Genomic DNA, 115,343 nt, shown 5'->3' on the forward strand with positions numbered 1-115,343 from the left:
GAATTGGTTGGGGCTGCTCCTAGTACGAGAGGACCGGAGTGGACGCACCACTGGTGTTCCGGTTGTGTCGCCAGACGCATTGCCGGGTAGCTAAGTGCGGAAGAGATAAGTGCTGAAAGCATCTAAGCACGAAACTTGCCAAGAGATGAGTTCTCCCTGGTTATAAATCAGTAAGGGTTGTTTAAGACGAAGACGTAGATAGGTGCGGTGTGTAAGTGTAGTGATACATTGAGCTAACGCATACTAATTGCCCGAGAGGCTTAACTATACAACGCTCAAGTGTTTTTGGAAAAGAGCGAAAGAGAAGACTAGACAAACAAATCAAATAAGAAGACTCAATAGAAAGAAAATCGAGTTCAGCTTGTGGCCAATGAAGAACATAGATAGAATTTAAAATAAACGTTATCAAAGAATTATCCTGGCGGCGATAGTGCGGTGGAACCACCTGAACCATACCGAACTCAGAAGTGAAACGCTGTAATGCCGATGGTAGTGTGGGGCATCCCCATGTGAGAGTAGGGCACCGCCAGGTTACCAAATACATATCTAAATTAAGTAAAAACAGAAGAACCCAGTTGAAGGACTGGGGTTTTTACTTTTTCCTATTATTTGTAAACTTGTTGCACCGTTGTAAAAAATCTCTCCAGACCAACCGCACTTTAAGAGCAAATGTAATAGCCCCTACATCTACAAATAAATTCTAACCTTTTAAAGGAAGTATAACTGCTATGCAGTTCGTATCCTTTGCTATTTAGATAGTTGCTATAAACTTAGAACAATAGACACCACAATGATGCTGATATGGGCGTTGAAACTTGTTGAAAATGGTAATTTAAGTAAACCACAATGTTATAAAAATACGTTGGTGTTATATGAAAAATGACAGCAAATTATTGATAACTTATTACATAATGCTGGTGCTTTAACTCTTTTCTTTATGGCTTATTCTGATGATATTCCTATAGTAGAAAAGCCAGTTAGAACAACGGAGTATCATTTGGGACAGTGATATTTATGAAAGCTAATGATATTAATTGGAAAGAAAGGAAAACTAGAAGAAATATACATTGACTTTGTTGTTAAGCTAGATACTGGGCATAAAATTATATTTAAACAATTAGGTGAGTTTAGCTCTTATTATGCAAGTAAGAGGGTAAAGATAAAACATAATTTTAATACTCATCTATAATTTCAGATATTGTATGTATCTTTGGATTTATTACTTAAATTTGCTCTGTAAAGAACAATGAAATTAGTATAGGGAATTATACCTATAATCTCTACATTCTTATAGTGATGTAATTGTCTTAATATATCTCCTATATTAACTCTCAATTTGCCGTAAATTGCTTTTCTCTAAAGAATATAGGTACTTATAGTTCTATCTTGTGTGGTAGACTTTATAGCTAGACTTTGTCTAGATATAGTTATGATAAAGCCCGATTACATTCAATCGGGCTATATTCTAAAATTTCTGAGATATGCTAAATTTGATATTCCTACCTGTTCCAGAAGCCAATTCGCCTAGATAAGGGTTGTATGCTCGATTGAATAAATTATCCACTGTAATCTTAACATTCATACCTTTAATTTTTGCAGGGCTCCAAGAAAGGAATAGGTTATGTAGGCTGTATCCTCTTGAAGCTGGTAATGACCAATATGATGCTTTGGGGTCACCAGATAATGGCGATCGATCTTGTCTTCTTACAAACTCAGCACGCCAACCTACTGTGAGATAATATTTTGGAACATTGAAACCTAAAGTAGCAGTTGCCTTTCTAGGGGGTATTTCTGCAATCCATGTTGAGGTTTTACCCCATGGGTTTCTTGGTGAGGTGTCACGTTTTCCTTTTACATAAGAATATGTTAGCTCACCAAATAAATAAGTGGATTGATAATAAGCTTCTAACTCTGCGCCTTGAATAACATAACCTGGCAAATTACGATAATTTCCAATGATTTTAGGACAAACATTATTATTGGTATCTGCAGCATTGCCTACACAATTAACCCCTCTGGTTTTAAATATTTCATTTTTACCACGGTGGTAAAAATAAGTAGCTCTAAATTGAAAGGCATCATCCTCTTGAAATAAATTATTAAGCGTAACAATCCCTCCTCCTCTGGTCTGATTAATCATTTCTTTTTCTAAATTTAAAGAGGTTGCAGGTACAGAAGATTGTTTAAATTGCGTCTCATACTGTTCATCAATAACAGGTGCACGCCAAGTTCTACTAAAATTTGTAAATAAACTTAAATAATGATTTACATCATAATTTAAACCTAAATAATAGGACCAACCATTATAATTTTTCTGACTATAATTATGCCCCGCAGATATATCACTATATCGTGGTGCCAAATTTTTCTGCCCTATATTATTGATATGGTCATAACGCACTCCTGTGCTAAAAATTATATTCTTCCATTTTATTTGATCTTGTAAATAAAACGCCTGAGTATATTGACGTCCAGATGGCATATAATAGGGTTGGAAATAGCCATAATTATAATCCGCTTGTCTCACTTTACTTTTATCATACATTAAAGTATGTCTTGTATTTTTTAACCATTGCAAACCATACAATAGTTCATGAACAGTAGTTTTGATATTAAAAGTACTCGTGTTATTTATATCAAAAGTAAGATCTGAATAAGTTATCCAGCTTTGATTACCTAAGCTACCCACAAATCCTGAAGATGCTTCTTTGGGACGCATATCATTTTGTATGGTTTTACTATAGCTGAACTGAGTAGATAAGTTAATCCATGGGTTATTCTCAGGTAGGTAATGGTACTTTAAAGTGTAATTTTCATCTTTTTGATCTCGATAAACCAGTTTACGTTTCCACGCTATATCAGTACCATAACGCATTATATCACTAGAACTTGGTTTAGGTAGGATATCTCTTTTCGCTGCGAAAGGCTCCCAGCCTTTATGAATACCATAAATACTCGATAATGTGAGTAAATGCTCGGGTGAAATTTGCCAATTTACTTTTATTAATCCGGTTTTTTGATTATTTTTTGAAAAAAGAATTTTGCTATTATCGGGTCTTTTATAATCGTCAGCATTTCTTACAGAACCAAATAATAATAAATCAATATTTTTTTGTTCATTTTGTAAAACTAGTGCAGTACTATAAGTTTTTTGGTTATTATTGCTATTATTTCCATACTTTAAAAAACCACCTATTTTCTGGTTTTCTTGCAAGAAATCCCTAGCATCCTTAGTTTCAAATTTTACTGTTCCAGCAAAACCACCATTACCATATTGAGGAGAATAATTTCCTTTGTCTACTGTTACTCTTCTTAATAATTCAGGCTCAATAAAAATAGAACCCTGTTGGTATTTTTCAAAACTTTTTGTAGCCCCATCTAACTGCACTCTAACATCTTCAGCATCGCCCATTCCATTAATATTTAATGTTTGCCCACCAGGGCGAAACCCGCCAGCCATATTCACACCTGGCAAGATATTAATTAAGTTTGCTGCATTATCAGCTTGTTGTTGTTCGATATTTTTCTGTTTTAATACTGAATGACCAGGTAGTTTATTATTATCCTCGTCAGTGTTCACAATAATAGGTAATAACTCATCTATATTTGAAGAATTTAGATTTGCTGCTACACTCGGTTGAATACTAGCTCCGATTATTAATAAGAAGACACATTCGTTGATTGAAAAATTTTTGCACATAAATCATAGCCTTAACGATAATTATTTGTATTAACTTTTCTTATTCTAATAAATGACAATAAAAAAACAAGTCTTTTTGTGGTATAGGAATCACTCTAATGAAAAAACTTGAACAAGTTTTGCCAAAAATTACAGTTGGGTGTTATGGATGAAAGAGAAAAGTGCTTCTTACTAAATTGTTTTATGCAATTCTCACACGGAATTTTAAAAAGGCGGTATTTTTAAAAAATCCCACTGAAGTGGGGAGCTATTGACTATTTTGTCCTTTTTATTACAAAATCTGCATCTCATCAGCCGAAAAATAGTGATAGGTTTCCGCAACATTAATGTCATTGGTTTGGCGATATACCACTAAAAAGTCAGTTAATTACATAATTTCTTCTGCCTTTTCATAATCCAACACTTACTGATTCATCGTAAGATATAAAAAGTAAGAGAATAAAATAAGCTATCAGTTGATTGATTGAGGTTTTTACTTTTTTGATTTTTTATATTTTTTCAAATAGACTTTATACATTCATTTCTAATGACCTCCATTATGCTTAAAACTTTAGACGAAATAACTTCAAGTATTATCGCCGATCCTCAAAATAAAGATTTTACATGTCGTGGAATTTTCCCTTTATTTTCGGTGCCTAAAACAGCTCGAATTAATATTGTAGGTCAAGCTCCAGGGTTAAAAGCTGAGCAAACTCGTTTATATTGGAATGATAAAAGCGGTGATCGTCTGCGTGATTGGTTAGGTGTAGATTACGATTATTTTTATAATTCTGGGATGTTTGCGGTTCTTCCTATGGATTTTTATTATCCTGGAAAAGGTAAATCGGGTGACTTACCACCTCGTCAAGGTTTCGCAGAAAAATGGCATCCAATGATTTTAGAGCATCTACCTAATATTCAGCTCACTATTCTTATTGGGCAATATGCACAGAAATATTATTTATCTGAAAATAAAGATAATGTAACTGACACTGTTAAAAATTATCGTCAATTCTTACCGCACTTTATACCTCTCGTACATCCTTCTCCACGTAATCAGCTTTGGATAACAAAGAATCCTTGGTTTGAAGAACAAGTTATTCCTGAATTACAAATTTTAGTTAAACAGATAATTAATAAAGACTAAGTTTTTCATTTCTTACGCACACATAGTAATAACAATCTCTTTTACTTTATGGATATAATAAAGCCTGTATGCACAGGCTTTTTTTATAACGATAATAATGTTTTAGGAGATTTGATGAAAAATTTCAAATATTTTGCCCAGAGTTATGTGGATTGGGTTATTCGACTTGGGCGTCTTCGTTTTTCTCTTTTAGGCGTGATGATTCTCGCAGTTTTAGCGCTTTGCACTCAAATTTTATTTAGTCTATTTATTGTTCATCAGATCTCTTGGGTAGATATTTTTCGTTCGGTAACTTTTGGCTTACTCACTGCACCTTTTGTTATTTATTTTTTTACTTTATTGGTCGAAAAACTTGAACATTCTCGCCTTGATCTTTCTAGTTCGGTTAATCGTTTGGAAAATGAGGTCGCCGAGCGAATTGCCGCTCAGAAAAAATTATCCCAAGCATTGGAAAAGTTAGAAAAAAATAGCCGTGATAAAAGTACCTTACTTGCCACAATAAGCCATGAATTGCGTACTCCATTGAATGGGATTGTCGGGCTTAGCCAGATTTTACTTGATGATGAATTAGACGATCGTCAGCGTAATTATTTAAAAACTATCAACATAAGTGCGGTCAGTTTAGGCTATATTTTTAGCGATATTATTGATTTGGAAAAAATTGATGCCAGCCGAATCGAATTAAATCGCCAGCCAACAGATTTTCCCGCCTTATTAAACGATATTTATAATTTTGCTAGTTTCCTTGCCAAACAAAAAAATCTTATTTTTTCTTTAGAGCTTGAACCTAATTTGCCTAATTGGTTGAATCTTGATCGTGTTCGCTTGAGTCAAATTTTGTGGAACTTAATTAGTAATGCGGTGAAGTTTACAGATCAGGGAAATATTATTCTTAAAATCATGAGAAATCAGGATTGTTACCATTTCATTGTGAAAGATACAGGAATGGGGATTTCGCCTGAAGAACAAAAACATATTTTTGAAATGTATTATCAAGTGAAAGAAAGTCGCCAGCAAAGTGCAGGTAGCGGTATTGGGTTGGCTATTTCTAAAAATCTCGCTCAGTTAATGGAAGGGGATTTAACGGTTGAAAGCGAACGAGGAAAGGGCGCTACTTTCCATCTTACTCTCCATGCTCAGGAAATTTCTGAAAAAGAATCTGTTAGGAAAAATATTCCATCCTTGAACATTCTTTTAGTGGAGGATGTTGACCTCAATATTATGGTTGCGAAAACTATTTTAGAAAAACTTGGGCATCATGTTGATGTTGCGACAAATGGCAAGCAGGCGATCACTTTATTTGAGAAAAATGTTTACGACATTTTATTGCTAGATATTAAATTGCCAGATATGAGTGGTTTTGAAATCGCCCAATATTTGCGAGAGAACTATGAGAACGGTATTTATGATTTTTTACCACCAATGATTGCTTTTACTGCCAATGTTATGCAAAGCGAGCAAGAATATTTGGAAATGGGCATGGATGGTGTATTACGTAAACCTATTTCAATTAAGGATTTACACCATTGTTTACAGCAATTTTTTGCGGATGAAAGGGAACCTATAATCGAAGTAAATGATACTAGTGTATTTTCAGAAAAGTTTGATTTGGCATTAATTGAAACCCTTGGAAAATCCCAAATTTTAGAAAATTTATCTTTATTCAAACAAACTATGCCAAATTATCTTGCTCAATTATCAAAAGATAATATGAAAGAAACAGAAGATACCGCCCATAAAATTAAAGGCGCAGCGGCATCGGTAGGATTAAATCATTTACGTCAATTAGCGGATACTTTAGAAAGTGCAGCTAAAAATTCTGATGTTTTTAATTGCGATGAATTGATTGATGAAATTAGAAATCGTTGGTTGGAATATGTAGAAGATTTAGCTCAATTTTGTAAAAACTAATCAATTTTTATTTGGACAGATAACAATAATCCAGCAGTTTTAGGATCAAACTGCTGGATTTAATGATTGATGTATTAAATTTAAATCTTCCCCCCAACCCCTTTAAATTTCTCCACAAATGCAGCAATTTTTTGGAAAATCGTCTGCTTTTTAGTGAGATATTGTGGATTAAGTGGACTCATTTTTGGCAATACTTCATTAAGTGCCGTGCCGTTTTCACTGGCATATTCGCGTTTTAATGAAGTGCTGATATAGCGTTTTGCTGCATCGACATTCAAATTTTCTTCTTGAATTAAGGTTTCTGCTTCTTTTCGCTGTTCTGCTTGAGCAAATAGGAAGAATGAGTCAATTAAAGTCGCTTTATCGGGAATATCATCTAAATTTGTTTGGTTGATAAAATCGACAATCAAGCTCTCTTTCGCACGGTTACCCAAACTTGAACGAACTGTGCGGCGGATTTCATCAATTAACACCTCTTTGTCTTGGTTTTTCTTATGATGTTCGAAAATTAACGCAAGAATATAATCCAAATTGATTTCTTGAGATTTTAATAAATCCACTTCAAATACGACATCATCCCAATTTATCGGCGAATTATCTTTATCATTCCCCTCTTTTCTTTGGCGTAACCAATCGCGAATATCATTATAAGTTGAACGATAATCTTGCTCCGCTCTTACTGGTAAAGTGGGAACTTTCAGCATTTCTGCAATTTGTTCATCATTCACATAATATACTTGCTTGAATTTTTCCATTGCAATCGGATCATTTAAATCGACCGCTTGTAAGGCTTGCAATGCTGCAAATTCATCGTAATTCTGCAAAATATTTTCGACACGTAGATATTCGCCAAATAATTTTACAAACTCTTTTTTATCTTGCTCTGTTTCGATTTCTGTTGGATTAGGAAAGCGATTTTGCAGCTCTTGAATAACCTCCAAATAACCACGTTGATTGTCATCACCGTTAAAATAGCTGTCGTAGCTTTTTTCTAGTACGACATTCTTCGTGTTTTTATCGCCAAATAGCGTGATTGCATCAATGGTATTTTGTTCCAAATCGCGGAAAGTGACGATATTCCCAAAGGTTTTAGTTGTGTCATAAATGCGGTTGGTGCGAGAAAAAGCCTGCATTAATCCGTGATAACGCAAGTTTTTGTCTACGAAAAGAGTATTCAACGTAGGGGCATCAAAGCCTGTTAAGAACATTCCGACCACAATCAGTAAATCCACTTCCTGATTTTTCACACGTTTGGCAAGATCGCGATAGTAATTTTGGAATGATTGACTATCTACGCCATAATTCGTGCCAAAGTAGTGATTGTAATCATCAATGGCTTTTGTTAAAAATTCTTTTGCCGTACTGTTTAGAGCCGTGGGTTCAAAGGTCTCATCTGGAATATCACCAATCGCATCTTGCTCTTCATTGGCGGCAAACGAAAAGATTGTTGCAATTTTTAACGGATGCTCCTGCTCTGCCTGTAAATTTTGTAAGGTTTCGTAATAACGTTTTGCTGCTTCCACACTGCTTACTGCAAACATTGCATTAAAGCCTTTACCTGTGGCATTCAAGCGGTGGGTTTTTTGTTTAAAATTGTTAAGCAAATATTGCGAGATTTCTTTAATACGCTCAGGGTGTAAAAAGGCTTGTTTCTGCTCAAGTGCGGTCAATTTTTCAGGATCTTTTTCTGTTTCTAAGGCTTTAAATTGTGGGCGGACATCGTTGTAATCGACCTTGAATTTCAGTACTTTGTCATCACGAATAGCATCGGTAATCACATAAGAATGCAATTCCGTACCGAACACACTTGCTGTCGTTTCCGCACCTAATGCATTTTCAGGGAAAATTGGTGTGCCTGTAAAACCAAATTGATAGAATTTTTTGAATTTATGTTTTAGATTTTTTTGAGCTTCGCCAAATTGGGAGCGATGGGCTTCATCGAAAATAAAGACCACCTGTTTTTGATAAATAGACAGGTTTTCTTCGCTTTTCATTAAATTATTCAATTTTTGAATGGTGGTTACGATAATTTTGTTATCATCTTTTTCAATATTGCGTTTAAGCCCTGCGGTACTTTCCGAGCCATTCACGCTATCAGGCGAAAAACGCTGATATTCTTTCATCGTTTGGTAGTCTAAGTCTTTACGATCGACCACAAAAAAGACTTTATCAATAAAATCAAGTTCAGTCGCAAGGCGAGAGGCTTTAAAACTGGTGAGGGTTTTGCCTGAGGCTGTGGTATGCCAAATATAGCCACCACTTTCTTTATTGCTCCAATTTTTGGCGTGATATGAACTTTTGATTTTCCATAAAATACGTTCTGTTGCGGCAATTTGATACGGACGCATAATTAACAACGTATCAGTCACATCAAACACGCAGTAATTGACCAACACATTGAGCAAAGTATTCTTTTGCAAGAAAGTCGCGGTAAAATCCTTTAAATCTTTAATCAGGGTATTTTTTGCCATTGCCCAATTCATTGTGAAATCAAAGCTATTCTTATCGCGTTTAGTCGTATTAGCAAAATAGCGAGTATCCGTGCCATTAGAAATGACAAAAATCTGAATATATTTAAAGAGAGAATTTTCTTTATTGAAACTTTCTTTGCTGTAACGGTGAATTTGGTTAAAGGCTTCACGAATCGCCACGCCACGTTTTTTTAATTCAATATGTACAAGCGGTAAACCATTCACCAAAATTGTCACATCATAACGATTATCATAGCTGCCAGTTTGCTCAAATTGATTGATGATTTGCAGAGAATTATTGGCAAGATTTTTCTTATCTAGCAAATAGATATTCTGAATGCGTCCGTTATCGAACACAAAATCATAAATATAATCATCGTGAATTTTGCGAGTTTTCTCAATCAGACTATCGCTCGGTTTATCCAAATATTCCTCTAAAAAACGTTGCCATTCTGCATCGGAGAAAATAACATTATTCAACCGTTGTAATTGAACACGTAAGTTTTTAATCAGTTCATCGTGATTATTAAGCCCTTGTAAATACTCATAGCCTTGCGCCTGTAAATCACGAATAAACTCACGCTCAAGGCTCCCTTCTGTTTGATAACCAGCATTAGGTTCTTCCACAAATTTATTATATTGATCTAAAACGATAAAATTATTGGATTCAGCGATGGTTTTGTATTGGATCATGAGTGGTTCCTTAATGCGTTTGCTTTTTTAGTTTTTGTAGGGTGGGCTTTAGCCCACCGTTTTATTAATGTTTTACTTGATATTGCTTGCCATCTTGAGCAGTTATTAAGTAATCCTTGATAACTGAATTTTCATCTAATTCATTGTCTTCTAATATATTTTTTATATGTAAGGCGATATTTTGTACAGAGGTGTCAAAAAATTCCGCAAGCTGATTTTGGGTCAGTCAAGCCTCATTTTCGACAACCAATAAAGCAACGTGAGATTTACCATCGTCAGTGTTGTAGATGATTAAGTCGTTCATTATTTCTTCTCAAATTTGTAGGGTGGGCTTTAGCCCACCGTTTTATTTATGATTGTTAATTGGTGGGCTAAAGCCCACCCTACGGTATTGTTATATATCACCTTTAATTTTCAAATCTGGGTTGCCTCCCCAATCTTCAGGATAAATCTCTGCTTTCACATCACGATGGAAGGAAGAATACGGCCAATCTTTTACTACCTCAACATAGCCGTGTTTCACAGGATTGTAATAAATATAATCTAAATGATTCGCTAAATCTTTATCATCACGAATTAAATGCTCCCAAAATCGGCGTTGCCAAATACCTGATTCTCGATATTTTTGTCTATTTTTATTAAATTGTCGGCATTCTTTTGGAAGTTGTCGTGTAAATTGTGTTTTTAAATATGCGATGCGTATTGCGTAATTATCATCATTTTCAGGTAATTGCATCAGTAAATGAATATGATCGGGTAAAATACAAATTGCTACTGTTTCGAATGGATAATGTTCACAAGTTTGTTTATATGCAAATCTAAATTCATTGATATAGTCAGTTAGATAAGATTTTGTTCTATCTTGTAAAACAATTGTGAAAAAATATAATCCACCTTTAGTAAAATCGCGACGATAATTAGACATATATTATTCCAAATTGTAGTTCGTAGTAATTTGTAGGGTGGGCTTTAGCCCACCATAAAAATATTCTCATTACATTGTAGGGTGAGCTTTAACCCACCGTTTGTTGTGATTAATTGGTGGGCTGAAGCCCACCCTACAGGTTACGAGAAATTTAATAACAATTCTCGGTAATACTCATACCGCTTTTGGCTTTGTTCAATTGCTAAAGGCAAGCCTTCAGTTTTTGTAGGGTGGGCTTTAGCCCACCGTTTGTTATGGTTAATTGGTGGGCTGAAGCCCACCCTACGGGTTACGAGAAATTCAATAATAATTCTCTGTAATATTCATACCGCTTTTGGCTTTGTTCAATCGCTAAAGGTAAGCCTTTGGTGATGGAATTAGTTAAGGTTTCAAATTTATCGAGGATTGAAACGATGCGGTGTTGTTCTTCGATTGACGGAACAAAAATAGGAATTTCATTCAAAATAGCTTGTGTTAAGCTCGGTCTGCCTGAACCTGTATCCAATTTTGTTAAATCTACCGTTTTCATAAAATGATAAAAGTATTTTGGTAAAATTTGAGTTGTGTCAATTTCTGTATAGTAAATCGTATCAACGTTCCAAAATGGTTCTTCAAGGTAAAATATGTTTGTAATAGTTCCTTTTCGTGGAATTAATACTGTAGGTCTATCGTATGAATATGTATCAACATATCCCATAATCCCACCTGAACCATATATTGGAATATTACCTTTCCCAAGATGTTTCCAATCTTTTCCATTTTTGATTTTAGCCACATCAATAAGTTTCTTCTTCCCCCCCCTGAATTTAATTGTTCTAAACTATCAAAAGATAATAATTTTTCTCGATAGTATTCATATTGTTTCTGGCGTAGTATAAGCTCGCTGGTAAGCTCGCTGGTAAGCTCGCTGGTAAGCTCGCTGGTAAGAGCTGTCAATGCGTCCAAAATTCGGACGATTTCGGTTTGGACAGAGAGTGGGGGAATGGGGACTAAATATTTATCTGTATCAGGTGTTGCAATCTGAGGCATTTGCATCTTTGAACCTAAATTTTGGAAATAAGGTTCCTGATTTTTCAAAACATAATAAATGTATTTAATATTAATATTTTTATCATTCGAATAATAAGACCACATTTCATTTTTATGAGAAAAAGGCTTATCGTAATATTCAAATTCAATAATTCCTCGAGACTTTACAATAATTGAAGGATTTTTATTGATGTCTTTTTCAGGGATATCTTCAAAATTTACTAATGCAAATGTTTTCCCGCCAGCAAAAATTTTTAGTGGTGCATTGTCTTTATGCAATACTTTCATTTCAGCAGCTGTAATTTTTGTGCCTTTAGTTCTGATTAGAATGTCTTTTAGAGTCCTCCACTCAACCTCGGCCCCATCCAATAATTTCTCTAAAAAAGTGCGGTTATTTTTCATTGTATTTTTTATTGTTCCTCGTAGGGTGGGCTTTAGCCCACCACCTGTTATCGTAAATTGGTGGGCTGAAGCCCACCCTACATTTTACCCCTCAATTTCTGCCACAATCTTGTCAATTTCCGCACGCAAGCGGTCGATATTGGCAACTGTTTTACGAATTTGAGCATTGAGTTCATCAATATTAATTACTTCGCGGGTGTCTTTTTGTTCCACATACGAACTTACTGCAAGGTTGTAGTCATTTTGGGCGATTTCTTCAAAGGATATGGATTTTGCCAAATGCGGCACATCTTCTTTATCGGCAAAGAGTTTTAGGATTTGCTCGATATGTTCCTCTTCTAAAATGTTGTTATTGGTGGCAGACTTAAATAAACCGCTGGCATCGATAAATTGGGTTTGGGTATTGGGTTTGTGTTTGGAAAGCACCAAAATATTCACCGCAATACTGGTGCCGTAGAATAGATTAGGTGCAAGGGCAATCACGGTTTCCACAAAATTATTATCCACCAAATATTGACGAATTTTTTGCTCCGCACTGCCGCGGTAAAAAATGCCAGGGAAGGAGACAATCGCCGCCCTGCCTTTGCCTGAAAGATAGCTTAATGCGTGTAAAATAAAGGCAAAATCTGCTTTTGATTTTGGGGCAAGCACACCTGCGGGGGCAAATCGTTCATCGTTAATCAATGTTGGATCGTCGGAGCCAGCCCATTTCACGGAGTAAGGCGGGTTAGAAACGATGGCATCGAAAGGTTTATCATCGCCAAATTGTGGTTCCATTAAGGTGTTGCCTAAAGCAATATCAAACTTGTCGTAGTTGATGTTATGCAAAAACATATTCATACGGGCAAGGTTGTATGTGGTATGGTTTATTTCCTGCCCGAAAAAGCCTTCTTCAATAATATGTTCATCAAATTGTTTTTTGGCTTGAAGCAAAAGTGAGCCAGAACCTGCTGCGGGGTCATAAATTTTATTGACTGAGGTTTGCCCGTGCATTGTAATTTGAGCAATGAGTTTGGAAACACTTTGTGGGGTGAAAAATTCGCCACCAGATTTGCCTGCATTGGCGGCATAGTTAGAAATAAGATATTCGTATGCATCGCCAAATAAATCAATGTGGTTATCTTCAAATTTGCCAAAATCAAGTTCAGCCACGCCTTTCAAAACAGCCGTTAAGCGGTCGTTTTTATCTTTTACGGTATTGCCTAAGCGATTGCTGGTGGTATCAAAATCGGCAAATAAGCCTTTGATATCTTGTTCAGACGGAAAGCCCGTCGCTGAGTTTTCAATATCAGTAAAAATCTGTTTTAAATCAGTATTCAAATTAGGATTGCTGCCAGCATTAGCCGCGACATTCTTAAATAATTGGCTTGGGTAAATAAAGTAGCCTTTCGTTTTAATGGCATCTGTTTTAATGTCAGGTGTGATGATTTCATCAGGTAATTGGGCATAATTTACGCTTTCATCGCCCGCTTCAATGTAATTGGCAAAATTTTCGCTAATAAAACGGTAAAAAAGCGTGCCAAGCACATATTGTTTGAAATCCCAGCCATCGACCGAGCCTCGCACATCATTAGCAATTTGCCAAATACGGCGTTGAAGTTCGGCACGTTGTTGAATTGCAGCTGCCATAAAATCCTCAGAATATTTTGTGTAATGAGTTGGATAGATATGTGAAAAATTATACAGGAAATTAGTCTATTCTGCGTGAATTTCTATGAGTTTGTCTTGCGGCTATTTGTAAAAATAATGTCTCGTTTGCAGGTTTTGTCTAGATAAAGTGCGGTTTAAATGTACTATGTTTTTATGGTGGGATTTATTTTAGAGGGAGATATTTGAGAAAGGGCATGTTGTGCATGCCCTATAGTTTGACGTATTAGTTCATAATTCCTTTATGTCTTAACAACGCATCTAATTGCGGTTCACGACCACGGAAGCGTTTGAATAGCTCCATTGGTTCTTCTGATCCACCACGCGTGAGAATTTCATCTAAGAATGATTTGCCAGTGATTGAGTTGAAAATACCTTCTTCTTCAAAGCGTGAATAAGCGTCTGCTGATAGCACTTCAGCCCATAAATAGCTGTAATAACCCGCGGCGTAGCCCCCTGCAAAAATATGGCTGAAACTGTGCGGAGTTCTTGCCCAATCTACGCCTTTTATAACGGCAACTTGTGATTTCACCGCTTTAAGTGTCTCTAGAATTTGATTGGTTTTTTCCGCATCAAAGGTGTGATGCAAGCGGAAATCAAAAATCCCGAATTCAAGCTGGCGCAAGATAAACATCGCGGCTTGGAAATTTTTTGCTTTTAACAGTTGCGTAAGTTTTTCTTTTGGCAATGGCTCGCCTGTTTTGTAATGCCCTGAAATAAACGCCAATGCCTCTTCTTCCCAGCACCAGTTTTCCATAAATTGACTTGGTAATTCTACCGCATCCCAAGGCACTCCGTTAATACCCGCCACATCGGAGACATCAATTTGCGTGAGCATATGATGGATTCCGTGACCAAATTCGTGGAATAGCGTGGTGACTTCATCATGCGTAAATAAGGCTGGTTTATTCCCTATAGGTGCATTGAAGTTGCAAGTTAAATAAGCCACAGGAGTTTGAATGCTGCCATCCAGTTTACGCTTGCGCCCAATACAATCGTCCATCCACGCACCGCCACGTTTGTGTTCGCGCGCATATAAATCAAGATAGAAACTGCCTCGGAGTTGATCGTTTTCATCAATTAAATCAAAGAAGCGCACATCTTTATGCCAAGTATCCACGCCTTTGCGTTCCACTGCACGGATATTGAAAATGCGTTTAATTAATTCAAACAATCCCGAAATCACGCGATTTTCAGGAAAGTAAGGGCGAAGTTCTTCATCATTAATGGCGTATAAATGTTGTTTTTGTTTTTCGCTGTAAAAACTAATATCCCAAGGCGCAAGTTCAGTGACACCAAATTCTTTTTCGCAGTAATCTTTCAATTCTTGCAGTTCTTTTTCGCCTTGTGGTTTGGCACGTTCGGCAAGATGATCTAAGAAATCAAGCACTTGTTCTGGGTTTTCTGCCATTTTAGTGGCAAGTGAAAGTTCGGTATAAGTATTAAAACCGAGTAATTTCGCCAATTCCACGCGTAATGTAAGAATTTCTTCCATAACTTTACTGTTATCCCATTTACCAGCATTCGGGCCTTGTTCAGAGGCTCGTGTCGCATAAGCGCGGTACATTTCTTCACGCAATGCACTATTTTCACAGTAAGTCATCACCGGCAAATAACTTGGGATTTCTAACGTAAAACGATAACCTTTCAATCCTTTATTTTCGGCAGATTGTTGTGTAGCTTGCAGTGCGGATTCTGGTAAGCCTGCAAGTTCTGCTTCGTTTTCAATGAGTTTTTCCCAACCCATGGTGGCATCTAATACGTTATTGCTAAATTGTGAATTTAATTCCGATAAGCGCGCCACAATTTCGCCATAACGTTGTTGTTTCTCTTCGGAAAGCCCAATGCCTGAAAGTTCAAAATCACGCAGTGAATTTTCAATGGCTTTCTTTTGCGCAATAGAATAATCAGCAAATTCAGCACTGTTTTTTAACGCTAAATAGGCATTATAAAGCCCTTTATGCTGACCAACCCAAGTGCTGTATTCAGAAAGTAACGGCAAGCACGCTTGATAGGCTTCACGTAATTCAGCACTGTTTTTTACTGAATTGAGATGAGAAACGGGTGACCAAGCACGATTTAAGCGATCATTAGTTTCCGTTAAAGGCAAAATGAAATTTTCCCAAGTAAAGTGCGGTTGTTTTAACACTTGTTCTATCGTATCGCGACAATCTTGAATTAATTTTTCAACAGCCGGTTGAATATGTTCTGGTTTGATTTGTGAAAATGGCGGTAAGCCTTGAATGTTAAGTAATGGATTTGACATAGATATAAATGTTCCTTTTTTGAAAACTGCTTTTTATGTGACGGCAAATTCTATAATATCAAGGTTGAAAAATCTAAAAAATCAGTAATAATGGTTCGCATTTTCTTTTTTATTAGGAACATTATGAAAATTATTTACATTATTTTAGGTTTTCTTTCTCTTGCTCTTGGCATCATTGGCATTTTTCTTCCTCTTTTACCGACTACGCCTTTTTTATTACTTACTTTATTTTTCTTTGCCAAAGGTTCAAAACGCTTAGAACAATGGTTTGTAGGTACAAGTATTTATCAAAAACATCTCAAGTCCTTTAATGAAAATCGATCATTAAAGAAAAATACTAAAATTTGTATTTTGACTTTTGTTACCACAATGCTACTAATTGGTTTTTATTTTACGCCAAGCGTAATAGGGCGTAGTGTCATTGTTGCGTTGATTTGCATTAAGTTTTGGTTCTTCTTATTTTGGGTTAAAACCGAAAATGAATAATTTGTTCGCGTTGTGCCAACGAAGTGCGGTTATTTTTTCTATTATTTTTACGGTGGTGGCTTGTGATAAATTGGATAGTCCTAAGCCTATTTCGCCACAAGTTGAGACACCAAAAAATACTCAATTAGAATCTAACCGAATTGAATTAAAACGTGGCGTTTATAGCGATTTGACTTTGCAACCTTGGCAAGCACAAAGCGAAGAACAAACTCAATTATTACGAGATCTTTTTGAAGGATTAACAGCTTATGATGTGCAGGGTAATCTTGTTCCAGCTGTAGCAGAAAATTGGCAAACCGAAGACAATAAAACTTGGATTTTCACTTTGCGTGAAAATGCTAAATGGTCAAATGGCGAGCCTATCACTGCATCAGATTTTGTACAATCTTGGCAAACACTTTCTCAATCTGAAAGCCCACTTAAAAATTATTTGGCTTTTATGAATCTGAAAAATGCGAAGGCAGTATTGGAAAAAGCGTTACCTGTTGAATCCCTAGGATTGTTTGCTGAAAATGACCACACTTTACGCATTGAATTAGATAAAGCATCACCATATTTACCTTCTATGCTGGCACATATCAGTCTTTTGCCTCACTATGCTAAATCGACTGAAATATTTATCAGTAATGGCGCATATCAGTTACAAAGTCAGGCTGAAAATCAGCATATTTTAACTACCAATCCTTATTATTGGGCGAAAGAAAAAGTGATATTTCAGCAAGTGAAATATCAAAAAATTTCCGTTGATGCAGATTTGTCTGATTTTGATGTTGTAATGAATCCGAAAAAAGTCGATCAGAATATCCAAGATTATCCGCAATTTTGTACTTACTTCTATGAGTTTAATCTTTCCGATCCTGTGTTACAAAAAAGTGCGGTAAGAAAAGCGATTGTTTCGATGATTTCTACCAAAAATTTGGTTTCAGATATTGCTCATCTTCATCCAAGTAATACTTTTTTGCCAAAATCTATGCTAGGTGAGCAAGAATCTGTTTGGGAGCCAGTTGTTGCAGAACAGCTTCTTTCCCAAAATCAAATTAGTGAAACTCATCCATTGAAATTGCGTATTCGTTATGATGATTCGTCTCTGAATCAAACCATTGCAACGAGATTAAATCGCCAATTATCTCAATCAGATTTATTACGAGTTGAAAATCAAGGGATGAGCTGGCAAGAATTGCAAACCGCCCGCACAAAAGGCGATTTTCAATTAATTCGTTCTGGCTGGTGCGCAGATTTTAATGATCCCGTTGCTTTCTTAAATTTGTTCTATTCAAAAAGCCCTGATAACAAAAATGGCTATAAAAATGCAGAATTTGATCGTTTATTTGAAAGTGCAATGACGACAACATCCGAAAAAGTGCAGTTAGAAAATTACTCGAAATTAAAAGGGATAGTTCAACAAGAATATTTAGTGTTACCCATTTTTCAATATAGTACGCCTGTTTATCTTGCGCCAAGTATAATGGGTGCGCAAGTAAATTCTGTTGGAACCATTTATAGTAAAGATTTGTGGCGAAAGGTTAAAAATTAGTAATCACGCTTGCAATCAAGGAAAGAATTCTTTAAGATTGGAGGCATTGGGGACAACTCCTACATCGTCCCCTTGCGATTATCTTAGATAACTGTTCCGGAACAGCTAACTAAACAACAGATAATCAAGAAAATGAAAAAGGCAATTTTTTTCATTTTACTTACTCCTGATAAGCCCCGATCTTTGGAATACGAGACGGGGTTTCTCGTTTTTAGCAATATGCTAAAAAATCTTTTGATTATTCCATGGCATAAAGTTTAAATAAAAAAGCCATACTGTTCAATACAACAGTATGGCTTTTTTAACATGTATTATTTTATTAAATAATCTCTTCTTGGCAATGTGGGCAGGTCATTAAATGTTGTTCATCATTGTTATGCACAATGTAATGTCCCATTTTTTTCGCTTTCGTATCAAGATATTTTGTATTGTAGCGGTTTTCGCCGACATTAAGCGGTACTCGTTCAACCACGTTGATACCTGCTTTTTTCATGGTTTCTACTTTTTCTGGGTTGTTGGTCATCAAGCGAACTTTTTTTACACCGAGTAGCTCGAACATATCGGCACAGACTTCAAAGTTGCGTTCATCCGCTTTGAAACCTAAAGCAAGATTGGCTTCAATGGTATCCATTCCCTTATCTTGTAAAGAATAAGCTCGGATTTTATTAATCAAACCAATCCCACGGCCTTCTTCACGATGATAAATTAAGACACCGCGACCTTCTTCTTTAATTTGTTTCAACGCTGTTGCCAGTTGGAACCCACAATCGCATTTTAAGCTGTGAAGCGCATCGCCAGTTAAACATTCAGAATGGATGCGTGCTAACACTGGTTCATCAGCATTAGAAATATCGCCCATCACTAAGGCTACATGTTCTTTTTTTGTATCTGGAAATTCAAATCCCACCATTTTGAAAATACCATATTCAGTAGGTAAATTGGCTTGCGCAACTAGCTGAATTTTTGCCATAAAGTGATCCTTATTCGTAGTCATTTCTGTTAGAATGCGCGCGTTATTTTTTATTATCAAGGGGCGAGCATGTTAAAAAGGCTGTCATTATATACGTTATTACTTTGTCTTGTACCATTTTTTATTTGGGGTATTTCCTATCAGTGGCATGGTAATAGCCAATTAACTCAAGCTGATTATTGGCTTTATTTGCTCACTGAAACGGGTAGCGTACCTTATGCGTTGCTCACCTGTGTGTTATTTACGCTTTTGTTTGCGTTTTTATTTAAAAATCCAAAACAATGGCTATTAGGCGTAATCGTGATGGGGATTTCAGTTATTGCCACTCAAGCCGCAAAAACAGGGGCAAAAGCATTATTTGAAGAACCTCGTCCGTTCACCGTTTATCTAGCTGAGCAAACTCATTCAACGCCTGAAAACTTTTATAAAAATGACCGCACTTTGCGTGTAGAAATGGCTAAGGATTTTTATTCTATGGATTTCATCACGCCAGCTTGGTTAGTTCATCATTATGAAAATGAAACGGGGTATTCGTTCCCTTCTGGGCATACGATTTTTGCAGCAACTTGGCTGATGCTTGCTGTTGGCTTTACCCAATTATTGGGTAACCGTTCTTTTAAAGCAAAATTGCTGGTGGTGGGCATTGCGGTATGGGGCTTGTTAATGTTGATTAGCCGTGTGCGATTAGGCATGCATTACCCAATTGATTTATTGGTGGCGACATTGCTGGCATGGTTGATTAATAGCATTATTTTTGCCTTTTTGAAGAAAAAGGCGATCTTCGTCATAAAATAATGATTAAAGTTCGGTTAAGATTTTGCCTAATTTTAACCGCACTTCTTTATAAAGGAGCAGATTATGTATTATGGTTTAGATATTGGTGGCACGAAAATAGAGCTTGCCGTATTCAATGAAAAATTAGAAAAATTATATTCTGAACGGGTGCCAACACCTAAAACCGATTATGAAGAATGGCTTAACACGATTGTGGATTTAGTGAATCGAGCTGATGAAAAGTTTGGTGAAGTAGGTACCGTAGGTTTGGGCGTACCTGGTTTTGTTAATCAACAAACTGGATTAGCCGAAATTACCAATATTCGTGTGGCAGATAATAAACCAATTTTACGCGATTTGTCTGCACATTTAGGCCGTGAAGTGCGGGCAGAAAATGACGCAAATTGTTTTGCGTTATCTGAAGCATGGGATACGGAAAATCAGCAATATTCGACTGTACTTGGTTTAATTCTTGGGACTGGTTTTGGTGGTGGCTTTGTCTTAAATGGTAAAGTTCATTCAGGTCAAGTTGGAATGGCGGGAGAGCTTGGTCATTTACAACTAAATTATCATGCCTTGAAATTATTGGGATGGGATAAAGCTCCAATTTATCAATGCGGTTGTGGCAACAAAGCTTGTTTGGATAATTATCTGTCAGGTCGCGGTTTTGAAATGCTTTATCGAGATTTGAAAGGCGAAACATTATCTGCTCGTGAAGTTATTGATTTGTTCTATCAAGGCAATGAAGGTGCGGTAGATTTTGTGAATCTTTTTGTTGAGTTGGCGGCGATTTCTATTGGCAATATCATTACGGCATTTGATCCTCATATGATTGTGTTAGGTGGTGGATTATCTAATTTTGATTACCTTTATGAGGCTTTACCAAAAGCATTGCCGCCTTACTTGATGCGGACGGCAAAAGTTCCGCCAATTAAAAAAGCGAAACACGGCGATTCTGGTGGTGTGCGTGGTGCGGCAGCGTTGTTTTTAACCAAATAATTCAACAAACTAGTGGGCGTGTTCAAATAATACGCCCTTTGTTTTGGAAAATATTTAGAATATTGTGAATTTATTAGATTTTTTCTTGTTTGTGTTTCTTTTCTTTAGAGAAATTATTAAAAAATCTCGCCTTTTCATTGAAAAAACATACAATCAAATTATTTATCGCTTGAGGGATGATTATGGAATTTGAATTTTCAAAAATGTTAGAAGAAGTGCTAACTTGGATAGTCGCACACCTTGATGAACCTTTATGGGATGCCACCATTATTATTTTGCTTGGGACGGGTCTATTTTTTACCATTACAACAGGATTTGTGCAGTTCCGTTTATTCCCTGCAAGCCTTCGTGAAATGTGGTTTGGTCGTTCGGTGGAGGGGAGTTCATTAACACCTTTCCAAGCGTTTACAACAGGTCTTGCGAGCCGCGTTGGTGTGGGTAACATTGGTGGGGTTGCAACGGCAATCGCCTTAGGGGGCGAAGGCGCAGTGTTTTGGATGTGGGTAACGGCATTTATTGGTATGTCGAGTGCTTTCGCTGAATCTACCCTTGCTCAATTATTTAAAATTCAAAATAAAGATGGATCATTCCGTGGCGGCCCAGCTTATTATATTGTACAAGGTTTAAAATCACGTTGTATGGCAGTGGCTTTTGCGCTTGCGTTAATTTTTACATTTGGTTTCGCCTTTAATTCTGTACAGGCAAACTCTATTGTTGAAGCGACGAGTAATGCGTGGAATTGGAAAGGGGAATATGTTGGTATTTCATTAGTAATTTTGACCGCACTTATTATTTTCGGTGGTGTTAAGCGGATTGCGATTATTTCGAGTAGTCTTGTGCCAATGATGGCGCTTTTCTATTTGATTATGGCGGTAATTATTCTTGGTATGCATATTGGTATGATTCCTTCCGTGATTCATCGTATCGTTCAAAGTGCATTTAGTTTTGATGCTGCCGCTGGCGGAATGTTTGGTGCATTGGTATCAAAAGCAATGATGATGGGGATTAAACGTGGTTTATTCTCAAACGAAGCGGGGATGGGGTCTGCGCCTAATTCGGCTGCAGCAGCTCACGTGAAGCATCCAGTTAGCCAAGGTTTAGTGCAAATGCTCGGTGTTTTTGTTGATACTATGATCGTTTGTACTTGTACTGCCGTTATTATTTTGCTTTCCAATAATTATGGTAGCGAAACGCTCAAAAGTATCTCACTTACGCAAAATGCCTTGCAATATCATGTAGGTGAATTTGGAGTGCATTTCCTGGCGTTTATCTTATTGTTATTCGCTTATTCTTCTATTATTGGTAACTATGCTTATGCGGAAAGTAATATCCGTTTTATTAAAAACAAATCTTGGTTTGTATTGTTGTTCCGTTTAATGGTGCTATTCTTCGTGTATTTTGGTTCGGTTCGTTCAGGTAATGTGGTATGGAATTTCGCAGATACTGTAATGGCAGTCATGGCAATCATTAACTTGATCGCAATTTTGATGTTGTCGCCAATTGTATGGAAATTGATGAAGGATTATCAACGCCAACTTAAAGAAGGAAAAACACCAGAGTTTAAAATTGACGAACACCCTGAATTACGTAAGAAAATATTAGATTCCCGCATTTGGAAATAAGCATGAAATGGCTAGAAAGAAATTTTTAGCCATTTTTAGTTTATTCATATATTGAGTTTTATCATTAATATCGTGATAAATTGAAAATAATCCCCGATAGCTATTGTTCTACGTGGGTAAAAAGGGTATATTCCGACCCAAATTTTTTCTTTTTTACAGAACGGAGTTTATTATGTTTGGTTTATCCCCTGCTCAAATGATTATCTTATTAGTGGTCATTTTATTGGTTTTCGGTACGAAAAAATTAAGAAATGCGGGTTCAGATCTTGGCGCTGCTGTGAAAGGCTTTAAGAAAGCAATGCAAGATGATGAAAAAGCAAAAGATGCAGAATTTAAGTCTATTGACAATAATGCAACATCTGCAAAAACTGAAACTACAAAAGAGAAAGAACAGGCTTAATCCGTGTTTGATATTGGTTTTTCAGAACTTGTTTTGTTAATGGTAGTTGGCCTAGTTGTGCTAGGGCCGAAGCGTTTACCTGTCGCTATTCGCACAGTGATGAGTTGGGTGAAAACGATTCGTGGTTTAGCTGCCAATGTGCAAAATGAGTTGAAACAAGAACTAAAATTGCAAGAATTACAGGATAGTATCAAAAAAGCTGAATCTTTGAACTTGCAAACCCTTTCACCAGAATTGAGTAAAACGGTGGAGGAATTAAAAGCTCAAGCAGATAAAATGAAAGCAGAGCTAGAAGATAAAGCGGCTCAAGCTGGTACAACAGTGGAAGAGCAAATTAAAGAAATTAAAAGTACGGCTGAAAATGCAGAAAAGTCTCAAAATGTAGCATTAACTGAGGATTCTACAGAAACTTTACCTGAAGTAGAAAAAACACCTGCAGATTTAACCGCACTTGAAGCCCACGAGCAAGCAGAATTGACTGAGCGTTTATCTGATTATTATCCGCCGGATGATATTGAAATCGCCCCTGCACCAAAATCTCAATCTTCAAAAACTGAATCATAGCGAGTTTTTATGAGTAATGTGGATGAATCTCAACCTCTAATTACACACCTTGTTGAGCTAAGAAACCGTTTATTACGCTGTGTGATTTGTGTGGTATTGGTTTTTGTCGCATTGGTATATTTTTCCAATGATATTTATCATTTCGTTGCAGCACCTTTAACGGCTGTTATGCCAAAAGGTGCGACGATGATCGCAACCAATATTCAAACGCCTTTCTTTACGCCAATTAAATTGACAGCGATTGTTGCTGTTTTTATTTCTGTCCCTTATTTGCTTTATCAAATTTGGGCTTTTGTTGCGCCTGCATTGTACCAACATGAAAAACGGATGATTTATCCGTTGCTATTTTCAAGTACAATTTTATTTTATTGTGGCGTGTCTTTTGCTTATTACGTTGTTTTCCCCTTTGTATTTAGTTTCTTTACACAAACTGCACCGGAAGGTGTTGCTATTGCAACAGATATCAGCAGTTATTTAGATTTTGCTTTAGCGTTGTTTTTAGCCTTTGGTGTTTGTTTTGAAGTACCGATAGCTATCATTCTACTTTGCTGGACTGGTGTTACCACAGTGAAGGCTCTTTCAGGAAAACGTCCTTATATTATCGTGGGGGCATTTTTTATCGGCATGCTTTTAACGCCTCCTGATATTTTTTCACAAACTTTGCTCGCGGTGCCGATGTGCTTACTCTTTGAGCTTGGCCTATTAGTTGCTCGTTTTTATCAACCCAAAGACGATGAAAGTGCGGTTGAAAACAACGATGAATCAGAAAAAACAGAATAATGAATCGATTAATATATAAAATGGGGGCTTAGCCCCTTTTTTATTGCATTGATGTCATCCTCGCGTTATTTTTTCATAAAACAATATCTTTTGTTTATTCACAAATAAATGTGATTTATAGCTTAGTAAAAGAGTCGTTTTTTCACCTAAAATATCATCATTTTATTAGGTTATTATCTTTATTTTTATTTTCTATTTAATAAATTGGGTGATTTTTTAGATAATTTCTTTCTGTTTTATTTTTCTTTGAATTTCCTTCATAAAAATTATTGCAACGTTAAATCGCTCATTGCATATTATCAGTGTGCCCGATGAGGCGAACATAATTAAAAAACACAATACACACAACATCAACAACAAAGAAGGAAATTCATTATGTCTACAGTTGCTTCCTTAGATGCATTCTTATCAAAAGTCGCTCAACGTGATGGTCATCAACCTGAGTTTTTACAAGCGGTGAGAGAAGTATTTACTTCTATTTGGCCCTTTTTAGAAGCTAATCCTAAATATCGTTCAGAGGGATTATTAGAACGTTTAGTCGAGCCTGAACGTGCATTTCAATTCCGTGTGGCATGGACTGACGATAAAGGGCAAGTACAGGTAAATCGTGCATTTCGTGTACAATTTAACAGTGCAATTGGTCCATTTAAAGGTGGTATGCGTTTCCATCCATCAGTAAATTTATCAATCTTAAAATTCTTGGGTTTTGAGCAAATTTTTAAAAATGCTTTAACCACATTGCCTATGGGCGGTGCAAAAGGTGGTTCGGACTTTGATCCAAAAGGAAAATCAGATGCAGAAGTCATGCGTTTTTGCCAAGCATTGATAGCTGAACTTTATCGTCATGTAGGGGCAGATACGGATGTGCCTGCGGGTGATATTGGTGTTGGTGGGCGCGAAGTTGGTTATTTAGCTGGCTATATGAAAAAATTATCAAACCAAGCAGCATGTGTCTTTACTGGGCGTGGATTATCTTTTGGGGGGAGTTTAATTCGTCCAGAAGCAACGGGATATGGGTTAGTTTATTTTGCTCAAGCCATGTTGGCTGAAAAAGGCGATAGTTTTACGGGTAAAGTCGTATCAGTTTCTGGTTCTGGTAACGTTGCGCAATATGCTATTGAAAAAGCATTATCGCTTGGTGCAAAAGTAGTGACTTGCTCTGACTCATCAGGCTATGTTTATGATGCTGAGGGATTTACTACTGAAAAATTAGCCGCACTTTTAGAAATTAAAAATGTGAAACGTGGTCGAGTGAAAGATTATGCAGAACAATTTGGTTTGCAATATTTTGAGGGTAAACGCCCTTGGGAAGTGAAAGTTGATATTGCGCTTCCTTGTGCAACTCAAAATGAATTAGAACTTTCAGATGCTCAACTTTTAATTAAAAATGGCGTGAGATTGGTCGCTGAAGGTGCCAATATGCCAACTACCATTGAAGCAACAGAAGCGTTACAGGAAGCAGGAGTATTATTTGGACCTGGTAAAGCGGCTAATGCTGGTGGTGTGGCAACTTCTGGTTTAGAAATGGCGCAAAGTTCACAACGTTTGTATTGGACTGCAGAAGAAGTGGATGCACAATTGCATCGTATTATGTTAGATATTCATGCAAACTGTAAAAAATACGGCACGATTGAGGGGCAAGAAAATATTAACTATGTGGTAGGCGCAAACGTAGCAGGTTTTGTCAAAGTTGCTGATGCCATGTTGGCACAAGGTGTTTATTAATCCTTAAAATTTTAAATAGAAAATAACCGCACTTTAAAAAAGAGCGGTTATTTTTTCGGATAAAATTTGAATATAAGATAGGCGACATTGAGTCGCCTTAGAGATGTTATTTATTTGAATTGTTTTCATCGCAATGATTAATATCACTACATTTCCCGTAAAGATATAAACTATGCGCTTTTAATTTAATGCCATATTTTTCGCTAATTTCACGTTGGCGTTGTTCAATAATATTATCACTAAATTCAAATACTTTTCCGCAATCTTCGCAGATAATATGATCATGGTGTTCAGTTGGTGCTAGCTCAAATACAGATTTGTTACCTTCAAAATTGTGACGAATTAAAATATTAGCTTCATCGAATTGGTTTAATACTCTGTAAACTGTCGCTAAGCCAATTTCACTCCCTTGATCAAGTAGAATTTTGTACACATCTTCTGCTGAGAAATGCTCATTTTTGTGTTCTTGCATTAAGCTAAGAATGGTTAAACGAGGTTCAGTGATTTTTAATCCAGCTTTTTTAAGTAATTTAATGTTTTCTTCAGACATAAAGTTCCCTCCCTTTTATGTGAAAAATTCTAAGCGATCTCGGCTAAACACATTTCATCGTAAATTTGTTTACACCATTTTTCCACACGTTCTGCAGTGAGTTCAGGTTGGCGATCTTCATCAATACACAACCCAATGAAAGTTCCGTCTTCTAATAATGCTTTTGATGCTTCAAAAGTATAGCCTTCAGTTGGCCAGTTACCCACAATGATTGCGCCGCGCGGTTCTACGATGTCGCGCACGGTGCCGATAGCATCGCAGAAATAATCAGCATAGTCTTCTTGATCGCCACAACCGAAAATACCTACGAGTTTATCTGTAAAATCGATTTCTTCTAGCGTTGGGAAAAAATCATCCCAGTCTGCTTGTGCTTCTCCGTAATACCAAGTCGGAATACCGAAAAGTAAGAAATCATATGCTTCAATATCTTCTTTGCTACTTTTTGCAATATCACGAATATCGATTAAGTCGTTACCTAATTGTTTTTGGATCATTTTTGCGATGTTTTCGGTATTGCCTGTGTCACTGCCATAAAATAGACCAACAACTGCCATTTTTCTTTCCTTTTAAAATTTAACGTATGATTATAAATAGGGGATATTCCCTAAATTGTGTGGGAGTATACTACAAAAGTATTCTCATTTAAATTAATTAATTCTTATTTACAAATCGCTCTATCGCACGTATAACAAATTCAGGTTTTTCAGCATGCACCCAATGCCCACAACCACTAATAGTAAAAGACGTCGCATGAGGAAATTGTTCTAAAATTTTTTCGCTATTCTCTATTTTTATATAAGAAGAATTACCTCCTTTGATAAACAGCGTTGGCGTGAGTACATGCACTTTTTCCCAATCCATAATGTTAGCGTAATTGTTGAAAAGTGCGGTGAGGTTAAAGCGAAAATAATCAGGTGAATTTTGCTCAAAAGATTTCAGCATAAATTGCACGACATCCTGATCGTCAATTTCCTTCTCTAAGAGCGGTTTCGCTTCTTGACGAGTTTTAGGGGCTGCATTTTTTACAGCGAATAAGCCATTAAACACATCTTTATGCCCAAATCCTTCGTAAGGTAGGGGAGAGATATCAATTACAATTAATTTTTCAACTAATTCTGGGTAAAGTGCGGTGATTTTCATGGCGGTTTTTCCCCCCATAGAATGACCAATTAGAATCACTTTGGGTAAATTTAAGTGGAGAATAACTGCGATAACATCTTCAGCCATAAGTTGATAATTCATTTTTTCCGAATGAAAACTATGGCCGTGATTGCGCAGATCTACGCGTAAAATATTGTAATTTTCGCTAAAAGCTCTGGCGATGATACCAAGGTTATTCATATCCCCGAATAAACCGTGAATAAAAACTAAAGTTGGGGAATTAATCGTTTGTTTTACTTGATGAAATTGATAATTGAGCAATGAATTTGCCATAATTTTTGCGTGAGAATTTGTAAATAAGTCGCTATAATTAAAAAAATTCTAGCAAACAGAGAGAAAAAAATGAAGATCATTGAAGTTGATGAAGAATTATACCAATACATTGCGAGCCAAACCCGCTCTATTGGGGAAAGTGCTTCGGATATTTTACGCCGTTTGCTTAATTTACCGGCACATGCGAGTGTTTTCGCTGATGACTTAACATTTGCTCCGGCTGAAAATAACGAAAAAACAGAATCAAAAGTAGAAGTACAGACCGAACCTGCTAAGTCAGAAAGTGTAAAACCGACGAAAAAACAGCCGATAACGGCGATTAATCAGATTGTAGAAAAAGTTCAAGCCTTATTAAAATCGACAGAATTTCAAGAGGAAGGCAAAGCTGTTACGCGTTTCTTGGCTATTTTGCGCGTGCTTTATCGCACTAATCCTGAGAGTTTTGCGCAAGCCACAGAATCTTTACAAGGCCGCACCCGAGTTTATTTTGCGCGCGACGAAGCAACATTGTTAATGACTGGTAATCATACAAAACCAAAACAAATTCCAGATACGCCTTATTGGGTTATTACTAACACAAACAGTGGCCGTAAAATGCTGATGTTGGAAGGCGCAATGCAATCAATGGATTTGCCTGAAAGTTTAATTGACGAAGTGCGGGCATATTTCACGGTAAATTAATGATGTATCCTTGGCAAGCCTTTGCTATCCAACCTAAGTTTTCTCATAAAATCGCCTTGCGCACTGCACAGGGCGATGTTTTTAATTGGGCGCAAGTAGCCGAGAAAGTGAATCAAACTGTTTCTTTCTTACAAAATAAAGGTGTAAATCCTGAAAGTGCGGTTGCTTTTGTCGGAAAAAATACAGAAAACATTTTATTTTTATATCTTGCTACAATCCAACTGGGTGCAAAAATTCTAGGCATTAATCCGGCGTTTCCTCAAGAAAAAATTGAAGAATTATATGAGATTCATCACATCGATTTTTGTTTTTGTGATGAAGATTTGAGGGATTTTCCAATAGCTGACTTCGCTATACAAAAAGCTGATTTTTTTCGCCCAGCTACAATGACGCTCACGTCTGGCTCGACAGGTTTGCCAAAAGCGGTAGTGCATAATGTTCAAGCGCATTTAGATAATGCGAAGGGTGTATGCGAATTGATGAAGTTCGATAGTGAACATTCTTGGCTACTTTCCTTGCCGTTATATCATGTTTCAGGTCAAGGTATTGTTTGGCGTTGGTTGAGTTGTGGTGCTGAATTGCATTTTCCGAAAACGGATTTTTACGCTTCATTATTGGAGGCGACTCACGTTTCTCTTGTGCCAACGCAATTACAGCGTTTATTAGATTATTTACAGAAAAATCCGAGCATTTCATTTTCTACACGTCATATTTTACTGGGCGGTACGCATATTCCCACAGAACTTACACAAAAAATGGTGAAATATGGTATCGAAACGTATTCTGGCTACGGAATGACGGAAATGGCGTCTACGGTTTTTGCCAAACAATCTGATGAAAAACAAGGCGTAGGGCAACCGTTATTAGGTCGAGAATATCGTTTTGTGAATGATGAAATTTGGCTAAAAGGCGCTGGTTTGGCTATGGGATATTGGAAAGATCGACAAATTTTTCCATTAACGAATAGCGACGGCTGGTTTCAGACAAAAGATAAAGGCATTTTGCAAGAGGGCGAACTGGTTATTATCGGACGACTTGATAATATGTTTATTTCTGGTGGCGAAAATATTCAGCCAGAAGAAATTGAACAAGTGATTATTCAACATTCTTCAGTTAATCAAGTGTTTGTTTTACCACAAAAAAACAAAGAATTTGGTCAGCGTCCTGTCGCTTTAGTGGATTTTAATGAACCCTTTAGCAAAAGTGCGGTTGAAAATTTAATGTTTTTTTTACAAGATAAACTTGCACGTTTTAAACAACCTATTGCATATTATCCTTTGCCACTGATGCTTGAGAAAGGCATTAAGATCTCACGTAAACAGCTTGCTGATTGGCTGGCAAAGCGAGATGAGATAAATTAGTTTACCATTTAGATTAGGGAAAAATAATGATTAGGAAACTTATGAAAACACCTCCATTTTTTACCGCACTTTTTGCTTCGGCAATGTTTACCCTTAGCGTTTCGCAAGGGGTATTGGCGGCAAATTCAACAAACGTATTACCAACGGAGCAATCGCTTAAAGCCGATTTGGCTAACGCTCAAAAAATGAGTGAGGGGGAGGCAAAAAATACGTTGTTAGCAGAATTACAAACATCAATTGATTTATTGCAGCAAATTCAAGCTCAACAAAAAATCAATGATGCATTGCAAACAACATTAAGCCATTCAGAGAGTGAAATTAGAAAGAATAATGCAGAAATTCAAGCATTAAAAAAACAACAAGAAACGGCAACAAGTACTGATTATAATGCACAATCACAGGACTATTTACAAAATAGTCTCACTAAGTTAAATGATCAATTACAAGATACGCAAAACGCATTAAGCACAGCAAATGCACAATTGGCAGGGCAAAGTTCTATTTCTGAACGAGCACAAGCGGCATTAACAGAAAATGTTGTACGCACACAGCAAATCAATCAACAATTAGCCAATAATGATATTGGTAGCACATTGCGAAAACAATATCAGATTGAATTACAACTGATTGATTTAAAGAATAGTTATAATCAAAACTTATTAAAAAATAATGATCAGCTTTCTTTACTTTATCAAAGCCGTTATGACCTATTGAATTTACGTTTGCAAGTACAGCAGCAAAATATTATTGAGATTCAAGAAGTCATTAATCAAAAAAATCTTCAGCAATCACAAAATCAAGTAGAACAAGCTCAGCAGCAACAGCAAAAAACTGTGCAAAATGATTACATTCAAAAAGAGCTTGATCGCAATGCACAGCTTGGTCAGTATTTATTACAACAAACAGAAAAAGCGAATTCATTAACTCAAGATGAGTTAAGAATGCGAAATATTTTAGATAGCCTCACTCAAACTCAACATACTATTGATGAACAAATTAGTGCATTACAAGGCACGTTAGTTCTTTCACGTATTATCCAGCAACAAAAACAAAAATTACCGACTAACTTAAATATTCAAGGTTTATCAAAACAAATTGCCGATTTGCGTGTACATATTTTTGATATTACTCAAAAACGCAATGAACTTTATGATCTAGATAACTATATTAATAAAGTTGAAAGTGAAGATGGAAAACAATTTACTGAGGCAGAAAGAACGCAAGTTAAAACGCTATTAACTGAGCGTCGAAAAATGACATCTGATCTGATTAAATCTTTAAATAATCAATTAAATCTCGCGATTTCTTTGGAATTAACACAGCAGCAAATTACACAAATTAGTGATCAAATTCAATCTAAATTAGAGCAGCAAAGTTTTTGGGTGAAAAGTAATAATTCTATTAATTTAGATTGGGTAAAAATGCTGCCAAGAACTTTAATTGAACAGTTTAATGGTATGTTGAAAAAATTAGGTTTTCCAACTAATTATGACAATTTACCTTATTTGCTGATGTATTTCTTAGGGTTATTTATTGTAGGCGGTGCAATTTTTAAATTTAAAAATCGTATTAAACAACAATTAAACAAAATTAATCGTGAAATACATCGTTTAGATACAGATAGTCAGTGGAGTACTCCACTTGCCCTGTTATTAACAGCGTTTTTAACGCTTTCTAGTACACTTTGGTTTTTAGCAGTTTGCCAAATGATCGGCTTCTTTTTCTTCAAAAATCCAGAAGAATTTTGGCATTGGTCATTTAGTATGGCGGGTTATTGGTGGTTCTTTACATTTTGGATTTCATTGTTCCGTCCAAATGGTATTTTTGTTAATCATTTTGAATCTTCAAAAGAGAATGCACAACGTTTTCGTGGTGTTATCCAGCGCATTATTATTGTGATTGTATTGCTTTTAAATACTTCTGTTTTTAGCAATGTCACTGATGCAGGTTTAGCTAATGATGTGTTAGGTCAAATTAATACTATTGCGGCTCTAATTTTCTGTGCGGCGATTATTGCCCCTCGTTTTAATCGAGTACTTCGCTCTTATGAACCTGAAACAAATAAACATCATTGGTTAATAAGAATTGTACAAATTGGTTTGAGATTAATTCCTGTGGGATTAATCGTACTTATTGTTTTAGGCTATTACTACACCGCTTTAAATTTGATTGAGCATTTTATTCATTCTTATATTGCTTGGTGTGTATGGTGGTTAGTACGCAATACGATTTACCGTGGTATTACGGTTTCTTCTCGTCGTTTAGCACATCGTCGTTTAGCAGAAAAACGTCGTCAAAAAGCACTTGAAAATAATTATGAAAATATGTCCTCTGATGATGTGGTTGCAGTGGGAGAGCCAGAGGAAAGTTTGGCGTTAAATGATGTGCGTAGCCAATTATTACGTTTTGTAGATCTCTTTATTTGGACAGCATTATTAGGGATTTTCTACTATGTATGGTCAGATTTAGTCGCCGTAGTGAGCTATTTACGTGAAATTACACTTTGGCAACAAACCACGACAACCGATGCTGGCACTGTAATGGAAAGCATTACTTTATTTAATCTTCTTGTTGCTTTGGTTATTGTAGGAATTACTTATGTGTTGGTTCGTAATATTTCAGGCATTTTGGAAGTATTAATTTTCTCTCGCGTGAATCTTTCACAAGGTACGCCTTATACGATTACGACATTGCTCACTTATATTTTTATCGCCATTGGTGGTGCGTGGGCATTTGCAACCTTAGGGATGTCTTGGTCAAAATTACAATGGTTATTCGCCGCACTTTCTGTTGGTCTTGGTTTTGGTATGCAAGAGATTTTTGCAAACTTTGTGTCAGGTATCATTTTGTTATTTGAACGCCCAATCCGAGTTGGCGATGTGGTTACCATTAATGGAGTGAGCGGCACTGTAGCGAAAATTCGTATTCGTGCAATTACATTGATTGATTTTGATCGCAAAGAAGTGATTGTGCCAAATAAATCTTTTGTGACAGGTCAAGTGACCAACTGGGCATTATCTAGCACTATGACACGTTTAGTGATTAGCGTTGGTGTTGCTTATGGTTCTGATTTAACACTCGTGCGCCAATTATTACTTCAAGCAGCTGATGAACAGCCGACCGTTTTACGCGATCCTAAACCATCTGCTTATTTTTTAACTTTTGGTGCAAGTACACTGGATCACGAGTTACGTGTTTATGTAGAACAAGTTGGGGATCGCACCAGTACTACAGATGCCCTTAATCGCCGTATTAATGAATTATTTGCAGAACATAATATTGATATTGCCTTTAATCAATTAGATGTATTTATCAAAAATAATGATACAGGCGAAGAAATTCCTTTTGTTGATGTAAAAAAATAAGGGGAAATTATGGCTGGTAATACAATCGGACAACTTTTTCGTGTGACAACCTTTGGGGAGTCACATGGTATTGCATTAGGCTGTATCGTTGATGGGGTACCGCCAAATCTCGAATTATCTGAGAAAGATATTCAACCAGATTTAGATCGTCGTAAACCAGGGACATCTCGATATACCACGCCGCGTCGTGAGGATGATGAAGTTCAAATTTTATCTGGTGTGTTTGAGGGAAAAACGACAGGCACAAGTATTGGAATGATCATTAAAAATGGTGATCAGCGTTCACAAGATTATGGCGAGATTAAAGATCGTTTCCGCCCTGGTCATGCAGACTTTACCTATCAGCAAAAATATGGCATCCGTGATTACCGTGGCGGTGGGCGTTCGTCCGCGCGTGAAACAGCGATGCGAGTTGCTGCGGGGGCTATTGCTAAAAAATATTTACGCGAACATTTTGGCATTGAAGTCCGCGGTTTTTTAAGCCAAATTGGCCATGTGAAAATTGCGCCTCAGATCATCGGAGACATTGATTGGGAAAAGGTAAACAGCAATCCATTCTATTGTCCTGATGAAAGTGCGGTAGAAAAATTCGATGAATTGATCCGTGAACTTAAAAAAGAAGGGGATTCTATTGGCGCAAAACTTACTGTTATTGCAGAAAATGTACCTGTAGGATTGGGCGAGCCAGTATTTGACCGTTTAGATGCGAATCTTGCCCATGCATTAATGGGCATTAATGCAGTAAAAGGCGTCGAAATTGGTGATGGTTTTGCTGTGGTTGAGCAACGAGGTTCGGAACATCGTGATGAAATGACACCTAATGGCTTTGAAAGTAATCATGCAGGCGGTATTTTAGGCGGAATTAGTTCAGGACAGCCAATTATCGCTACTATTGCGCTAAAACCGACTTCAAGTATTACGATTCCTGGCCGTTCAATCAATCTTAATGGTAAACCCGTAGAAGTTGTAACAAAAGGTCGTCACGATCCTTGTGTGGGGATTCGTGCTGTGCCAATTGCGGAAGCTATGGTGGCGATTGTCTTATTAGATAATCTCTTACGTTTTAAGGCTCAGTGTAAATAATCTTAGTGTAAGATGGGAGTCTGTGCCTAGGGTAGGTATACCCTAGGTTAGTTTGATGTTACCCCTTTGGGGTAAGTGGAAAGTTCTTCAATGGGGCTGAACTTAAGGTGTACCTATATGTGAGTCTGTGCCTAGGGTAGGTATACCCTAGGTTAGTTTTAGTTTGATGTTACCCCTTTGAGGTAGGTGGAAAGTTCTTCAATAGGGCTGAACTTAAGGTGTACCTATATGTGAGTCTGTGCCTAGGGTAGGTATACCCTAGGTTAGTTTGATGCTACCCCTTTGGGGTAAGTGGAAAGTTCTTCAATGGGGCTGAACTTAAGGTGTACCTATATGTGAGTCTGTGCCTAGGGTAGGTGTACCCTAGGTTAGTTTGATGTTACCTCTTTGGGGTAAGAGTAAAGTTCCCCAAAGGGGAACTATTTTTCTAACCGTGGGTAATACTTACCCATGGCAAAACCTAGGATATACTTACCCACGGCAAAACCTTAGAATGAATAAAATTTTATTAAAAACAACCATAATTTTTACCGCACTTTTTTCTCTTAACGTTATTGCGTCTCCTCTCGATTGGCAAAAAGTGAAACGTCCTATTCCAAGTGACGATGGGAAAGCAAAACCTATTGGTAGTTATACCAATGGGTGTATTATTGGGGCGCAAGCATTACCGCCGAAAGGTGAAGGTTATCAAGTGATTCGTATGAATCGCAATCGCTATTATGGCCATCCAAATATGATTCAGTATCTTGAACGTTTGGGACAACGCGTTAAAGCTGCTAGATTGCCAACTATGTTAGTGGGTGATATTGCCATGCCGGGTGGCGGACGGTTTTTAACGGGTCATGCTAGCCATCAGATGGGATTAGATGCGGATATTTGGTTAAGAATGGGCGAAATGTCGGACGCAGATGCGCTCAATTCTGATGGTAAAGGTTTATTAGTTGTGGATAGAAAGGCACAACGAGTGGATGAACGCGTATGGAATGGCAATCATGCTACGTTAATCAAATTAGCGGCGCAAGATCCAAGTGTGACACGTATTTTTGTTAATCCCGCGATTAAGGTAAAATTATGCCAGACCGCTGGCAATGATCGCGATTGGCTACACAAAGTTCGTCCTTGGTATGGTCACGATTCTCATTTTCATGTTCGTTTAACTTGCCCAGCAGATGCGCCTTATTGTGAAAATCAAGCCCCCGTTCCTGCTGGTGATGGTTGTGGAGACGAATTATATTCTTGGTTTGAACCGCCAAAACCAGGTGCTTCAGTGAACAAACCTAAAGTTACACCACCAGAACCGTTTTTGTGCCAACAAATTTTGAACTCACCGAATCGGAGTGAATGGTTAGAATAGCATTAAGGTAAATCAATATGGATATCGGAATTGATCTTTTAGCAATATTATTTTGTGTTGGTTTTGTCGCATCATTTATCGATGCAATTGCTGGCGGTGGTGGATTAATCACCATTCCAGCATTGCTCATGACAGGTATGCCTCCTGCAATGGCGTTAGGCACCAACAAATTGCAAGCTGTGGGAGGGGCATTATCTGCAAGCTTTTATTTTCTGCGAAAAAGAGCGGTCAATTTACGCGATATTTGGTTTATTTTGATTTGGGTTTTCTTAGGTTCTGCCTTAGGTACATTGTTAATTCAATCAATTGATGTAGCGATTTTCAAAAAAATTCTGCCTTTTCTGATTTTAGCCATTGGTCTATATTTTTTATTTACCCCTAAATTAGGTGATGAAGATCGGAAACAGCGTTTAAGTTATCTGTTATTTGGTCTTTTAATTAGCCCATTTTTAGGTTTTTATGATGGTTTCTTTGGACCTGGAACTGGATCGATTATGAGCTTAGCCTGTGTTACTTTGCTAGGATTTAATCTCCCGAAAGCGACAGCACATGCAAAAGTGATGAATTTTACTTCGAATCTTGCTTCTTTTACGCTTTTTTTATTGGGCGGACAAATTCTTTGGAAAGTGGGTTTCGTGATGATGGCAGGGAGTATTTTAGGCGCAAATTTAGGTGCTAAAATGGTGATGACGAAAGGTAAAACCTTGATTAGACCGATGGTTGTTATCATGTCTTTTATTATGACGGCTAAAATGGTTTACGATCAGGGTTGGTTTCATTTTTAGTTCGGAAAGCACGCAAAAGTGCGGTTAAAATTAATTACATTTTATTATGTCGGATAATCAACAAAATTTACGTCTGACGGCGAGAGTGGGCTATGAAGCACACTTTTCATGGTCGTATTTAAAGCCTCAATATTGGGGAATTTGGCTCGGTATTTTCTTTTTATTGTTGTTAGCATTCGTGCCTTTTCGTCTGCGTGATAACTTGGCGGGAAAATTAGGTATTTGGATTGGGCATAAAGCAAAGAAACAGCGTACGCGTGCACAAACTAATTTGCAATATTGCTTCCCTCATTGGACTGAACAACAACGTGAGCAAGTCATAGATAAAATGTTTGCGGTTGTTGCACAAGTTATGTTTGGCATTGGTGAGATTGCTATTTGTTCAAAGAAACATTTGCAAAAACGTAGCGAATTTATCGGTCTTGAACATATCGAACAGGCAAAAGCTGAAGGCAAGAATATTATTCTTATGGTGCCACATGGCTGGGCGATTGATGCCTCAGGCATTATTTTGCACACTCGAGGCATGCCAATGACTTCTATGTATAATCCTCACCGTAATCCATTGGTAGATTGGCTTTGGACGATTACACGCCAACGTTTCGGCGGAAAAATGCATGCTCGCCAAAATGGTATTAAACCTTTTTTAAATCATATTCGTAAAGGCGAAATGGGTTATTACTTACCCGATGAAGATTTTGGTGCGGAGCAAAGCGTATTTGTTGATTTCTTTGGAACTTATAAAGCGACATTGCCGGGATTAAATAAAATGGCAAAACTTTCTAAAGCCGTTGTTATTCCAATGTTTCCTCGTTATAACGCTGAGGCTGGCAAATATGAAATGGAAATTCATCCAGCAATGAATTTAAGTGATGATCCTGAACAATCAGCCCGAGCAATGAACGAAGAAATAGAATCTTTTGTTACGCCAGCACCAGAGCAATATGTTTGGATTTTGCAACTATTGCGTACAAGGAAGGACGGCGAAGATCTTTATGATTAAGAATAGGGTTTGAAAATCATATTCTCGAAAACGGATATTCAATAAGGTAAATAAGAAATGAAAGAAAAAATTCGGCTGACACAATACAGCCATGGTGCAGGTTGAGGCTGTAAAATTTCGCCTAAGGTGTTAGGGACAATTTTACATTCAGAACTGGAAAAATTTTATGATCCAAATTTGCTCGTTGGCAATGAAACTGCTGACGATGCAGCGGTGTATGATCTTGGTAATGGAACTGCAATTATCAGTACCACAGACTTTTTCATGCCGATTGTGGATGATCCTTTTGATTTCGGACGAATTGCCGCGACCAATGCCATCAGTGATATTTTTGCTATGGGCGGTAAGCCGATTATGGGAATCGCCATTTTAGGTTTTCCAACCAATGTATTACCTGCAGAAGTTGCACAGAAAATTGTTGATGGCGGTCGCTTTGCTTGCCATCAAGCGGGGATTGCTTTGGCGGGAGGGCATTCCATTGATTCGCCTGAACCTATTTTTGGTTTAGCCGTGACAGGCGTGATTGACACTGAAAAAGTGAAACGTAATGCGTCTGCAAAATCAGGTTGTAAGCTTTATATGACAAAACCGCTTGGTATTGGTATTTTGACGACGGCGGAGAAAAAAGGAAAACTAAAACCAGAACATCAAGGTTTAGCTACTGCCGCCATGTGCCAAATGAATTCCATTGGCAGCCAATTTTCCCAAGTGGATGGCGTCACCGCAATGACGGATGTCACAGGATTTGGTTTACTTGGTCATTTAATTGAAATCTGTGAAGGTTCAAATCTAAGTGCGGTGATTTTTCCCGATAAAATTAAAACCTTGGACGGTGTAAAAGATTATATTGCGCAAGGTTGCGTACCTGGTGGAACAGGGCGTAATTTTGAAAGTTATGGGCATAAAGTGGGTGCATTAACGGAAGAACAAAAAGCGATTTTGTGTGATCCTCAAACATCAGGCGGTTTATTAGTGGCAGTTGAGCCTAATAGCGTTCAAACCGTGATTGACATAGCCAAAGATGCGGGCATTGATTTATATGAAGTGGGTGAATTAAACCCTAAATCAGAATCCGATGTTGTCGTTGAAATAGCTTAATAAAAAAGCGTGGAAATTTTAAAATCCACGCTTTTTTATTTTATAGAAGGATTATTTGCCGATAACCTCCAATCCGCCCATATATGGACGTAGCACTTCTGGCACGGTGATTGAACCATCGGCATTTTGATAGTTTTCAAGCACAGCCACTAAAGTACGACCAACAGCCAAGCCAGAACCATTTAAGGTATGCACTAAGCGCGTTTTCTTATCGCCTTTTGCTTTACAACGAGCTTGCATACGGCGGGCTTGGAAATCCCACATATTGGAGCAAGAAGAAATTTCGCGATAAGTATTTTGTGCAGGCACCCAAACTTCTAAATCGTAAGTTTTGCAAGAACCAAAGCCCATATCGCCTGTGCAAAGTAAAACTTTGCGGTATGGTAAATTTAATAATTGTAATACTTTTTCCGCATGACCGGTTAATTCTTCGAGTGCTTCCATAGATTTATCTGGATCAACGATTTGTACCATTTCCACTTTATCAAATTGGTGCATACGAATTAAACCGCGAGTATCACGACCGTAAGAACCCGCTTCAGAACGGAAACATGGCGTATGTGCGGTCATTTTTATTGGTAATTCTGTTTCATCAATAATTACATCACGCACTAAATTGGTGACTGGCACTTCTGCGGTTGGAATTAATGCGTAAGGTTGTTCGCCTTCTAAGGCTAAAGTATGGAATAAATCTTCACCGAATTTTGGTAATTGCCCTGTGCTATAAAGTGTGGCGTGATTTACTAAATAAGGCACATAGGTTTCTAAATAGCCGTGCTGTTCAGTATGAAGATCTAACATAAATTGCGCTAATGCACGGTGCATTTTGGCGATTTGACCTTTCATTACGGCAAAACGCGCACCCGCTAATTTAGCCCCAGCGGCAAAATCTAAGCCATTGGCTTCTTCACCCAAAGTGACATGATCTTTCACTTCAAAATCAAATGTACGTGGTGTGCCCCAACGTAAGATTTCTTTATTTTCGGTGTCATCTTTGCCTAATGGCACTTCGTCTGCGGGTAGATTTGGAATACTTAATGCAATTTGATTAATTTCCGCAAGTACCGCATCTAATTGTGCTTTTGCTTCAGTCAATTGATTGCCCATATCATCCACTTCTGCCAATAATGGAGCGATATCTTCACCGCGTGCTTTCGCAGCGCCAATAGCTTTAGAACGAGTATTACGTTCAGCTTGTAAATTTTCGGTGGTGACTTGTAAGTTCTTGCGTTGTTCTTCTAATGAGGTGAGTTTTTCTGTATCAAGAATAAAGTTACGTTTTACTTTTAATTTTTCTGCGACTTCCGCTAAATTATTACGGAGCAAATTTGGATCGATCATAGAATTTCCTTACTTTTTTCGTTGAAATGAAAATGACTTTATTCTAGCGTGCTTTATTCAAATAAACCAGTTAAAAGCCAAGGGAAAAGCGAGATTCTGAAAATAAAGCAAAAATAAACCGCACTTTGTGTTAGAATCCACGCTCCATTTAGTCTGAATTTTAGGTAAATTATGAGAAAATTTATTCTTTCTTTTCTGTTTATGCTTATCGGTGGTGGACTTGGTTTTGCAGGGGCGCATTTTCACCCGACAAAATGGCAGGTTAGCGCGCAATTTGAAGCGCCAAAAATGAATGAATTAGGTAATTATTTTTCTCTTTTTTCTACGTACAGTTTAGTTAGCGGTGATGCTGATGCCGTTGATATGGTAAAAATTGAGCGTAAGGCGACAGATTCTGCGTATCATGAATTTACAAAAATTCTTAATTCATCCGCTCAATTAATGGCTTTTTTAAATCAATCTGATTTTGTGAAAGCGAGAGCTAAAGTTGAAAATCAAACCGTTCAGCAAATTGCCTCGCACTTTAAATTTTCCCAAGAAAATAATCTTGATCAATTCATCCTGTCTTCTTTTGATCGTGAAGAAGTGGATCAACTTTTTGTGGAATACATTCGTTATGTGAATAATCAAGCGCGCCAAACATTAAATAATGAATTGATTACAAAATGGAAATCTTTATTTGAACAAGTGAAAAATGCGGCGGACGCTAAAATTGACGTTTCTTGGGAAAACAAATTGAAAATGATGCAATCTGTTCAACCGTTAGATAATAATTTGGTGGCGTTCCATTTTGTTCAACAGCCTAATCTTGTAATGGCAGAGAAACCTTATGTTATTTCAACGGGTATTGGTGCCGGCTTTGGAATTATTCTTAGTTTGTTAGCTATGCTGGTTTTAGGTGCAGGAAGAAATAAAAAGGTAAATGAGCAAAAATAATTCGTTCAGAATAAATTTTTGTGATCGCGGTCAAATTTTTAAAATTGAATTTTGTTTCTTTGTAAAGAAAAGCGTAAACTCAAGATCGATTTTAACTAACACAGGAGCGATTTTATGTTTCCAGAATACAGGGAATTAATCACCAAACTTAAAAGTAATGATGCTTATTTCGATCGTCTTTTTGAAAAGCATAACGAATTAGATCATGAAATTAAGAACATGCAGGAAAACATTCAGCTCGCTACTCATATGGAAATTGAGGCTTTGAAAAAAGAAAAATTACGGATTAAAGATGAGCTTTATGAATATCTCAAGAAAAAATCACAAGAATAGTAAAAAACCGGCTGATGCCGGTTTTTTTGTTGAACTATTTTAGTGTCACACCACAGGTTTTTGTCGATAAAACAATAAGCCCGGTAAAGCTAATCCAAATACTATTGCGCCTAGGATAAAACTGGTATTAATAAAGGAACTAATCATTTGTTCAAATAACGCATCAGAAAAGCCGAAATGATGAATTTGTACCATTGAAATCATTGCTTTATAAGCATGAACACCGGGAATCATCGGGATAATTGCGGCAACGGTGAAGGCTTTGGGATGGGCTAAATAACGATGGGAAAGATGCACGCCTAAAAATCCAATCACGCAAGTGGCAAAGAAGGTGGCAAATACAATAGGCATATTAATATGCAGTAATAATGTGCGTGTCACATGCCCAAGTGCGGCTAAAATTGCGCAATATTTTAAGGCTTTTGGCGGCACATTAAATACTAACGCAAAGCCCACTGCTGGAATTGCGGCAAATAACATATCATCGAGTAATTTCAAGATAAATATTGTGATATCTAATAACATTTTAATGCCCCCAAGTTGTAATATGTAATAGGCTTAACGCGAATACAATACCAAGACATGCGCCAAAAGTGAGAATAGTGGCAATCGTCCAACGGCCTAATCCCATATTCACATAACCTTTTAATATATCCGCCAAAGAATTAATCAGAGGAAACCCTGGCACCAGTAATAAAACACTAGACGCTAAAGCAATTTGAGGATCATTACCTAAGTTATATTTCAAGCTCACGCCAGAAATCAGTGAGGCGACAAAAGAGGTGATGGAAAAGACGATAAGGGGATTATAGTGCCGTTTAGAAAATTCTTGTCGCACAAACATTGCAATGGCTGCCGCGACAAAGGTGATGCCACAAATCACCCAGTCTCCACCCGATAAATGGGCGAATGCTGCACAAGATAAGCCAATCATAAACACCACTAACCATCGGTTATATTTAAGCGGTTTTAATTGATCCAGTTTTCTTTGTGCGATTTCTAAGTCATACAAATGATGTTCAACAGCAATCACAATGCGCTGAACATCAGTAACCATTTGCATATTAATGCCTTTATCCGTATTTTTTCGTGCGGTGGTGATGCAATGATTATCTGATAAGGTCGTCAGCACAACCGCGTTTGCCGTGAGCGCACATTCCACACTTTCTACACCAAGTGCTACGCCTAAACGCTGCGCCATTTGCACCACCACAGTACTTTCTGCCCCATGTTGTAACAAGAGCAGTGCCGTTTGTACGCACACGCGAGTCACCGCCCGTTGATATTCGTGCTCCATATCTTTCTTCTTCTATCAAAATATACCTAGAAAGGATTATAAAAATCTTTTCTAAAAAATGCGCAAAAAAGAACCGCACTTGTGATCCAAGTCAAAAGTGCGGTTCAATTTGTCTGGGTTTTTATGATTAAAGTTTGACTACTTTCGCTTGTTTAATCATATTATCGCCCACTTCAAGAATGGTAATTTGCAAGCCATCAATTTCGCAAACCGTGCCTTCATCGGGAATTTCTTCTAAGTGTTCGAGGATTAAACCATTAAACGTGCGGGCATCTTCGGTATCCAATTCCCAGTTAAACATTTTGTTGAGATCGCGTAGGTTGGCAGAGCCATCGATAATCATGGAACCATCGGATTGTTGAGTTACTTCCTCGTCAATGCTTGGGGCGGTGGAAGTGGTAAAATCACCAACGATTTCTTCTAAAATATCTTCCAACGTCACAAGTCCTTTAATATCGCCATATTCATCTACAACTAAGCCAATGCGTTCTTTATTTGCACGGAAATTCGCAAGTTGCGTTTTTAATGGCGTGCTTTCAGGAATGAAATACACTTCATCTGCGGCACGAATTAAGGTTTCTTTGGTAAATTCATTTTTTTCAAGCAGTAAGCGGAATGCTTCACGCACGCGCAAAATGCCAAGCACTTGTTCATCAAGGCTGCCTTTGTAAAGCACCACGCGGTTATGTGCCGCATGATTGAGCTGGCGCATAATGGCTTTCCAGTCATCATCAATATCAATGCCGCCAATTTCGTTACGTGGAACCATAATGTCATCAACGGTGACGGTTTCCATATCTAAAATAGAGAGCAACATTTGTGGATGTTGTTCATCAGGTGTGGCTTCGCCTGCTTCTGATACGATACTACGAAGTTCCTCACGGCTAATTACTTGTTTTTGCATATCGGGTTTTAATCCCACCAAATGCATTAATGATTTGGTAAAAATATTCATCAACCAAACTAACGGATAGAAGATTTTAAGTAATACCGTCAAAATATGGCTGGAAATGAAACCGACTTTTTCCGCGTGCATCGCTGCCACCGTTTTAGGGAAAATTTCAGAAAAGACAAGCATCACGAAAGTGAGCAAACCTGTTGCAATCGCCACACCTGCATCACCGTATAAACGCATACCAATCATGGTCGCAATTGCCGATGCGCTGATATTCACAAGGTTATTAAAAATAAGAATAAAGCTTAATAAGGTATCCGGCTTTTCTAGCAGCTTTTCTGCTTTTTGTGCGCCTTTATTGCCTTGTTCAGATAGAAAACGAAGACGATATTTATTGAGAGAGAGTAGTCCGGTTTCTGAGCCAGAAAAATATGCAGATAAAACTAAACAGATAATGAGAATAATAAATAAAGTACTAAGGGGAATACTGTCCAAGGGAAAATCCTTTTGTTTGTTAATCAACAAAAAGTGCGGTCATTTTTCACCGCACTTTTTACCTGTTATTTGATTTTGCTAAATCAAATGGCTACTCAAATAGCCAAGAGTGAGTAGAATGATACCCGAAATTGGCTAAATAATCATTCTTTTTCCTTATATCCTATGCTTTCTTCATGAAATTGCCTACTCAAAAAGCCATTTTCATTTGAAATGATGAAAAACGCCTAAATTTCGGTATAATCAGCGCAATTTTTTAAGAAAAACAGGATTGTTAGCCATGTTTGAGAATTTATCGGATCGCCTTTCCAAAACTTTACGTAATATCACAGGAAAAGGCCGTTTAACGGAAGATAATATTAAAGAAACCTTGCGCGAAGTGCGTATGGCATTACTTGAAGCCGATGTTGCTTTACCTGTGGTGCGTGAATTTATCGCAAAAGTAAAAGAAAGCGCGCTTGGGGAAGAAGTCAATAAAAGTTTAACGCCAGGGCAAGAATTCTTAAAAATCGTTCAGCGTGAGCTTGAAAAAGCCATGGGCGAAGCGAATGAGAGTTTAAACCTTGCAACCCAACCACCAGCAGTTATCTTAATGGCGGGTTTACAAGGGGCGGGTAAAACCACTAGCGTGGGTAAATTGGCAAAATTCTTGCGTGAACGCCATAAAAAGAAAGTGTTAGTAGTTTCTGCCGACGTATATCGCCCTGCTGCGATTAAGCAACTTGAAACCTTGGCTCAATCAGTAGGCGTGGATTTTTTCCCATCGGATGTTAAACAAAATCCAGTTGATATTGCTAAAACGGCACTTGCTGATGCAAAACTGAAATTCTACGATGTATTGATTGTGGATACGGCGGGTCGCTTGCACGTTGATACGGAAATGATGGACGAAATCAAGCAAGTTCATGCAGCATTAAATCCAATCGAAACCCTTTTCACCGTAGATGCGATGACTGGTCAAGATGCCGCCAATACGGCAAAAGCCTTTAATGAAGCATTGCCGCTTACAGGTGTTATTTTGACGAAAGTGGACGGTGATGCGCGTGGTGGTGCAGCGTTATCAATTCGTCAAATCACAGGTAAACCAATCAAATTCTTGGGTGTGGGCGAGAAAACAGAAGCACTTGAGCCTTTCCATCCTGATCGTGTCGCTTCCCGTATTTTGGGCATGGGCGATATGCTTTCCCTTATCGAAGATCTTGAACGTTCTGTTGACCGTGAAAAAGCCGAAAAAATGGCGCAGAAATTCAAGAAAGGCGATGATTTTACTTTAGATGATTTTCGTGAACAGCTGATCGAAATGAAAAAAATGGGCGGCATGATGTCTATGCTTGAGAAATTACCTGGCGCAAAAAATTTGCCTGATCACATTAAAAATCAAGTGGATGACAAAATGTTTGTCAAAATGGAAGCGATTATTAACTCCATGACCCTAAAAGAACGTGCAAACCCAGATATTATCAAAGGATCTCGCCGTCGTCGTATTGCATTAGGCTCTGGCACTCAAGTGCAAGATGTTAATAAATTACTTAAACAATTCGATGAAATGCAACGTATGATGAAGAAAATGCGTAAAGGCGGTATGGCTAAAATGATGCGTGGAATGCAAGGCTTAATGGGCGGTGGCTTAGGCGGTCTTGGCGGTTTAGGCGGAATGTTTAAACGATAATTTCAGAAGATAAAAGTGCGGTTAAAAAAGAGATATTTTTAACCGCACTTTTGTATTTTACGCTGGATTATCTATATCTTTAAATTCTACATCAAAGCCATATTCTTTCGCCAACCATTCGCCTAATGCCTTGATGCCATATCGTTCTGTTGCGTGATGGCCAGCAGAGAAGAAATGTAATCCTTGCTCACGGGCAGAATGAATCGTTTGTTCTGACACTTCACCAGTAATAAATGCGTCGCAGCCTTGTTCTGCAGCAAGATCAATATAACCTTGTCCGCCACCAGTGCAGATACCAATTTTTCGGATTAAGTGCGGTCCGTTTTCAATGCAAATTAACGGTTTTCGATTTAACACTTTTTCTATTTTTTCTGCAAATTTTTCACCTGTCATCGGTTCTTTTAATTCGCCCCAAACAGGAATACTCACAGCGCCTTTTTCTAATGGTTGTAAATTTTCAATGTCTAGCAGTTTGGCTAATTGCGCATTGTTGCCTAATTTTGGGTGGACATCTAATGGCAAATGATAGCCATATAAATTAATGTCGTTCACTAAAAGTGCTTTAATTCGCTTGCCTTTCATTCCTCGAATACAAGGGTTTTCACTTTTCCAAAAATAGCCGTGATGAACCAAAATAGCATCGGCATTTTGACTGATTGCGTAATCAATTAGAGCCTGACTCGCCGTTACGCCAGTAATGATTTTTTTGATTTCTGTTTTACCTTCGACTTGTAAGCCGTTGGGCGCATAGTCATTGATTTTATCAGAAGAAAGTTTTTGGTTAATGATTTGTTCAAGTTCAAGATTATTCATAATAGATCGTTGATTGGAAAAAGTTGGGATATGGTACAAAATTCCAAAAAAAATGGCTAGTGCGAAGGAGTGGGGGAATGCACTAGCCAAGTTTCATTACTATTAAATTACTATCTAGTATCTAAAACAGGATTCATTATATACATAAATTTATAGCGATCAAGAGGTAATAAGAAATTTTTTATTTTATTTAAAGTACGGTTTAAATTTCTTGTGTTTTTAATAGTTCAATAAGTCAAATTTGTCAGCAAAGAAGGGAAGTTTGGCTTTGGTGAGAGGTGTTAATGATGGCAAAGAAAGCAAAATATTTCGTTGGGATGTGGCATCGTTGTGCTACAATTCGCAGGTTTTTTAATTTAACAAAAAGGTTTACTTATGAAAAAATGGTTATTCATTATTGCAGGCGCGTTGATTATTTCAGCTTGTGCAAATAAAGACGTGTATTTTAATGGGGCAGAAGGTTCTCATTCAGGTGTTAAATTTGATAAAGATTCTCGCCAATGGGGATTGAATCAATAAAAAAGTGCGGTTGATTTTTAACCGCACTTTCGTTTTTCTATTGGTAGAAATTATTCTACTTTCACAATCCAGCCTTCAGGCGCTTCGACATCACCGAATTGGATGCCAGTGAGTTCTTCATAAAGGCGACGTGTTACTGGGCCAACTTCAGTTTCAGAATAGAACACATGGAATTTGCCTTTATGTTGGATTCCGCCAACGGGTGAAATGACCGCTGCAGTACCACAGGCACCCGCTTCAGCAAATTGATCTAGCTGATCGATATAAACATCGCCTTCAATTGCTTCCATACCTAAACGCTCTTTTGCGATATGTAAAAGAGAGTATTTGGTGATACTTGGTAAAATAGATTCTGATTTTGGTGTGATGAATTTATTGTCTTTTGTGATCCCAAAGAAGTTTGCCGCACCGACTTCTTCAATTTTAGTGTGAGTTTTTGGATCTAAATAAATAGCATCAGCGAATTTACGTTCTGGCGTACCTTGTTCTGCCGCTAATACATGTGGCAGAAGGCTTGCTGCGTAGTTACCACCCACTTTTACGCCACCGGTTCCCATTGGCGCAGCACGATCGTATTCTGTGGTAATAAAGTTAGATGGTGTTAAACCACCTTTGAAATAGGCACCAACTGGGCAGCAGAATACAGAGAAAATAAATTCTGGCGCAGCTTTCACACCAATATTTTCACCCACACCAATTAAAAATGGACGTAAATATAGGGTTGCACCAGAGCCGTAAGGTCCGACCCATTCTTCGTTCGCTTTCACCACTTCTTTACATGCACGGATAAATAATTCAGTGGGCACTTGTGGCATAAGTAAACGATCCGAAGTATGTTGCATGCGTTTTGCATTTTCTTGTGGGCGGAATAAGTTGATTGAACCGTCTTTGCAACGGTAAGCTTTTAAGCCTTCAAAGCATTGTTGACCGTAGTGAAGTGCGGTAGAACCTTCGTGAATATGTAAGGTATTGTCTGTTGTGAGTTTGCCTTCGTCCCATTTGCCATCTTTCCAGTGAGCAATGAAACGGTAATCTGTTTTAATATAACTAAAACCAAGGTTATTCCAGTCTAAATCTTTCATTTTGCTTCCTTAATATTATTTTTTTGAATGAAATGCCGTTTAATCTACACCATTCCAGAAGTGATTTAAATAATAAATTCTCGAAATTATGCAATTTTTAGCCAATTAAAAAGGAATAATGAAATTTTGGAAACTGGGCAGGAAATAAAGATATAGTTATGCTAAAATCGGGATGAAAAAAACGCCACTCAATGAGAGCAGCGTTTAACCAAATTGGTTTAATAATATACAGGAAGTAAATGAGTAACATATTTGTTACTCAAGTTCGGTTACCCGAACTATATGCAAACACAACATCATACTTAAGTCCGAAACTCATTAACTAGTAAGGAATTACCAATCATTAAGTATGGTTGTATTGTAAGGAAAAGGGTAGGAAAGGACAAATGACGTTTTTTTATTTGAAGTATTAGAAAAACTAATCCGAATTAAATCTTGTCTATTATAGACGAAAATTTTATAAATGGAAATACTTATGTATAAACGTTTGCCCCCATTGAATTCGTTAAAATCTTTTGAGTCTGCTGCGCGTTATTTAAGTTTTACTAAAGCTGCAGATGAGCTTTGTGTGACACAGGCGGCGGTTAGTCATCAAATTAAATTATTAGAAGAATTTTTAGGAATTGAATTATTTAAGCGAAAGAATCGTTCTTTAGAATTAACGGAGCTTGGTAAAGCTTATTTTGTTGATATTAATAAAATTCTACGTCGTTTAAATGAAGCAACAGAGCGATTATTAACGTTAAAAACGGACCCGCATTTAAATATTAGCGTGCCACAAACTTTTGGTATTCAATGGCTCGTGCCACATTTAAGTGAATTTAATCAGCTTTATCCGCAAATTGAGGTGCGTTTAACTGGTGTGGATCAAGACGAAGGCTTGTTAAATAAAGAAATTGATCTGGCTATTTATTATGGTTTGGGAAATTGGCAGAATCTTCAAGTAGATCGTCTTGGCGAAGAAAATTTATTGATTTTTGCGTCGCCTGAATTACTAGATAAAAATCCAATTATTCAGCCTGAAGATTTAAAAAAACACACATTAATTCATATTCATACCCGTGATAATTGGCAAGCGATGGCAAATCATTTACAGTTAGATGATTTAAATATTCAGCAAGGGCCGTTATTTAGTCATACATTTATGGCGTTACAGGCGGCTATTCACGGGCAAGGCATTGTATTAGCTAATCGCTTATTAGCCTTGCAAGAAATTGAAAATGGATCATTGCAAGCGGTGTTGCCAACCAATTTACCTGATCCAAAATCATTTTATGTGGTCAATCATCTTGATCGCCTTGATGACCAAAAAATTCAAGCATTCCGCCAATGGATTATTAACTCAATTAAACAAGAAGAAAATGAATAAACTCGCATTATATTGTCGCTCAGGTTTTGAGAAAGAAGTTGCCGCCGAGATCACCGATCAAGCAAGTAATTTAGGTGTATTTGGTTTTGCACGAGTACAAGATAATTCGGGCTATGTGATTTTTGAATGTTATCAACCTGATGAGGCTGATCGCCTTGCCCGAGACATTCCTTTTAACCGTTTGATTTTTACTCGTCAGATGATAGTTATTTCCGATTTATTGGAAGATTTAGATCCCGCTGATCGTATTAGTCCCATCGTGGCGGCGTTTGAAGCATTATCTCAACAAGTTAATTTTGCTCAATCTAGCGAGCTTTTTGTCGAAACTGCAGATACCAATGAAGCGAAAGAGCTTTCCACTTTTTGCCGTAAATTTACCGTGCCTTTACGTCAGGCATTGAAAAAACAAGGCTGGCTCTCTGCAAAAGCGACTCAAAAGTGCGGTCAATTTTTACATTGTTTTTTTGTAAAACCGAATTGCTGTTATGTGGGATATTCTTATGTAGATAATCATTCCCCCCATTTTATGGGAATCCCTCGTTTAAAATTTCCAGCAGATGCACCAAGTCGATCTACATTAAAACTAGAAGAAGCTATTTTGACTTTTATTCCGCGTAAAGAAGAGCATAAACGTTTAAATGAAAATATGATTGGCGTTGATTTAGGGGCTTGCCCTGGCGGTTGGACGTATCAATTAGTCAAACGTGGTTTATTTGTTTATGCGGTTGATCACGGAAAAATGGCAGCGAGCTTGCATGATACAGGTCGCATTGAACATTGTGCGGAAGATGGTTTTAAATTTCAGCCTCCCAAAAGGAAAAAAGTGGATTGGTTAGTCTGTGATATGGTGGAACAACCAAGCCGTATTTCGTTATTGATTGGCAAATGGTTGTTGAATGGTTGGTGCCGAGAAACGATCTTCAATTTAAAATTACCCATGAAAAAACGTTATCAAGAAGTGATATTATGTTTAGAAAACTTGGCTGTTATGTTGGCTGAGCAGAATTTGAATTTTGAGATTCAAGCAAAACATTTATATCACGATCGTGAAGAAATCACGGTACATATAGCATTAAAATCTTGAGTGAATTGTTTTCATAACTAAAAAGGACGTCGCGAATGAATTTACACGAATACCAAGCAAAACAACTATTTGAGCATTATGGATTACCCGTAAAAAATGGGGCGGTCTGTCAATCTGTTGATGAAGTAGATTTGGTACTGGCTCAACTTTCAGGCGATAAGTGGGCAGCGAAATGCCAAGTTCACGCTGGTGGGCGTGGTAAAGCAGGTGGCGTTAAATTGGTACAGGATGTAGAGGAAGCAAGATCTTTTGCAGAAAAATGGCTAGGACAACGTTTAGTCACTTTTCAAACGGATAAATCTGGTCAGCCAGTAAACCAGATTTATTTTGAAGAAACTTGCGATATTGATAAAGAATTTTACTTAAGTGCGGTTGTTGATCGCGCCTCTCAAAAAGTTATGTTTATTGCTTCTCCTGCTGGTGGAATGAATATTGAAGAAGTCGCGCAAAATTCACCGCACTTACTCTACAAAGTCACTATTGATCCTTTATTTGGAGGATTGCCTTATCAAGGGCGTGAATTGGCGTTTAAATTAGGGTTAAGTGGTGTGCAAAACAAACAGTTTACCGATATTTTTATGGGGTTATCTCGTTTATTTTTAGAAAAAGATTTATCTTTACTGGAAGTCAATCCGCTTGTTCTGACTAAACAAGGGAATTTGGTTTGTCTCGACGCCAAAATATCTGTTGATGATAACGCTTTATTTCGTCATAAAGATCTCTTAGCACTACAAGATTTAACTCAAAATGATGCTCGTGAAGCAGAAGCTGAAAAATTCCAGTTAAACTATGTAGCTTTAGAGGGCGATATTGGTTGTATGGTAAACGGGGCTGGGCTTGCAATGGGCACCATGGATATTGTGAAACTCTATGGTGGGAAACCTGCGAATTTTCTTGATGTGGGTGGTGGTGCAACGAAAGAGCGAGTTGCTGAGGCGTTCAAAATCATTTTAACCGATCCTTCCGTGAAGGTAATTTTAGTGAATATTTTTGGTGGTATTGTTCGTTGTGATTTGATTGCTGAAGGCGTTATTGCTGCAGTAAATGAAGTGGGCGTGAGAGTGCCTGTGGTTGTTCGATTAGAAGGAACAAATGCTGAAATCGGTCGCCAAATTTTAACGCAAAGCGATGTTAATATCCTTACCGCACAGAATTTACAACAAGCTGCAGAATTAGCTGTGAATGCAGCAAAAGGAGAACACTAATGGCGATTTTAATTGATAAAAATACCAAAGTGATTTGCCAAGGTTTTACTGGTGGACAAGGGACTTTTCATTCTGAACAAGCATTAGCCTACGGAACGCAATTAGTTGGTGGCGTATCGCCAAATAAAGGTGGAACTACCCATCTTGGTTTGCCTGTGTTTAATACAGTTCGTGAAGCCGTTGAAAATACGGGGGCAACAGCTACAGTCATTTATGTGCCAGCACCATTTTGTAAAGATGCCATAATTGAAGCCATTGATGCAGGGATTAAGTTAATTGTCTGTATTACTGAGGGCATACCTACATTGGATATGCTTAAAGTGAAACAAAAATTAAATGAAACGGGCGTAGTGATGATTGGGCCAAATTGCCCTGGTGTGATTACGCCTGATGAATGTAAAATCGGCATTATGCCCGCTCACATACATAAAAAAGGCAAAGTGGGGATTGTTTCTCGTTCTGGTACTTTAACGTATGAAGCGGTAAAACAAACTACAGATGAAGGCTTTGGACAATCGACTTGTGTGGGTATCGGTGGCGATCCTATTCCAGGCTCTAGTTTTATTGATATTCTTGAAAGATTTCAACAAGATCCCGAAACTGAAGCCATTGTGATGATTGGAGAGATCGGCGGTTCCGCAGAGGAAGAAGCGGCAACCTTCATAAAAGATAAGGTCACTAAACCAGTGGTTGCCTATATTGCGGGTATTACTGCGCCAAAAGGTAAGCGGATGGGGCATGCTGGTGCCATTATTAGTGGTGGAAAAGGCACTGCCGCAGAAAAAATAGCAGCGCTTGAGGCCGCAGGTGTGACCTGTGTAAAAAGTCTCGCTGAAATTGGTGCAGCCTTGAGAAAGGTATTAAAATCATCTAACAATTAACCGCACTTTAGTTTGACAAGGCGTAGATTGACTCTCTACGCCTTTATTTTTATATGCTCGCCATTATAAAGTGAACGCAAAACTGCTATAATCAGCGCACATTTTTTAAGGAAGAAACACATGAGCCAATTTTTTTATATCCACCCTGAAAATCCACAAGTGCGCTTGATTAATCAAGCCGTAGAGATTTTACAAAAAGGCGGTGTAATTGTGTATCCGACGGATTCGGGATATGCCTTGGGCTGTATGATGGGCGATAAACATGCAATGGATCGCATTGTAGCAATTCGTAAATTGCCTGAAGGACATAATTTTACCTTGGTGTGTAGTGATTTATCGGAGCTTTCAACTTACTCAACGGTAAATAATACTGCTTATCGTTTGATTAAAAATAATACGCCAGGGCGTTATACTTTTATTCTTACAGCAACGAAAGAATTACCGCGTCGTTTAATGACATCAAAACGTAAAACCATTGGTTTACGCGTACCAGATAATAAAATTGCTTTAGATTTACTTTCCGCCTTAGGCGAACCGATTTTATCTTGTTCGTTAATGTTGCCTAATGAAGAACATACTACACAATCCGATCCTGAAGAAATTCGTGATCGTTTGGAACACCAAGTCGATTTAATTATTCATGGCGGATATTTAGGGCAAGAGCCTACAACAGTGGTGGATTTAACAGAAGAATCGCCAGTAATTTTACGCGAAGGAAGTGGAAGCACTGATCCTTTTATTTAATATATTATGTAACAGATAGACGCTTGTGAAAGCGACTTTTCCATTATTTAAGGAAAACAATGAAACCTAGTCAAAAACAAACTCAAAAACAACCGCACTTTTCCAAAGATTCAGCAAAGAAAAGTGATTTTTCAGCTAAAAATGATAGACGTTCAGTATCTCGTACTGTACGCGTAGAAACGGCAAATACGAAAAAAAGTGCGGTTAATTCTGACAACAAATTTTTATCTAAGCCAAAAGCGAAACCTGTTGTAAAAGCCTCAAATCAGCCTAAAGCAGAGGGCGAAAAATTACAGAAAGTTTTAGCACGCGCTGGACAAGGCTCTCGTCGTGAAATTGAAACAATGATTGCCGCAGGTAGAGTGAGCGTAGAGGGTAAAATTGCGACTTTAGGCGATCGTATTGACGTACATTCTGGTGTAAAAGTGCGTATTGATGGTCAAATCATTAATCTTAGCCACGCACAAAAAGAAATTTGCCGTGTATTAATGTATTACAAACCTGAAGGCGAACTTTGTACGCGTAGCGACCCAGAAGGGCGTGCGACCGTGTTTGATCGTTTGCCACGTTTAACGGGATCTCGTTGGATTGCGGTAGGGCGTTTAGATATTAATACATCAGGTTTATTGCTTTTTACCACTGATGGAGAGCTGGCAAATCGATTAATGCACCCAAGCCGTGAAGTGGAACGTGAATATTCTGTGCGTGTATTTGGTCAAGTTGATGATGCAATGTTAGCGCGTTTACGCAAGGGAGTTCAGCTTGAAGATGGCCCAGCCAACTTTAAAGAAATTAAATTTACAGGTGGTGTGGGTATTAACCAATGGTATGACGTAACCTTGATGGAAGGACGTAATCGAGAGGTTCGCCGTTTGTGGGAATCTCAAGGGATTCAAGTCAGTCGCTTGATTCGTATTCGTTACGGCAATATAAAACTGATGAAAGGTTTACCTCGTGGTGGCTGGGAAGAAATGGGTCTTGAAAACGTAAACTACTTGCGTGAACTTGTGGGATTACCAGCTGAAACCGAAACGAAATTAGATGTTACACAGACACGTCGTCGTCCAAAATCTGGACAAATTCGTAAAGCGGTAAAACGTTATTCTGAACTTAGCAAACGTTATAAAAAATAAGGATTTTTTTATGAAAATGCAGCAACTACGCTATATTGTTGAAATTGCTAACCATAATTTAAATGTAACTGAAGCGGCTAATGCGCTTTATACATCACAGCCTGGAATTAGTAAGCAAGTGCGGTTGCTGGAAGATGAATTAGGTCTAGAAATTTTTGAGCGTCATGGTAAGCATATAAAATCAATTACGCCAGCAGGAAAAAAGATTATTTCGATTGCGCGCGAGTTACTTGTTAAAGCGCAAGGTATCCGTGCCGTAGCCGATGAATATACTCAGCCAAATCACGGTGTATTACGTATCGCGACGACAAATACTCAGGCACGTTATATGCTGCCAAGTGTGATTGAACGTTTTTCCAAAAAATATCCTGATGTGAGTTTGCATATTCACCAAGGTTCGCCAACACAAATTCATGATGCATTAATGTCAGGTGAAGTGGATTTGGCGATTACTACCGAAGCGCCTTATTTATTTGATGATTTGGTTCAGATCCCATGCTATTGGTGGAATCGTGCAGTGATTGTTACGCCAGAACATCCACTTGCCAAAGTGAAAGAATTGACGATTGAGGAATTAGGTAAATATCCGCTTGTGACCTACACTTTTGGTTTTACAGGTGTTTCTGATTTAGATTACGCATTTAATAGCGCAGGAATTTTGCCGAATATAGTCTTTACGGCTACTGATGCCGATATCATTAAGACTTATGTGCGCTTAGGCTTAGGGGTGGGTATTATGGCATCTATGGCTCATACGCCATCAGATACAGATCTTGTGGCGATTGATGCAAGCCATTTGTTTCGCCCAAGTATGACGAATATTGCATTCAAACATAGCACGTTTTTACGTAATTATATGTATGATTTTATGGAATATTTTTCGCCGCACTTAACTCGTAGTGTCGTCGAAAAAGCAGAACGATTGCGTGATAACAATTCAGTGAAAAAATTATTTGATAACGTGAAATTAGACGTTAGATAAATTAATTGTTGAAATTGACTGATAGAGAAAAGGACGTTAAACGTCCTTTCTTACTCTTATTGTTCATTCTGATTTTGAAGTTTTTCTTGTTTTGAATGATAAAAATAAAGATATATTAAACCAATTGGTGCAATAAAAATTGAGAATATGAAACAAATCGCCATTGTGATTAGTTTTGTTACAAGCATTAAAGGTGCATTAATGAAAAAAACATTATCACCTAAAATATATTCGATAATACTTTCATAAACAAATCGAGAATAAGGATATAATAATAAGCAGATTAATCCTAGGATTGTATTTGTTACAAGAATAGATATTTTCCCAGTGTGATTATATCCGTTATAGCTTATAGCAACTATAAATATAAAGAATATTAAACCAAATAGAAATTGTCGAGTATAGTAAGCTTTTGATAATCCACCGAGGGTCTTAGATAAAAATGACATGGTATTCCTTATTCTTGAATTCATAGTGTTCCTCAGTCTAACTTACATCATAAATAAGTGCAATTTATTTATATATAAAGGTGTATTGTGCTATTTGATTAATGCACTTGTTACAATAAAAATAAATGTGGTACCAAGTTCATGATGATCACTGTCGCGATAGAAAGTAATAATCTTGATGCGCCAAAAATAAAACCACGATTGGTGCCATTATCAAATTTCACTAATAAGTTTGCCATCGCTGTGAGGGCATATACTTCAATGACGGTAAAAATGACAAGATAGGCATAGGCGGAAAATACGGAAAGATAACGTAAGGTGATAAACCAAGGTACGATAATTCCAATAGCCAACAGAGGCGCAACCCATACTGCTTGTTTGATCGTTAAATTAATTTTTCGGGAAAAATAGCTTTGTAATAGCACGGTGAGTAAGCCATTGCCAAATAACGCTATCGGCGAATGTTCAGGCATGCCAAGTTTATTGTTAAATAAAAAAGGGAAAATGACAAAGAAAGAGCTCGCAATAGCAAGAGGTAAAAAGAGCATTAAATGCACCATGAGAAATTCTTTTGTAATAATTTCTTTGATTTGTGTAAAGCGAAATTTTACCAACGTTTGTAAGGTTTGAATTTGATAGAAAGGCTTCACCATTAAGGCGAATAATATGGCTTCCATTGAAAAACAAACCCAGATGAGTAAGTTGATATGTTCGTATTTAATAAAGGGGATAACTAAAAGCGGCGCAAACATGGATGACATGGAGGTCACTTTTAGATATTTCCCTTGCAAGCGCGTTTTTTCTTTGTATTCATCTCCAGCCAACACAAGTAAGCAGGCTTTGGCATTGGTTCCAAATAAGCAACTACCTAAACCAAAACAAGTGGTCGCAATAAGAAGCAATAAATAATTATCTGCTGCGAGAAAGAAAATATAGGCTATTACATCTAAAAAACAGCCGAGCAACATCATTTTGGCTAAACCATAGCGATCGCCCCAAATACCGGCAAGAATGGAAAGGGCTTGGTTTGAGAAAAAGAGTAGTGATAAGGAAAAGGCAATTTCGCTGTTGCTCAATCCTTTACTTTGTAGATAAATCAGAAATACCGTTTGCACAGAAAAAAAGGCAAGGGTGGAAAAGAAACGCCGAGTAAGTAAAAGTTTTTGTAAATTCATAGAGTCAAATGATAAAAAAGAAAAGCACGCGTTGAATAACGCGCGCCATGAATTTTATAAGTGCGGTTGAAATTGAGATTAAAATTTTACCGCACTTGAAAGATTAAAACAGATCGTGATATTTCACTAAATCTTTACGCTGAATAGCAAATACGCCTAGCCCGCCATTTTTAAGTTCTACCCATTCAAATGGTACATCTGGATATTGCTCAATTAAGCTCACCATGCTATTGCCCACTTCACATACCAACACGCCATTTTCGGTTAAGTAATCTGGCGCTTGTTTTAAAATTTGTTTGGTAATGTTTAAGCCATCTTGGCCAGAACCTAAGGCTAACTCTGGTTCAAAATGGAATTCTTCTGGCATATCGGCGAGATCTTCTTCGTCCACATAAGGTGGATTAGTCACGATAAGATCGTATTTTTGTCCTAAAATATTTTCAAATAAGTTTGATTGAATCGGGAATACGCGATGCTCTAATTGATGGCGTGAAATGTTGATCTCCGCGACATTAAGTGCATCAACTGATAAATCTACCGCATCTACTTCCGCATTCGGGAAAGCATAAGCACAAGCAATGGCAATACAACCACTGCCTGTGCATAGATCGAGAATATGATTCGGCTCTTGTGAAATTAAATCTTCAAAGCGATCTTGAATTAACGCACTAATTGGGGAGCGTGGAATAATGGTTCGTTCATCGACATAAAATTCGTGACCGCAGAACCAAGCACTATTTGTTAAATATGCCACTGGTACGCGTTGTTCGATTCGGGTTAATACAAGTTGAACTAGGGTTTCTTTTTCAGATGGGGTTAATCGACTGTTAAATAATTCGGTAGGTAAATCAATGGGTAAATGTAAGCCACTTAAAACGAGTTGCAGGCTTTCATCCCAAGGATTATCGTGCCCTTGCCCGAAGTAAATATCAGATCGATTGAGAATGCTATACGTCCAACGCAGAAAATCTTGGATGGTTTGCAGTTCGTTTGCAACATTATCTTCCAAGATAGTTGCAACTAATTCTTGGTTATGTGAGGTTTCCATCGCATTTCTCCATAAAAGTGAGTAGAAAAGTTAGCATAAAATTCGGTATGAAAATTTGGCGTAGTTATACCACAGATGAGAATGTAGAACTATGATATGATACGCAAAATTTGAAATTAATGAGAAAAAATGCAAGACGAATTTGATTTATTCCGTGCGGAAACCAAAGGCATTAAGCCAATGAAACAAGATACTTTTGTTGCCCCCCGCCAAAAACGTGATCAGAAAAAAATAGAATTGAAAGAATTACGAGCGAAAGAAGATACATTGTTCTATTTTTCTGATGAATATGAGCCGTTACTGAATGAGCATGATGGTGTTGTGAAATATTTACGTGATGGGGAAGATTCCCATTTATTAAAACAACTTCGTCGTGGAGATTTTTCGCCAGAATTGTTTTTAGATTTACATGGTTTAACCCGTGAACAAGCTAAGCAAGAATTAGCCGCACTTTTACTGGCTTGTGAAAATGAGCATGTTGATTGTGCCAGTATCATGACGGGCTATGGCACCTTTACATTGAAAAAACAAATTCCACGTTGGCTAGTACAACATCCTAAAGTGCGGGCATTGCATCAAGCACCAAAAGAATGGGGCGGTGAAGCCGCAATTTTGATTTTGGTTGATTTGTAAAAAAACGTTATAAAAAATACCGCACTTTTACTGACTGGGCAAAGTGCGGTATTTTCTTTTATGTTTTTACTTGAACTATTGTGTTGCTTGAATTGCGGTTAAGGCAATGGTGTACACAATATCATCAACTAAGGCTCCACGAGATAAGTCATTGACTGGTTTACGCATACCTTGAAGCATTGGGCCAATAGACACTAAATCTGCAGAACGTTGTACTGCTTTGTAAGTGGTGTTACCCGTATTTAAGTCAGGGAATACGAATACCGTTGCTTTACCTGCAACCGGAGAATTTGGTGCTTTAGAGCGAGCCACGTCTTCCATCACAGCTGCATCATATTGTAATGGGCCATCGATTAATAAATCAGGGCGTTTTTCTTTCGCAATACGGGTTGCTTCTTTCACTTTTTCCACATCAGCACCGCTACCAGATGTACCCGTTGAGTAAGAAATCATCGCGACTTTTGGATCAATACCAAATGCTTTTGCAGAATCCGCAGATTGAATTGCGATTTCCGCAAGTTGTTCTGCAGTTGGATCTGGGTTTACCGCGCAGTCGCCATAAACAAGCACTTGATCTGGTAATAACATAAAGAAGATAGAAGAAACGATTGAACTACCAGGTGCAGTTTTTATGATTTGCATTGGTGGGCGAATGGTGTTTGCAGTGGTGTGAACGGCTCCAGATACTAAACCATCTACTTCATTTGCTTCTAACATCATAGTACCAAGCACTACGGTATCTTCTAATTGTTCTCGTGCTGCGGTTTCGGTCATACCTTTCGCTTTACGTAATTCAACTAAACGATCAACATAGTTTTCACGAACATCTGCTGGGTTAATGATTGTAATGCCTTTACCTAATTTAACACCTTGTGCTTCTGCAACACGTTGAACTGATACAGGATCTGCTAAAAGTACACATTCCGCAATGCCACGTTCTGCACAAAGTACGGCTGCTTTGATTGTACGAGGTTCATCGCCTTCAGGAAGCACAATACGTTTTTTCGCCGCACGAGCAAGTTCAGTTAATTGGAAACGGAATGCAGGTGGGGATAAGCGAGGTAAACGGCTGGAATCTGCAACTAAATTATTGATAAAGTCAGCATTAAAGTGTTGGCTAATGTATTGTTTAATATTTTCAACACGTTCTTTGTCATCAACAGGCACTTCAAGATTAAAACTTTGTAAACTTAATGCCGTTTGCCAAGTATTGCCTTCAATACGGAAGATCGGCAATTTTGCTTTTTCAAAAGTAGGTTGGCAAAGTTTATTAATTTGAGCATCAATTTTATAACCGCCTGTTAATAAAATACCGCCGATTTCAATACCGTTTGCAGCAGCAAGTGAAGCAGCAACAATTACATCAGGACGGTCAGCGGAGGCGACCAATAAGCTACCAGCACGGAAATGCTCAACCATATTTGGTAAACTTCTTGCGCAGAAAGTGATACCACGGATACGACGGTTAATATCTCCTTCAGTGATAATTGATGCACCTAAGTATTTCACTAAATCGATAGCGCGTGTTGCGATTAAATCTGCTGACCAAGGCACACAAGCTAATAATTTGATTGAGCTATTTGCAAATAATTTGCTCACTTCTGCTTCACATGCATGGCTATGTTGGAATGAATCAAAGATTTCAGCAAGATCAGGGCGTGTACGACCAGATTCATCAACGGGTGCATTAAATTTGTTTACAACCACACCTAAAAGATTTGGATTGTTTTTCCCACCAAATAGAGAGGCTGCAGCTTCTACGCGATCTTTTAATTCGGTTGGGGTTTCAGTTGCAGGTGCTGCAACTAATACGATTTCAGCATCTAATGCTTGTGCAATTTCATAGTTGATGCTATTTGCGTAACCGTGTTTTCTTGTGGGAATTAAGCCTTCAACCACAACAATATCGTTGTTTTTAGTTAATTGTTGGTGATTTGCCACAATTTTTTCTAACAATACATCAGACTGATTTTGCCCAATTAATGATTCTGCTACGCTTAACATAAACGGTTCAGAAGTTTCAAGGCTAGTGCTAGTGCGAATAATAGAAGTTGTGCGATCCAATTTATCTTCGCCAGTGCTTGGTTGAGAAACTGGTTTCATAAAACCAACTTTTGCGCCTTTTTGTTCAAGAGAATGGATTAATCCCAGACTAATGCTAGTTAAACCCACGCCTGTGCTTACAGGGATAAGGATAATCGTGCGAGACATAGTTAAACCTTAATGTATATATGTTATAAATAAAAACTGCCGAAAAATTCGGCAGCTTGTTGTTAAATTAGAAACAAAGTTTAGCGGTATCTTGTGCAATAACTAATTCTTCATTAGTTGGAAGAACAATCGCTTTAAATGCTGAATCATCAGTGGTGATTACGCCATCTTTACCGAAACGAGCAGCAAGATTGCGTTCGTTATCCACTTTAATACCAAATAATTTCAAGTGATTTAATGCTAATTCACGAACGTGTGCTGAGTTCTCACCAATACCACCCGTGAAAGCAATCGCATCTAAGTGATCATCACCTAATACAGCCATATAAGCACCAATGTATTTCGCTAAACGATAGCTATAAACATTTAAAGCGCGTTTTGCTTCTGGTTTAGATGCGTCATCGTAGTTATCTTCAGCATAACGGCAGTCGCTTGTTACTTCAGTTAAACCTAAAAGACCTGATTTTTTCACTAAAGTCTCTTCGATTTGTTCCATAGACATACCTAAAGTTTTGTATAGGTAGAATACGATTGCAGGGTCGATATCACCACAACGAGTGCCCATGACTAAACCTTCTAACGGAGTTAAGCCCATTGATGTATCGATACATTTACCGTTACGCACAACAGAAACAGAACCACCGTTACCTAAGTGACAAATAATCGTATTGACTTGGTCTGCAGGTTTACCTACATATTCAGCGACTTCACGAGAAACGAAGTAGTGGCTAGTGCCGTGTGCACCGTAGCGACGAACGCCATGTTCTTTATATAAAGAGTATGGAAGGGCATAAAGGAATGCTTCTTCAGGCATGGTTTGGTGGAATGCCGTATCAAAAACTACCACGTTTTTATCTTTTAAGTGCGGGAATGCGTTGAATGCTTCTCTAATACCGATTAAGTGCGCTGGATTGTGAAGTGGTGCAAATTGTGCAGCATCTTCAATACCTTTAACGACTTCATCAGTTACGATAACAGATTGAGTGTATTTTTCACCACCATGTACGATACGGTGACCAATTGCCGCGATAGAGTTTTTAAGCTCATCTGTCATGATATTAGACGCGATAAAGTTAAGCGCTTCAGTATGAGCTGCGCCTGCGCCTAAATCTGCGTTACCTTTCTCACCATTGAGTTTCCATTTGATACGCGCTTCTGGTAAGAAAAATGCTTCCGCTAAGCCGGATAATTTTTCTTCACCTGTTGCAGGATCAAGAATTGCAAATTTTAGTGAAGAACTACCACAGTTAAGGATAAGAACAAGTTTTGACATGGGAACCCTATATTTGATTAAAGTTAATGGAAATCCACCTTGTAGATGGACTGTAAAAATCTGGCATAGGATACACCTTTTGACAAACAAAATAAATTCATCTCAGCATAAAAAGACAACGATTTATGGAACTTTTTGAAAAATTAAACTTTTTCAGTAAGGTGACAATTTCAGGAAAACTGGGGTATGATAAGTGCTGTTGTTTTTTAAAGGTGTTTTTATGGTATTTTTTTCCATTTTAAAACAGGGACAAATTTATCTTAATACTTGGCCGCAGGAGGCTAAGTTAGGGGTTATTTTCCCTGAAAACCGCATTATGAAAGCCACGAATTTTGCACAAAAATTCATGCCCTTTGTTGCTGTATTTGCAGTGGTGTGGCAACAGATTTATGCAAAAAATGATTTGATGGCCTTTTCTATTGCAATTTTGACCGCACTTTTTGCCTTGCTTATTCCTTTTCAAGGTCTTTATTGGCTTGGCAAGCGTGCGAATTCGCCATTAGAAAATCAAAGTGCGGTATGGTTTTATGATATTTGCGAACGCTTAAAACAACGACATGAACCCTTGCCTTTTGTGCAAGATCAACCGACATACCAACATTTAGCAGAAGTCTTAAAGAAAGCTCAAAGCAAATTTGAACGTGCTTTTTGGCAGGAAATTTAGTTTACGCAAACGTTTTCTTTTTAGCTTTATTTTTGTAGAATACCTCGGTCGTTTTAAACGGCCGTTTTTCATTGAGAGATTTTTTAATGATCGATTACATTATTATTGGCATTATCGCTTTTTCCATTCTTGTCAGTTTATTACGCGGTTTTGTGCGCGAAGTGCTTTCACTCGGTAGCTGGGTTGTAGCATTTATTGTAGCAAGTCAGTTCTATCCTTATCTTGCCGCTTATCTTACGCAAATTGAATCAATGTATATTCGTAATGGAACCGCAATCGGGATTTTATTTGTACTGACTTTAATCGTGGGTGCCATAGTAAATTATGTGGTTAGTCAATTAGTAGATAAGACGGGTTTAAGTGGCACAGATCGTGTGTTAGGTGCGGCTTTTGGTTTAGTGCGCGGTGCACTGATTGTCGCTGCGTTATTATTTTTCATGGATACTTTTACCAATTTTGAACAAACTGATTGGTGGAAAGAATCTCAATTAATACCGCACTTTGGTTTTATTATTGAATGGTTCTTTCAGCAACTTCAGGCGAGTTCAAGTTTTTTAACTCCAACGCTTAATCAATAAGGAACACAAAATGTGTGGTATTGTCGGTATTGTTAGCCAAAGTCCGGTTAATGAATCTATTTATGCAGCATTAACTCTTTTGCAACATCGTGGGCAAGATGCTGCGGGCATTGTGACGCTTGACGATGAAAATCGTTTCCGCTTACGTAAAGCTAACGGTTTAGTGAGTGATGTGTTCCGTCAAGAACATATGCTACGGTTGCAGGGAAATGCTGGATTAGGGCATGTTCGCTATCCTACAGCGGGGAGTTCTAGCGTCTCAGAGGCGCAGCCTTTTTATGTGAATTCCCCCTATGGTGTCACTTTGGTGCATAACGGCAACTTAACCAACTCAGTGGAGTTAAAAGAAAAAGTCTTTAAAACAGCCCGCCGCCATGTAAACACGAATTCAGATTCCGAACTTCTTCTTAATATTCTCGCTAACCATCTCGATCATATTTCTCAAGCTCACCTTGACCCACAAGATATTTTCTATGCCGTTCGTAAAACTCACAACGATGTGCGAGGTGCTTATGCTTGTTTAGCGATGATTATTGGGCATGGCATGGTTGCGTTTCGTGATCCTTTTGGTATTCGTCCTTTAGTGTTGGGTAAACGCGAAGAAAATGGCAAAACTGAGTATATGTTTGCCTCTGAAACAGTAGCCTTAGATATTGTGGGTTTTGACTTTGTTCGTGATATTGCCCCGGGTGAAGCCGTTTATGTGACGTTTGATGGCGAGCTTTATTCGCAACAATGTGCTGAAAGTGCGGTGTTAAATCCTTGTATTTTTGAGTATGTTTATTTTGCACGCCCAGATTCAACGATTGATGGCGTCTCTGTTTATGCTGCACGTGTTCACATGGGCGAAAAACTCGGACAAAAAATTGCAAAAGAATGGGCGGATGAAATTGATAATATTGATGTGGTGATTCCCGTTCCTGAAACCTCCACAGATATTGCGTTACAAATAGCTCGTGTACTAGGGAAACCTTATCGCCAAGGATTTGTGAAAAATCGCTATGTTGGTCGTACGTTTATTATGCCAGGACAAGCACAGCGTATTAGTTCTGTTCGTCGCAAATTGAATACCATCAAAGCTGAATTTAAAGATAAAAACGTTTTATTGGTGGACGATTCTATCGTTCGCGGTACAACCTCTGAGCAAATTGTTGAAATGACTCGCTCAGCTGGTGCGAAGAAAATTTACTTTGCCTCTGCAGCTCCAGAAATTCGTTATCCGAATGTATATGGTATTGATATGCCGAGCCGTGATGAACTGATCGCTTACGGTCGAAATGTTGATGAAATTGCGCATTTGATTGGCGTAGATAAACTAATTTTCCAAGATCTGACCGCACTTACTGAATCTGTTCAGTTAGAAAATCCAGCTATTCAAGGATTTGATTGTTCAGTGTTCACAGGCGAATATATTACAGGCGACATCACGCCAGAATATTTAGAGAAAATCGCAAGTCAACGGAACGATAGTGCAAAGAAAAAACGTGAAAAACAAGCATCTAATCTTGAAATTTATAATGAACAATAAATGGCGATAAGGCGAGATATTTAGTCCGATAAAAATCACCGCATTAAAAAAGTGCGGTGATTTTTTTATTTGTTTTTTAGGATATCTTTTAGATAGTTTTCGCAATCAGAATATTGAAATTGGAATCCTGCGTTGAGTAATTTTTCAGGCACCACATTTTGGCTTTCGAGTAATAGATTCGCTCGTTCGCCAAGAATGAAATGTAATAGCCATTTTGGAATGATTGCAAAGGCAGGACGTTTTAATATTCGAGCCAAAGTGCGGTTAAATTTATGTTGTTTTATGGGATTCGGGGCGGTGAAGTTAAATGAGCCTTGGCACTCTGAATGATCGAGTAAAAATAAAATGCCATTGACCATATCTTCCAAAGCAATCCAGGGAAAATATTGCTCTCCATTGCCCAGTTTTCCGCCAAGTCCCCATTTGTATAAAGGCAACATTTTAGCAAGTGCGCCTCCTTTCTTAGAAAAGACCATGCCTGTTCGAATCAAACAAACCCTCGCATTAGCTTGTCGCGCAATATTTTCCCAATCTTGGCATAATTGTGCGGTGAAGGTTTTTGCTGTTTTGCTTGTTTCGGTAATTTTTTGTTCGTCTTGATCGCCGTAAATTCCAGTCGCTGAACCTGAAATAAAAATAGGGTGTTGCTGATATTGATTAATGAATTTAACCAGTTGGCTAGTGAGGCTTAAACGACTTTCTCGTAAAATAGATTTCTGATTTTTCGTCCAAGCTTTATGAAAAATCGGCTCACCAGCAAGATTGATGATGGCATCAAACTGTTCTTGTAAATTGAGTTCTGAAAGTGCGGTAATAAATTTGATGTTTTTTTGCTTTAAGATAGTGTGCGGCGTACTTGAGCGCGTTAAGATCGTCACTTGTTCATTGCGTAGGCAGAACTGTTCAACAAGTGCTTTGCCGATAAGTCCCGTGCCTCCAGTTAATAAAATATTCATTACAACGCGTTTTCAAATAAACGTTGAACATTTTTGAGTAAATCGACAATTTTTGTACCACGCGTTGGTGTGATAAAAATTGTGTCATCGCCAGCGATAGTGCCTAAGATGCCTTCTGATTTTCCAATTGAATCAAGCAAGCGAGCGATGAGTTGTGCGGCCCCCGGAGAAGTCTTAATGACAATTAACATATCATTGTAATCAACGTCTAATACAAGATTTTTTAATGGGCTACTGGTATTAGGAACGCTTAATTCACCCGGTAAGCAATAGACCATTTCCATTTTGGTATTACGGGTGCGAACAGCGCCAAATTTGGTGAGCATTCTTGATATTTTTGATTGATTAATGCCTGTAAAGCCTTGTTTTTTTAAGGCATCGACAATCTCACTTTGAGAGCCAAAGCGTTCTTGATTGAGTAATTCTTTAAAAGCACGAGTTAAATTGTCAGTCATTTTATTTTGCAATAGTCAAAAATTTGCATAAGAATTGCATAAAAATTCATTTTCAGCAACTTGAATGTGAATAAAAACAAAGAGAAGGAAAAAATTACCTCAGAAATGTGAACTAGATCATAGAATGATATTTCTCTGTTTGTAATTGTGAGATGAAAATTTTAAAATCAGGTCATCTTAAATTAACTAACACATAAGGAGTATTTATGAAAGTTGCAGTATTAGGCGCCGCAGGCGGTATTGGTCAAGCATTAGCGTTATTACTAAAACTTCAGTTGCCTGCTGGTTCAGATTTAGCATTATATGATATTGCCCCTGTTACCCCAGGTGTTGCAGTGGATGTGAGCCATATTCCAACTGCAGTGAATGTGAAAGGTTTTTCTGGTGAAGATCCAACTCCAGCACTTGAAGGTGCGGATGTTGTATTAATTTCTGCTGGTGTTGCGCGTAAACCTGGTATGGATCGTTCAGATTTATTCAATATTAATGCAGGCATTGTTCGTGGTTTAATTGAGAAAGTCGCGGTTACTTGCCCAAAAGCATGCGTTGGTATCATTACTAACCCAGTAAATACAACTGTTGCGATTGCGGCTGAAGTATTGAAAAAAGCAGGTGTTTACGACAAACGTAAATTATTTGGTGTGACAACTTTAGACGTGTTACGTTCTGAAACCTTTGTGGCTGAATTAAAAGGTTTAAATGTTTCTCGTACGAGCGTTCCTGTTATTGGTGGTCACTCAGGTGTGACTATTCTTCCATTACTTTCTCAAGTTCAATATGCAAAATGGAATGAAGATGAAATCGAACCATTAACAAAACGTATCCAAAATGCAGGTACTGAAGTTGTCAATGCAAAAGCGGGTGGCGGTTCTGCGACCCTTTCAATGGCGCAAGCAGCAGCACGTTTTGCTCGTTCTTTAGTGAAAGGATTGAGTGGCGAGACAGTTGTTGAATGTACTTATGTTGAAGGGGATGGCAAATATGCTCGTTTCTTCTCTCAGCCAGTTCGTTTAGGCAAAGAAGGTGTAGAAGAAATTTTACCAATTGGCCCATTAAGCAATTTTGAACAACAAGCCTTAGAAAATATGTTGCCGACTTTACGTGCAGATATTGAATTAGGTGAAAAATTTATTAATGGTTAATCATTAAAAAGTAAGGGGAGCGTTAGCTCCCTTTTTCATGTTTCGATAAAAAGCCACCAAATGGTGGCTTTTGTTTGTATCTTTATTATTTCTGACGCATTGCAGGGAATAAGATAACATCACGAATTGATGGTGCATTTGCATAAAGCATTGCTAGACGGTCGATACCTAAACCTTCGCCGGCTGTTGGTGGTAAACCGTGTTCTAGCGCAACAACAAAGTCTTCATCTTTAAACATCGCTTCATCATCGCCCGCTTCTTTCGCAGCCACTTGTGCATCAAAACGTTCATTTTGGTCTTCTGCGTCGTTCAATTCTGAGAAACCATTACCGATTTCACGACCACCGATAAAGAGCTCAAAACGATCTGTTACATCAGGATTTTCATCATTACGACGTGCAAGTGGCGAAATTTCCGCAGGGTGAGCCATTAAGAATGTAGGTTGAATTAAGTGATGTTCAGCCACTTCTTCAAAAATTGCGTTCACAATACTGCCTAAGCCCCAAGATTTTTGTACTTCAATACCTAAGCGTTCAGCCGTGGCTTTTGCACGGTCAAAGTCATATAAATCTTCTTTTACGATACCTTTGTCTGCACCATATTTAATCGTTGCATCGTGTAACGTAATACGTTCGAATGGTTTACCAAAATCAAATTCGTATTCGCCGTATTTCACAATAGTGGTACCAAGAATATCAATCGCTAATTTACGAAGAAGTTCTTCGGTGTTATCCATTAAATCATGGTAATCCGCATACGCTTGGTAGTATTCAAGCATGGTAAATTCTGGATTATGACGAACGGAAACCCCTTCATTACGGAAGTTACGGTTTAATTCAAATACTCGTTCAAATCCACCCACTACTAAGCGTTTTAAATAAAGTTCAGGCGCGATACGTAAATACATATCCACATCTAAGGCATTGTGATGGGTTACGAAAGGACGCGCAGATGCACCGCCTGGAATCACTTGTAACATTGGCGTTTCCACTTCCATAAAGCCTTTAGAAATGAAATATTCACGAATACCTGCGACAACTTTAGAACGAATAATAAAAGTGCGGCGAGATTCTTCGTTAGAAATTAAATCTAAATAACGTTGGCGATAACGCACTTCTTGGTCAGTTAAACCATGGAATTTGTCTGGTAATGGACGAAGAGCTTTAGTTAAAAGTTGAACTTCAGTGGTTTTAACGGTGAGTTCATCTGTTTTTGTTTTAAATAAAGTGCCTTTAACGCCAACGATGTCACCTAAATCCCAAGTACCAACGTCATCTTTATAAACGCCTTCAGGCAAATTATCGCGTGCAACATAAAGCTGGATTTTACCGCTCATATCTTGAATGGTGATAAACGTCGCCTTACCCATTGCACGGCGAGTCATAATACGGCCAGCAACTTGTACTTCAACGTTTTTCTCTTTTAAGATTTCACCGTCTTCTGCATCATATTGATTGTGCAAATCTTGTGCGAGAGCATCACGACGAAACTTATTTGGAAAGGCATTACCTTTTGCACGTAATGCGGCTAATTTTTCACGACGAACGAGCATTTCGCCACTGAGATCTAATTCTTTAACTTCTTGTTCTGACATATTGTTTACCTTGTTTTATAAATTAATAAGAAATTTTTATTTTCTTTGTTTACTTTAGGAGCTGTTGAAGACTAAAGGAAATATATTATCGAAAGCCCCCTTCCGTCGCTTCGCGCCACCTTCCCCCGTAAACAGGGGAAGGCAAGAAATTTTTACAAGCCCGCTTTCAAACTCGCTTCAATAAATCGATCTAAATCCCCGTCTAATACGGCTTGCGTATTACGGTTTTCTACGCCAGTACGTAAATCTTTAATGCGTGAATCGTCTAATACGTAAGAGCGAATTTGGCTTCCCCAACCAATGTCGGATTTATTATCTTCCATTGCTTGCTTATCCGCATTTTTCTTCTGTAACTCAAGCTCATACAATTTCGCTTTTAATTGTTTCATCGCTTGATCTTTGTTTTTGTGCTGTGAACGGTCATTTTGACATTGCACAACTATGCCACTTGGCATATGGGTAATTCGCACCGCACTTTCTGTTTTGTTTACGTGCTGACCACCTGCCCCCGATGCACGATAAACATCAATACGTAAATCAGCAGGATTGATTTCAATATCAATATCATCATCAATTTCAGGGTAGACAAATGCTGCGCTGAATGATGTGTGGCGACGGTTATTGGAATCAAATGGACTTTTGCGCACCAAACGATGAATCCCCGTTTCTGTTCGTAACCAACCAAAAGCATATTCACCGCTCACTTTAATCGTTGCCGATTTCAATCCAGCTATATCACCGTCAGAGACTTCCATCAGTTCTGTTTTAAAACCTTTGCTTTCAGCCCAACGGAGATACATACGGAGCAACATTTCTGTCCAATCTTGAGCTTCCGTACCGCCAGAACCAGCTTGTAAGTCCACATAGCAATCGCAAGCATCATGTTCGCCACTAAACATTCGACGGAACTCTAATTTTTCGAGTTGTTGTTCGAGTTCATCTAATTCAGCAACTGCTTCATTGAAGGTGTCTTCATCTTCAGCTTCGATGGCAAGTTCTAATAATCCATCAACATCTTCTAAACCTTGTTCTAAATTTTTGATGGTATTTACAACTTGTTCTAAAGAAACGCGTTCTTTACCAAGCGCTTGGGCTTTATCTGGATCATTCCAAACATCTGGCTGTTCTAATTCCGCATTGACTTCTTCTAAACGCTCAACTTTGGCATCGAAGTCAAAGATACCCCCGAAGCACTGAAGTGCGGTCGGATAAGTCGGTGATTTTATTTTTTATAGGATTGATTTCAAACATAATAAATTCACTGTGTGATAAAGTGTGGAATTATATGCTATTTTCTGATTTTTGGATAGTTTGACCTTGCAGAAATTAGCAATCTCTCTATAATTTTAGACTTTCTCACTCAAGCTAATTTAGGAACAAAAAATGAAGAAAATTTTTACCGCACTTTTGTGCGTGGCTGCGGCTAATGCAATGGCAAACGATGCCACGATTAAAAGCAAATTACAGTCTCTTGGCGCATCAAATATTGATGTGAAATCCTCGCCAATTTCAGGTATCAAAACTGCCGTAACAGATCAAGGCGTACTTTATGTGACGGAAGATGGAAAATATGCTTTCCAAGGTAAACTTTACGAGCTCACAAATAGCGGTCCTGTTGATGTTGCTGGTAAAATTTTAGTGGATAAACTTAATTCTTATAAAAATGAGATGATTGTTTATCCCGCTAAAAATGAAAAGCATGTTGTGACCGTATTCATGGATATTACTTGCCATTATTGCCATTTATTACATCAGCAATTAAAAGAATATAACGATCTTGGCATTACTGTACGTTATTTAGCTTTCCCTCGCGCAGGGATGAATAACCAAACTGCAAAACAAATGGAAGCAATTTGGACGGCTAAAGATCCTGTTTTTGCTTTAAATGAAGCAGAAAAAGGCAATTTACCGAAAGAAGTTAAAACCCCAAATGTTGTGAAAAAACATTATGAATTAGGCGCGCAATTTGGCGTAAATGGCACACCGAGTATAGTTACCTCAACGGGTGAGCTTATTGGCGGTTATTTAAAACCAGCTGATTTATTGAGCGCACTTGAAGAAACAGCGAAATAATTTTATAATGAAAAGCAAGGGGCAGATGCCTACCCCTTGTATTTAGTCGGTTATGCTTAATATGCTGGGGAGCTTAAAAGCATTAACAATACTAAGACTATGATATAAATACATAATTTAGGCATTATTAAAATCCTTAGCTGACACAATAGTTAGACTAATGGTCAGTAGGGCTTTTAACCTCTGTCAGCATTCAGGGTTAAAAGCCCTGACCGACAGGAAAAAGTATAGATAAAAGAGCTGTTGATTTCAACAGCTTTTTGCTTTTAGATATGAATTAATATCCAGTGAAAAAACTTATCAAACGCCGTGAAATTCCAATTGGAAATTCTGTTTCAAACCATCAGTTATTAGATCGCCTTTATCGCGCACGCCATATTCAAAACACCGAAGAATTAGACCGCACTTTAAAATCAATACTGAATCCAAATCAGCTATATGGTATTGAACAAGCCGTAAATTTATTAGTAGAAGCTTACCAACAACAGCAAAAAATAGTGATTGTTGGGGATTTTGATGCTGATGGTGCAACCAGCACAGCATTGAGTGTGCTGGCTTTAAGACAACTTGGTTTTACTGACGTGGATTATCTTGTACCAAATCGATTTGAACAAGGTTATGGTTTGAGTATTCCTGTGGCTGAAATGGCTATTGAAAAGGGTGTTCAGCTGTTAATGACGGTGGATAACGGTGTTTCATCTTTTGAAGGTGTTGCATTTTTGAAAGAGAAAGGTGTCCGTGTTTTAGTGACAGATCATCATTTACCTCCCGAAACTTTGCCGCTAGCCGATGCTATTGTTAATCCTAATTTAAGTCAGTGTGGTTTCCCTTCAAAATCTTTAGCGGGCGTTGGTGTTGCGTTTTATTTGATGTTAGCCGTACGAGCAAAATTTCGTGAACTCGGTATTTTTACTGCAGAAACACAACCTAATTTTACTGACTTGCTTGATCTGGTGGCATTAGGTACTGTCGCTGATGTGGTGCCTTTAGATCAGAATAATCGTATCCTTGCCTATCAAGGGTTAATGCGCATCCGTGCACGGCGTTGCCATCCTGGTATTATTGCGTTGGCTGAAGTGGCCAACCGCAATGTTGAACAGTTTACTTCAAGTGATCTCGGTTTTTGTATAGGACCTCGTTTAAATGCAGCGGGGCGTTTAGACAATATGTCGATTGGGGTAGAGCTTTTACTGGTGGACGATATGCTAAAAGCCAGAGAATTAGCGTTAGATCTTGACCAACTCAACCAAACGCGTAAAGAAATTGAAGCTGGCATGAAGCTTGAGGCGCTAGAAATTTGCCAAAATCTCACCGCTCTTTTTAAAGAGTTACCTTCGGGGATTACACTTTATCAACCCGATTGGCATCAAGGTGTGTTGGGCATTGTGTCATCTCGGATTAAAGAGCAATATCATCGCCCTGTGGTTGCCTTCGCGAAAGATAGTGAGGGGATTTTGAAAGGTTCTGCTCGTTCTATTGAAGGTTTGCATATGCGTGATGTTTTAGAGCGTATTCATTCGCAACATCCTAATATGATTTTAAAATTTGGTGGCCATGCGATGGCTGCGGGATTAAGCCTCCGAGAAGAACACTTTGACGATTTCCAACATGTTTTTAATCAAACCGTTGCCGATTGGCTTGATGAAGAACATTTACAAGGTGTCATCTGGACCGATGGTGAATTAAATTCAAATGAATTTAATCTTGAAACGGCAGAACTGATAAAATCAGCAGGCCCTTGGGGACAAGCTTTCCCAGAGCCTTGTTTTGATGGCGAATTTAAAATTTTAGACCAACGTGCAATTGGGCAAAATAAAAACCATCTCAAAATGTTAGTAGAGCCAAAACAAGGCGGACCTTTATTAGATGCAGTTGCGTTTAATATTGATACAAGATTGTATCCCGATCTTTCAATTAAACAGGCGAGATTTGCATATAAATTGGATGTTAATGAGTTTCGTGGTAACCGAAATGTACAGCTTTTAGTGGAATATATTGAAGCGATTGATGAGTAATATTTTGAAATTTTATGGATTATTGGTATTAGGTTTATTTGGGTTTACATTATCGGTTCTAGCCGAGGTAAATCAAAAAGAATTTTCTACTCAAAATCCACCGCACTTACCATCTTCTGATGTCATGCATTTTGAAGATGGGCGGGATTATTTTTCTTATCAAGAGCCTATTGAACAAGCGCCTAGAGCGGATAAAAAAATACGTATTCAATTCTTTTTTGATTACGATTGCCGCGTATGTTCGTCAGCGCAAGATATTTTAGAGCTTTATAGTCAAATGCGTACAAATAAAGTTGCGTTGGAACAATATCCTATTGCAACTGCGGATAGTCAGTTTAGCGCACGCATTTTTTATACCTTGCAAGCACTAAGTGCGGGTGAATTATCTAATGTTTTATTATTTGAAACTTCAGAAAAATCCCGTTATGCAGAGTTGTCTGCTACAAATAAAATTCAACAATGGGCGGAAGAACAAGGGCTAGATAAGCCGTTATTTATTCAAACTGAAAATTCAGAAAGAGTAAAAGAACAAATTCAAGATGCGATTGAATTGACGGAAGAATATGGTGTTTTTACCTATCCTTACGTTGTCATTGGGGGAAAATATGTACTCACGGCGAGCACGCTTTATAACGATGATTATAGCGTGGCTGTGCTAGATTTTTTGGTAAATAAAATAGAACAGGAACAAAAGTGATGAAAATCGGAATTGTTGGCGCAATGGCGCAAGAAGTAGAAATTTTAAAAAATTTAATGGCAGAGAGAACTGAAACTCGAGTAGCAAGTGCGGTAATTTTTGAAGGCAAAATTAATGGTAAAGATGTTGCATTATTGCAATCAGGTATTGGCAAAGTGGCCGCTGCAATTGGCACGACGGCATTGTTGCAATTAGCCAAGCCAGATTTTGTGATCAATACTGGTTCTGCGGGTGGGGTAGCAAAAGGCTTGAAAGTGGGGGATATTGTAATTTCTGATGAAACACGCTACCACGATGCGGATGTGACAGCTTTTGGCTATGAAAAAGGGCAGTTGCCCGCTAATCCCGCAGCATTTTTATCTGACAAAAAACTGGCTGACATCGCTCAAGAAATCGCAGAAAAGCAAGGACAATCAGTAAAACGTGGTTTAATTTGCTCTGGCGATAGTTTTATTAATAGCGAAGATAAAATTGCACAAATAAAAGCAGACTTCCCGAATGTGACAGGTGTTGAAATGGAAGCGACAGCGATTGCTCAAGTTTGTTATGCTTTTAATGTGCCTTTTGTGGTAGTTCGAGCTATTTCGGATGGAGGAGATGGTGAAGCAAGTATGTCTTTTGAAGAATTCTTACCGTTGGCCGCAAAACAGTCTTCGGCGTTAGTGTTGGGGATGATTGATAGACTGTAGTAATAATCTTTTAATAAGATAATAAATTCTAAAATTGAATTATAAACATTATTTAAAAAGGCATAGCTTATTAGCTATGCCTTTTTATATGAGCCAATTAGAATTTATAATTTAAACTCAGAATATAAGTTCTTCCACGTGCAAAGTTATAAAGTACAGATTTATCTTTTCCTCCATCTTCACAAGTATTATTTTTACTACAAATTGAATCATTTAAGCTTGAATAATAGCGCTGTGAAGCAGCATCATTGCCTGAGTCTAAAGGATCAACATAACGTTTATCTAGTAGGTTTTGTACTTCAGCTTTGATAATTAAATCTTTAACAGGTTCATAACTTACATGCAAATCTAAAATAATCGGTTGTTTATTAATTTCCTCTGTTTTCTTTATAGCATAATAAGTTCGTTCATGGCTCGTATTTAATTCAAATTGAGAACCGTTAATATAATCTTCTTGAATGGTTGCTCGTTTACTTTTCCCATAGTAACGTGCTGCGATACCAAGAGTTAATTTTTGATCAAACCAGCGAGAGCCAAGTTCTAATCTTCCATAATCTTTCGGTAACATTGAGATACGAGATAGACCATAACCTTGTTTCAGAATATCATCTTTTGATGCGTTGTTAGGACGTGGGCTTGCGTCCGCATAATTGGTTGGTTGATTTGTTCGTTGGTATGCATAAGATAGATTTGCAAAGAAACGTCCCATGTCATAATTTACTTCTAACTCAACACCGCTCTTTTTCACAATAGGCTTATAATTTTGATGAGCAATGGTAAATCTAAATCCATTATTAGCTGCCCAGTCAGGAACAACGCCATCTCTCCACCATACACCATATACATTATGAATATAATTTTTGATAAAGCTGCGATAGCCCACTAGTTTTAAACCTAATATATCTTCTTTAGTGAAAATGCCTTTTTTATAGGTATTAAATCCAAGTTGATAAGTTTCAGCTCGCTCAGGTTTTAATGCCGTATTTACCCCAACGTCAGATGCTTGAGAGAAGAACATTTCTTGAATATTTGGCATTCTATGTGTGCGCGAATAGGTGAAAAACGGCATAAAATAATCATTGATATCTGCGCTAAGTGTTGCTGAGTGATTTATTGCTGTTTTATGTCCTGATTTATGCAAAATCGGTTCATTAATTTGTGTTGGTGTATTTTCGTAACCTACATACTCACCGTTAAATGCATAATGCGTAAAATTGACACTATAGTCTAAATGGTAAATTCCTTTAGAAAGTGCGGTATCAAAATAAACAGTTTTAAATTTTTGTTTACCGGAAGGTTGTAAGATCACTGAACGTTGTGGTAATCCGCTTTTGCTTCCTTGGAAGCGACCTAAATAGCTATAGTTTCCTTGGGAGTGTGATTCATTGTTATAAAACAAACTTAATTCTTCAGGAAAACGGTTTTTACTATACTCATTAATAAAGTAGTTAAAGCCTAATGTGGTTTTTAAATCAATTTCTTTTGGCAATAAAAAAGTATAGCTATTGTTAATATCAATAATATTTGCCACATTCTTTGTAATTAATTTATCTTCTACTTGCCAACCAGAAAAGAATGCACCTTTAGGATAAATGGTTTTACCTAAGTTATGTGCTACCATTAGATTTAGATCAAGATAGCGATTATTATTAAAATTATAATTTAATTGATAATTACGATTTTCGATTTTCCGAGAACCAATTTTATTATCAAGGGTACGTATTTGTGCACTTAAGGTATGGTTATCATCGCCATATTCAAATTTTAATAAATGGCTACGAGAACGAGATTGCAAACTGCCTGGTTCAATAGGAGCGACACTATATTGATCTTTATTACGTTCAAATGAGTTATTTGTGGAATCTACATCATTTTGTAATTCAGGGATATTTTGAGGTTGTATACCATTTTCCAATTCTCTCAGAATTTTTCTTCTGGTTTCATTTTTATAAGTATTAAGTTGATAGCTAGATGTATTGTAACGAGGCTCATTAGGCGTATCTTCTTCACTAACATAATCATAATTTTCTTCTTTTCTTTCAATCCGAGTAATACAACCTGGTGTTCTTGTTTCGGTCGCTCCAGTTAGCTCATCGGTTGTTGTAATTGGGTCTGTATTTCCATTAAATGTTGGATTGGGTGCGTTGCAAGACCAATGGTTTTTGTTTAGATCAGGTGTCCACTGTCCAGCTGAATTTAAAACATAACCTGCATTGTGGAAATAGGCTTCTTTCTCTTTAGCAAGAATATCTTGTCCTAGCGAAGACAATCGTTCACCTCCACCAATACGATAATCTTGTGAAACTTCACGTTGGCTATAACCATATACCACGCCTACATAGCCACCATTATCCAGCCATTTTCTGCCTGCAGCCATTGTCATAAAATTGGATTTAGTTGCATTACTTCCCGTCATTCCTTTCAGAATAATGCCAAATGGTTTGTCATCGGTAATGACATCATTAACGCCTAACGTTCTAAAATTAGCACTGCCAGCTAACGCATTTATACCGCTTGTTCCCGAAAAGTTACTTTTATTGACATCGACACCAGCAATGAAGTTAGGATCAAGCGATGCACCGAATTGAGAATTACCACCTGATTGACCTGAGTCCATGGCTGTAGAGTAAAAAGTTTGTGTGACTCCATCGACCATAGTATTGACACGACCTAACCCATTTTCGCCACGAATATTAACAGAAACTACGCCAGAGCCTTTATCTTGTTGAGTAAATGCACCAGGGATACTTCGAATGACTTGATCGATAGTCTGGGTTTCTTTAAAAATATGCTCTCGGGTACTTTTCGCTTTTGCTTCCGTAAAAGGTTTTTTATCGTTAGCGACATTTTTTTCTACTACATCAATTTGATCTAATGTTTCTTCAGCTTTTGCATCAACGATAGAAACACTAAGGGTATTGATTAAGCAGAGTGTGATTAAATTTAATTTAATAACTCTCTTCATTACATATCCTTATTGTTTTTTTGAGAAAGATTCGCATTATCTTATTATATTTTGTAAAACTCAATGGTTTTTTATTAAAATTAATATAAAACCGCGAAAAAATGAAAAAAATTAATTTTAAAAGGTGGAGGATAAGTAGAGTAGCTCCTTAACTAAAAAAGCTTATAGGTGCGTGTTTGTTATTTTTTTATTCTTTGTTAATGGATCTTGAGTTAAGTTTGAAAGGTGGCAATAGCGAAATAGAGTGTTTATCTCTATAATACGTCAACTTTTGATAAGTAAAGGATAAGTTATATGGGAACGATTATTACCGTTGATGGCCCTAGTGGTGCTGGGAAAGGTACGCTTTGTTATGCGTTGGCAGAAAAGCTAGGTTATGCGTTATTGGATAGTGGAGCAATTTATCGCGTTACAGCATTAGCTGCATTACAACGTAAAACTGATTTAACGAATGAATCGGCGTTAGCTGAATTAGCTCGTCACTTAGATATTCAATTTATTCCTCAAAATGGTGAGGTGAATATTTTGCTTGCTGGCATGAATGTAAGCCATTTAATTCGCACTCAAGAAGTCGCTGATGCTGCATCTAAAGTCGCTGTGTTTCCAGAAGTGCGGTCAGCTTTGCTACAACTTCAGCAAGATTTTGCGAAAAATGATGGATTAATTGCTGATGGTAGAGATATGGGGACAGTGGTATTCCCAAATGCTCAAGTGAAGTTATTTTTAGATGCGAGTGCTGAAGAACGTGCAAAAAGACGCTATAAACAGTTGCAAAATAAAGGAATAAATGGTAACTTTGAGCAGATTTTAGCCGAGATAAAAGAGCGTGATTTTCGTGATAGAAATCGAGAGGTTGCGCCTCTAAAACCGGCTGATGATGCTTTATTATTGGATAGCACAACGTTGAGTATTGGTGAAGTTATTGATCAGGCGTTAGCTTATATTCAAGAAAAGGTGTCAGTTTCGATTTAACTGTTTGTTCAAGGAAGAATAAGCATTTATCCTCAACCCCGCATTTTATGGATTTTAATGTGGATGTTATTAACTTAAATTAAGAAGATTATTTATATGTCAGAATCTTTTGCTCAACTTTTTGAAGAATCATTAAAAGGCCTTGAAACTCGTCAAGGTTCAATCGTTAGCGGTACTGTAGTAGCTATCCAAAAAGGCTTTGTGCTTGTTGATGCAGGTTTAAAATCTGAGTCCGCAATCCCAGTTGCTGAATTCTTAAATGCACAAGGCGAACTTGAAATCCAAGTTGGCGATACTGTAAATGTTGCATTAGATGCAGTTGAAGATGGTTTCGGTGAAACTAAACTTTCTCGTGAGAAAGCTGTTCGTCACGAATCTTGGATTGAATTAGAAAAAGCTTACGAAGAAAAAGCGACCGTTATCGGTTTAATCAACGGCAAAGTGAAAGGTGGCTTCACAGTTGAGTTAAACGGTGTTCGTGCATTCTTACCAGGTTCTTTAGTTGATACTCGTCCAGCGCGTGAAGCAGATCACTTACTTGGTAAAGAATTAGAATTCAAAGTAATCAAATTAGATCAAAAACGTAACAACGTTGTTGTTTCTCGTCGTGCAGTGATTGAATCTGAAAACAGCCAAGAACGTGAACAAGTATTAGAAAATCTTGTTGAAGGTTCAGAAGTTAAAGGTATCGTTAAAAACTTAACTGAGTACGGTGCATTCGTTGATCTTGGTGGTGTTGACGGTTTATTACATATCACAGATATGGCTTGGAAACGTGTTAAACATCCAAGCGAAATCGTGAATGTTGGCGATGAAGTTACTGTTAAAGTATTAAAATTTGATAAAGATCGTACTCGTGTATCTTTAGGCTTAAAACAATTAGGCCAAGATCCATGGGCTGCAATTGCTGAAAATCACCCTGTAAACAGCAAATTAACTGGTAAAGTAACTAACTTAACAGACTATGGTTGTTTCGTTGAGATCTTAGATGGCGTTGAAGGTTTAGTTCACGTTTCTGAAATGGATTGGACTAACAAAAATATCCACCCATCTAAAGTTGTTAGCTTAGGCGATACTGTAGAAGTAATGGTATTAGAAATTGATGAAGAACGTCGTCGTATTTCTTTAGGCTTAAAACAATGTAAAGCTAACCCATGGACTCAATTTGCTGAAACTCACAATAAAGGCGATAAAGTAACGGGTAAAATCAAGTCTATCACTGATTTCGGTATCTTCATCGGTCTTGAAGGTGGTATCGATGGTTTAGTTCACTTATCTGATATTTCTTGGAATGTATCAGGTGAAGAAGCAGTTCGTAACTACAAAAAAGGTGACGAAGTTTCTGCAGTAGTATTAGCTGTTGATGCAGTGAAAGAACGTATCTCTTTAGGTATCAAACAACTTGAAGAAGATCCATTCAATAACTTCGTAGCGATCAATAAAAAAGGCGCTGTAGTATCTGCAACAGTAGTTGAAGCAGATGCAAAAGGTGCTAAAGTTGAATTAGCGGGCGGCGTTGAAGGTTATATCCGCGCAGCTGATTTAACAAATGAAGTTGCTGCAGGTGATGTGGTTGAAGCTAAATACACTGGTGTAGATCGTAAATCTCGTATCGTTCACTTATCAGTGAAAGCAAAAGATCAAGCTGAAGAAGCTGCTGCAGTTGCAAATGTGAATAACAAACAAGAAGAAGTTGCTATTCCAAACGCAATGGCTGAAGCTTTCAAAGCAGCTAAAGGTGAATAATTAATTCACGTAGTAAGGCTGGGCTCATGTCCAGCCTTATTTTTAGGGCTTATTGCTAATACATTGAAATAATGTATTAGCAATAAATCTTAATTTGAATAATATTAAGGGAGAGAAGACGATGACTAAGTCAGAACTTATAGAAAAATTATTAGCGAAACATCCGACTTTACCCGTAAAAGAAATCGAAAATATGGTAAAAGATATTTTGGAGTTTATTTCTCAATCTCTTGAAAATGGCGATCGTGTTGAGTTGAGAGGATTTGGAAGTTTTTCACTGCATTATCGTAATCCTCGTTTAGGGCGTAATCCCAAAACGGGTGATTCTGTTAAATTAGAAGCTAAATCTGTACCGCACTTTAAGCCTGGTAAAGAATTAAAAGAGCGTGTAGATATTTATTAATAAAATTAAAATGCACGAATATGCCTTTTAAACTACAACCTTTACCATTATTTAAAAAAGCCATATTTTAAGGAAATGTTATGATTAAATATATTTTAGGTATTGTTATTTTTATTGCTATCGTGTTGGTTGCAATTACCATTGGGGCAAATAACGATCAAGTTATTACATTTAATTATATTGTGGCGGAAAGCCAGCTCCAACTATCCACTCTTGTTGCTATTTTATTTGGATTAGGTTTGATTCTTGGCTGGTTAATCACTGCTTTTTTCTATCTTAAGTTAAAACTTAAAAATATGGCATTAGCTCGCCAAGTTAAGCGCCAAACTTTACAAATCAACGAGTTGACTACTGTGCGCGATAAGGTCGCCTGATGCTAGAATTACTCTTTCTACTATTGCCTATTGCTGCAGCCTATGGTTGGTACATGGGGCAGCGTAGTGCAAAGAAAGATCAAGATGATATTAGTAATAAACTCTCCCGAGATTATGTTACGGGGGTAAACTTCTTACTTTCCAATCAAACCGATAAAGCTGTAGATTTGTTTTTAGACATGCTTCAGAAGCAAGAAACTGAAAATGAAATCGAAAGTCACTCCCAATTTGAAGCTGAGCTTACACTTGGTAATCTATTCCGCTCTAGAGGCGAAGTTGATCGTGCATTGCGTATTCACCAAGCTTTAGACCTTAGTCCTAATTATACATTTGAGCAAAAATTACTCGCAAAGCAACAGCTTGCTAGAGATTTTATGGTGGTTGGTTTTTTTGACCGAGCTGAAAATCTTTATATTTTACTCGTGGATGAGCCTGAATTTGCAGAAAATGCTTTACAGCAACTTTTACTGATTTATCAAAAAACTAAAGAATGGAAAAAAGCGGTTAATATTGCTGAAAAACTCGCTAAAATAAAACCACAAGAGAATAATATTGAGCTTGCGCAATGTTATTGTGAATATTCACAAAGTTTAGAGCCTGAAAGTGCGGTTGAAAAACGCAGTGTTTTACAAAAAGCTTTGTCGGTTTCTCCTACTTGTGTTCGCGCTTCTTTATTACTCGCAAATTTAGAAATGCTTGAAGAACAATATCAACAAGCTGCAAAAATACTAGAAAATGTTTTAGAGCAAAATCCAGATTATACGGGTGAAATTCTGTCACCTTTAAAACATTGTTATGAAGAATTAAATCAGTTAGATAACTTTGAGTTATTCCTAATTCGTGCTGGCCAAATTACTAATAATGATGAAGTAGAGCTAGCTTTGGTTAAATTAATTGAAGAAAAAGATGGCAAGTCTGCTGCTCAGGCTAAGCTTTATCAGCAACTCACGAAAAAGCCAAGTACTTTAATTTTCCATCGTTTTATGCAGTATCAAATTGATGATGCAGAAGAAGGGCGGGGAAAAGAAAGCCTAATTTTATTACATAAAATGGTGGGTGAACGAATTAAGCAAACATCGGCCTATCGTTGTACAAATTGTGGTTATCAAATCCATAAGCTATTGTGGAATTGCCCATCTTGCCGTCAATGGGAAAGTATTAAACCAGTTTCAAGTCAAGAACATAATTAATTGATACTCAGCGAGGTAACATTATGACAAGCAAAATTATTGTGGCATTGGACTATGAGAAAGAAGCAGAGGCTCTTGCTTTAGTTGATCAAATTGATCCGAGTTTGTGTCGATTAAAAGTGGGTAAAGAAATGTTTACTACACTTGGTATTAATTTTGTAAAACAATTACATCAACGTAATTTCGATGTTTTCTTAGATCTTAAATATCATGATATTCCAAATACGGTAGCAAGAGCGGTCCGTTCTGCAGCTGATTTGGGTGTATGGATGGTAGATCTGCACGCAAGTGGTGGGCTACGAATGATGGAAGAAGCTAAGAGAATTCTTGAACCTTATGGGAAAGATGCGCCATTGCTTATTGCTGTGACGGTATTAACCAGTATGGAAGATTTGGATTTATTACAAATTGGGATTAATGCATCGCCAATGGAACAAGTTCTACGCTTAGCTCATTTAACTCAACGTGCAGGTTTGGATGGTGTAGTTTGCTCTCCGCAAGAGGTTGAAATTTTACGTAACGCTTGTGGAGAAGAGTTTAAATTGGTGACCCCAGGTATTCGTCCAATTGGAGCGGATTTTGGTGATCAACGACGTGTGATGACTCCTACTGCTGCGATTCGTGCTGGTTCAGATTATTTAGTAATAGGACGTCCTATTACTAAAGCTGATAATCCTGCAGAGGTTCTTCGTTCTATTAATGCATCTATTGGGTAATTATGATGTCAAATTATGTTTTAGTGTATTCAACAGATGTGGGGCGAATTAAAGAGGAAAAGGCTTCTGTAGTTCGCCCAAAAGGAGACGGTGTGGTACGTATCCAAAAACAAACAAGTGGTAGGAAAGGTGCAGGCGTATCGGTTATAACTGGTTTAGATTTATCCGATGAGGAATTGAAAAAATTAGCGGCTGAATTTAAAAAACGTTGTGGATGTGGTGGCTCAGTTAAAAATGGAATGATTGAGATTCAAGGTGAAAAGCGTGATTTACTCAAGCAATTGTTAGAGCAAAGAGGGTTTACCGTTAAATTATCAGGTGGATGATTAAAAAAGGCGCATTAGCGCCTTTTTTGTTAAAGATTTAAAATTTCTTTGACGAAAGGAATTGTAAGATTTCGTTGTGCTTGCAATGAGGCTTTATCTAGTAGATCAAGTGCTTCAAATAATGTGTGCATGTCTCGTGCTAGTCGTGTAAGTAAAAAATTAGCCGTCTCATCGGGTAATTGGATTCCTCGTTGATAAGCGTTATGTTGCAATACACTAATTTTTTGCTCGTCAGTTAAGGAATTTAATTGATAAATTTCACCCCAAGTCAAGCGAGAGTTCAAATCAGGCAATTTTACAGAAAGTGCGGAAGGCGATTTGTCTGAACTAATAAGCAAAAGCGTTTTTCCGCTCGCTCTAATTCGATTGAATAGATCAAAAATAGCTAATTCCCATTCGTCATTGCCGATCACACTTTGTACATCATCTAGACACACTAATTCTTGCTGTTCTAGATTTTCAAGAACTGCGGTAGAAAAATATTGAGATTTGCTGAGAGGTACATAAATAGCACTGCGTTGATTGATTAAATATTCGTTACTGAATGCTCTAAGCAGATGAGTTTTTCCAGAACCTTTATTTCCCCAAATATAGAAAAACTGTTGTTTTAATTCAGATGAATTTTTGCGTAAAGAATCGAGCAATAAAAGATTATTATCGCCGTAAAAGTTTTCTAATGTTGCATCATCAATTTGATGAATGGGTAAGGGAAGCTGCTTATTCAAATATTTATGTGTTACAGATTATAAGTAAGAAAAAGGGCTAAATTGGTATTTAACCCTTTTAAAAGGAGCCTTATTCTACTTCATTTTTTGCTTTCGGTAAAACAAGGTTTAAGATGATAGCCACAATCGCACATAAGCTGATACCTTTTAGTGATACGTTACCCACATCTACAAACATATTGCCGATACCAAATGTCATGACGACAGAAATAATACACAGATTACGTGCTTCGGTAACATCAACTTTGCCACGAATTAAGGTGCTCATGCCCACGACTGCGATTGAACCGAAAACAAGCATCATAATTCCACCCATTACAATAGTTGGAATCGTTGATAGGAATGCGCCTACTTTTCCACAGAATGAAATAGCAATAGCCCAAACTGCAGCCCAAGTCATAATATTAGGGTTGAAATTTCTGGTTAACATTACGGCACCAGTTACTTCCGCATAGGTTGTATTTGGTGGCCCGCCCACTAAAGATGCAGCTGCTGTTGCTAAGCCATCACCTAATAAAGTGCGGTGTAATCCTGGTTTTTTTAAAAAGTCTTTACCTGTTACAGAGCTGATTGCCATGATGCCACCCACGTGTTCTACTGCAGGTGCAATGGCAATTGGTAACATATAAAGAATAGCTTCTAGGTTAAATTCAGGCGCAGTTAATTTTGGTAAGCTGAACCAAGGTGCATCAATCACTGGTTGGAAATTAATTAAACCTAGGAATAAACATAAAATATAGCCCGCAGTAATACCAAACATAATCGGGATGAGTTTCATCAATCCTTTGGCAAATACAGCTACAGATAAAGTAGTAAGAAGAGTTACCATTGAAACTAATACCGCATCGTTATACGCATAAGCACTGTTTTTGCCTAATGACATATCAACTGCCACAGGGGCAAGTCCCATACCAATGATAATAATTACTGGGCCAACTACAATCGGTGGGAAAATGCGTTGTAATGCTTCTGTTCCGCGTAATTTTACTAACATGCTTAGCGCTAGATATACAAGACCAGCAGATGCTAAACCACCCATAGTGGTTGCAATGCCCCAAGTTTGAACACCATATTGAATTGGCGCGATAAAGGCAAAAGATGAGGCTAAGAAAATAGGAACTTGTTTGCCAGTGCAAAGTTGGAAGAGTAGGGTGCCAACGCCTGCAGTTAATAATGCTGTATTGGAATCAAGTCCTGTAATTAATGGTACAAGAACGAGCGCACCAAATGCGACGAAGAGCATTTGTAGGCCAACGAATGATTGTTTTAATGTACTTTGTTTTTCCGAAGGGAAAGAAGAAGTTTGATTTGTCATTTAGTTTCAACTCTCTGTTTGAATTAACTTAAAGTGCGGTCAGTTTTTCTTGTGTTTCACGCACACAAAAAGACGGCAAGAAAATGCCGTCCATCTTTTATTTTTGGGGATTATTTTGTCCCAAAAATTTTATCGCCCGCGTCACCTAGACCCGGAATAATGTAACCCTGTTCATTTAGGTGGCTATCAATAGAAGCGCAGTAAAGTTCAATGTCAGGGTGTGCAGCCTCAAGAGCTTTAATTCCTTCTGGGGCAGCGACTAACACTAATACTTTGATATGTTTACAACCTTTTGCTTTTAAAAGATCGAGGGTTGCAATCATAGAACCACCAGTTGCAAGCATCGGATCGACCACAATTGCGAGACGCTCTTCTAAATCGCTAGCTAATTTTTGGAAGTAAGGGACTGGTTCAAGGGTCTCTTCATTACGGTAGATCCCCACTACACTGATACGTGCGCTTGGTACATGTTCAAGTACACCATCCATCATACCTAAACCTGCACGTAAAATTGGAACAACCGTTACTTTTTTACCTTTAATTCGATCGATTTCTACTGGCCCATTCCAACCGTTGATTGTTACTTTTTCAGTTTCTAAATCAGAGGTTGCTTCATAGGTTAATAGGCTACCGATTTCTGTTGCAAGTTCACGGAATTTTTTTGTATCAATCTCAGCTTCACGCATCACACCTAGTTTGTGTTTTACAAGTGGGTGTTTTACTTCAACCAGTTTCATTTTCACTCTCCTTTTGGCTCTTAAAAAACAAATTGACGAATTTTAGATTAAAAATATACAAAATGGTAGAGCTTAATAAAAATATTCTGATGATTTTATAAATTTGACAGGGAAATTGTGAGGGGAAAACACAATATTTTTAAACTGGTCGAATACTCTCTATATCTAATTTTGCATCAAACTCATTGAGCAGAATTTGTAATTTACTATCTTTTTGCAACTCATTTTGAGCTTTTTCCCGCAATGCTTTATAAATATGGCGGCGATATTCAATTGGCGTCGTGACATTGCTATCATCAAGATTAATTGTTAATCGAATATCTTTACCTTGTAATTTGCTTAATGCTTCAGCTAAATTTTTTATACTTCTGTCTTGGCGTAAATGGGATTTTTCTGAATGTAGTCCAAGATTGATTTCATCATTAGTTTTGCTTTGTAAGAAACAATTTAACGCTAATTCTTTGCTAAATCCTGTTACACCAGAACGCTCAACTATATCTGCCCATTCATCTTGTTGTTGAGTTTGGGTAATGATTTTTAAGCGTAGTTCAGGCGTAATATCTTTTAAAATCGCCTGTTTTATATCGGAAGGACGAACGCCTGTATCGGCTTTAGCAAGTTCTGGATTGCTCCATTCCCAACGATAGGTGTTAGCACTCAAGATTTCTTGCTCATCTTGAGCAATTTCTACATTATCATCACTTGAATTTTTTTCTGTGCTATTTTCTTGTGGAGTCTGTGCGGCATTTGGTGGTGATGTTGGCTTTTCTATGTGCTTGGGCTTTGGCTCAGTCATTTCTCGCACGGGAAGTGCGGTCATTTTTTTATGAGATTTTTCTTCATCCAGTTCTTGGATGTGATGTAAAGTTTCACTTACCGCAGCTAATGATTCAGCTTTGTGTTCTTGACGTTCTTGGTTTTCGAGTTGTGTTAAATGTTCAAGCGCATCTAGAGCTGAAAGGCTTGCCAAATTTGGAATGCTCGTTTTATTTGGTTTTGCTTGAGGAGAATAAGCTGATTTTATACTTTGCGACAGTACCGGCACATCTACATAATTACCTGTATTTTCAACCGCACTTGGCGTTGAGGGCGGTGGAGTAATTGTAGTGTTAGCCTCTGGTACTGCCGTAAGGAACTTTGGGTGGAATGCCAATGCCCTCAATAATGTCATTTCTGTGCCAATACGACGGTTTGGCGCATTTGATAAATCTTTTCTACCAGAAACAATGACTTGATAAAAAAACTGAACATCTTCTGGAGAGATATGTTTGGCTAAAAATGAAAAATGTTCATTGTTATCTGAATATTTTTGTGGAAGAAGTTGCATGAGTGCAATTTGATGTAATTTTTCTGCACATTCGCTAAGTAATTTATCCCAATCGCCTGCTGCATCTGCAACTCTTTGCAGTGTTCGCATTAAGAGTTCACCATTGCCTTGATGTAAGGCGTATAAAATATCAACAGAATAGTTATCATCAAGCAACCCTAACATATTGCTTACAACACTATTCGTAACTTGTCGGTCACCCATAGCAATGGCTTGATCGGTTAAACTTAAGCTATCACGAATACTTCCTTGCGCCGCTTTTGCAAGTTTAACTAATGCGGGATCTTCAAAAGGAATATTTTCTTGCGTCAGAATATGGGCAAGATGTTGGGAGATTTGGGTTTCATCTAAGGCTTTGAGATGAAATTGTAAGCAGCGAGAAAGAATGGTTACAGGTAATTTTTGTGGATCCGTTGTCGCGAGTAAAAATTTTACGTATTCGGGTGGTTCTTCCAACGTCTTGAGCAACGCATTAAATGAATGACGAGACAGCATGTGGACTTCATCGATTAAGTAAACCTTAAATCTTCCGACAACAGGTTTATATTGCACGTTATCCAATAATTCACGCGTATCTTCAACCTTTGTGCGTGATGCCGCATCAATTTCAATTAAATCAATGAAATTGCCTTGCTCAATGGCTTTACAATTTTCACATTCACCACAAGGTGTAGCTGTTACACCATGTACACAATTTAATCCTTTTGCAAATAATCTGGCAATAGAGGTTTTCCCTACACCACGCGTGCCTGAAAAGAGGTAAGCGTGATGTAGTCGATTATCTTTTAATCCATTTGCTAATGCCGTGATAATGTGTTCTTGCCCAACGACATCAGCAAATGTTTTTGGTCGCCATTTTCTGGCTAAGACTTGATAGCTCATCGAATTATTAATTAATGACCTTCAAAATTGACGAGTGTATAGCAATCAACGCCCAAATTATTTAAGCGTTTTTCGCCACCTAATTCAGGTAAATTAATCACAAATGCAGCGTGTTTTACCACTCCACCTAAACGTTGCACTAATTTTACTGTTGCTTCAACGGTGCCGCCTGTTGCTAATAAATCATCAATGATTAAAACATTGTCACCTTCTGAAATTGCATCAACGTGCATTTCCAAAGTATCTTGACCATATTCTAGTTGATAAGATTGAGAAATGGTTTCACGTGGTAATTTTTTAGGTTTACGTACTAATTCGAAAGGTAAACCTAGTGCTAAGGCAACGGGTGCGCCAAAAATAAAGCCACGAGATTCAGTTCCAAGCACCTTGGTGATTCCTTTATCGCGATATTGTTCCACAATAAGATCTACTGTTGTTTTAAAAGCTGCTGGAACTTCTAAAAGGGTAGTAATGTCGCGGAAGATAATGCCTTCTTTTGGATAGTTAGGAATTGATTTGATAGAAGATTTAATTAAATCAAGTTGTGTAGTCATAAATAATGCTCAAAAGTGCGGTAAAAAAAGAAACGTTTTTAGGACGGTATCTTATCATAAAAAAATAAAAAGATAGGAAAATAAAAATCCCCTATTGGGGATTTTTATTTAAGTTTGAATTTACAATTTAAGATGAATTAAAACGTCTTAAATAGAAATTATTTTTTCTTCGCTTTTGCATTTGGAAGGTCAGTGATTGAGCCTTCAAATACTTCCGCAGCTAAACCAACAGACTCGTGTAAAGTTGGGTGAGCGTGGATAGTTAATGCAATATCTTCTGCATCGCAACCCATCTCGATGGCAAGACCGATTTCACCTAATAATTCACCACCGTTAGAACCTACGATTGCACCGCCAAGTACACGATGAGTATCTTTATCAAAGATTAACTTCGTCATACCTTCTGAACATTCAGAAGCAATCGCGCGGCCTGATGCAGCCCAAGGGAATTTAGCCACTTCGTAGTTTAAACCTTCTTGTTTACATTCTTTCTCAGTTTTACCTACCCAAGCCACTTCTGGTTCGGTATAAGCGATTGATGGAATCACTTTAGGATCGAAGTAGTGTTTTTGTCCCGCAATGACTTCTGCAGCAACGTGGCCTTCGTGAACACCTTTGTGTGCTAACATTGGTTGACCAACAATATCGCCGATTGCAAAGATATGCGGCACGTTGGTACGCATTTGTTTATCAACATGAATGAAACCACGATCATCCACTTCAACGCCTGCTTTACCTGCATCAATCAATTTGCCATTTGGTACACGACCGATAGCGACGAGTACTGCATCGTAACGTTTGGTGTCATTGCATGCTTTGCCTTCCATTGAAACGTAGATACCATCATCTTTTGCTTCAACGGCAGTCACTTTGGTTTCAAGCATTAACTTGAATTTTTTCTCAACTTGTTTAGTGTAAATACCAACAACATCTTTATCTGCTGCAGGAATCACTTGGTCGAACATTTCCACCACTTCAATTTCTGAACCTAATGCGTGGTAAACCGTACCCATTTCTAAACCGATGATACCGCCACCCATAATGAGAAGTTTTTTAGGTACTTCTTTTAATTTTAGCGCATCAGTTGAGTTCCAAATACGTGGATCTTCATGTGGAATAAATGGTAATTCAATGGGGCGAGAGCCTGCTGCAATAATAGCATTATCAAATTTGATTGTAGTTGGATGCCCATCACGGTCACGCGCGACTAAAGTATTAGGATCAGTAAATGCTGCCAAGCCTTCAACAACAGTGACTTTACGCGCTTTTGCCATCCCAGCTAAACCGCTGGTTAATTTTGCCACAACCGCTTCTTTACCCGCACGAACTTCATCTAAATCAATTCTTGGCTCGCCAAAGTAAATACCATTTTTGCTTGCGTGTTTTGCTTCTTCAATCACTTTTGCTACATGTAACAATGCTTTAGATGGAATACAACCTACATTTAAACATACCCCACCAAGAGTTGAATAACGTTCAACTAATACAGTTTCTAAGCCTAAATCCGCACAACGGAACGCCGCGGAATAACCTGCTGGGCCAGCACCAAGTACGACGACTTGGGTTTTAATTTCTTTACTCATTTTTACCTCGTAAAAACGTTCAAAATATTGACCGCACTTTTAGCGATCATAATGGATTTGCTAAAACGCCCTTTCTTCTAATTAGAAGAAAGGGGCGTTATTACATAATCAAACGGCGTAAATCTGCTAATACAGCACCGATATAGCTGATGAATCGTGCACCATCCGCACCATCAATGACACGGTGGTCGAATGATAATGACATTGGAAGAATTAAGCGTGGCGCAAATTCTTTACCATTCCATACAGGCTCCATCGATGATTTAGATACACCAAGGATGGCCACTTCTGGCGCGTTTACGATTGGTGCAAAGTGAGTTGTACCAATACCGCCAAGACTTGAAATGGTGAAGCAGCCACCTTGCATATCAGATGCAGTCAATTTGCCTTCACGGGCTTTTTTCGATACTTCCATTAATTCACGCGAAAGTTCGATAATGCCTTTCTTGTTCACATTTTTGAATACAGGCACGACTAAGCCATTTGGCGTATCTACTGCTACACCAATGTTAATATATTTTTTCAGGATTAAGCGTTGTGCATCTTCGGTAATTGAGCTGTTGAAACGTGGATACGCTTCTAATGCTTTTGCCACAGCTTTCATAATGAACACAACTGGCGTGATTTTTACGCCTAGTTTTTGTTTTTCTGCTAACGCATTTTGTTCTTTACGGAATGCTTCTAAATCCGTGATATCTGCTTTATCGAAGTGAGTAACATGTGGAATCATTACCCAGTTACGATGTAAGTTAGCACCTGAAATTTTGTTGATACGACTTAATTCAACTTCTTCAACTTCACCGAATTTACTGAAGTCAACTTTAGGCCATGGTAATAAGCCTAGGCCAGCACCATTGGCTACACCATTGCCAGAAGCTTGTGCTGTTGCACCGCTTTCATAAGCTTTAACCGCGGTCTTCACATAAGCTTCAATATCTTCTTTAACGATACGACCTTTACGACCTGTACCTTTTACTTTATCTAAGTTTACGCCAAATTCACGTGCTAAACGACGAATAACTGGAGTAGCATGCGCATAGCCAGCGCTTGCCACTACTTGTTCTTGGCTTAAGCCAGATACATTGCCTGATTGAGCCGGTTGTGCAGCTGGCGCAGGTGATGCAACTTGTGGTGCTGGCGCAGATGTTGCCACAGCTGGCGCTGCACTCGCCACTTCAAAGCGCATAATTAGTGAACCAGTCGATACTTTATCGCCTGATTTCACTAGAATTTCTTTTACTACGCCGCCAAATGGAGCTGGAACTTCCATTGACGCTTTATCACCTTCAACGGTAATTAATGATTGATCTTCTGAAACAGTATCACCAACGGCAACCATAATTTCGGTTACATTGACTTCATCGCCACCAATATCTGGCACATTCACATCTTTAATTGCAGATGTTGTAGCAGCTACAGGCGCCGCTGTTTGAGCTGGTGCTGATGCAGCAACTGGAGCTGTTGATGCAGTTTCAAATTTCATGATAAGTTTGCCTGTTGAAACTTTATCACCGACATTAATTAAAATTTCTTTTACTACGCCAGCAATTGGTGCTGGAACTTCCATTGAAGCTTTATCGCCTTCAACATTGATGATTGATTGATCAACTTCAACACTATCACCCACTTTAACCATAATTTCAGTAACGTTTACTTCATCAGAACCGATGTCTGGTACGTTTACTTCAACAACAGCTGACGCAGTTGGTGCAGTAGTGGCTACTGGGGCTGCAGGTGCTTCAGCCACTGGCGCTGCACCCGCCGCTTCTAATACGAGCATTGGGGTGCCTGTTGTGACTTTATCACCGACTTTGACTAAAACCTCTTTTACAACACCCGCTTCTGGTGCAGGCACTTCCATTGAAGCTTTATCGCCTTCAACGTTAATGATAGATTGATCAACAGAAATGGTATCGCCTACGTTTACCATGACTTCTGTTACGGTAACTTCATCACTACCAATATCAGGAATTTGAATTTGTTTTGACATTTTTTGTTCCTTTTAAAGTGCGGTCATAAAACACGCTGTTTTTTGACCGCAGTTTTCATCAATTACGCGTAAAGCGGATTGATACGATCTACATTCAAACCGAATTTCGCAATCGCATCTGCAACAACTTGGTTCGATACTGTACCTTCTTTCGCTAATTGAGAAAGTGCAGCGACCACAACATAACGTGCATCAACTTCGAAGTGTTCACGTAAGTTTGCACGGCTATCTGAACGACCGAAACCGTCCGTACCTAATACATGATAGTGCTTACTTGGTACAAATGCACGGATTTGATCTGCGTATGCTTTAACATAGTCAGTTGAAGCAACGGTTGGTAAATCAGCTAATACTTGAGTAACGTATGGTACGCGTTGTGTCTCTGTTGGGTGTAATAAGTTCCAACGTGCTGCATCATGACCTTCACGGGCTAATTCATTGAATGAAGGTGCAGAGAATACATCTGAGGTGACACCATAATCTTTTGCAAGAATTTGTGCCGCTTCACGAACATGACGCATGATGGCACCAGAACCTAACAATTGAACGTGGCCTTTGCCTTTTTTACCTTCCACTGTTTCAAATTTATATAAACCTTTGCGAATACCTTCTTCCGCACCAGCAGGCATTGCAGGTTGATCCATAACTTCATTTAATGTTGTCATGTAATAGAATACATCTTCTTGTTTTTCGCCGTACATACGGTTAATACCGTCTTGCATGATAACGGCAACTTCAAATGCAAATGATGGATCGTAAGTGATACAGTTAGGAATAATACCCGCTTGGATATGGCTATGGCCATCTTCGTGTTGTAAGCCTTCGCCGTTTAATGTCGTACGACCTGAAGTACCACCCACCATAAAGCCACGAGCTAATTGGTCGCCTGCAGCCCACATCATATCGCCCACACGTTGGAAACCAAACATAGAGTAATAGATGAAGAATGGAATCATCGGTTGGTTGTTTACAGAGTATGAGTTTGCTGCTGCTAACCAAGATGCGGTTGCACCTAATTCGTTGATACCTTCTTGTAATACTTGACCATCTTTCGCTTCACGATAGTAAGCCACTAAATCACGATCTGAAGGCACATAGTTTTGACCATGTGGGTTATAAATACCTACTTGACGGAATAAACCTTCCATACCAAACGTACGTGCTTCGTCTGCGATCATTGGCACAATTGTTTTACCAATGTTTTTATCTTTTAATAAGATATTTAATACACGAGTAAATGCCATTGTAGTTGAAATACCACGAGGTTGTTCTTCTAATAATGCTTTAAACTCTTCTAATGCAGGAACATTATATTCAACATCAAATTTAGTACGACGAGCAGGAACATAACCGTTTAATGCTTTACGGTGGCCATGTAAGTATTCATACTCAGGCGTGCCTTCAGCAAATTTAATGTATTCTAATTTTTCTACTTGCTCATCAGTCAATGGTAAATCGAAGTAGTCACGGAAACCTTTAAGGCTTTCGTAAGACATTTTTTTAGATTGGTGAGCGGTGTTTTTACTTTCCGCTTCAGGTATTTTATAACCTTTAACTTGATGCGCTAAAATCACAACTGGTTTCGTTGCATTTTGTGCTTTTGCATAGGCTGCATATAATTTTTCGCTATCGTGTGCACCACGGCGTAATGCCCAAATTTCATCATCCGTCATATCTGCAACTAATGCAGCGGTTTCTGGATAACGACCGAAGAAATGTTCACGAACATAAGCACCATCTTTAGATTTAAAGGTTAAATAATCACCATCAACCACTTCCATCATTAACTGAGTTAATTTACCTGAAGTATCTTTAGCGAATAATTTATCCCAGTCGCTGCCCCATAAAACTTTAATCACTTCCCAGCCCGCACCAGTAAATAATCCTTCTAATTCTTGAACGATTTTACCATTACCATTAACCGGACCGTCTAAACGTTGTAAGTTACAGCTGATAGTGAAGATTAAGTTATCTAATTTTTCACGAGCCGCAAAAGTTAATGCACCTTTAGACTCAATTTCATCCATTTCACCATCGCCTAAGAATGCATAGACTTTTTGATCTTTAGTATCTTTTAAGCCACGGTTATCTAAGTATTTCAAGAAACGCGCTTGGTAGATGGCGTTCACAGGGCCTAAACCCATAGATACAGTAGAGAATTGCCAGAATTCAGGCATTAATTTAGGGTGTGGATATGAAGATAAACCATCGGTAAAGGCTTCTTGACGGAAGTTATCCATTTGTTCTTCAGTTAAACGACCTTCTAAGAATGCACGCGCATACATACCTGGAGCAGCATGGCCTTGGAAGAAAATTAAGTCGCCACCGTTTTTCTCGGTTGCTGCTTTGAAGAAGTGGTTATAGCAAACTTCATACATGGTTGCAGCAGATTGGTATGTTGAGATGTGACCACCTAAGTCAAGATCTTTTTTCTGACTGCGTAAAACCATTGCGATCGCATTCCAACGTACTGCTGAACGAATACGACGCTCAATAGCATGATCACCTGGGTAAGCAGGTTGTTCAGAAGCTGGAATAGTATTGACGTAATCGGTCGTTACACCTGTAGGCAATGAAACACCGTTAGTGCGTGCTTGGCCGATAACTTGCTCAATAATATATTGTGCACGCTCTACGCCTTCTTCACGAATCAAAGAATCTAATGATTGTAACCAATCTTGAGTTTCGATTGGATCAACGTCATTTTTTAAAATCTCAGACATAGGTTTTCCTTATCTGTTAATTAAGTGAACATTAGTTTAGTCAGCACTAAACACGAATATTAGAAATGCTTGCCTTTTTACAAACATTTAACAAATCTTGTAAATTTTAGAAGATTTTTTGAGATAAAGATAGTAAATTTTCATCAAATATCCCTGTTGAGGGCCTTGTTAATCGGTAATCTTTTGAAAGTGCGGTAATTTTTTCTTGTGTTTTTTATGCTTATCGAAATCATCAGTAAAACATTGCATTCTGTAGGGCTTTGTTTTAAAGTTTTTCAAACTTATTTCAAAAGGAATCAATAATGCATACAACCACACGAACCCTCACTCAACATAAACGTATTGCACTTGTGGCTCATGATAGCTGCAAAAAAAATTTACTGAATTGGACGCAAAAACACAAATATGCACTTAAGCCTCATATACTTTATGCGACAGGTACAACAGGGCATATTTTAGAACGAGAAACAGGTTTAAGCATTCAATCTTTATTAAGTGGTCCGATGGGCGGCGATCAACAACTTGGTGGATTAATCGCAGAAAAGAAAATCGACATGATGATCTTCTTTTGGGATCCAATGAATGCCGCACCACATGATCCTGATGTGAAAGCCCTCATGCGTATTGCAACAGTGTGGAATATCCCTGTTGCGATTAATCAAAGCTCTGCAGATTTTCTTTTAACTTCAGTTTTATTTGAACAAGATGTGGAAATTGAAGTGCCAGATTATGAAGGGTATTTAAAAGAGCGTTTAGCTTAAACTGTAACGAAAATTTACCGCACTTTATAGTGAAACAGGGCGACAATTTATCGCTCTGTTTTTGTTATCACCCAAATCCCCCCATTACAAGCATAAAGAGTACCATTTTCAACTGTTCTTCTGGGATTGGCTTACCGTTTAGTTTTAATTCGTTATTCTCTAAAGCAAGCGTTAATTTGACGGTTTTGTCCGTGCTTACGATAATGCCATTTGCTTCGTCTTCAGCAATTAATTCGTCCATTCTGTAAACTAAATCTTGCTTTTGGTTTTCTGGTACAAATTTAGATAACAATGAAATCGCAGTTTCTTTATTTACATCAAAATTGATCGAAAAATCTTTGAATTGTTTGTATAAGCCGCTGCGCATTAAATCGAATTTAGGATTTGGCACTAAAGCAATATTCAGATCCAATGCCACTTTGCCTTTTTCATCAGAAATAGAGAGAGGGGCAAATTTAATTTGAGGCTGATTATTCGCGATGGCCATGCCTGCTTGTTGTAATTTTTGCACCAATGCTTTAGGTAACGGCGTATCTGAATCAGCCTTGCCGATTGCAACTAAAATATTTAAAAGTTCTTGCAATGCGTTGCCATCAATATGGTTCAATTCTACATTGTTGGTCACTTTACCTAAGTTGTTACCGTTAATATTTAATTCATCCAGAGTTGTTTTATTGATGATATTTACTGTATCACCCTCAACTTGTGTAGTTAAATTTGCTTGGTTGTTTTTCTGAATCAGAGAGAGTTTTTCTCCAGTCTCTGCAGATTCGGTATTTTGCTCAAAATAGCCTATTTTGCTATTGATGCTTCCACTATAAATAAATGGCCATTTTGTGCTTTGTAGTGAGCCTTGTACGACAAGATCTTTTACTTTAATTGATGAAGCTGTTGAAGCTGTATGATTAGGGTAATTTGAATTAAATGCATCTACAGATAGCGTATAATTGCTTGGTTCATTTTTGTCTAAATCTACATTTAATACGACATTTGACCAACCAAAATCTGCCTTATATTGTTCATTGTGATATTGCCCCGATGCAAGTTTTAATTCCGCATTACCGCTTAATGAATAATTCATTGCGAAATTCAGTTGTAACGGTTTCTCTGATTTTGTGATATCAAAGAGTGCCTGAGTTGTTGCATTTTTTCCTAACAAGGTTTGGCTTGAAAAAATGGTTGGAACGAAATTCAGTTTCGCCACACGGTCAAGCGGCAAAGGCCCGTGATAAAGTGTTGATGATAAAGGAATAATGATCGTTTCATTTGCTTTATGAATTTCTATTTGATCTTGAATATGAGACGCAAATAATCCTCTATCAAATTTTATATTTTTATAAAAAATTTTACTTTCTTCTAATACATCTGTTTTGGCAAATAGTTGATTTAGCTGGTTGAGTTGATGTAAATATTCTTCCTCAGCTTTTTTCCCTGTAAACCATGCACCGGTACACCAAACGGCAGCAAGAGCAACGACTACGCCGGCAGCAATTTTTGATTTTTTCATTTATTTCTTTCCTATTTTAAAGTAAAAATTTTCGCCAAATTTATCACAAATCCCTTTTTCTTGCCTGAAAATTTTTGTTTTCCCCTTGAAGTTCATCATTTGAGACTTATCTTGAAAACAAGAACGGAAATCACCGCACTTTAAGAAATAAAAAATTTTTAAAATTTTCTCTTGAAATGCGAAAGAATATCCACATCTTAAAACTCGTAATAAATTACCCTGAATTTTAAAATTTTTACTAGGAGTACAAAATGGGAAAAATTATTGGTATTGACTTAGGTACAACAAACTCTTGTGTAGCTGTAATGGAAGGCGACAAAGCACGCGTAATTGAAAATGCAGAAGGTGCACGTACAACCCCTTCAATTATTGCTTATACAGATAATGAAATCTTAGTGGGTCAGCCAGCAAAACGTCAAGCAATCACTAACCCGAAAAATACATTGTTTGCGATTAAACGTTTAATTGGTCGTCGTTTTGAAAGCGAAGAAGTTCAACGCGATATTAAAATTATGCCTTTCGAAATTACTCGTGCTGACAACGGTGATGCTTGGGTAAATGTAAAAGGTGATAAATTAGCACCACCACAAATCTCTGCTGAAGTATTGAAAAAAATGAAAAAAACTGCAGAAGATTTCTTGGGTGAATCTGTAACAGAAGCGGTGATTACTGTTCCTGCATACTTTAACGATGCTCAACGTCAAGCAACTATTGATGCTGGTAAAATTGCTGGTTTAGACGTTAAACGTATCATCAATGAACCAACAGCGGCTGCGTTAGCATTCGGTTTAGGTTCAAGCAAAGAGAACCAAGTGATCGCAGTTTATGACTTAGGTGGTGGTACATTTGATATTTCAATCATCGAAATTGATAACTTTGATGGCGAACAAACTTTCGAAGTGTTAGCAACCGGTGGTAACACTCACTTAGGTGGTGAAGACTTTGATAACCGTGTAATTGATTACATTATTGATGAGTTCAAAAAAGAGCAAAACATCGATTTACGTAATGATGCAATGGCATTACAACGTGTGAAAGAGGCTGCAGAGAAAGCAAAAATTGAACTTTCATCAGCGCAATCTACCGAAGTAAACTTACCTTACATCACTGCAGATGCGACTGGCCCTAAACATTTAGCATTAAATATCACTCGTGCAAAATTAGAAGCATTAGTAGAAGATTTAGTGGCGAGCTCAATTGAGTCTTTGAAAGCTGTATTAAAAGATGCAGGTAAAGGTGTAAGTGAAATTCACGATATTATTCTTGTGGGTGGCCAAACTCGTATGCCACTTGTACAACAAAAAGTTGCAGAGTTCTTTGGTAAAGAAGCACGTAAAGATGTTAACCCTGATGAAGCGGTAGCAATCGGTGCGGCAGTTCAAGGTGGTGTATTAAAAGGTGATGTGAAAGACGTTCTTTTATTAGACGTAACCCCATTATCTTTAGGTATCGAAACCATGGGCGGCGTGATGACTACTTTAATTGAGAAAAACACCACGATTCCAACTAAAAAATCACAAGTATTCTCAACTGCGGAAGATAACCAAAGTGCGGTAACTATTCACGTTCTTCAAGGTGAACGTAAACGTGCGGCAGATAATAAATCTTTAGGTCAATTCAACCTAGAGGGTATTAATCCTGCACCGCGTGGTATGCCACAAATCGAAGTAACATTTGATATCGATGCAAACGGTGTAATCAACGTATCTGCGAAAGATAAAAATACGGGTAAAGAGCAACAAATTCGTATTCAAGCATCATCTGGTTTATCTGATGAAGAAATTCAACAAATGGTGCGTGATGCAGAAGCAAATGCTGATGCAGACCGTAAATTTGAAGAAGTTGTTCAAGCGCGTAACCAAGCAGATGGTATTGCACACGCAACACGTAAACAAATTGCAGAAGCTGGTGATGCATTGAGTGCTGCAGACAAAGAGAAAATTGAAGCAGCCGTTGCAGAGTTAGAAACTGCAGCGAAAGGTGAAGACAAAGCTGAAATCGAAGCAAAAATCGAAGCAGTCATCAAAGCGTCTGATCCACTTATGCAAGCAGCTCAAGTAAAAGCTCAACAAGCTGGTGGCGAGCAACCACAACAATCATCAGCAAAAGATGATGGCGTGGTAGATGCTGAATTTGAAGAAGTGAAAGATAATAAATAATTCACCGCTCTTCTTAGCATAAACAAAGGGCGTGGAAACACGCCCTTTTGGTGTATCTAACAAGTTCCCCTCTTTAGAAAAGAGGGGGAGGGGAGATTTGATAGCGATATCAAATTTTCTTATGAGCTAAATTTACTTCTGCCAAATCTCCCCCCGCCCCTCTTTGCTAAAGAGGGGAGAACATTACAAGCGGTCAAATTTACCCAGAATTTTGTAAATTTAAGGAATAGTTATGCCACTTACACTTTATCCACTTGCTACAATTCGTACGCATAACACAAAGGAAAATCCCGCAGAAAAGATTGGACAGCTTTGGCAGAATAATTTTGCAAAATTGCATCAAAATGAGTCTTATTATGGTGTTTATCTGAATTACGAATCGGATTTTACAGGCTATTATGATGTTGCCGTTGCTCAAGAAAGTAAACCTGAAGGCAGTTTTTCAACCATTGAAATTGAAGATCTGACTTGGTATGAAATCTTCCCCACGACTTGTGAATTAGTAGTTCAAACGTGGCAACGCATTTGGAATAAAGAAAAGCAAGGCTTATTAAAACGTGCTTATAAAGTGGATTTTGAGAAATATTATCCAAATGGAAAAGTGGATATTTACATTTCAATTTGCCCACATTGCTAAAAATAGCGAATGTAAGCGGTCAGAAATGACAAAATATTTGCAAATAAAAATACGGAAACACTATGGCAAAAAATGAAAAAACACTCTTAGCGTATAAAGTTACAGTTATTGATGGTAATGGCGTAGTAGCTAGTGAAATTATTCCAGGTAATAGTAAAGCACAGGTTCAACAAGATAATAAATACCAACATTGTTACACTGACGTTAAATTCATAGGTCGAGTCAAAATAAGCTTGGAACCAACAAGCTGTAATGCAGATGAAGCTACTATTAAAATGCAATCTAAGAAAACCAGTGCTGAAATAGAGTTTAATGAAAATAGCTATGAGGGAATGAATGATATTCAAGCTCAAATTAATCGAAAAGGACATCAATACCTTATAGATCAAACGGCACAGTTAAGAAGTAATTTACAAAGAGAATTAGATAAATATTCTGATAGCGAGAATGAATAATTATGGCAAAAAAAGATTACTACGAAGTTCTTGGTTTACAAAAAGGGGCGAGCGAGAACGATATTAAACGTGCTTATAAACGTTTAGCGTCTAAACATCACCCGGATAAAAACCAAGGCAGTAAAGAAGCAGAAGAAAAATTCAAAGAAATTAATGAAGCTTATGAAGTATTAGGCGACGATCAAAAACGCGCAGCTTATGATCAATATGGCCACGCAGCCTTTGAACAAGGTGGTGGCACAGGTGGTTTCGGCGGTGGCTTTGGCGGTGCTGATTTTGGTGATATGTTCGGTGATATTTTTGGCGATATTTTCGGCGGTGCTGGACGTGGTCGTCAGCGCGTTGTTCGTGGCGAAGACTTACGTTATGACTTAGAAATTAGCCTAGAAGAAGCTGTAAAAGGTACAACCAAAGATATTCAAATCAATACTCTTGCCCATTGTGATAGTTGTGGTGGTTCTGGGGCTGAAAAAGGTTCTAAAGTGGAAACTTGTCCGCATTGCCAAGGTTCTGGTCGAATTCGTCGTCAGCAAGGTTTCTTTGTATCTGAAAGTATTTGTCCAACTTGTCACGGTAGCGGTAAGAAAATTGAAAAACCTTGTCACAGCTGTCACGGCGAAGGACGAGTTCATAAGAAAGAAAATCTTTCAGTAAAAATTCCTGCAGGCGTAGATACGGGCAATCAACTTCGTTTAGCTGGAAAAGGCGCAGCGGGCGAAAATGGTGCGCCAGCTGGCGATTTGTATGTGGTCATTCACGTAAGAGAACATCATATTTTTGAACGTGATGGTTCTAATCTTTACTGCGAAGTACCAATTAGCTTTGCAATTGCGGCACTTGGTGGGGAAATTGAAGTTCCGACCTTAGATGGCAGAGTGAAACTTAAAATCCCAGCTGAAACGCAAACTGGAAAGTTATTCCGTATGCGAGGCAAAGGTGTCGCATCTACACGTAGTGGCTATGCGGGCGATTTGATTTGCCGTATTGTGGTAGAAACACCCGTTAATTTAACCAGCGAACAAAAAGAATTACTCCAAAAACTTGAGGAAAGTTTACAAGGTAAAGATTTAAGTAAACACGCACCAAAATCTTCAGGATTTTTGGACGGTGTGAAAAAATTCTTTGATAATTTGGGTAAATCTGACAAATAAAGATAATGAAAAAGTCTGCATTTCGCGGACTTTTTTATATGCAAATAATCTCTTCTAAAAATTACCGCACTTTGGGTTTTATTTGCGAATGGTGTATTCGCCTTCACATACCCATTTATAACTTGTTAATGCTTCTAACCCCATTGGGCCACGAGCGTGAAGTTTTTGAGTACTCACGGCAACTTCTGCGCCTAATCCAAATTGTCCGCCATCAGTAAAACGTGTGCTTGCATTCACATAAACGGCAGCCGCATCAACTTGATTGATAAATTGACGGGCTAGGTTTTGTGAAGAAGTTAAAATACTTTCAGAATGTTGCGTACCATATTGGCGGATATGCTCAATAGCAGCATGAATATCTTCCACAACAACGACATTTAAATCCAATGATCCCCATTCTTCACGCAATTCTTTTTCTGTCACTTCAGAGACGTTCGCACCCGCTTGTTTCAATATATTAAGTGCGGTGGATTTTGCATGATATTTTACGTTTTTAGCAGAGAGGTGAGAGACAAGTTTAGGTAAAAATTCTTCAGCAATAGAATGTTGAACTAACAATGTTTCCAATGTGTTACAGGTGCTTGGACGTTGGGTTTTAGCGTTATCAATAACAAAAATTGCTTTATTTTGATCCGCACTTTCTTCAACGAAAGTATGGCAAACACCCACACCACCCACAATAACTGGAATAGTCGAATGTTGTTTACACAATTCATGTAAACTCGCACCACCACGAGGAATAATCATATCCACATAGCGATCTAGTTTTAATAATTGCATAACGAGTTCACGGTTTGGATCGGTAATGGCTTGCACAGCGAATTTTGGTAAACCTGCTTGCTCTAAAGCATTTTGTACAACTTCGATTAGAATCTTGTTAGAAAACTGTGTTTCTTTACCACCGCGTAAAATCACTGCATTACCAGTTTTAAGGCAAAGACTTGCCACATCAATGGTCACATTTGGGCGAGCTTCATAAATTGTGCCAATGACGCCGAGCGGAGTGCGTACGCGTTCGATTTTAAGTCCGCTATCCAATGTACCGCCGTCTATGATTTTCCCCACAGGATCTACAAGTGAAATAACATGGCGTACATCATTAGCAATGCCTTGCAAACGTTCTTGCGTGAGCAGTAGGCGATCGATCAAGGCATCAGATAATCCATTTTGTTTAGCAAGTTCAATATCTTTTGCGTTTTCGGCTAAGATAAGCGGTGCTTGTTGTTCGAGTTGTTCTGCAATAATGGATAATGCACGATTTTTTTCAGCAGTGGTGAGTTGAGCCAAGATAAATGCTGCATCTTTGGCTTGTTTACCCATTTGTTCTAACATAGTTATTCCCTTTATTTTATTTATTTCTTTTTATTTGGCAGCTTATCTTGTTCTTCCGATGTGAGTTCTTGGTAATTAAACACCGGCAAACCCCATTCGAAATGAATAGCTAAAAGGCGTAAAGTAAAGCTGCTAATAAGTGTGAGTAACACGGCAAGTGTATGTTCTACTTGAAGTGAGCTTAATGCGTAATAAGTCAGCGTGGCAAATAGCGCAATGCTGGCGTAGAGTTCTTTTTGGAACACGAGAGGAATTCGATTGCATAGCATATCGCGTAGAACCCCGCCAAAGGCACCTGTAATACAGCCTGCAATACAAACAATAGTGAGGCTATGTCCCATATCCATTGCAATTTGCGCGCCAATAATGGAATACACCACTAAACCCATCGCATCAAGCACCAAGAAAATAGTGCAGAAATAGCGCATAAAATGATTGATGAACGGTGCAACATACACGGTAATTACCGCCGCACTTGCCACCATTAAAAAATATTCTGGGTGCTTAACCCAGCCGAGAGGATAATGCCCAAGCAGTACATCACGCACAGAGCCGCCGCCAATGGCAGTGACGGATGCGATAATAATCACGCCAAAAATATCCATTTTTTCACGACCAGCCGCAAGTGCACCTGTCATTCCTTCAGCGGTGATACCGATGATATATAAAATACTAAGTAACATTCATGTACCTAAGTGCGGTTAAAATTGGTTTCATTCTACTTTAAAATTTAATGAATTTTTAGCATAATGGCGCATTATTTTTTCGGACGTCAAAATTATGTCAGAACAATCTTCTAAATATATCGCGGCATTGCTTGCGGTATTATCGATCTCAATGGTGCTTGGAATCGATCTATTTATTTTTTCTTTGCAACCTGAAAAACAAACAATTCCTAATTTAGGTGTAGGCGTGTTGGTTGCACAGTTAATTTCGTTGTTGGTGTTTTATCGCGGTGAAATTTGCCCAGGACAACGTGGTCGTTTAATCAAAGTTAATATGACTTTTGCTATTTATTGGGCGGTGTGGTTGCTGATAAGCCTATTACAGAATAATCACACACTTACTAACGTGATGAGCGTATGTGGTCTTTCTGTCGTGTATTTTATTTGGAAACAACCAAAAACTGAAAAAATCCGTAACAGTTTTTTATTGATGGCAGCATTAATTGCGGGTTTAGGTTGCTTGAGTTATTTAATGATTTTTACCATGCTTCCTGCGAGTGCTTTTGCTGAATATAACCCGTTTGCACCGATTTTATCTGGGGTGATTTTGGCAAATCTTGCGCTTGTGATTGCACGAAATCGTTTACAAAGTTTTATAGCATTATTGCCTTTAGCCATGATTATATTGCTCGCCTTAAATGCTTTGGCAATATTTTTATTTTTACTTTTAAATGGAATGGAAAGTGCGGTTAATTCTGACAGTATTTTCGCTTACATCATTTATTTTGTTTGCCATTTTGTTATTGCGGCTATTCTGATTCTGCATAGTTTCCAAAAGTGGAAATTATCTGCCAATAGTTTATTTATCCTATTATTTATTGTTGTTTGCTTGCCGTTATGGATGGTCTTCGCTTAATAAAGAAAACAATCATTGAGCCGTAGGGATATTTACCTACGGCTTTTTAAATTTCGGCTGGTTAGAAAGTAATATGCCAATACGGAAATCGCGACACATGCTCCCATAGTAAAGAGCATTGGTGCGGCGGTATCCATTTTCATTGACGCGACTAAACTTCCCATAATTGCACCCACTGCAAAACGTACGCTACCAATCAAAGAATTTGCCGTTCCCGCCATTTGAGGACATCTTTCTAAAGCTGATGCCATTGCATTTGATGAAATCACTGGATTTGGACCGACGAAAAAGGCGACGCCAATTGCCATTGGCCAAAAACCGAGATCTAAAAGTGCGGTCAAAATTAGCCACATTCCAGAAAGGAATTGAATTGTGAGGGCTATCCGTAACATTGTTTCTGCACCCACTTTAGTGACAAATCGGCTATTCAAAAAGGAGGCAAAGATCATCGTAACGATATTCATCATGAAGAAGTAACCGAACTGATCGACGGGAACCCCATAAATGCCGATATAGACAATTGATCCTGCCGTCACAAAAGCAAACAACCCACCAAAGCCAAAAGAGGCGGCAAACATATAGCCGAGTACTTCTTTTTGCTTCCAAAGCAGAAGGAAATTGCGAGCGATAATATTTAAGCGTAGCGGAATGCGATTTTCTTTTTTATGGGTTTCTGGAATGATGAAAAAGACCAATGCTGCGGCTAATAATCCCACGAGCGAAATAACGTAAAAAATCGCGTGCCAGTGGAAAAATTTAACGATGTAGCCACCAATAATTGGCGCAACTAAAGGTGCAAGCATAAATACTAATGTGATGGTAGACATCACTTTAGATAGCTGATCTTTACTAAATAAATCACGCAATAATGCGCCAGAAAGCACAACAGGGGCAGCACCAAAGAAACCTTGCACAAAACGAAGTGCGGTGAAATTTCCGACTGAATTTATTTCGGTGAGTACTAAAGCTGTTAGCGCACCTACAATGACACCGAGTAAAATGATCGGTTTTCGTCCGAAACTATCACCAAAAGGCCCCCAAAAAAGCTGACCAAATGCCATGCCATAAGCAAAAGAAGTGAGCGTATGTTGTACTTGTTCTGGACTCACGCCGAGATCTTTCGCAATTTCTAAAAAAGACGGCAAATACATATCCACGCCAAAAGGCGGTAGCATGGAGAGAATACCGAGCGTAAGAATAAAGATAAAGGTAGATTTTTGCTGGCTCATCTTATTTTACCAAACTTTCGATTTCGTTTTGAGTCAATGGGCGGTATTCGCCTTCTTCTAATGATTCATCTAGTACAACATTCCCAATTTTCCAGCGATGTAATCTGACGACTTTATTCCCAAGTGCGGCAAACATACGTTTTACTTGATGATAGCGACCTTCGGAAATCGTCAGATTCACATTGTAATCATCTAAGATTTCTAATTTTGCTGGTTTAGTGGGCTCTTTTTCTCCGCGTAATAAAATGCCTTCCGCACAAGCCGCAGCATAATTTTCTTCTACGGGATCAGCTAAGGTCACTAAATAGGTTTTTTCACAATGATGTTTTGGGGATGTGATGCGATGTGACCATTGTCCGTCATCGGTAAGCAATACGAGGCCTGTTGTATCTACATCTAAGCGACCCGCGCTATGTAATTTTCCAGCTAAAGGGTAATCGAAAAATTGATAAATTGTTGGATAGTCGCCATCATCATTAGAACAAACACAGCCTTGCGATTTATTCAACATAAAATACTGGCCTTCTTCCACCCACGTTAATAATTGAGCTTCAAAATAGATTTCATCTTCTTGTGAAATTTGTACCGCGCCACTTTTGACAATTTCACCATTAATTTTTACCGCACTTTGGCGGATCGCTTTTGTTGCTTGAGAACGAGTTAACCCCGTATTTTCAGCAATAAATTTATCTAATCTCATTATGTTTTCTCTTGTTAAAATTCGCTGGGCATTGTACAGGTTTTTGCTTTTATAACGAAACAAAAAAGCTGCATTTAATCTGCAGCCTCTATTTGTCAAGCTTGGTTAAACCACTTCACGTAATCGAATTGATCGTAATATTTTTTCCCATTCCAGCCAGAAAACTCAAAAATATCGCCCACCTGATTTTGTTTCTCGAAGCCTTTTATATAATAAGCCGATTTAAAAGCAGGGCAGGGCTTGTGAGTAAAAATCACTTTATTTTTAAAAGGGAGTTGATCAAAAAGTTGAATGTCTTTTTCTGTCACACCGTCTCGATCAGTCATCATAATAAAAAGATTATCTAAATTGATGCGTGACGTGCGAAGTTGCCATTTTTCACCAGCTTCTTGCTCACTGTGATAGTGCATAAAATGAATTTCAAGATCGGCAAGTTTTCCCACTGGATAACTTTTTTCTGTTTGTACGAATGTGAGAGATTGAGTGAGATAGAAATCCATATTTTGTAAATAACGCAAAAAATCTTGTGGCGAGAGATAGAGATTCACAAAAGGCGAATTAAACGGCTGGTGTAAATCGTGTAAGATAAAAGCCCCCACGCAATTGGCAGAAATGACAGTCATACCTTGATTTGTTAGTTTACGTTGCAGAGTGCGACTAATGAAAAATCTTTGGCATTTATTTACCGCACTTTTAATTTTTTGAAATGGATTCATTTTCTCATCCTTATGCTTTTGCTGCGAAAATCCTACCTTTTTTGCTGAAAAATGAAAAGTCTAGCTAATGCCTCGCATCAAAAAAATTTTGTTATAAAGTTGTAAAAATTTGCAGTTCGTCACAATTTTTTGAATAAAAAACAGATATAATCGACGTGATATTTCAATCCTGTTTCAAGAAAATGGAGCACTTATTATGACCGAACAATTACGTCAAGCAGCCTTAGATTTCCACGAATTTCCAATTCCTGGAAAAATCGAAGTTACCCCAACAAAATCACTCGCAACACAACGCGATTTAGCCTTAGCTTATTCGCCAGGTGTGGCAGAGCCTTGTTTAGAAATTGAAAAAGATCCTGCTGCCTCTTACAAATATACCGCACGTGGAAATTTAGTGGCTGTGATTTCCAATGGTACAGCGGTACTTGGACTTGGCAATATTGGCGCGCTTGCTGGCAAACCTGTAATGGAAGGAAAGGGCGTATTGTTCAAAAAATTCGCCGGTATCAACGTATTTGATATTGAAGTGAATGAACATGATCCCGATAAACTTGTAGATATTATTGCCTCGTTAGAGCCAACTTTCGGTGGGGTCAATTTAGAAGATATTAAAGCACCAGAATGTTTCTATATTGAACAAAAATTGCGTGAGAGAATGAATATTCCTGTATTCCATGATGACCAACATGGTACAGCGATCATCAGTGCTGCCGCGATTATCAATTCTCTTCGTATTGTAGGTAAAAAAATTGAAGATGTTCGACTTGTTGCGTCTGGTGCGGGGGCAGCATCAATTGCGTGCTTGAACTTATTGCTTTCTTTAGGTATGAAACGTGAAAACATCACAGTTTGCGACTCGAAAGGCGTGGTATATAAAGGCCGTGATGACAAAATGGATCAAACCAAAAAAGATTATGCAATTGAAGATAATGGCTGGCGTAAACTTGGCGATGCGATGCCAAATGCAGATATTTTCTTAGGTTGTTCTGCAGCTGGTGCGCTTACACAAGATATGGTGAAAACCATGGCTGCACATCCAATTATTCTTGCTTTAGCTAATCCAAACCCTGAAATTACCCCGCCAGAAGCGAAAGCGGTTCGTCCTGATGCGATTGTATGTACAGGCCGATCTGATTATCCAAACCAAGTAAATAACGTGCTTTGTTTCCCATTCATTTTCCGTGGTGCATTAGATGTGGGTGCAACCACTATTAATGAAGAAATGAAACGTGCTGCGGTTTATGCCATTGCTGATCTTGCATTAGAAGAGCAAAACGAAGTGGTAACTTCTGCTTACGGTGGTGAAGGCGCGACTTTTGGTGCAGATTATGTGATTCCTCGTCCATTCGATCCTCGCTTGATTGTGCGTATCGCACCGGCGGTAGCAAAAGCAGCAATGGAATCAGGTGTGGCAACTCGTCCAATTCAAAATTGGGATGCTTATGTTGAAAAACTAACTCAGTTTGTTTACAAAACGAGCTTGTTTATGCGTCCTATTTTCAGCCAAGCAAAAGCGGAAAAACAACGCATTATTTTAGCGGAAGGGGAAGAAAATAAAGCATTGCATGCCACCCAAGAAGTGATTTCAATGGGCTTGGCAAATCCAATTTTAATTGGTCGCCGTAGCGTGATTGAAGAAAAAATTAAAAAACTTGGTTTGCGTTTAACCGCCGGTGTCGATTTTGAAATTGTGGATAACGAAGATAATCCTCGCTATGAGGAATGTTGGAAACATTATTACGAGCTTACCAAACGTAAAGGCATTACACCTGCAATCGCAAAACGTGTCGTGCGTTCTAACACAACCGTATTAGCTTCTACATTGCTTAGCTTAGGTTATGCAGACGCTTTAGTATGTGGCTTATTTGGTTCATACGGAAAACACCTTGCATCTATTCGCGATATTATTGGCTTAAAAGATGGCGTGAAAACTGCTGCTGCTTTAAATAGTCTTGTATTACCGACTGGTAACGTATTCTTAACAGATACCCATGTAAACAGTAATCCTACAGCAGAAGAATTAGCTGAAATTACCTTAATGGCAGCAGAAGAAATTCATCGTTTTGGTATTGAACCTGCAGTTGCATTGCTTTCACACTCTAATTTTGGTTCATCTGATTCATTAGGTGCACCAAAAATGCGTGAAGTGTTACAGATTGTAAAAGAGCGTAATCCACACTTAATGATCGATGGTGAAATGCGTGGCGATTTAGCGATGAATGAAGCTCACCGTAAAGAAGTCATGCCTGATAGCCCATTGAAAGGAAGTGCAAATTTATTAGTGTTCCCTGATTTGAGCTCGTCACGTATTAGTTATAGCTTATTACGCGGCACCACTACGGCAATTACCGTTGGCCCGATCTTAATGGGTATGAACAAATCTGCGCATATTCTTAATCCGGGGGCGTCTGTTCGCCGTATTATTAATATGATTGCCTATGCTGCGGTGAAAGCACAACAAGAGTAATCAAAAAAGTGCGGTGAATTTTTATTAAATCTCCGCCGTTTACTGAACAAAGCCTCGATTTTTCTCGAGGCTTTATTTTTACCTTCTAGTGAATGTGATTAGCTAAAATTGCGCTATGCAGAATTTGGCATATTGTTTACATTTGAGATTAAGTAAAACTATGCGAAAATTTACCGCACTTTAAGACTTTTGTCGTGTCGAAAAGGAACCGACCGATAGACAGTTGCCTATCTTTCTTTAATTTAATACGGCTTGGATGCCGTTTTGTTAGTGGTTTTTACAATGAAAAAAGCGCATTCCCCTTTATTTCCCATCTTCACATTTGTGTTGATTAATCTCATCATCCTTTCCTTATCCCGTTTGGGACTTGCTATATGGCAATCAGAACGTGTATCCGCCGTAGATGGCTGGTTGCAATTATTTTTGCAAGGCGTACGAATGGATATTGTGGCACTTTGTTATTTATTTGGTGTACCTGCATTGCTCACAACGTTATTTCATAGCAGTAAAGTTTGGGTAAAAATTTTACGCCTTTGGTTAACGCTTGGTAGTGTGTTTATTATCTTTATGGAAATTGCCACACCTGCCTTTATTGAAACCTACGATTACCGTCCAAATCGTTTATTTATTGAATACCTGATTTATCCGAAAGAAGTTTTTTCAATGCTTGCGGAAGGGCATTTAAGTGCGGTGATTTTTAGCCTTGTTTTCACGATTTTAGCTGCCGTGATTTATTGGAAAATTTCTGATTGGGCAGTCAAAAATTTACGTTCAATCAGTTGGAAACTTCGCCCTGTGATTGCTTTGCTTGTTATTGTCGTGAGTTTCCTTGGGGCGCGTTCAAGTTTTCAACACCGCGGTATCAATCCCGCCATGGTGGCATTTTCTTCTGATGCGTTAGTGAATTCTTTGGTGCTTAATTCGGGCTATTCCGTCATTTATGCCGCACAGCAATTTAAAGATGAAGAAAAATCTTCAGAGATGTACGGAAAAATGGATGCAGATGAAATGTTTCGTATTGTTAAAGCTAGCCGTGGCCGCCCAGACAGCGATTACATTTCAGATAAATACCCAACTTTAACGAAAAATGTCGCGACTTATCAGGGTAAACCTAAAAATATCGTGATTTTGCTACAAGAAAGTCTTGGCGCTCAATTTATTGGCACACTTGGTGGCAAACCACTTTCTCCAAATGTGGATCAACTCGCAAAAGAAGGGTGGTTATTTGAAAATCTTTATGCAACAGGCACACGTTCAGTACGCGGTATTGAAGCAACCACCGCAGGTTTTACGCCAACGCCAGCTCGTGCAGTGGTGAAACTTAATAATGCCCAAAGTGGTTTCTTTACTATTGCGGATTTATTACATAAACAAGGCTATAACACTTCCTTTATTTATGGCGGTGAAAAGCATTTCGACAATATGGCGAGCTTTTTCTATGGCAATGGCTTTAAAGATATTTGGGATCAACAAGATTACCAAAATCCAACATTTACTGGCACTTGGGGCGTGAGTGATGAGGATTTATTTGATAAAGCCAATGAAACTTTCACGAAATTACAAAATGAAGGTAAACCGTTTTTTAGTTTAGTGTTTAGCTCCAGCAATCACGATCCATTTGAATATCCAGATGGCAAAATTGAGCTTTATGAGCAACCAAAAGCCACTCGTAATAATGCGGCAAAATATGCGGATTATGCCTTAGGCCATTTCTTTAAAATGGCAAAACAGTCTAATTATTGGAAAGATACGATTTTCTTAATTGTTGCGGATCACGATTCTCGTGTAGGCGGTGCAAGTCTTGTGCCGATTAAGCATTTCCATATTCCAGCCTTGATTCTTGGTGATGGCATTACGCCACGTCGTGACAGCCGTCTTGTGAGCCAAATTGATATGCCAACCACATTGCTTTCTTTAGCAGGCGTAAGTGGCAATTATCCAATGATTGGTTTTGATTTAACGCAAGATGTAAACCCAGATCGTGCCTTTATGCAATACGATCAAACTCAAGCAATGATGAAAGGTAATAATGATGTGGTGATTCAAATGCCAAATAAGGCAGCGCAAGGCTATCATTACGATAAAGCGACAGAAACTTTAACGCCAAAAGATGTGCCTGATGCGATGAAAAAAGAGGCATTAGCTCACGCTTTATTAGGCAGTTATTTATATAAGAATCGCTTGTATTCTTCGGGTGAAAACAAATAAACGGAACGCCAGCTTAAGCTGGCGTTTCTTTTAGTTATCAAAAACAAACTGTTCACGTAATTGATGTAATTGATCGCGAATTGCCGCGGCTTTTTCAAATTCCAAATCTTGCGCAAATTTATACATTTGTTGTTCCAGTTTTTTGATTTGTTGTTGATATTCTTTGGCATTTTTCGGTGCATTATAAAGTGCGGTTGGTTCTGCAGCCATTTTTCCACGTTGTTTATTGGCTTTCGCTTTTTGGTTTGCACCTTGTCCAATATCTAATAATTCACCGACTTTCTTATTTAATGCTTGTGGCACAATGCCATGTTCTTCATTGTATTTGGTTTGTTTTTCACGACGACGGTTGGTTTCTGTGATGGCTTTTTCCATCGATTTGGTGATGCTATCCGCATATAAAATCGCTTTACCGTTTAAGTTTCGTGCAGCTCGGCCGATGGTTTGAATTAAAGAGCGTTCGGAACGTAAAAATCCTTCCTTATCGGCATCTAAAATTGCCACAAGAGACACTTCCGGAATATCTAAACCTTCACGTAATAAGTTAATTCCAACCAATACATCAAATTCGCCCAAACGCAAATCACGGATAATTTCGACGCGCTCCACGGTATCAATATCAGAATGTAGATAACGCACACGAATCCCGTGTTCATCTAAATAATCCGTTAAATCTTCCGCCATTTTCTTGGTGAGTGTTGTGACTAAAACTCGCTCATTTTTATCTGCTCTTTGGCGAGCTTCGGAAAGTAAATCATCCACTTGAATGGACACTGGGCGAATTTCAATGATTGGGTCAAGCAAACCAGTCGGACGAACCACTTGATCGATAATTTCACTGCCTGATTTTTCTAATTCATAAGGCCCTGGTGTTGCGGAAACATAGATGGTTTGTGGAGCTAAGCGTTCAAATTCCTCAAAGCGTAACGGACGATTATCCAATGCGGACGGCAAACGGAAACCATATTCGACTAAGGTTTCTTTACGCGAACGGTCTCCGCGATACATTCCACCAATTTGAGGCACAGTCACATGAGATTCATCAATAATTAAAATAGCATCAGAGGGCATATAATCGAATAATGTTGGTGGTGGCTCGCCCTCATTTCTTCCCGATAAATAGCGAGAGTAGTTTTCAATGCCCGAGCAATAGCCCAATTCATTCATCATTTCAATATCAAATTGGGTTCGTTGGCTGATACGCTGTTCTTCTAAAAGTTTATGTTCTTTAATGAAGTATTCACGGCGTGATACGAGTTCTTTTTTGATGTTTTCTATCGCATCTAAAATACGTTCTCTTGGCGTCACATAGTGAGTTTTAGGATAGATCGTAAAACGTGGTACTGCACCAAAACTACTGCCAGTGAGCGGATCAAATAAACTTAAACGCTCAATTTCATCATCGAATAATTCAATACGCACTGCACGATCATCGGATTCCGCGGGGAAAATATCAATAATTTCTCCTCGAACACGGAAAGTTCCACGCTGAAATGCTTGATCATTGCGGGTATATTGCAATTCCGCTAACTTCGCTAAAATTTGGCGTTGATCGATAATAGCACCTTGTTGTAAATGCAACATCATTTGTAAATAGCTATCAGGATCACCCAAACCATAAATTGCAGAAACGGATGCCACCACGATGGTGTCTCGACGTTCTAGAAAAGATTTCGTCGCAGAAAGACGCATTTGTTCGATTTGATCATTAATAGACGCATCTTTTTCAATAAAGGTATCACTACTAGGCACATAGGCTTCTGGCTGATAATAATCATAGTAAGAAACAAAATATTCCACCGCATTTTCTGGAAAAAAGGCTTTCATTTCTGCATAGAGTTGGGCAGCAAGGGTTTTATTCGGTGCAAGTAACATTGCGGGGCGATTTAATTGAGCGATCACGTTGGCGATAGTAAACGTCTTCCCCGAGCCTGTTACCCCGAGTAAAGTTTGGTGAGCTAATCCATCCGTTAAATTTTCAGCTAATTTTTCGATAGCTTGTGGCTGATCGCCAGAAGGACGAAAGTCGGAATGCAGAATGAATGGTTTTGTGTTGATTTTTTCAGACATAAAGTGCGGTCAGTTTTTTGATAGTTTTGAATAATGCCTATTTTAGCATATTTAATGTGTAAAATTGATCAGGCAAAAATCTAAGTTTTACACAGACTTAGTGATGTCAAGAGAAAGATCTCACAAATTTATAAAAAAAACTTTAATTTTTTACTAGACAAAACTTAACTTATTGATTTTCAATTACAATTTAATTTTAGACTAATCTGTAATCAAGATCGAATAATCCTTGTAAGAACAAGGGATCCGCAAAATTTTAAAAAGTTAATCCACAAAGTTATCCACAGGCTCTGTGGATAGAAAAAAAGAGATGATTCTGATAAAAATAAAGCCCATCAACATGATGGGCTCAAAATCTTTTGGTTGCTAATTTAGAGTTTGTAAAAGGAGACAAACAAACTCTAAACCAAAAGAAAAATTGGCTCCTCCTGCTGGACTTGAACCAGCGACATATGGATTAACAGTCCACCGTTCTACCGACTGAACTAAGGAGGAATAAACTTTGTATCACAAGGAACAGGGCGCGAATTTTAATAAGGAGAATGAGTCTTGTCAATTAAAAATTTATAAAAAATATAGATTTAATTTACATATTATTTATTGAACTGATAATTAGTTATCACATTATGTTTATGAAGTTAATTTGAATCTCTTCTTTCTTTACAAATCTTTACAAATCTTTACAAAAAACAAGCATTAATCATATTGATATATATATATATATATATATAATCGCTGACCTTTGTCTCACACTTATTTAAACGTCACTATCTAGAAAATACGTTAAAAAATATGTGGGCTATTTATACCCCTGAAATGAAGGTTATTTATGAATCGTATATTTAAAGTCATTTGGAACAAAACAACACAGAGACTAGAGGTTGTTTCAGAATTAACGAAAGGTAGTGCAAAAGCAAGTTCTGCTTCTAATAATGCTCAAAAAGCCACAAAACAATTTATCATATCTGTTCTTACAGCTCTTATAACATCAACATTGCTAGCCTCTGTTACTAATGCTGCCACTATTAATTACAATGATATTCCTAAACAAGGTGTTGCAGTCGTATCAGATCCTAATAGTGAAATTCTGAAAAATGTTGCTCTTGAAGGTTCAGAAACTCCAGGTGTTTTATCTGCTATAGATGC

The 115,343-nt window shown here is 38.0% G+C and carries 96 protein-coding genes, 1 tRNA gene, 2 rRNA genes and 4 pseudogenes (1 of these 103 running past the window's edge); 57 read left to right on the forward strand and 46 right to left on the reverse strand.

The annotated features are described in order from the left end of the window. Together DV424_RS05305 and rrf are read left to right on the forward strand one after the other, a co-directional pair. Positions 1–268: ribosomal RNA gene (locus DV424_RS05305) — 23S ribosomal RNA — on the forward strand; the annotation flags it as partial. A 149-nt stretch (positions 269–417) separates the two neighbouring features. After that, a 5S ribosomal RNA gene (gene rrf / locus DV424_RS05310) occupies positions 418–532 on the forward strand. A 740-nt stretch (positions 533–1,272) separates the two neighbouring features. Here the strand turns inward: rrf and DV424_RS05315 are convergent. Beyond that, positions 1,273–1,356 (reverse strand): annotated as a pseudogene (locus tag DV424_RS05315) (IS200/IS605 family transposase); the annotation flags it as partial. Positions 1,357–1,465: 109 nt separating this feature from the next. Continuing rightward, positions 1,466–3,700, reverse strand: coding sequence for a TonB-dependent hemoglobin/transferrin/lactoferrin family receptor (locus DV424_RS05320; protein WP_118859322.1), 2,235 nt, complete (start codon positions 3,698–3,700; stop codon positions 1,466–1,468). Positions 3,701–4,238: 538 nt separating this feature from the next. Here DV424_RS05320 and DV424_RS05325 point away from each other — a divergent pair. Next, positions 4,239–4,826, forward strand: a complete 588-nt coding sequence (locus DV424_RS05325; protein WP_118859323.1) for a uracil-DNA glycosylase family protein — start codon at positions 4,239–4,241, stop codon at positions 4,824–4,826. Between the two features lie 114 nt (positions 4,827–4,940). Further along, positions 4,941–6,737, forward strand: a complete 1,797-nt coding sequence (locus DV424_RS05330) for an ATP-binding protein (RefSeq protein WP_118859324.1) — start codon at positions 4,941–4,943, stop codon at positions 6,735–6,737. 80 nt (positions 6,738–6,817) lie between these two features. Here the strand turns inward: DV424_RS05330 and DV424_RS05335 are convergent, their stop codons facing one another. The 8 genes and pseudogenes from DV424_RS05335 to prlC form a co-directional block, all read right to left on the reverse strand. Then, the gene (locus DV424_RS05335) at positions 6,818–9,901 is read right to left on the reverse strand and encodes a type I restriction endonuclease subunit R (RefSeq protein ID WP_118859325.1); all 3,084 of its coding nucleotides are present in this window, start codon (positions 9,899–9,901) and stop codon (positions 6,818–6,820) included. Positions 9,902–9,968: 67 nt separating this feature from the next. Continuing rightward, positions 9,969–10,205 (reverse strand): annotated as a pseudogene (locus tag DV424_RS05340) (virulence RhuM family protein); the annotation flags it as partial. Between the two features lie 90 nt (positions 10,206–10,295). Continuing rightward, positions 10,296–10,826 (reverse strand): REP-associated tyrosine transposase, encoded by a 531-nt coding sequence (locus DV424_RS05345; RefSeq protein WP_118859326.1) that lies wholly within the window; start codon positions 10,824–10,826, stop codon positions 10,296–10,298. A gap of 140 nt (positions 10,827–10,966) precedes the next feature. Beyond that, positions 10,967–11,047, reverse strand: a pseudogene (locus tag DV424_RS09085) (restriction endonuclease subunit S); the annotation flags it as partial. A 68-nt stretch (positions 11,048–11,115) separates the two neighbouring features. After that, complete coding sequence (locus tag DV424_RS05355) at positions 11,116–11,601, reverse strand: restriction endonuclease subunit S (RefSeq protein ID WP_118859327.1); 486 nt, start codon at positions 11,599–11,601, stop codon at positions 11,116–11,118. A 46-nt stretch (positions 11,602–11,647) separates the two neighbouring features. Beyond that, positions 11,648–12,257, reverse strand: a pseudogene (locus DV424_RS05360) (restriction endonuclease subunit S); the annotation flags it as partial. A gap of 84 nt (positions 12,258–12,341) precedes the next feature. After that, positions 12,342–13,886 (reverse strand): type I restriction-modification system subunit M, encoded by a 1,545-nt coding sequence (locus tag DV424_RS05365; protein WP_118859328.1) that lies wholly within the window; start codon positions 13,884–13,886, stop codon positions 12,342–12,344. Between the two features lie 244 nt (positions 13,887–14,130). Then, complete coding sequence (prlC, locus tag DV424_RS05370) at positions 14,131–16,170, reverse strand: oligopeptidase A (protein WP_118859329.1); 2,040 nt, start codon at positions 16,168–16,170, stop codon at positions 14,131–14,133. A gap of 123 nt (positions 16,171–16,293) precedes the next feature. Here prlC and DV424_RS05375 point away from each other — a divergent pair, with 123 nt between their 5' ends. Together DV424_RS05375 and DV424_RS05380 are read left to right on the forward strand one after the other, a co-directional pair. Beyond that, positions 16,294–16,656: a YbaN family protein gene (locus DV424_RS05375; RefSeq protein WP_118859330.1), complete on the forward strand. Its 363-nt coding sequence runs from the start codon at positions 16,294–16,296 to the stop codon at positions 16,654–16,656. Continuing rightward, positions 16,649–18,190 carry a peptide ABC transporter substrate-binding protein gene (locus DV424_RS05380; RefSeq protein ID WP_118859331.1) on the forward strand — a complete coding sequence of 514 codons (1,542 nt, stop codon included), beginning with the start codon at positions 16,649–16,651 and terminating at the stop codon, positions 18,188–18,190. Before DV424_RS05375 ends, DV424_RS05380 begins: the two co-directional genes overlap by 8 nt. 319 nt (positions 18,191–18,509) lie before the next feature. On the opposite strand, the gene ribA is transcribed toward DV424_RS05380, so the two are convergent. Continuing rightward, positions 18,510–19,160: a GTP cyclohydrolase II gene (gene ribA, locus DV424_RS05385; RefSeq protein WP_118785846.1), complete on the reverse strand. Its 651-nt coding sequence runs from the start codon at positions 19,158–19,160 to the stop codon at positions 18,510–18,512. 69 nt (positions 19,161–19,229) lie between these two features. Between ribA and DV424_RS05390 the strand changes: the two genes are divergently transcribed. The 7 genes from DV424_RS05390 to gdhA all read left to right on the forward strand — a co-directional run bounded on the left by DV424_RS05390 (position 19,230) and on the right by gdhA (position 26,024). Continuing rightward, positions 19,230–19,955 (forward strand): phosphatase PAP2 family protein, encoded by a 726-nt coding sequence (locus tag DV424_RS05390; RefSeq protein WP_118859332.1) that lies wholly within the window; start codon positions 19,230–19,232, stop codon positions 19,953–19,955. 63 nt (positions 19,956–20,018) lie between these two features. Further along, positions 20,019–20,933, forward strand: coding sequence for an N-acetylglucosamine kinase (gene nagK, locus DV424_RS05395; protein WP_118859333.1), 915 nt, complete (start codon positions 20,019–20,021; stop codon positions 20,931–20,933). Positions 20,934–21,115: 182 nt separating this feature from the next. Further along, positions 21,116–22,555, forward strand: coding sequence for an alanine/glycine:cation symporter family protein (locus DV424_RS05400; protein ID WP_192880658.1), 1,440 nt, complete (start codon positions 21,116–21,118; stop codon positions 22,553–22,555). Positions 22,556–22,727: 172 nt separating this feature from the next. Continuing rightward, positions 22,728–22,955, forward strand: coding sequence for a twin-arginine translocase TatA/TatE family subunit (tatA, locus tag DV424_RS05405; protein ID WP_005629124.1), 228 nt, complete (start codon positions 22,728–22,730; stop codon positions 22,953–22,955). A gap of 3 nt (positions 22,956–22,958) precedes the next feature. After that, entirely contained in the window at positions 22,959–23,519 is a 561-nt protein-coding gene (tatB, locus tag DV424_RS05410) for a Sec-independent protein translocase protein TatB (RefSeq protein ID WP_118859335.1), read from the forward strand. 9 nt (positions 23,520–23,528) lie between these two features. Beyond that, positions 23,529–24,299 (forward strand): twin-arginine translocase subunit TatC, encoded by a 771-nt coding sequence (tatC, locus tag DV424_RS05415; protein ID WP_118859336.1) that lies wholly within the window; start codon positions 23,529–23,531, stop codon positions 24,297–24,299. A gap of 375 nt (positions 24,300–24,674) precedes the next feature. Beyond that, entirely contained in the window at positions 24,675–26,024 is a 1,350-nt protein-coding gene (gene gdhA, locus DV424_RS05420) for an NADP-specific glutamate dehydrogenase (RefSeq protein WP_118859337.1), read from the forward strand. Positions 26,025–26,130: 106 nt separating this feature from the next. Here the strand turns inward: gdhA and fur are convergent, their stop codons facing one another. The 3 genes from fur to DV424_RS05435 form a co-directional block, all read right to left on the reverse strand. Then, positions 26,131–26,574 carry a ferric iron uptake transcriptional regulator gene (gene fur / locus DV424_RS05425; RefSeq protein WP_046938890.1) on the reverse strand — a complete coding sequence of 148 codons (444 nt, stop codon included), beginning with the start codon at positions 26,572–26,574 and terminating at the stop codon, positions 26,131–26,133. Between the two features lie 29 nt (positions 26,575–26,603). After that, entirely contained in the window at positions 26,604–27,128 is a 525-nt protein-coding gene (fldA, locus tag DV424_RS05430) for a flavodoxin FldA (RefSeq protein ID WP_046938891.1), read from the reverse strand. A gap of 97 nt (positions 27,129–27,225) precedes the next feature. Next, positions 27,226–28,008 carry an alpha/beta fold hydrolase gene (locus tag DV424_RS05435; RefSeq protein WP_118859338.1) on the reverse strand — a complete coding sequence of 261 codons (783 nt, stop codon included), beginning with the start codon at positions 28,006–28,008 and terminating at the stop codon, positions 27,226–27,228. 69 nt (positions 28,009–28,077) lie between these two features. On the opposite strand from DV424_RS05435, the gene seqA reads away from it, so the two are divergent. The 8 genes from seqA to selD all read left to right on the forward strand — a co-directional run bounded on the left by seqA (position 28,078) and on the right by selD (position 38,738). Continuing rightward, entirely contained in the window at positions 28,078–28,689 is a 612-nt protein-coding gene (gene seqA, locus DV424_RS05440; protein ID WP_118859339.1) for a replication initiation negative regulator SeqA, read from the forward strand. A 2-nt stretch (positions 28,690–28,691) separates the two neighbouring features. Continuing rightward, on the forward strand, positions 28,692–30,050 hold the full coding sequence (gene menE / locus DV424_RS05445; RefSeq protein ID WP_118859387.1) for an o-succinylbenzoate--CoA ligase: 1,359 nt from the start codon (positions 28,692–28,694) through the stop codon (positions 30,048–30,050). A gap of 41 nt (positions 30,051–30,091) precedes the next feature. Then, a complete protein-coding gene (mscK, locus tag DV424_RS05450) occupies positions 30,092–33,415 on the forward strand; it encodes a mechanosensitive channel MscK (RefSeq protein WP_192880659.1) in 3,324 nt (1,107 codons plus the stop codon). Between the two features lie 9 nt (positions 33,416–33,424). Beyond that, positions 33,425–34,498, forward strand: a complete 1,074-nt coding sequence (aroC, locus tag DV424_RS05455) for a chorismate synthase (RefSeq protein ID WP_118859341.1) — start codon at positions 33,425–33,427, stop codon at positions 34,496–34,498. A 493-nt stretch (positions 34,499–34,991) separates the two neighbouring features. Beyond that, positions 34,992–35,852 (forward strand): penicillin-insensitive murein endopeptidase, encoded by an 861-nt coding sequence (gene mepA, locus DV424_RS05460; protein ID WP_118859342.1) that lies wholly within the window; start codon positions 34,992–34,994, stop codon positions 35,850–35,852. A gap of 17 nt (positions 35,853–35,869) precedes the next feature. Beyond that, entirely contained in the window at positions 35,870–36,637 is a 768-nt protein-coding gene (locus tag DV424_RS05465) for a TSUP family transporter (protein WP_118859343.1), read from the forward strand. A gap of 46 nt (positions 36,638–36,683) precedes the next feature. Then, positions 36,684–37,640 carry a lauroyl-Kdo(2)-lipid IV(A) myristoyltransferase gene (lpxM, locus tag DV424_RS05470; protein ID WP_118859344.1) on the forward strand — a complete coding sequence of 319 codons (957 nt, stop codon included), beginning with the start codon at positions 36,684–36,686 and terminating at the stop codon, positions 37,638–37,640. Between the two features lie 57 nt (positions 37,641–37,697). Next, entirely contained in the window at positions 37,698–38,738 is a 1,041-nt protein-coding gene (selD, locus tag DV424_RS05475) for a selenide, water dikinase SelD (protein WP_118859345.1), read from the forward strand. Between the two features lie 51 nt (positions 38,739–38,789). On the opposite strand, the gene serS is transcribed toward selD, so the two are convergent. Continuing rightward, a complete protein-coding gene (gene serS / locus DV424_RS05480) occupies positions 38,790–40,079 on the reverse strand; it encodes a serine--tRNA ligase (RefSeq protein ID WP_118859346.1) in 1,290 nt (429 codons plus the stop codon). 171 nt (positions 40,080–40,250) lie between these two features. On the opposite strand from serS, the gene DV424_RS05485 reads away from it, so the two are divergent. After that, the gene (locus DV424_RS05485; RefSeq protein ID WP_118859347.1) at positions 40,251–41,015 is read left to right on the forward strand and encodes a hypothetical protein; all 765 of its coding nucleotides are present in this window, start codon (positions 40,251–40,253) and stop codon (positions 41,013–41,015) included. 114 nt (positions 41,016–41,129) lie between these two features. Continuing rightward, entirely contained in the window at positions 41,130–41,348 is a 219-nt protein-coding gene (locus DV424_RS05490; protein WP_005628252.1) for an HP1242/YdcH family protein, read from the forward strand. 45 nt (positions 41,349–41,393) lie between these two features. Here the strand turns inward: DV424_RS05490 and DV424_RS05495 are convergent, their stop codons facing one another. From DV424_RS05495 to DV424_RS05505, 3 genes are all read right to left on the reverse strand, one after another. Continuing rightward, entirely contained in the window at positions 41,394–41,873 is a 480-nt protein-coding gene (locus DV424_RS05495; RefSeq protein ID WP_005628250.1) for a threonine/serine exporter family protein, read from the reverse strand. 1 nt (position 41,874) lies between these two features. Continuing rightward, positions 41,875–42,645, reverse strand: coding sequence for a threonine/serine exporter family protein (locus DV424_RS05500; protein WP_118859348.1), 771 nt, complete (start codon positions 42,643–42,645; stop codon positions 41,875–41,877). 127 nt (positions 42,646–42,772) lie between these two features. Further along, a complete protein-coding gene (locus DV424_RS05505) occupies positions 42,773–44,035 on the reverse strand; it encodes an HlyC/CorC family transporter (protein WP_046952977.1) in 1,263 nt (420 codons plus the stop codon). 280 nt (positions 44,036–44,315) lie between these two features. Here DV424_RS05505 and ffh point away from each other — a divergent pair, with 280 nt between their 5' ends. Next, on the forward strand, positions 44,316–45,704 hold the full coding sequence (gene ffh / locus DV424_RS05510) for a signal recognition particle protein (protein WP_118859349.1): 1,389 nt from the start codon (positions 44,316–44,318) through the stop codon (positions 45,702–45,704). 57 nt (positions 45,705–45,761) lie between these two features. On the opposite strand, the gene DV424_RS05515 is transcribed toward ffh, so the two are convergent. After that, a complete protein-coding gene (locus DV424_RS05515; RefSeq protein ID WP_118859350.1) occupies positions 45,762–46,517 on the reverse strand; it encodes a Nif3-like dinuclear metal center hexameric protein in 756 nt (251 codons plus the stop codon). Between the two features lie 375 nt (positions 46,518–46,892). Here DV424_RS05515 and DV424_RS05520 point away from each other — a divergent pair, with 375 nt between their 5' ends. Beyond that, a complete protein-coding gene (locus DV424_RS05520; protein WP_005630689.1) occupies positions 46,893–47,036 on the forward strand; it encodes a hypothetical protein in 144 nt (47 codons plus the stop codon). 50 nt (positions 47,037–47,086) lie between these two features. Here the strand turns inward: DV424_RS05520 and DV424_RS05525 are convergent, their stop codons facing one another. Beyond that, on the reverse strand, positions 47,087–48,118 hold the full coding sequence (locus DV424_RS05525) for a branched-chain amino acid aminotransferase (RefSeq protein ID WP_005626306.1): 1,032 nt from the start codon (positions 48,116–48,118) through the stop codon (positions 47,087–47,089). A 475-nt stretch (positions 48,119–48,593) separates the two neighbouring features. Between DV424_RS05525 and DV424_RS05530 the strand changes: the two genes are divergently transcribed. From DV424_RS05530 to cysB, 7 genes are all read left to right on the forward strand, one after another. Next, positions 48,594–49,487 (forward strand): transcriptional regulator GcvA, encoded by an 894-nt coding sequence (locus DV424_RS05530; protein WP_042594458.1) that lies wholly within the window; start codon positions 48,594–48,596, stop codon positions 49,485–49,487. Then, on the forward strand, positions 49,480–50,571 hold the full coding sequence (rlmM, locus tag DV424_RS05535) for a 23S rRNA (cytidine(2498)-2'-O)-methyltransferase RlmM (protein WP_118859351.1): 1,092 nt from the start codon (positions 49,480–49,482) through the stop codon (positions 50,569–50,571). The genes DV424_RS05530 and rlmM overlap by 8 nt, the downstream gene beginning before the upstream one ends. Before the next feature lie 35 nt (positions 50,572–50,606). Further along, positions 50,607–51,776 (forward strand): ADP-forming succinate--CoA ligase subunit beta, encoded by a 1,170-nt coding sequence (gene sucC, locus DV424_RS05540; protein ID WP_118859352.1) that lies wholly within the window; start codon positions 50,607–50,609, stop codon positions 51,774–51,776. Beyond that, the gene (sucD, locus tag DV424_RS05545; protein WP_118859353.1) at positions 51,776–52,657 is read left to right on the forward strand and encodes a succinate--CoA ligase subunit alpha; all 882 of its coding nucleotides are present in this window, start codon (positions 51,776–51,778) and stop codon (positions 52,655–52,657) included. The genes sucC and sucD overlap by 1 nt, the downstream gene beginning before the upstream one ends. Before the next feature lie 120 nt (positions 52,658–52,777). Further along, positions 52,778–53,401 (forward strand): L-threonylcarbamoyladenylate synthase, encoded by a 624-nt coding sequence (locus tag DV424_RS05550; protein ID WP_118859354.1) that lies wholly within the window; start codon positions 52,778–52,780, stop codon positions 53,399–53,401. A gap of 59 nt (positions 53,402–53,460) precedes the next feature. Beyond that, positions 53,461–54,534 carry a 23S rRNA pseudouridine(2605) synthase RluB gene (gene rluB / locus DV424_RS05555; protein ID WP_118859355.1) on the forward strand — a complete coding sequence of 358 codons (1,074 nt, stop codon included), beginning with the start codon at positions 53,461–53,463 and terminating at the stop codon, positions 54,532–54,534. A 10-nt stretch (positions 54,535–54,544) separates the two neighbouring features. After that, positions 54,545–55,516, forward strand: coding sequence for an HTH-type transcriptional regulator CysB (gene cysB / locus DV424_RS05560; protein WP_118789220.1), 972 nt, complete (start codon positions 54,545–54,547; stop codon positions 55,514–55,516). Between the two features lie 56 nt (positions 55,517–55,572). Here cysB and DV424_RS05565 read toward each other — a convergent pair whose 3' ends face one another. From DV424_RS05565 to prmB, 3 genes are all read right to left on the reverse strand, one after another. After that, positions 55,573–55,965, reverse strand: coding sequence for a hypothetical protein (locus DV424_RS05565; protein WP_118859356.1), 393 nt, complete (start codon positions 55,963–55,965; stop codon positions 55,573–55,575). 110 nt (positions 55,966–56,075) lie between these two features. After that, positions 56,076–57,140, reverse strand: a complete 1,065-nt coding sequence (locus DV424_RS05570) for an MFS transporter (protein WP_118859357.1) — start codon at positions 57,138–57,140, stop codon at positions 56,076–56,078. 103 nt (positions 57,141–57,243) lie between these two features. Next, a complete protein-coding gene (gene prmB / locus DV424_RS05575; RefSeq protein ID WP_118859358.1) occupies positions 57,244–58,188 on the reverse strand; it encodes a 50S ribosomal protein L3 N(5)-glutamine methyltransferase in 945 nt (314 codons plus the stop codon). A gap of 129 nt (positions 58,189–58,317) precedes the next feature. Here prmB and smrB point away from each other — a divergent pair, with 129 nt between their 5' ends. Further along, positions 58,318–58,821, forward strand: coding sequence for an endonuclease SmrB (gene smrB, locus DV424_RS05580; RefSeq protein ID WP_118859359.1), 504 nt, complete (start codon positions 58,318–58,320; stop codon positions 58,819–58,821). Positions 58,822–58,896: 75 nt separating this feature from the next. Here smrB and pta read toward each other — a convergent pair whose 3' ends face one another. Both pta and DV424_RS05590 read right to left on the reverse strand, forming a co-directional pair. Then, on the reverse strand, positions 58,897–61,032 hold the full coding sequence (gene pta / locus DV424_RS05585) for a phosphate acetyltransferase (protein WP_118859360.1): 2,136 nt from the start codon (positions 61,030–61,032) through the stop codon (positions 58,897–58,899). Positions 61,033–61,099: 67 nt separating this feature from the next. Beyond that, the gene (locus DV424_RS05590; protein ID WP_118859361.1) at positions 61,100–62,305 is read right to left on the reverse strand and encodes an acetate kinase; all 1,206 of its coding nucleotides are present in this window, start codon (positions 62,303–62,305) and stop codon (positions 61,100–61,102) included. A gap of 220 nt (positions 62,306–62,525) precedes the next feature. Between DV424_RS05590 and yfbV the strand changes: the two genes are divergently transcribed. From yfbV to purF, 3 genes are all read left to right on the forward strand, one after another. Beyond that, positions 62,526–62,969 carry a terminus macrodomain insulation protein YfbV gene (gene yfbV, locus DV424_RS05595; RefSeq protein ID WP_118859362.1) on the forward strand — a complete coding sequence of 148 codons (444 nt, stop codon included), beginning with the start codon at positions 62,526–62,528 and terminating at the stop codon, positions 62,967–62,969. Positions 62,970–63,055: 86 nt separating this feature from the next. Further along, complete coding sequence (locus DV424_RS05600) at positions 63,056–63,547, forward strand: CvpA family protein (protein ID WP_118859363.1); 492 nt, start codon at positions 63,056–63,058, stop codon at positions 63,545–63,547. Between the two features lie 10 nt (positions 63,548–63,557). Beyond that, positions 63,558–65,075, forward strand: coding sequence for an amidophosphoribosyltransferase (gene purF, locus DV424_RS05605; RefSeq protein WP_118859364.1), 1,518 nt, complete (start codon positions 63,558–63,560; stop codon positions 65,073–65,075). A gap of 65 nt (positions 65,076–65,140) precedes the next feature. On the opposite strand, the gene DV424_RS05610 is transcribed toward purF, so the two are convergent. Further along, positions 65,141–66,031, reverse strand: a complete 891-nt coding sequence (locus DV424_RS05610; protein WP_118859365.1) for a TIGR01777 family oxidoreductase — start codon at positions 66,029–66,031, stop codon at positions 65,141–65,143. Beyond that, the gene (gene argR / locus DV424_RS05615) at positions 66,031–66,486 is read right to left on the reverse strand and encodes a transcriptional regulator ArgR (RefSeq protein WP_005638679.1); all 456 of its coding nucleotides are present in this window, start codon (positions 66,484–66,486) and stop codon (positions 66,031–66,033) included. Before argR ends, DV424_RS05610 begins: the two co-directional genes overlap by 1 nt. Positions 66,487–66,692: 206 nt before the next feature. On the opposite strand from argR, the gene mdh reads away from it, so the two are divergent. Then, the gene (mdh, locus tag DV424_RS05620) at positions 66,693–67,628 is read left to right on the forward strand and encodes a malate dehydrogenase (protein WP_005691178.1); all 936 of its coding nucleotides are present in this window, start codon (positions 66,693–66,695) and stop codon (positions 67,626–67,628) included. An 85-nt stretch (positions 67,629–67,713) separates the two neighbouring features. Here mdh and lysS read toward each other — a convergent pair whose 3' ends face one another. Together lysS and prfB are read right to left on the reverse strand one after the other, a co-directional pair. Next, positions 67,714–69,222, reverse strand: coding sequence for a lysine--tRNA ligase (gene lysS / locus DV424_RS05625; protein ID WP_118782386.1), 1,509 nt, complete (start codon positions 69,220–69,222; stop codon positions 67,714–67,716). A gap of 152 nt (positions 69,223–69,374) precedes the next feature. Then, positions 69,375–70,473 (reverse strand): peptide chain release factor 2 gene (gene prfB / locus DV424_RS05630; protein WP_118782387.1). Its coding sequence is split into 2 segments (ribosomal slippage): positions 69,375–70,397 and positions 70,399–70,473, totalling 1,098 coding nucleotides; the frame shifts between segments, so codons are not numbered across the junction. A gap of 132 nt (positions 70,474–70,605) precedes the next feature. Here prfB and dsbC point away from each other — a divergent pair. From dsbC to mtnN, 4 genes are all read left to right on the forward strand, one after another. Further along, complete coding sequence (dsbC, locus tag DV424_RS05635) at positions 70,606–71,295, forward strand: bifunctional protein-disulfide isomerase/oxidoreductase DsbC (RefSeq protein WP_118782388.1); 690 nt, start codon at positions 70,606–70,608, stop codon at positions 71,293–71,295. Between the two features lie 287 nt (positions 71,296–71,582). Next, complete coding sequence (recJ, locus tag DV424_RS05640) at positions 71,583–73,310, forward strand: single-stranded-DNA-specific exonuclease RecJ (RefSeq protein ID WP_118782389.1); 1,728 nt, start codon at positions 71,583–71,585, stop codon at positions 73,308–73,310. Continuing rightward, positions 73,303–74,007 carry a thiol:disulfide interchange protein DsbA/DsbL gene (locus tag DV424_RS05645; RefSeq protein WP_162790774.1) on the forward strand — a complete coding sequence of 235 codons (705 nt, stop codon included), beginning with the start codon at positions 73,303–73,305 and terminating at the stop codon, positions 74,005–74,007. The genes recJ and DV424_RS05645 overlap by 8 nt, the downstream gene beginning before the upstream one ends. Then, positions 74,007–74,696, forward strand: a complete 690-nt coding sequence (gene mtnN, locus DV424_RS05650) for a 5'-methylthioadenosine/S-adenosylhomocysteine nucleosidase (RefSeq protein ID WP_114908864.1) — start codon at positions 74,007–74,009, stop codon at positions 74,694–74,696. Before DV424_RS05645 ends, mtnN begins: the two co-directional genes overlap by 1 nt. 97 nt (positions 74,697–74,793) lie before the next feature. Here mtnN and DV424_RS05655 read toward each other — a convergent pair whose 3' ends face one another. Next, positions 74,794–77,661, reverse strand: a complete 2,868-nt coding sequence (locus DV424_RS05655) for a TonB-dependent receptor domain-containing protein (protein ID WP_118782390.1) — start codon at positions 77,659–77,661, stop codon at positions 74,794–74,796. Positions 77,662–77,955: 294 nt separating this feature from the next. Here DV424_RS05655 and cmk point away from each other — a divergent pair, with 294 nt between their 5' ends. The 7 genes from cmk (at position 77,956) to yciH (ending at position 83,388) form a co-directional block, all read left to right on the forward strand. Then, on the forward strand, positions 77,956–78,633 hold the full coding sequence (gene cmk, locus DV424_RS05660) for a (d)CMP kinase (protein ID WP_165818715.1): 678 nt from the start codon (positions 77,956–77,958) through the stop codon (positions 78,631–78,633). Between the two features lie 96 nt (positions 78,634–78,729). Further along, complete coding sequence (gene rpsA / locus DV424_RS05665) at positions 78,730–80,379, forward strand: 30S ribosomal protein S1 (protein WP_005630739.1); 1,650 nt, start codon at positions 78,730–78,732, stop codon at positions 80,377–80,379. A 103-nt stretch (positions 80,380–80,482) separates the two neighbouring features. Next, positions 80,483–80,782, forward strand: a complete 300-nt coding sequence (locus DV424_RS05670) for an integration host factor subunit beta (RefSeq protein WP_479680705.1) — start codon at positions 80,483–80,485, stop codon at positions 80,780–80,782. Positions 80,783–80,862: 80 nt separating this feature from the next. Beyond that, positions 80,863–81,156, forward strand: coding sequence for a LapA family protein (locus DV424_RS05675; RefSeq protein ID WP_005628856.1), 294 nt, complete (start codon positions 80,863–80,865; stop codon positions 81,154–81,156). Continuing rightward, positions 81,156–82,346: a lipopolysaccharide assembly protein LapB gene (gene lapB / locus DV424_RS05680; protein ID WP_118784844.1), complete on the forward strand. Its 1,191-nt coding sequence runs from the start codon at positions 81,156–81,158 to the stop codon at positions 82,344–82,346. The genes DV424_RS05675 and lapB overlap by 1 nt, the downstream gene beginning before the upstream one ends. 23 nt (positions 82,347–82,369) lie before the next feature. Further along, entirely contained in the window at positions 82,370–83,062 is a 693-nt protein-coding gene (pyrF, locus tag DV424_RS05685) for an orotidine-5'-phosphate decarboxylase (RefSeq protein ID WP_005634817.1), read from the forward strand. A 5-nt stretch (positions 83,063–83,067) separates the two neighbouring features. Next, positions 83,068–83,388 (forward strand): stress response translation initiation inhibitor YciH, encoded by a 321-nt coding sequence (gene yciH / locus DV424_RS05690; protein ID WP_118859366.1) that lies wholly within the window; start codon positions 83,068–83,070, stop codon positions 83,386–83,388. Positions 83,389–83,417: 29 nt separating this feature from the next. Here the strand turns inward: yciH and hda are convergent, their stop codons facing one another. The 8 genes from hda to aceE form a co-directional block, all read right to left on the reverse strand. Then, entirely contained in the window at positions 83,418–84,113 is a 696-nt protein-coding gene (gene hda / locus DV424_RS05695; RefSeq protein ID WP_118859367.1) for a DnaA regulatory inactivator Hda, read from the reverse strand. A gap of 70 nt (positions 84,114–84,183) precedes the next feature. Further along, positions 84,184–85,428, reverse strand: coding sequence for a nucleobase:cation symporter-2 family protein (locus DV424_RS05700; RefSeq protein ID WP_005628846.1), 1,245 nt, complete (start codon positions 85,426–85,428; stop codon positions 84,184–84,186). A 110-nt stretch (positions 85,429–85,538) separates the two neighbouring features. Next, a complete protein-coding gene (upp, locus tag DV424_RS05705; RefSeq protein ID WP_013525717.1) occupies positions 85,539–86,165 on the reverse strand; it encodes a uracil phosphoribosyltransferase in 627 nt (208 codons plus the stop codon). 139 nt (positions 86,166–86,304) lie between these two features. Next, the gene (gene dnaX / locus DV424_RS05710; RefSeq protein WP_118859368.1) at positions 86,305–88,374 is read right to left on the reverse strand and encodes a DNA polymerase III subunit gamma/tau; all 2,070 of its coding nucleotides are present in this window, start codon (positions 88,372–88,374) and stop codon (positions 86,305–86,307) included. 11 nt (positions 88,375–88,385) lie between these two features. Beyond that, complete coding sequence (gene apt, locus DV424_RS05715) at positions 88,386–88,928, reverse strand: adenine phosphoribosyltransferase (RefSeq protein ID WP_118859369.1); 543 nt, start codon at positions 88,926–88,928, stop codon at positions 88,386–88,388. Between the two features lie 158 nt (positions 88,929–89,086). Next, the gene (gene lpdA / locus DV424_RS05720) at positions 89,087–90,511 is read right to left on the reverse strand and encodes a dihydrolipoyl dehydrogenase (RefSeq protein WP_118859370.1); all 1,425 of its coding nucleotides are present in this window, start codon (positions 90,509–90,511) and stop codon (positions 89,087–89,089) included. 100 nt (positions 90,512–90,611) lie between these two features. After that, on the reverse strand, positions 90,612–92,501 hold the full coding sequence (gene aceF, locus DV424_RS05725; protein ID WP_118859371.1) for a pyruvate dehydrogenase complex dihydrolipoyllysine-residue acetyltransferase: 1,890 nt from the start codon (positions 92,499–92,501) through the stop codon (positions 90,612–90,614). Between the two features lie 62 nt (positions 92,502–92,563). Beyond that, positions 92,564–95,224: a pyruvate dehydrogenase (acetyl-transferring), homodimeric type gene (gene aceE / locus DV424_RS05730; RefSeq protein WP_118859372.1), complete on the reverse strand. Its 2,661-nt coding sequence runs from the start codon at positions 95,222–95,224 to the stop codon at positions 92,564–92,566. Positions 95,225–95,526: 302 nt separating this feature from the next. On the opposite strand from aceE, the gene mgsA reads away from it, so the two are divergent. Next, on the forward strand, positions 95,527–95,985 hold the full coding sequence (gene mgsA, locus DV424_RS05735; protein WP_118859373.1) for a methylglyoxal synthase: 459 nt from the start codon (positions 95,527–95,529) through the stop codon (positions 95,983–95,985). Between the two features lie 67 nt (positions 95,986–96,052). On the opposite strand, the gene DV424_RS05740 is transcribed toward mgsA, so the two are convergent. Then, positions 96,053–97,492 (reverse strand): YdgA family protein, encoded by a 1,440-nt coding sequence (locus DV424_RS05740; protein ID WP_118859374.1) that lies wholly within the window; start codon positions 97,490–97,492, stop codon positions 96,053–96,055. Between the two features lie 251 nt (positions 97,493–97,743). On the opposite strand from DV424_RS05740, the gene dnaK reads away from it, so the two are divergent. The 4 genes from dnaK to dnaJ all read left to right on the forward strand — a co-directional run bounded on the left by dnaK (position 97,744) and on the right by dnaJ (position 101,894). Further along, on the forward strand, positions 97,744–99,651 hold the full coding sequence (gene dnaK, locus DV424_RS05745; protein WP_118859375.1) for a molecular chaperone DnaK: 1,908 nt from the start codon (positions 97,744–97,746) through the stop codon (positions 99,649–99,651). Positions 99,652–99,883: 232 nt separating this feature from the next. Next, on the forward strand, positions 99,884–100,288 hold the full coding sequence (locus DV424_RS05750) for a GyrI-like domain-containing protein (RefSeq protein ID WP_118859376.1): 405 nt from the start codon (positions 99,884–99,886) through the stop codon (positions 100,286–100,288). Between the two features lie 62 nt (positions 100,289–100,350). Continuing rightward, positions 100,351–100,743: a hypothetical protein gene (locus tag DV424_RS05755; protein ID WP_118859377.1), complete on the forward strand. Its 393-nt coding sequence runs from the start codon at positions 100,351–100,353 to the stop codon at positions 100,741–100,743. A 2-nt stretch (positions 100,744–100,745) separates the two neighbouring features. Beyond that, the gene (gene dnaJ / locus DV424_RS05760) at positions 100,746–101,894 is read left to right on the forward strand and encodes a molecular chaperone DnaJ (protein WP_118859378.1); all 1,149 of its coding nucleotides are present in this window, start codon (positions 100,746–100,748) and stop codon (positions 101,892–101,894) included. 78 nt (positions 101,895–101,972) lie between these two features. Here dnaJ and proA read toward each other — a convergent pair whose 3' ends face one another. Together proA and DV424_RS05770 are read right to left on the reverse strand one after the other, a co-directional pair. Beyond that, a complete protein-coding gene (proA, locus tag DV424_RS05765) occupies positions 101,973–103,226 on the reverse strand; it encodes a glutamate-5-semialdehyde dehydrogenase (RefSeq protein WP_118859379.1) in 1,254 nt (417 codons plus the stop codon). Positions 103,227–103,246: 20 nt separating this feature from the next. Further along, positions 103,247–103,909, reverse strand: a complete 663-nt coding sequence (locus DV424_RS05770; protein ID WP_118859380.1) for a trimeric intracellular cation channel family protein — start codon at positions 103,907–103,909, stop codon at positions 103,247–103,249. A 97-nt stretch (positions 103,910–104,006) separates the two neighbouring features. Between DV424_RS05770 and DV424_RS05775 the strand changes: the two genes are divergently transcribed. Further along, positions 104,007–104,807, forward strand: a complete 801-nt coding sequence (locus DV424_RS05775; RefSeq protein WP_118859381.1) for a hypothetical protein — start codon at positions 104,007–104,009, stop codon at positions 104,805–104,807. A gap of 32 nt (positions 104,808–104,839) precedes the next feature. Here DV424_RS05775 and DV424_RS05780 read toward each other — a convergent pair whose 3' ends face one another. The 3 genes from DV424_RS05780 to DV424_RS05790 all read right to left on the reverse strand — a co-directional run bounded on the left by DV424_RS05780 (position 104,840) and on the right by DV424_RS05790 (position 107,452). Further along, positions 104,840–106,036: a Bcr/CflA family multidrug efflux MFS transporter gene (locus DV424_RS05780; RefSeq protein WP_118845526.1), complete on the reverse strand. Its 1,197-nt coding sequence runs from the start codon at positions 106,034–106,036 to the stop codon at positions 104,840–104,842. A gap of 1 nt (position 106,037) precedes the next feature. After that, positions 106,038–106,736, reverse strand: coding sequence for a 16S rRNA pseudouridine(516) synthase RsuA (rsuA, locus tag DV424_RS05785; RefSeq protein ID WP_118859382.1), 699 nt, complete (start codon positions 106,734–106,736; stop codon positions 106,038–106,040). 95 nt (positions 106,737–106,831) lie between these two features. Next, complete coding sequence (locus DV424_RS05790) at positions 106,832–107,452, reverse strand: DUF1919 domain-containing protein (protein ID WP_118859383.1); 621 nt, start codon at positions 107,450–107,452, stop codon at positions 106,832–106,834. Between the two features lie 196 nt (positions 107,453–107,648). On the opposite strand from DV424_RS05790, the gene DV424_RS05795 reads away from it, so the two are divergent. Further along, positions 107,649–109,919: an NADP-dependent malic enzyme gene (locus DV424_RS05795; RefSeq protein ID WP_118859384.1), complete on the forward strand. Its 2,271-nt coding sequence runs from the start codon at positions 107,649–107,651 to the stop codon at positions 109,917–109,919. Between the two features lie 282 nt (positions 109,920–110,201). Further along, positions 110,202–112,127 carry an LTA synthase family protein gene (locus tag DV424_RS05800; RefSeq protein WP_192880660.1) on the forward strand — a complete coding sequence of 642 codons (1,926 nt, stop codon included), beginning with the start codon at positions 110,202–110,204 and terminating at the stop codon, positions 112,125–112,127. A 30-nt stretch (positions 112,128–112,157) separates the two neighbouring features. Here DV424_RS05800 and uvrB read toward each other — a convergent pair whose 3' ends face one another. Next, positions 112,158–114,197 carry an excinuclease ABC subunit UvrB gene (uvrB, locus tag DV424_RS05805; protein WP_118859386.1) on the reverse strand — a complete coding sequence of 680 codons (2,040 nt, stop codon included), beginning with the start codon at positions 114,195–114,197 and terminating at the stop codon, positions 112,158–112,160. Positions 114,198–114,616: 419 nt separating this feature from the next. Then, positions 114,617–114,692: transfer RNA gene (locus DV424_RS05810), tRNA-Asn, on the reverse strand. 334 nt (positions 114,693–115,026) lie between these two features. Between DV424_RS05810 and DV424_RS05815 the strand changes: the two genes are divergently transcribed. Then, positions 115,027–115,343: part of an ESPR-type extended signal peptide-containing protein coding region (locus tag DV424_RS05815; protein ID WP_275045363.1), annotated on the forward strand (this coding region is incomplete at its 3' end). 2,219 nt of the annotated region lie beyond the right edge of the window; the window shows 317 of its 2,536 annotated nt.

The sequence above is a fragment of the Haemophilus haemolyticus genome, from assembly GCF_003493605.1.
In the GTDB taxonomy this organism is placed as follows: Bacteria; Pseudomonadota; Gammaproteobacteria; order Enterobacterales; family Pasteurellaceae; genus Haemophilus; species Haemophilus haemolyticus_J.

Coding starts and splice junctions, on each gene's coding strand:
- DV424_RS05320 (WP_118859322.1), bottom strand. CDS start 3,700: ATGTGCAAAAATTTTTCAATCAACGAATGTGTCTTCTTATTAATAATC.
- DV424_RS05325 (WP_118859323.1), top strand. CDS start 4,239: ATGCTTAAAACTTTAGACGAAATAACTTCAAGTATTATCGCCGATCCT.
- DV424_RS05330 (WP_118859324.1), top strand. CDS start 4,941: ATGAAAAATTTCAAATATTTTGCCCAGAGTTATGTGGATTGGGTTATT.
- DV424_RS05335 (WP_118859325.1), bottom strand. CDS start 9,901: ATGATCCAATACAAAACCATCGCTGAATCCAATAATTTTATCGTTTTA.
- DV424_RS05345 (WP_118859326.1), bottom strand. CDS start 10,826: ATGTCTAATTATCGTCGCGATTTTACTAAAGGTGGATTATATTTTTTC.
- DV424_RS05365 (WP_118859328.1), bottom strand. CDS start 13,886: ATGGCAGCTGCAATTCAACAACGTGCCGAACTTCAACGCCGTATTTGG.
- prlC (WP_118859329.1), bottom strand. CDS start 16,170: ATGTCAAATCCATTACTTAACATTCAAGGCTTACCGCCATTTTCACAA.
- DV424_RS05375 (WP_118859330.1), top strand. CDS start 16,294: ATGAAAATTATTTACATTATTTTAGGTTTTCTTTCTCTTGCTCTTGGC.
- DV424_RS05380 (WP_118859331.1), top strand. CDS start 16,649: ATGAATAATTTGTTCGCGTTGTGCCAACGAAGTGCGGTTATTTTTTCT.
- ribA (WP_118785846.1), bottom strand. CDS start 19,160: ATGGCAAAAATTCAGCTAGTTGCGCAAGCCAATTTACCTACTGAATAT.
- DV424_RS05390 (WP_118859332.1), top strand. CDS start 19,230: ATGTTAAAAAGGCTGTCATTATATACGTTATTACTTTGTCTTGTACCA.
- nagK (WP_118859333.1), top strand. CDS start 20,019: ATGTATTATGGTTTAGATATTGGTGGCACGAAAATAGAGCTTGCCGTA.
- DV424_RS05400 (WP_192880658.1), top strand. CDS start 21,116: ATGGAATTTGAATTTTCAAAAATGTTAGAAGAAGTGCTAACTTGGATA.
- tatA (WP_005629124.1), top strand. CDS start 22,728: ATGTTTGGTTTATCCCCTGCTCAAATGATTATCTTATTAGTGGTCATT.
- tatC (WP_118859336.1), top strand. CDS start 23,529: ATGAGTAATGTGGATGAATCTCAACCTCTAATTACACACCTTGTTGAG.
- gdhA (WP_118859337.1), top strand. CDS start 24,675: ATGTCTACAGTTGCTTCCTTAGATGCATTCTTATCAAAAGTCGCTCAA.
- fur (WP_046938890.1), bottom strand. CDS start 26,574: ATGTCTGAAGAAAACATTAAATTACTTAAAAAAGCTGGATTAAAAATC.
- fldA (WP_046938891.1), bottom strand. CDS start 27,128: ATGGCAGTTGTTGGTCTATTTTATGGCAGTGACACAGGCAATACCGAA.
- DV424_RS05435 (WP_118859338.1), bottom strand. CDS start 28,008: ATGGCAAATTCATTGCTCAATTATCAATTTCATCAAGTAAAACAAACG.
- seqA (WP_118859339.1), top strand. CDS start 28,078: ATGAAGATCATTGAAGTTGATGAAGAATTATACCAATACATTGCGAGC.
- menE (WP_118859387.1), top strand. CDS start 28,692: ATGTATCCTTGGCAAGCCTTTGCTATCCAACCTAAGTTTTCTCATAAA.
- mscK (WP_192880659.1), top strand. CDS start 30,092: ATGAAAACACCTCCATTTTTTACCGCACTTTTTGCTTCGGCAATGTTT.
- aroC (WP_118859341.1), top strand. CDS start 33,425: ATGGCTGGTAATACAATCGGACAACTTTTTCGTGTGACAACCTTTGGG.
- mepA (WP_118859342.1), top strand. CDS start 34,992: ATGAATAAAATTTTATTAAAAACAACCATAATTTTTACCGCACTTTTT.
- DV424_RS05465 (WP_118859343.1), top strand. CDS start 35,870: ATGGATATCGGAATTGATCTTTTAGCAATATTATTTTGTGTTGGTTTT.
- lpxM (WP_118859344.1), top strand. CDS start 36,684: ATGTCGGATAATCAACAAAATTTACGTCTGACGGCGAGAGTGGGCTAT.
- serS (WP_118859346.1), bottom strand. CDS start 40,079: ATGATCGATCCAAATTTGCTCCGTAATAATTTAGCGGAAGTCGCAGAA.
- DV424_RS05485 (WP_118859347.1), top strand. CDS start 40,251: ATGAGAAAATTTATTCTTTCTTTTCTGTTTATGCTTATCGGTGGTGGA.
- DV424_RS05490 (WP_005628252.1), top strand. CDS start 41,130: ATGTTTCCAGAATACAGGGAATTAATCACCAAACTTAAAAGTAATGAT.
- DV424_RS05495 (WP_005628250.1), bottom strand. CDS start 41,873: ATGTTATTAGATATCACAATATTTATCTTGAAATTACTCGATGATATG.
- DV424_RS05500 (WP_118859348.1), bottom strand. CDS start 42,645: ATGGAGCACGAATATCAACGGGCGGTGACTCGCGTGTGCGTACAAACG.
- ffh (WP_118859349.1), top strand. CDS start 44,316: ATGTTTGAGAATTTATCGGATCGCCTTTCCAAAACTTTACGTAATATC.
- DV424_RS05515 (WP_118859350.1), bottom strand. CDS start 46,517: ATGAATAATCTTGAACTTGAACAAATCATTAACCAAAAACTTTCTTCT.
- DV424_RS05520 (WP_005630689.1), top strand. CDS start 46,893: ATGAAAAAATGGTTATTCATTATTGCAGGCGCGTTGATTATTTCAGCT.
- DV424_RS05525 (WP_005626306.1), bottom strand. CDS start 48,118: ATGAAAGATTTAGACTGGAATAACCTTGGTTTTAGTTATATTAAAACA.
- DV424_RS05530 (WP_042594458.1), top strand. CDS start 48,594: ATGTATAAACGTTTGCCCCCATTGAATTCGTTAAAATCTTTTGAGTCT.
- rlmM (WP_118859351.1), top strand. CDS start 49,480: ATGAATAAACTCGCATTATATTGTCGCTCAGGTTTTGAGAAAGAAGTT.
- sucC (WP_118859352.1), top strand. CDS start 50,607: ATGAATTTACACGAATACCAAGCAAAACAACTATTTGAGCATTATGGA.
- sucD (WP_118859353.1), top strand. CDS start 51,776: ATGGCGATTTTAATTGATAAAAATACCAAAGTGATTTGCCAAGGTTTT.
- DV424_RS05550 (WP_118859354.1), top strand. CDS start 52,778: ATGAGCCAATTTTTTTATATCCACCCTGAAAATCCACAAGTGCGCTTG.
- rluB (WP_118859355.1), top strand. CDS start 53,461: ATGAAACCTAGTCAAAAACAAACTCAAAAACAACCGCACTTTTCCAAA.
- cysB (WP_118789220.1), top strand. CDS start 54,545: ATGAAAATGCAGCAACTACGCTATATTGTTGAAATTGCTAACCATAAT.
- DV424_RS05565 (WP_118859356.1), bottom strand. CDS start 55,965: ATGTCATTTTTATCTAAGACCCTCGGTGGATTATCAAAAGCTTACTAT.
- DV424_RS05570 (WP_118859357.1), bottom strand. CDS start 57,140: ATGAATTTACAAAAACTTTTACTTACTCGGCGTTTCTTTTCCACCCTT.
- prmB (WP_118859358.1), bottom strand. CDS start 58,188: ATGGAAACCTCACATAACCAAGAATTAGTTGCAACTATCTTGGAAGAT.
- smrB (WP_118859359.1), top strand. CDS start 58,318: ATGCAAGACGAATTTGATTTATTCCGTGCGGAAACCAAAGGCATTAAG.
- pta (WP_118859360.1), bottom strand. CDS start 61,032: ATGTCTCGCACGATTATCCTTATCCCTGTAAGCACAGGCGTGGGTTTA.
- DV424_RS05590 (WP_118859361.1), bottom strand. CDS start 62,305: ATGTCAAAACTTGTTCTTATCCTTAACTGTGGTAGTTCTTCACTAAAA.
- yfbV (WP_118859362.1), top strand. CDS start 62,526: ATGGTATTTTTTTCCATTTTAAAACAGGGACAAATTTATCTTAATACT.
- DV424_RS05600 (WP_118859363.1), top strand. CDS start 63,056: ATGATCGATTACATTATTATTGGCATTATCGCTTTTTCCATTCTTGTC.
- purF (WP_118859364.1), top strand. CDS start 63,558: ATGTGTGGTATTGTCGGTATTGTTAGCCAAAGTCCGGTTAATGAATCT.
- DV424_RS05610 (WP_118859365.1), bottom strand. CDS start 66,031: ATGAATATTTTATTAACTGGAGGCACGGGACTTATCGGCAAAGCACTT.
- argR (WP_005638679.1), bottom strand. CDS start 66,486: ATGACTGACAATTTAACTCGTGCTTTTAAAGAATTACTCAATCAAGAA.
- mdh (WP_005691178.1), top strand. CDS start 66,693: ATGAAAGTTGCAGTATTAGGCGCCGCAGGCGGTATTGGTCAAGCATTA.
- lysS (WP_118782386.1), bottom strand. CDS start 69,222: ATGTCAGAACAAGAAGTTAAAGAATTAGATCTCAGTGGCGAAATGCTC.
- dsbC (WP_118782388.1), top strand. CDS start 70,606: ATGAAGAAAATTTTTACCGCACTTTTGTGCGTGGCTGCGGCTAATGCA.
- DV424_RS05645 (WP_162790774.1), top strand. CDS start 73,303: ATGAGTAATATTTTGAAATTTTATGGATTATTGGTATTAGGTTTATTT.
- mtnN (WP_114908864.1), top strand. CDS start 74,007: ATGAAAATCGGAATTGTTGGCGCAATGGCGCAAGAAGTAGAAATTTTA.
- DV424_RS05655 (WP_118782390.1), bottom strand. CDS start 77,661: ATGAAGAGAGTTATTAAATTAAATTTAATCACACTCTGCTTAATCAAT.
- cmk (WP_165818715.1), top strand. CDS start 77,956: ATGGGAACGATTATTACCGTTGATGGCCCTAGTGGTGCTGGGAAAGGT.
- rpsA (WP_005630739.1), top strand. CDS start 78,730: ATGTCAGAATCTTTTGCTCAACTTTTTGAAGAATCATTAAAAGGCCTT.
- DV424_RS05675 (WP_005628856.1), top strand. CDS start 80,863: ATGATTAAATATATTTTAGGTATTGTTATTTTTATTGCTATCGTGTTG.
- lapB (WP_118784844.1), top strand. CDS start 81,156: ATGCTAGAATTACTCTTTCTACTATTGCCTATTGCTGCAGCCTATGGT.
- pyrF (WP_005634817.1), top strand. CDS start 82,370: ATGACAAGCAAAATTATTGTGGCATTGGACTATGAGAAAGAAGCAGAG.
- yciH (WP_118859366.1), top strand. CDS start 83,068: ATGTCAAATTATGTTTTAGTGTATTCAACAGATGTGGGGCGAATTAAA.
- DV424_RS05700 (WP_005628846.1), bottom strand. CDS start 85,428: ATGACAAATCAAACTTCTTCTTTCCCTTCGGAAAAACAAAGTACATTA.
- upp (WP_013525717.1), bottom strand. CDS start 86,165: ATGAAACTGGTTGAAGTAAAACACCCACTTGTAAAACACAAACTAGGT.
- dnaX (WP_118859368.1), bottom strand. CDS start 88,374: ATGAGCTATCAAGTCTTAGCCAGAAAATGGCGACCAAAAACATTTGCT.
- apt (WP_118859369.1), bottom strand. CDS start 88,928: ATGACTACACAACTTGATTTAATTAAATCTTCTATCAAATCAATTCCT.
- lpdA (WP_118859370.1), bottom strand. CDS start 90,511: ATGAGTAAAGAAATTAAAACCCAAGTCGTCGTACTTGGTGCTGGCCCA.
- aceF (WP_118859371.1), bottom strand. CDS start 92,501: ATGTCAAAACAAATTCAAATTCCTGATATTGGTAGTGATGAAGTTACC.
- aceE (WP_118859372.1), bottom strand. CDS start 95,224: ATGTCTGAGATTTTAAAAAATGACGTTGATCCAATCGAAACTCAAGAT.
- mgsA (WP_118859373.1), top strand. CDS start 95,527: ATGCATACAACCACACGAACCCTCACTCAACATAAACGTATTGCACTT.
- DV424_RS05740 (WP_118859374.1), bottom strand. CDS start 97,492: ATGAAAAAATCAAAAATTGCTGCCGGCGTAGTCGTTGCTCTTGCTGCC.
- dnaK (WP_118859375.1), top strand. CDS start 97,744: ATGGGAAAAATTATTGGTATTGACTTAGGTACAACAAACTCTTGTGTA.
- DV424_RS05750 (WP_118859376.1), top strand. CDS start 99,884: ATGCCACTTACACTTTATCCACTTGCTACAATTCGTACGCATAACACA.
- DV424_RS05755 (WP_118859377.1), top strand. CDS start 100,351: ATGGCAAAAAATGAAAAAACACTCTTAGCGTATAAAGTTACAGTTATT.
- dnaJ (WP_118859378.1), top strand. CDS start 100,746: ATGGCAAAAAAAGATTACTACGAAGTTCTTGGTTTACAAAAAGGGGCG.
- proA (WP_118859379.1), bottom strand. CDS start 103,226: ATGTTAGAACAAATGGGTAAACAAGCCAAAGATGCAGCATTTATCTTG.
- DV424_RS05770 (WP_118859380.1), bottom strand. CDS start 103,909: ATGTTACTTAGTATTTTATATATCATCGGTATCACCGCTGAAGGAATG.
- DV424_RS05775 (WP_118859381.1), top strand. CDS start 104,007: ATGTCAGAACAATCTTCTAAATATATCGCGGCATTGCTTGCGGTATTA.
- DV424_RS05780 (WP_118845526.1), bottom strand. CDS start 106,036: ATGAGCCAGCAAAAATCTACCTTTATCTTTATTCTTACGCTCGGTATT.
- rsuA (WP_118859382.1), bottom strand. CDS start 106,736: ATGAGATTAGATAAATTTATTGCTGAAAATACGGGGTTAACTCGTTCT.
- DV424_RS05790 (WP_118859383.1), bottom strand. CDS start 107,452: ATGAATCCATTTCAAAAAATTAAAAGTGCGGTAAATAAATGCCAAAGA.
- DV424_RS05795 (WP_118859384.1), top strand. CDS start 107,649: ATGACCGAACAATTACGTCAAGCAGCCTTAGATTTCCACGAATTTCCA.
- DV424_RS05800 (WP_192880660.1), top strand. CDS start 110,202: ATGAAAAAAGCGCATTCCCCTTTATTTCCCATCTTCACATTTGTGTTG.
- uvrB (WP_118859386.1), bottom strand. CDS start 114,197: ATGTCTGAAAAAATCAACACAAAACCATTCATTCTGCATTCCGACTTT.